Annotated in this window: 93 protein-coding genes and 1 pseudogene; 82 read left to right on the top strand and 12 right to left on the bottom strand. The window is 37.6% G+C overall.

Annotated elements, in window-relative coordinates; genetic code table 11:
• Positions 1–548 (bottom strand): helix-turn-helix domain-containing protein (locus ACEN4I_RS05045; RefSeq protein WP_407102207.1); only part of this gene is annotated, 548 nt, incomplete at its 3' end.
• Positions 549–744: 196 nt separating this feature from the next.
• Here ACEN4I_RS05045 and ACEN4I_RS05040 point away from each other — a divergent pair.
• The 22 genes from ACEN4I_RS05040 to recN all read left to right on the top strand — a co-directional run bounded on the left by ACEN4I_RS05040 (position 745) and on the right by recN (position 18,280).
• Positions 745–1,473 carry a YebC/PmpR family DNA-binding transcriptional regulator gene (locus ACEN4I_RS05040; RefSeq protein WP_407102208.1) on the top strand — a complete coding sequence of 243 codons (729 nt, stop codon included), beginning with the start codon at positions 745–747 and terminating at the stop codon, positions 1,471–1,473.
• Positions 1,474–1,652: 179 nt separating this feature from the next.
• The gene (gene comGA, locus ACEN4I_RS05035) at positions 1,653–2,699 is read left to right on the top strand and encodes a competence type IV pilus ATPase ComGA (protein ID WP_407102209.1); all 1,047 of its coding nucleotides are present in this window, start codon (positions 1,653–1,655) and stop codon (positions 2,697–2,699) included.
• Entirely contained in the window at positions 2,653–3,723 is a 1,071-nt protein-coding gene (gene comGB / locus ACEN4I_RS05030) for a competence type IV pilus assembly protein ComGB (RefSeq protein ID WP_407102210.1), read from the top strand. Before comGA ends, comGB begins: the two co-directional genes overlap by 47 nt.
• Positions 3,720–4,049, top strand: a complete 330-nt coding sequence (comGC, locus tag ACEN4I_RS05025) for a competence type IV pilus major pilin ComGC (RefSeq protein WP_407095661.1) — start codon at positions 3,720–3,722, stop codon at positions 4,047–4,049. The genes comGB and comGC overlap by 4 nt, the downstream gene beginning before the upstream one ends.
• Before the next feature lie 15 nt (positions 4,050–4,064).
• The gene (gene comGD, locus ACEN4I_RS05020; protein WP_407102211.1) at positions 4,065–4,502 is read left to right on the top strand and encodes a competence type IV pilus minor pilin ComGD; all 438 of its coding nucleotides are present in this window, start codon (positions 4,065–4,067) and stop codon (positions 4,500–4,502) included.
• On the top strand, positions 4,489–4,833 hold the full coding sequence (locus ACEN4I_RS05015) for a hypothetical protein (RefSeq protein ID WP_407095663.1): 345 nt from the start codon (positions 4,489–4,491) through the stop codon (positions 4,831–4,833). Before comGD ends, ACEN4I_RS05015 begins: the two co-directional genes overlap by 14 nt.
• Positions 4,772–5,281: a competence type IV pilus minor pilin ComGF gene (gene comGF / locus ACEN4I_RS05010; RefSeq protein WP_407095664.1), complete on the top strand. Its 510-nt coding sequence runs from the start codon at positions 4,772–4,774 to the stop codon at positions 5,279–5,281. Before ACEN4I_RS05015 ends, comGF begins: the two co-directional genes overlap by 62 nt.
• Positions 5,274–5,723: a hypothetical protein gene (locus ACEN4I_RS05005; RefSeq protein WP_407102212.1), complete on the top strand. Its 450-nt coding sequence runs from the start codon at positions 5,274–5,276 to the stop codon at positions 5,721–5,723. Before comGF ends, ACEN4I_RS05005 begins: the two co-directional genes overlap by 8 nt.
• Positions 5,724–5,864: 141 nt before the next feature.
• Positions 5,865–6,926 (top strand): M24 family metallopeptidase, encoded by a 1,062-nt coding sequence (locus ACEN4I_RS05000; protein WP_407102213.1) that lies wholly within the window; start codon positions 5,865–5,867, stop codon positions 6,924–6,926.
• An 83-nt stretch (positions 6,927–7,009) separates the two neighbouring features.
• Positions 7,010–7,567, top strand: coding sequence for an elongation factor P (efp, locus tag ACEN4I_RS04995; RefSeq protein WP_407095667.1), 558 nt, complete (start codon positions 7,010–7,012; stop codon positions 7,565–7,567).
• 54 nt (positions 7,568–7,621) lie between these two features.
• Positions 7,622–8,047, top strand: coding sequence for an Asp23/Gls24 family envelope stress response protein (locus ACEN4I_RS04990; RefSeq protein WP_407095668.1), 426 nt, complete (start codon positions 7,622–7,624; stop codon positions 8,045–8,047).
• Complete coding sequence (gene nusB, locus ACEN4I_RS04985) at positions 8,044–8,478, top strand: transcription antitermination factor NusB (RefSeq protein WP_407095669.1); 435 nt, start codon at positions 8,044–8,046, stop codon at positions 8,476–8,478. Before ACEN4I_RS04990 ends, nusB begins: the two co-directional genes overlap by 4 nt.
• Before the next feature lie 138 nt (positions 8,479–8,616).
• Positions 8,617–9,573 carry a 2-hydroxyacid dehydrogenase gene (locus ACEN4I_RS04980; RefSeq protein ID WP_407102214.1) on the top strand — a complete coding sequence of 319 codons (957 nt, stop codon included), beginning with the start codon at positions 8,617–8,619 and terminating at the stop codon, positions 9,571–9,573.
• A 182-nt stretch (positions 9,574–9,755) separates the two neighbouring features.
• Positions 9,756–9,986, top strand: a complete 231-nt coding sequence (locus tag ACEN4I_RS04975) for a helix-turn-helix domain-containing protein (RefSeq protein WP_407095671.1) — start codon at positions 9,756–9,758, stop codon at positions 9,984–9,986.
• Positions 9,987–10,016: 30 nt separating this feature from the next.
• The gene (locus tag ACEN4I_RS04970; RefSeq protein WP_407102215.1) at positions 10,017–11,468 is read left to right on the top strand and encodes an FAD/NAD(P)-binding protein; all 1,452 of its coding nucleotides are present in this window, start codon (positions 10,017–10,019) and stop codon (positions 11,466–11,468) included.
• A 163-nt stretch (positions 11,469–11,631) separates the two neighbouring features.
• Positions 11,632–12,498: a bifunctional methylenetetrahydrofolate dehydrogenase/methenyltetrahydrofolate cyclohydrolase FolD gene (gene folD, locus ACEN4I_RS04965; RefSeq protein ID WP_407095673.1), complete on the top strand. Its 867-nt coding sequence runs from the start codon at positions 11,632–11,634 to the stop codon at positions 12,496–12,498.
• A 13-nt stretch (positions 12,499–12,511) separates the two neighbouring features.
• Positions 12,512–13,852, top strand: coding sequence for an exodeoxyribonuclease VII large subunit (gene xseA, locus ACEN4I_RS04960; protein WP_407095674.1), 1,341 nt, complete (start codon positions 12,512–12,514; stop codon positions 13,850–13,852).
• Positions 13,845–14,099 (top strand): exodeoxyribonuclease VII small subunit, encoded by a 255-nt coding sequence (locus tag ACEN4I_RS04955; protein ID WP_407102216.1) that lies wholly within the window; start codon positions 13,845–13,847, stop codon positions 14,097–14,099. Before xseA ends, ACEN4I_RS04955 begins: the two co-directional genes overlap by 8 nt.
• A gap of 18 nt (positions 14,100–14,117) precedes the next feature.
• The gene (locus ACEN4I_RS04950) at positions 14,118–15,023 is read left to right on the top strand and encodes a polyprenyl synthetase family protein (RefSeq protein WP_407102218.1); all 906 of its coding nucleotides are present in this window, start codon (positions 14,118–14,120) and stop codon (positions 15,021–15,023) included.
• Positions 15,024–15,032: 9 nt separating this feature from the next.
• Positions 15,033–15,851 (top strand): TlyA family RNA methyltransferase, encoded by an 819-nt coding sequence (locus ACEN4I_RS04945; protein ID WP_407095677.1) that lies wholly within the window; start codon positions 15,033–15,035, stop codon positions 15,849–15,851.
• 247 nt (positions 15,852–16,098) lie between these two features.
• Positions 16,099–16,548, top strand: coding sequence for an arginine repressor (gene argR / locus ACEN4I_RS04940; RefSeq protein ID WP_407095678.1), 450 nt, complete (start codon positions 16,099–16,101; stop codon positions 16,546–16,548).
• A gap of 31 nt (positions 16,549–16,579) precedes the next feature.
• On the top strand, positions 16,580–18,280 hold the full coding sequence (gene recN, locus ACEN4I_RS04935; protein WP_407102219.1) for a DNA repair protein RecN: 1,701 nt from the start codon (positions 16,580–16,582) through the stop codon (positions 18,278–18,280).
• 512 nt (positions 18,281–18,792) lie between these two features.
• Here recN and ACEN4I_RS04930 read toward each other — a convergent pair.
• On the bottom strand, positions 18,793–19,755 hold the full coding sequence (locus tag ACEN4I_RS04930) for a magnesium transporter CorA family protein (RefSeq protein WP_407095680.1): 963 nt from the start codon (positions 19,753–19,755) through the stop codon (positions 18,793–18,795).
• Positions 19,756–19,983: 228 nt separating this feature from the next.
• Here ACEN4I_RS04930 and gndA point away from each other — a divergent pair, with 228 nt between their 5' ends.
• From gndA to ACEN4I_RS04915, 3 genes are all read left to right on the top strand, one after another.
• On the top strand, positions 19,984–21,420 hold the full coding sequence (gene gndA, locus ACEN4I_RS04925; RefSeq protein ID WP_407095681.1) for an NADP-dependent phosphogluconate dehydrogenase: 1,437 nt from the start codon (positions 19,984–19,986) through the stop codon (positions 21,418–21,420).
• A gap of 376 nt (positions 21,421–21,796) precedes the next feature.
• The gene (locus tag ACEN4I_RS04920; protein WP_204210399.1) at positions 21,797–22,489 is read left to right on the top strand and encodes a response regulator transcription factor; all 693 of its coding nucleotides are present in this window, start codon (positions 21,797–21,799) and stop codon (positions 22,487–22,489) included.
• 146 nt (positions 22,490–22,635) lie between these two features.
• Positions 22,636–24,024, top strand: a complete 1,389-nt coding sequence (locus ACEN4I_RS04915) for an ATP-binding protein (protein ID WP_407095682.1) — start codon at positions 22,636–22,638, stop codon at positions 24,022–24,024.
• Positions 24,025–24,145: 121 nt separating this feature from the next.
• On the opposite strand, the gene yidC is transcribed toward ACEN4I_RS04915, so the two are convergent.
• Positions 24,146–25,066, bottom strand: a complete 921-nt coding sequence (gene yidC / locus ACEN4I_RS04910; RefSeq protein WP_407102220.1) for a membrane protein insertase YidC — start codon at positions 25,064–25,066, stop codon at positions 24,146–24,148.
• Between the two features lie 69 nt (positions 25,067–25,135).
• Positions 25,136–25,423 carry an acylphosphatase gene (locus tag ACEN4I_RS04905; protein WP_407095783.1) on the bottom strand — a complete coding sequence of 96 codons (288 nt, stop codon included), beginning with the start codon at positions 25,421–25,423 and terminating at the stop codon, positions 25,136–25,138.
• 329 nt (positions 25,424–25,752) lie between these two features.
• On the opposite strand from ACEN4I_RS04905, the gene ACEN4I_RS04900 reads away from it, so the two are divergent.
• From ACEN4I_RS04900 to ACEN4I_RS04740, 33 genes are all read left to right on the top strand, one after another.
• Complete coding sequence (locus ACEN4I_RS04900) at positions 25,753–28,134, top strand: DNA translocase FtsK (RefSeq protein WP_407102222.1); 2,382 nt, start codon at positions 25,753–25,755, stop codon at positions 28,132–28,134.
• A 211-nt stretch (positions 28,135–28,345) separates the two neighbouring features.
• The gene (locus tag ACEN4I_RS04895) at positions 28,346–29,422 is read left to right on the top strand and encodes a BMP family protein (protein WP_407095685.1); all 1,077 of its coding nucleotides are present in this window, start codon (positions 28,346–28,348) and stop codon (positions 29,420–29,422) included.
• Between the two features lie 422 nt (positions 29,423–29,844).
• A complete protein-coding gene (locus ACEN4I_RS04890) occupies positions 29,845–31,416 on the top strand; it encodes an ABC transporter ATP-binding protein (protein WP_407095686.1) in 1,572 nt (523 codons plus the stop codon).
• The gene (locus ACEN4I_RS04885) at positions 31,406–32,482 is read left to right on the top strand and encodes an ABC transporter permease (protein WP_407095687.1); all 1,077 of its coding nucleotides are present in this window, start codon (positions 31,406–31,408) and stop codon (positions 32,480–32,482) included. Before ACEN4I_RS04890 ends, ACEN4I_RS04885 begins: the two co-directional genes overlap by 11 nt.
• A 1-nt stretch (position 32,483) precedes the next feature.
• Entirely contained in the window at positions 32,484–33,443 is a 960-nt protein-coding gene (locus tag ACEN4I_RS04880; protein ID WP_407095688.1) for an ABC transporter permease, read from the top strand.
• Between the two features lie 198 nt (positions 33,444–33,641).
• Positions 33,642–34,907 (top strand): EF-P 5-aminopentanol modification-associated protein YfmF, encoded by a 1,266-nt coding sequence (gene yfmF, locus ACEN4I_RS04875; RefSeq protein ID WP_407095689.1) that lies wholly within the window; start codon positions 33,642–33,644, stop codon positions 34,905–34,907.
• Positions 34,904–36,196, top strand: a complete 1,293-nt coding sequence (gene yfmH / locus ACEN4I_RS04870) for an EF-P 5-aminopentanol modification-associated protein YfmH (RefSeq protein ID WP_407102223.1) — start codon at positions 34,904–34,906, stop codon at positions 36,194–36,196. The genes yfmF and yfmH overlap by 4 nt, the downstream gene beginning before the upstream one ends.
• A 4-nt stretch (positions 36,197–36,200) precedes the next feature.
• Positions 36,201–36,926 (top strand): elongation factor P 5-aminopentanone reductase, encoded by a 726-nt coding sequence (gene ymfI, locus ACEN4I_RS04865; protein WP_407095691.1) that lies wholly within the window; start codon positions 36,201–36,203, stop codon positions 36,924–36,926.
• 157 nt (positions 36,927–37,083) lie between these two features.
• On the top strand, positions 37,084–37,983 hold the full coding sequence (locus ACEN4I_RS04860; RefSeq protein WP_407102225.1) for a helix-turn-helix domain-containing protein: 900 nt from the start codon (positions 37,084–37,086) through the stop codon (positions 37,981–37,983).
• A gap of 80 nt (positions 37,984–38,063) precedes the next feature.
• On the top strand, positions 38,064–38,645 hold the full coding sequence (pgsA, locus tag ACEN4I_RS04855; RefSeq protein WP_407095693.1) for a CDP-diacylglycerol--glycerol-3-phosphate 3-phosphatidyltransferase: 582 nt from the start codon (positions 38,064–38,066) through the stop codon (positions 38,643–38,645).
• A gap of 134 nt (positions 38,646–38,779) precedes the next feature.
• Positions 38,780–40,045 (top strand): competence/damage-inducible protein A, encoded by a 1,266-nt coding sequence (locus ACEN4I_RS04850; protein WP_407102226.1) that lies wholly within the window; start codon positions 38,780–38,782, stop codon positions 40,043–40,045.
• 133 nt (positions 40,046–40,178) lie between these two features.
• Positions 40,179–41,234, top strand: coding sequence for a recombinase RecA (recA, locus tag ACEN4I_RS04845; protein WP_407095695.1), 1,056 nt, complete (start codon positions 40,179–40,181; stop codon positions 41,232–41,234).
• Between the two features lie 323 nt (positions 41,235–41,557).
• On the top strand, positions 41,558–43,159 hold the full coding sequence (gene rny / locus ACEN4I_RS04840; RefSeq protein ID WP_407095784.1) for a ribonuclease Y: 1,602 nt from the start codon (positions 41,558–41,560) through the stop codon (positions 43,157–43,159).
• Between the two features lie 286 nt (positions 43,160–43,445).
• The gene (locus ACEN4I_RS04835) at positions 43,446–44,252 is read left to right on the top strand and encodes a TIGR00282 family metallophosphoesterase (protein WP_407095696.1); all 807 of its coding nucleotides are present in this window, start codon (positions 43,446–43,448) and stop codon (positions 44,250–44,252) included.
• 73 nt (positions 44,253–44,325) lie between these two features.
• A complete protein-coding gene (mutS, locus tag ACEN4I_RS04830; protein ID WP_407102227.1) occupies positions 44,326–46,932 on the top strand; it encodes a DNA mismatch repair protein MutS in 2,607 nt (868 codons plus the stop codon).
• 23 nt (positions 46,933–46,955) lie between these two features.
• A complete protein-coding gene (gene mutL, locus ACEN4I_RS04825; protein ID WP_407102228.1) occupies positions 46,956–48,956 on the top strand; it encodes a DNA mismatch repair endonuclease MutL in 2,001 nt (666 codons plus the stop codon).
• 28 nt (positions 48,957–48,984) lie between these two features.
• Positions 48,985–49,401 (top strand): hypothetical protein, encoded by a 417-nt coding sequence (locus ACEN4I_RS04820; RefSeq protein ID WP_407095699.1) that lies wholly within the window; start codon positions 48,985–48,987, stop codon positions 49,399–49,401.
• A 33-nt stretch (positions 49,402–49,434) separates the two neighbouring features.
• Positions 49,435–49,950 (top strand): DUF3592 domain-containing protein, encoded by a 516-nt coding sequence (locus tag ACEN4I_RS04815; RefSeq protein WP_407102229.1) that lies wholly within the window; start codon positions 49,435–49,437, stop codon positions 49,948–49,950.
• A 111-nt stretch (positions 49,951–50,061) separates the two neighbouring features.
• Entirely contained in the window at positions 50,062–50,499 is a 438-nt protein-coding gene (gene msrB, locus ACEN4I_RS04810) for a peptide-methionine (R)-S-oxide reductase MsrB (RefSeq protein WP_407095701.1), read from the top strand.
• 291 nt (positions 50,500–50,790) lie between these two features.
• Positions 50,791–51,402 carry a Holliday junction branch migration protein RuvA gene (gene ruvA, locus ACEN4I_RS04805; RefSeq protein WP_407095702.1) on the top strand — a complete coding sequence of 204 codons (612 nt, stop codon included), beginning with the start codon at positions 50,791–50,793 and terminating at the stop codon, positions 51,400–51,402.
• A 22-nt stretch (positions 51,403–51,424) separates the two neighbouring features.
• Positions 51,425–52,441, top strand: coding sequence for a Holliday junction branch migration DNA helicase RuvB (ruvB, locus tag ACEN4I_RS04800; protein WP_407095703.1), 1,017 nt, complete (start codon positions 51,425–51,427; stop codon positions 52,439–52,441).
• Positions 52,442–52,457: 16 nt separating this feature from the next.
• A complete protein-coding gene (queA, locus tag ACEN4I_RS04795) occupies positions 52,458–53,489 on the top strand; it encodes a tRNA preQ1(34) S-adenosylmethionine ribosyltransferase-isomerase QueA (RefSeq protein ID WP_407095704.1) in 1,032 nt (343 codons plus the stop codon).
• A 509-nt stretch (positions 53,490–53,998) separates the two neighbouring features.
• Positions 53,999–54,604, top strand: coding sequence for a TetR/AcrR family transcriptional regulator (locus ACEN4I_RS04790; RefSeq protein ID WP_407095705.1), 606 nt, complete (start codon positions 53,999–54,001; stop codon positions 54,602–54,604).
• 35 nt (positions 54,605–54,639) lie between these two features.
• Positions 54,640–55,785 (top strand): tRNA guanosine(34) transglycosylase Tgt, encoded by a 1,146-nt coding sequence (gene tgt, locus ACEN4I_RS04785; protein ID WP_407095706.1) that lies wholly within the window; start codon positions 54,640–54,642, stop codon positions 55,783–55,785.
• 90 nt (positions 55,786–55,875) lie between these two features.
• Positions 55,876–56,205, top strand: a complete 330-nt coding sequence (gene yajC / locus ACEN4I_RS04780; protein WP_407095707.1) for a preprotein translocase subunit YajC — start codon at positions 55,876–55,878, stop codon at positions 56,203–56,205.
• A gap of 188 nt (positions 56,206–56,393) precedes the next feature.
• Positions 56,394–56,669 (top strand): post-transcriptional regulator, encoded by a 276-nt coding sequence (locus tag ACEN4I_RS04775; protein ID WP_407095708.1) that lies wholly within the window; start codon positions 56,394–56,396, stop codon positions 56,667–56,669.
• A 221-nt stretch (positions 56,670–56,890) separates the two neighbouring features.
• A complete protein-coding gene (locus tag ACEN4I_RS04770) occupies positions 56,891–57,538 on the top strand; it encodes a metal-dependent transcriptional regulator (RefSeq protein ID WP_407095709.1) in 648 nt (215 codons plus the stop codon).
• A gap of 94 nt (positions 57,539–57,632) precedes the next feature.
• Positions 57,633–58,760 (top strand): DNA polymerase IV, encoded by a 1,128-nt coding sequence (dinB, locus tag ACEN4I_RS04765; protein ID WP_407102230.1) that lies wholly within the window; start codon positions 57,633–57,635, stop codon positions 58,758–58,760.
• 711 nt (positions 58,761–59,471) lie between these two features.
• Positions 59,472–60,155 carry a metal-dependent hydrolase gene (locus ACEN4I_RS04760; RefSeq protein WP_407095711.1) on the top strand — a complete coding sequence of 228 codons (684 nt, stop codon included), beginning with the start codon at positions 59,472–59,474 and terminating at the stop codon, positions 60,153–60,155.
• Positions 60,156–60,182: 27 nt separating this feature from the next.
• Positions 60,183–61,523: a DRTGG domain-containing protein gene (locus tag ACEN4I_RS04755; RefSeq protein WP_407095712.1), complete on the top strand. Its 1,341-nt coding sequence runs from the start codon at positions 60,183–60,185 to the stop codon at positions 61,521–61,523.
• 45 nt (positions 61,524–61,568) lie between these two features.
• Positions 61,569–62,525 (top strand): DHH family phosphoesterase, encoded by a 957-nt coding sequence (locus tag ACEN4I_RS04750; RefSeq protein WP_407102231.1) that lies wholly within the window; start codon positions 61,569–61,571, stop codon positions 62,523–62,525.
• Positions 62,526–62,841: 316 nt separating this feature from the next.
• Positions 62,842–64,959 (top strand): PBP1A family penicillin-binding protein, encoded by a 2,118-nt coding sequence (locus ACEN4I_RS04745; RefSeq protein ID WP_407102234.1) that lies wholly within the window; start codon positions 62,842–62,844, stop codon positions 64,957–64,959.
• 121 nt (positions 64,960–65,080) lie between these two features.
• Positions 65,081–65,434 (top strand): YlbF family regulator, encoded by a 354-nt coding sequence (locus ACEN4I_RS04740; protein WP_407095715.1) that lies wholly within the window; start codon positions 65,081–65,083, stop codon positions 65,432–65,434.
• A 174-nt stretch (positions 65,435–65,608) separates the two neighbouring features.
• Here the strand turns inward: ACEN4I_RS04740 and ACEN4I_RS04735 are convergent, their stop codons facing one another.
• The gene (locus ACEN4I_RS04735) at positions 65,609–65,779 is read right to left on the bottom strand and encodes a hypothetical protein (RefSeq protein WP_407095716.1); all 171 of its coding nucleotides are present in this window, start codon (positions 65,777–65,779) and stop codon (positions 65,609–65,611) included.
• A 258-nt stretch (positions 65,780–66,037) separates the two neighbouring features.
• On the opposite strand from ACEN4I_RS04735, the gene ACEN4I_RS04730 reads away from it, so the two are divergent.
• From ACEN4I_RS04730 to ACEN4I_RS04710, 5 genes and pseudogenes are all read left to right on the top strand, one after another.
• Complete coding sequence (locus ACEN4I_RS04730) at positions 66,038–67,282, top strand: metallophosphoesterase (protein WP_407095717.1); 1,245 nt, start codon at positions 66,038–66,040, stop codon at positions 67,280–67,282.
• The gene (locus ACEN4I_RS04725) at positions 67,272–70,124 is read left to right on the top strand and encodes an AAA family ATPase (RefSeq protein WP_407102235.1); all 2,853 of its coding nucleotides are present in this window, start codon (positions 67,272–67,274) and stop codon (positions 70,122–70,124) included. The genes ACEN4I_RS04730 and ACEN4I_RS04725 overlap by 11 nt, the downstream gene beginning before the upstream one ends.
• Positions 70,125–70,209: 85 nt before the next feature.
• On the top strand, positions 70,210–71,178 hold the full coding sequence (locus tag ACEN4I_RS04720; protein WP_407095719.1) for a 3'-5' exoribonuclease YhaM family protein: 969 nt from the start codon (positions 70,210–70,212) through the stop codon (positions 71,176–71,178).
• 162 nt (positions 71,179–71,340) lie between these two features.
• Complete coding sequence (locus ACEN4I_RS04715; protein ID WP_407102236.1) at positions 71,341–71,532, top strand: hypothetical protein; 192 nt, start codon at positions 71,341–71,343, stop codon at positions 71,530–71,532.
• A pseudogene (locus ACEN4I_RS04710) lies at positions 71,529–72,383 on the top strand (DsbA family protein). Before ACEN4I_RS04715 ends, ACEN4I_RS04710 begins: the two are co-directional and overlap by 4 nt.
• A gap of 55 nt (positions 72,384–72,438) precedes the next feature.
• Here the strand turns inward: ACEN4I_RS04710 and ACEN4I_RS04705 are convergent.
• The 3 genes from ACEN4I_RS04705 to ACEN4I_RS04695 form a co-directional block, all read right to left on the bottom strand.
• A complete protein-coding gene (locus tag ACEN4I_RS04705) occupies positions 72,439–73,458 on the bottom strand; it encodes a peptidylprolyl isomerase (RefSeq protein WP_407102237.1) in 1,020 nt (339 codons plus the stop codon).
• Between the two features lie 243 nt (positions 73,459–73,701).
• Positions 73,702–74,079, bottom strand: a complete 378-nt coding sequence (locus ACEN4I_RS04700; RefSeq protein ID WP_407095722.1) for a YtxH domain-containing protein — start codon at positions 74,077–74,079, stop codon at positions 73,702–73,704.
• Entirely contained in the window at positions 74,076–74,510 is a 435-nt protein-coding gene (locus tag ACEN4I_RS04695; RefSeq protein WP_407095723.1) for an HIT family protein, read from the bottom strand. Before ACEN4I_RS04695 ends, ACEN4I_RS04700 begins: the two co-directional genes overlap by 4 nt.
• Before the next feature lie 152 nt (positions 74,511–74,662).
• On the opposite strand from ACEN4I_RS04695, the gene ACEN4I_RS04690 reads away from it, so the two are divergent.
• From ACEN4I_RS04690 to dat, 3 genes are all read left to right on the top strand, one after another.
• Positions 74,663–75,403, top strand: coding sequence for an ABC transporter ATP-binding protein (locus tag ACEN4I_RS04690; RefSeq protein WP_407102239.1), 741 nt, complete (start codon positions 74,663–74,665; stop codon positions 75,401–75,403).
• On the top strand, positions 75,400–76,623 hold the full coding sequence (locus tag ACEN4I_RS04685) for an ABC transporter permease (protein ID WP_407102240.1): 1,224 nt from the start codon (positions 75,400–75,402) through the stop codon (positions 76,621–76,623). Before ACEN4I_RS04690 ends, ACEN4I_RS04685 begins: the two co-directional genes overlap by 4 nt.
• 94 nt (positions 76,624–76,717) lie before the next feature.
• Positions 76,718–77,587: a D-amino-acid transaminase gene (gene dat, locus ACEN4I_RS04680; protein WP_407095726.1), complete on the top strand. Its 870-nt coding sequence runs from the start codon at positions 76,718–76,720 to the stop codon at positions 77,585–77,587.
• 33 nt (positions 77,588–77,620) lie between these two features.
• Here dat and ACEN4I_RS04675 read toward each other — a convergent pair whose 3' ends face one another.
• Positions 77,621–78,811, bottom strand: a complete 1,191-nt coding sequence (locus ACEN4I_RS04675) for a polysaccharide pyruvyl transferase family protein (protein WP_407102241.1) — start codon at positions 78,809–78,811, stop codon at positions 77,621–77,623.
• Between the two features lie 300 nt (positions 78,812–79,111).
• On the opposite strand from ACEN4I_RS04675, the gene ACEN4I_RS04670 reads away from it, so the two are divergent.
• A complete protein-coding gene (locus tag ACEN4I_RS04670; protein ID WP_407095728.1) occupies positions 79,112–79,894 on the top strand; it encodes a phosphotransferase family protein in 783 nt (260 codons plus the stop codon).
• Between the two features lie 127 nt (positions 79,895–80,021).
• A complete protein-coding gene (trmB, locus tag ACEN4I_RS04665) occupies positions 80,022–80,663 on the top strand; it encodes a tRNA (guanosine(46)-N7)-methyltransferase TrmB (protein WP_407095729.1) in 642 nt (213 codons plus the stop codon).
• 109 nt (positions 80,664–80,772) lie between these two features.
• Here trmB and ACEN4I_RS04660 read toward each other — a convergent pair whose 3' ends face one another.
• Complete coding sequence (locus ACEN4I_RS04660; protein ID WP_407102242.1) at positions 80,773–81,111, bottom strand: PepSY domain-containing protein; 339 nt, start codon at positions 81,109–81,111, stop codon at positions 80,773–80,775.
• Positions 81,112–81,298: 187 nt separating this feature from the next.
• Between ACEN4I_RS04660 and pepA the strand changes: the two genes are divergently transcribed.
• From pepA to ACEN4I_RS04630, 6 genes are all read left to right on the top strand, one after another.
• Complete coding sequence (gene pepA, locus ACEN4I_RS04655) at positions 81,299–82,378, top strand: glutamyl aminopeptidase (protein WP_407102243.1); 1,080 nt, start codon at positions 81,299–81,301, stop codon at positions 82,376–82,378.
• Between the two features lie 18 nt (positions 82,379–82,396).
• Positions 82,397–82,708 (top strand): thioredoxin family protein, encoded by a 312-nt coding sequence (locus tag ACEN4I_RS04650; protein WP_407095732.1) that lies wholly within the window; start codon positions 82,397–82,399, stop codon positions 82,706–82,708.
• A gap of 33 nt (positions 82,709–82,741) precedes the next feature.
• Entirely contained in the window at positions 82,742–83,209 is a 468-nt protein-coding gene (locus ACEN4I_RS04645; protein WP_407102244.1) for a universal stress protein, read from the top strand.
• Between the two features lie 5 nt (positions 83,210–83,214).
• Complete coding sequence (ytpR, locus tag ACEN4I_RS04640; RefSeq protein ID WP_407095785.1) at positions 83,215–83,823, top strand: YtpR family tRNA-binding protein; 609 nt, start codon at positions 83,215–83,217, stop codon at positions 83,821–83,823.
• Between the two features lie 178 nt (positions 83,824–84,001).
• A complete protein-coding gene (locus ACEN4I_RS04635) occupies positions 84,002–87,205 on the top strand; it encodes a DNA translocase FtsK (RefSeq protein ID WP_407102245.1) in 3,204 nt (1,067 codons plus the stop codon).
• Between the two features lie 434 nt (positions 87,206–87,639).
• On the top strand, positions 87,640–88,098 hold the full coding sequence (locus ACEN4I_RS04630; RefSeq protein WP_407102246.1) for a DUF305 domain-containing protein: 459 nt from the start codon (positions 87,640–87,642) through the stop codon (positions 88,096–88,098).
• 385 nt (positions 88,099–88,483) lie between these two features.
• On the opposite strand, the gene ACEN4I_RS04625 is transcribed toward ACEN4I_RS04630, so the two are convergent.
• Together ACEN4I_RS04625 and ACEN4I_RS04620 are read right to left on the bottom strand one after the other, a co-directional pair.
• On the bottom strand, positions 88,484–89,884 hold the full coding sequence (locus ACEN4I_RS04625; RefSeq protein WP_407102247.1) for an FAD-binding oxidoreductase: 1,401 nt from the start codon (positions 89,882–89,884) through the stop codon (positions 88,484–88,486).
• Positions 89,885–90,022: 138 nt separating this feature from the next.
• Positions 90,023–90,844 carry an aldo/keto reductase gene (locus ACEN4I_RS04620; RefSeq protein WP_407095737.1) on the bottom strand — a complete coding sequence of 274 codons (822 nt, stop codon included), beginning with the start codon at positions 90,842–90,844 and terminating at the stop codon, positions 90,023–90,025.
• A 483-nt stretch (positions 90,845–91,327) separates the two neighbouring features.
• Between ACEN4I_RS04620 and murC the strand changes: the two genes are divergently transcribed.
• The 8 genes from murC to dnaI all read left to right on the top strand — a co-directional run bounded on the left by murC (position 91,328) and on the right by dnaI (position 101,855).
• Entirely contained in the window at positions 91,328–92,659 is a 1,332-nt protein-coding gene (gene murC, locus ACEN4I_RS04615) for a UDP-N-acetylmuramate--L-alanine ligase (protein ID WP_407095738.1), read from the top strand.
• Positions 92,660–92,952: 293 nt separating this feature from the next.
• Positions 92,953–94,434, top strand: a complete 1,482-nt coding sequence (locus tag ACEN4I_RS04610; protein ID WP_407095739.1) for an Msr family ABC-F type ribosomal protection protein — start codon at positions 92,953–92,955, stop codon at positions 94,432–94,434.
• A 137-nt stretch (positions 94,435–94,571) separates the two neighbouring features.
• Complete coding sequence (gene polA, locus ACEN4I_RS04605; RefSeq protein WP_407102249.1) at positions 94,572–97,232, top strand: DNA polymerase I; 2,661 nt, start codon at positions 94,572–94,574, stop codon at positions 97,230–97,232.
• Positions 97,233–97,257: 25 nt separating this feature from the next.
• Positions 97,258–98,136: a DNA-formamidopyrimidine glycosylase gene (gene mutM, locus ACEN4I_RS04600; RefSeq protein ID WP_407102250.1), complete on the top strand. Its 879-nt coding sequence runs from the start codon at positions 97,258–97,260 to the stop codon at positions 98,134–98,136.
• A gap of 16 nt (positions 98,137–98,152) precedes the next feature.
• Positions 98,153–98,755 (top strand): dephospho-CoA kinase, encoded by a 603-nt coding sequence (gene coaE, locus ACEN4I_RS04595; protein WP_407102251.1) that lies wholly within the window; start codon positions 98,153–98,155, stop codon positions 98,753–98,755.
• A 215-nt stretch (positions 98,756–98,970) separates the two neighbouring features.
• Positions 98,971–99,438 carry a transcriptional regulator NrdR gene (gene nrdR, locus ACEN4I_RS04590; protein ID WP_407095743.1) on the top strand — a complete coding sequence of 156 codons (468 nt, stop codon included), beginning with the start codon at positions 98,971–98,973 and terminating at the stop codon, positions 99,436–99,438.
• 24 nt (positions 99,439–99,462) lie between these two features.
• Positions 99,463–100,914: a replication initiation and membrane attachment family protein gene (locus ACEN4I_RS04585; RefSeq protein WP_407102252.1), complete on the top strand. Its 1,452-nt coding sequence runs from the start codon at positions 99,463–99,465 to the stop codon at positions 100,912–100,914.
• A gap of 2 nt (positions 100,915–100,916) precedes the next feature.
• Entirely contained in the window at positions 100,917–101,855 is a 939-nt protein-coding gene (gene dnaI, locus ACEN4I_RS04580) for a primosomal protein DnaI (protein WP_407095745.1), read from the top strand.
• Positions 101,856–102,082 lie beyond the last annotated feature (227 nt).

The following is a 102,082-nucleotide window of genomic DNA, read 5'->3' as shown; positions in this document are numbered from 1 at the left end:
CCAAACCAGTTATAGGAGCTGGCATCCATTTGAATAAGCTCCCCCTGATATTTCTTTCTAGGACGGCTAGGGTGACTTTTTTCGGGTAACTCCATTTGATCTTCGGCTCTTGGAACCAGTGGGTTATAAGACTCTTTTTTACCTTTCATTGATTTAGCTTTGATTCGAGCATTTATTTTCTTACGTGTTTTTCTTTGAGCCTTAGGTGATAGAATATCAGCTTGATATAAAATATGACGAATGGTCGTATCGGTGTAACAGATAGCATGATCCTCCTTCAAAATTTCAGTAAAATGCTTCACGTTAGGCTTTATCTTAAAACTTTGATAGAGCTCGATCACTTGTCTTTTTGTTTCCTCTGGCACGGCGTGCCTAGCTGCTTTTCCTCTGTTGCCGTGTGAAAAAACAGCTTTTCCTCCTTCTTGATAGTCTTGAATCAATCTGTTAACTTGCCTCATCGAGAGCCCAAGTTCAACACAAGCTCTCTTTTTTTCCTTTCTTTTTTCTGCCACAGCTTTTATTACTTTATATTTCTTATCTTCATTCATCGTTAGTATTATCCTTTTCATGATTTTATTTTATCATTTTGGGACATTTTATGCTTCGACCTACTTAGGACATTATCACGTTCGAACGATAAATTGTAAAACCGTGATATGGCGGTGTTGCGACTAGTTGTCATTTTTGGTAAAATAGTAAGGCTTGAATGAAACAACAATATTATAACGAAATGAGGAATCGTGGATGTCAGGACATTCGAAATGGAACAATATCCAAGGACGCAAAAATGCACAAGATTCTAAACGTGCTAAAGTTTTTCAAAAGTTATCGAGAGAAATCTATATGGCTGCAAAGAGTGGTGGACCTGACCCCAACGATAACCCTCAATTACGTTTGGTATTAGATAAAGCCAAATCTAACAATATGCCGAATGACAATGTTGAACGGGCGATTAAAAAAGCTTCCTCAGCGGGTGAAGGTGAAAACTACGATGAAATATCTTATGAAGGATATGGGCCAAATGGAATTGCCATTTTGGTTCACACTTTAACAGACAATTTAAACCGTACTGCCACCAATGTGAGAACGGCATTTAATAAAAATGGCGGATCATTAGGGGAAAAAGGTTCTGTTAGTTACATGTTTGACCGTAAAGGATACATTGCTATCGAACGTGAAGGTCTTGATGTGGATGAAGACACGATGATGATGAGTGTGTTAGAAGCTGGCGGTGAAGAACTGCAAACTTCAGAACCGGTTTTTGAAGTTTACACAGATCCGTCTGATGTGGCAGATGTGCGTGATGCTCTAGAAGCAGAAGGCTACACTTTAGCTCAAGCTGAAGTAACAATGGTCCCACAAATCTATATTGAATTGCCGGAAGATAAAAAAGAAACATTTGAACAATTGATCTCTAAACTTGAAGATGATGATGACGTTTCTGAAGTTTATCACAACGCTGAAATGGAATAAAAAAAAGATTCGCAACTCGAAAAAATTCGAGTTGCGATTTTTTTTTACGCTAAAAATGAAAAATCCAGCAATTGACCTATATTAAGGTAATACACCGTATGGGAGTAGAAGCCCTACAATAAAAAGCAAAATGACAACATGTAAACTCGTTTAGAGGGTCAATAGAAAGGAGGTTTTTTATGGAATTGGAAGAAATGGCTTCCGGAATGATCGTGAAAGCCCATTTTACAGGCGTAAGCGACATTCATATTTTACCGGAAGGAGAGGCTGTATTCTTGATTTATTTTAGGATTGGAGGAAATATGGTGCTTCATAAAACAGTCGAAGCCATGGAAGGAGAGCGATTAATTTCCTATTTTAAATACATTGCCAATATGGATGTAGGAGAAAGAAGGAGACCGCAGAGTGGGTCAGCTAATTTAGAAAATGAGTATGGGGTATGTGCGTTGCGCTTTTCAACAATCACCAACTACCGTGCCCAAGAAACGATGGTTATCCGGTTATTGAACCAAGTGAAGCAGCGATTGCTGCGAACGACTGCTTTTTTCCAGCAAGAAGTACAAGAAATTGAACGACTAGCTAAATTCAAAAGCGGTTTGCTGCTTTTTTCAGGTCCGGTTGGTTCAGGCAAAACCACTACGATGTATCAATTGATTCGAGAAAGTTCACAGAAGCATAAACAGCAGGTTATAACCGTCGAAGATCCTGTAGAGATAGAAGAGCCAAGCTTTTTGCAGTGTCAGGTCAATGAAAAAGCTGGAATCTCCTATTCGACTTTACTACGTTCCAGCTTGCGCCATCATCCGGATGTTTTGATCATTGGCGAAATACGCGATGAAGAAACGGCTAAAATGGCTATCAGAGGGGCTTTAACAGGACACCTAATTCTTGCCAGCATCCACGCGAAAAATGCCTTGGGGGTACTTTCTCGTTTGGAAGAGCTGGGCGTTTCTAAAGAACAGCTTCGGCAATCCCTATTAGGAATCGTATATCAAAAGTTAATCCCGCGTTATTGTCCGTTGTGTCAAGGAGATTGCCAATTAGCGTGCGGGCACTATAAAACGGAAAATAAACGTGCTGTATTGTATGAAGTGATGTCTAAACATCAACTGGATCAACCACAAAAGACAACAACGGCCAATCGAACGTTTAATCATTTATTGCGAAAGGCGACTGCATATGGATACGTCAGTGAAGAAAACTGCCAAAAATACCAGATTCCTTAAATCAAATCAAACAGCTATACAAGCCTCTTTTTTAATTAAATTGTCTACGCTGATTTCCGAAGGATTTGCGCTAAAAGAAGCTTTGCAATTCTTGGCCACCATCATGCCTAAAGAAGCCGAATGGATAACCATTATTCTCGTAGGCTTGGAAAAAGGAAAACGATTTGATGAAATGCTGAAACAATTGGATTTTTCAGAACGAATAACTGCTCAGATTTATTTATCTTTGGTTCATGGCCGTTTTGCTGAAGCGTTGCGGACGAGCGGAAAATACCTGGAAGAAAAGAGCCATCAAGAGAAGAAGCTGTTAAAACTGTTGCAATACCCCATTTTGCTACTTGGATTTATGACAGGAGTAGTACTGGTTATCCGCACCATATTGTTGCCTAATTTAATGCAGCTGGGTATAGGACAAAGCAAAGAACAGTCAATAGCAGCATTGCTTTCAATTGCATTTGTGCAATATTTTCCATACTTGGTTGCAGCCGTTCTTATAGCAGGGTTAGTTGTAGTCCTCCTGTTTTATGGTCATTTAGCGCAACAATCGGCTGTCAAAAGAGCAAAGATTTTAACGTCGATCCCATACTTTGGCAAGTTGATCCGATTGTACTACACGCATTATTTCAGCTATGAATGGAGTCAATTATTTAAAAGTGGTTTGCAATTAAATGAAATGATCAGCTTAATGCAGACACGCTCAACGACTAAATTAATGCAGGAAGTCGCTGTGAAAATAGAACAATCGTTGATGGAAGGGAAGAACTTTAAGGAATCCATGAATGATTTGCCTTTTTTTAATGAAGAACTAGGATTGATCGTCATGCATGGAGAAGCTACTAGTCAGTTAGGGAGTGAATTGGCAGTATATTCAGAAGACTGTAAGCAGCGTTTTACTGGAGCTATTGAGAAAAGTTTTTCGTACATCCAACCGCTTATTTTTATCCTTATTGCGTTAATTATTTTGTGCGTTTATTTAGCTTTGTTGTTACCTATGTATAGTTTATTTGAGGAGGGAATATTTTGAAAAACACGAAAGTACTATCCAATAAAGGGTTTACATTAATTGAAATGGTGATTGTTCTTTTTGTCATATCCGTGATCATGTTGTTAGTCATTCCTAATTTATCCAAAAGCAAAGATTCTATTGATTCAACAGGAAACGCCGCATTTGCGACTGTCGTCCAAACGCAATTGGATCTGTATCTTATGACGGAAGACTCGGCAGGATTGACAGACGCAAATACGTTTAATGTACTAGGGACTAAAAAATACTTGAATGATAACCAGGTAGAACAAGCAACTCAAACGTTGAAAGTAACCAATGGAGTGGTGACATTAAAAAAAGAGTAAAGGAGATAAGAGGATATGTTAAAAAATCAAAAAGGTTTTTTACTGCTGGAAAGTTTACTCGTATTGTCTATCGCTGCCAGCTTAGTGCTGATTCCTCAACTGATGTCTAGAAGTGCCACTGCTGCTATAGAAGGTGATCTATTTAAGCGGAATTTAGAAAGCAGTGTGACGGCGACCCATAACTATGCAGTATTGTCCGGAAAAATGACAAAGGTGGAACTTTTTCGGCAAAATCGAAAGATTACCTTTACTGTATTAGAAGATAAAAATCATCCATTCAATCATACCCTTTTTTTTCCTGAATCTGTATCTTCCCTAACCAATGCGATTGAAATTTATTTTCTTGGCGGAAGTGGAAACATCAAAAACTTAGATTCCATTACATTCAACATAAATGGAGAAAATACCAAATTAAAATTTCAATTAGGGAGCGGAAGGTATGATTGGGAATAAACAACTCGACCAAAAAGGATTTATGCTGTTGGAGGCTGTTATTTCTTGGCTGGTATTGGTGACATGCCTAATGATTTACATTCCTTTTTTAATGAATATGACATTGTCCATCAAAAACAGTAGAAATGAAGTAGAACTCACCAGAATTGGATACGAGCAAATCCAAAAAAGCCTCTTAGCTGAACCTATAGAAACAACATGGATAACCGCAGGAAAAACATATTACATTTCAGAACAAGAAGCGGGGCGATGGAAAGGAATTCGCGTCTATGAAAAGGAACAAGAATGGACCCTTCAAATGCTTTCTTTTACCAATACAACGGCTCAATAATAAAGGTTTTACTCTTCTTGAATCGATCATAGCGCTGCTTGTTTTTGCTCTTTGTTTTTCTTTGTTCTCTTTAGCCGTCAAACAAGTACAATCTATTCACAACGTGCAACAATCTGATCGTCAATTGGAATGGCATTTGTTTCTGAACCAATTTGAGTTTGATTTGAAAGAAAATCAACTCAAGGAAGTGACTAAAGAACAAGTAGTGTTCAACCAATATAGTGAAAAAACAGGTGTAACGGAGAAGGTTTCTTACAAACGAAAAGGACAAAAAATGATTCGTCAAGTAGACTCTCAAGGGTATCAGCCTATGTTGATGAAATTGCATACTCTAAACTTTAAGCTAAATGGGAAATTTTTAGTCATCCAAGTGGAATTTATGAATGGCGAAACCTATCAATCCCAAATCAATCTCAAAGACCATATCGAGGAGCCTAAAAATGAATGAAAAAGGTGCAATTCTGCCATCCATTATCGTATTTGTTTTTTTATTAGTTGTGATTTTATTGGGAAGCGTAAGTATTTACCACGATCAAATGCATCAATTGTTTGCTACCAAAGAATCTTATAATGCAAAAGGGATGTTACTGTTAACAGAAGAGGAATTGAGAATGAAGCTGAATAATTCAGAATGGATTGAAACAGGAAAGGCAACCTTTAAAAACGGAGAAGTGACAGTTAAAAAAATGTCGACTAATTTGTATCAATTAACAGCTGTTACCAATAAACAGTTTTCTATGACTAAACAAATGAAATATGTTGTTCCTAAAAAACAACTGGAGCAAAAAGAAGAAGCAAAATCAGTTGAAAGTGAAAGCATAGAAATAGAGAGACCAGTCAATCTGATAAATCAAATAGATGAAATGCAGAAAAATCAACTTATTCCATAAACAGTTCTTTGAGCAATCACAAATCAGATTGAGATGCGATTGCTCTTTTTTGTTTTCATTATTTGACTAAGCTATTGGTTTTTTAGCTGGCAAAAGTGGTGTATACTATACGTAGATGCAAAATTTAAGGAGTGATGCTCAGTGACACGATTGGATAATTTACGTAATGCTATGAGAGTAAAGGGGTTGGATGCCTTATTGATCACCAGTCCATTTAACTTGCGTTACATTTCTAACTTTACAGGAACAACAGGATTGAGCTTGGTTACATTAGACAAAGCTTATTTCGTAACGGACTTTAGATACACTCAACAAGCAGCTCATCAAGCGGTTGGTTTTGAGATCGTACAAAATTATGGTTCGATTTATGATGAAGTAGCTCGAATTGTCTCAAAAGACCAATTGAAAAAAGTGGGATTTGAAGAAAATTTTGTAACTTTTAGTTTACATCAATTATTAACCACTATCGTGACCAGTGAACTAGTGCCGGTAACAGGATTAGTAGAAGAGTTGCGTGAAGTAAAAGATGCAGATGAAATTGCTACAATCAAAAAAGCTTGTGAGATTGCTGACTCAGCCTTCCAATTTATCTTAGGAGAAGTTAAAACAGGAATGTCTGAAATTGAGGTAGCCAACAAGCTGGATTTCCACATGCGCGGTTTAGGAGCTACGGGAGTGTCTTTTGAGACTATTGTAGCTAGCGGTGTCCGTTCTTCTATGCCTCATGGAGTAGCTAGTGATAAATTGATTGAAATGGGCGACATGATCACGCTGGACTTTGGTTGCTATTACAATGGATATGTTTCAGACATGACGCGTACATTTGCTATTGGAGATCCAGGTCAAAAAATGAAAGATATTTATCAAATGGTGCTTGATGCACAATTGATGGTTTCTGAAGCTGCTAAACCAGGTGTGACAGGAGTTGAATTAGACGCCGTAGCACGCGATTATTTTGCTAAACGAGGAGTCGCTGAAGCATTCGGTCATTCAACTGGGCACGGAATTGGATTAGAGATTCATGAAGGTCCAAATGTGTCTCGTTTAGCTGAAAAAGCTTTTGTACCAGGTAATGTGATTACGAATGAACCAGGTCTTTATTTTCCTAATGTAGGCGGGGTTAGAATCGAAGATGACTTAGTCATTACGGAAACAGGAAACGAAATTATTGTCCACTCTCCTAAAGAGCTGATTATTCTTTAATAGTGTTCCGATTATTAATAGTCAGAACGCACAAAACATGGTAAACTTAAGTAGAATGACATTGGAGTGTAGGAGGAAAATATATGATTTCAGTTAATGACTTTAAAACAGGTTTAACCATCGAAGTAGACGGGGGCCTTTGGCGCGTCGTGGATTTCCAACATGTTAAACCAGGAAAAGGTGCAGCATTTGTACGTTCTAAACTAAAAAACTTACGTACTGGGGCAATGCAAGAAAAAACGTTCCGTGCTGGTGAAAAAGTAGGAAAAGCACAAATCAACAACCGTCGTATGCAATATTTATATGAAAATTCTGGGTCACATGTATTCATGGATACGGATAATTACGAACAAATCGAATTGCCAGGTGAATCTATTGAAGCTGAATTAAAATATTTGAAAGAAAATATGGAAGTTCAAGTAATCATGTATGAAACAGAAACACTAGGTGTTGAATTGCCGAACACGGTTGAATTAAAAGTTGTTGAAACAGAACCAGGGATTCGCGGAGATACTTCTTCAGGTGGGACTAAACCAGCAACATTGGAAACAGGAGCAACAGTTAACGTACCTTTCTTTGTCAACGTAGACGATGTTTTAATCGTCAATACACAAGACGGATCATACGTTTCCAGAGCTTAACAAACTGCTGAATGGATGCATTTAACCGTTAAGAACAGAATGAGGAGGGATCTTATGGCTCAAGAATCAATACTTGCTGTAAACGATACTAAAGGATCATTGGGTGAGATCGAAGTCGCTCCAGAAGTTATTGAAGTGATTTCAGGTATCGCCGCTAATGAAGTCGATGGAGTCTATGCCATGCATGGAAAATTGGCCTCAGGCGTTACAGAATTATTTGGTCGTGTTAACCATAAAAAAGGGGTTCATTTGACACAAGATGAAGAAGGATTGAAAGTCGATATTTACTGCTATTTTAAATACGGCGTATCTGTACCTTCTGTGGCACTTGAAATCCAGAGCAAAGTACGGGATCAATTACTGCAAATGACAGACATTGAATTGAATGAAGTAAATGTTCATATTGTCGGTATAGTTCCAGAAAAATCAGCAATGAATGATTTATTAAATATAATGGATGAAGACGGTGAAGAAGAGTGAGTTTGACAAGACGTGAAATAAGAGAAAAAGCGTTGCAATCACTTTTTCAACTTTCCGCAAATAAAGATCTATCCAAAGAAATTGCTATGCGAGAAGCCCTGATCAACAACAATGACGGTAGTGAAGAAATAGAAGAAGTTTCTATTCCGACTTACTTAAATGAATTGGTGTCGGGTGTGATCGAACAGCAACAAGTGATTGATGAAAAGATTGACGCTCATTTAACAAATTGGTCGATTAAGCGTTTGGCGAAAACAGATTTATTAGTCATGCGAATTGCTGTTTATGAAATGTTGTTTGTTGACGATGTACCGAACAAGGTAGCTTTGAATGAAGCATTGGAAGTTATCAAGTTGTATAGTGATGAAAAATCACGGAAATTTGTAAATGGTATTTTATCAAATATGGTAAACGAAGAAAAAGAGGACTAGTCCTCTTTTTTTTTGTATTCTACTAGTTGGATAAAAAACGAGGCTCATAGGATAAAGGAACTGTTAACCGATTTATCTTGCAAAAAGAGCGTGTTTTTTAGACAATAAAGGTAAGTTGAGTTAAAAGGAGAGGTTAATGTGAAAATTAAGTTATTGGAACCCTTGCGTGTACCGGATGAAATGATTGAAGATTTGTCTCGCCCCCTTAAAGACCTTGGGCATGATTTTGAATATTACAATGAAAAAACGACAAACACGACTGAATTGGTCAAACGAAGCCGTGATGCGGATATTGTAATGATCGCGAATAATCCTTATCCTGCAGAAGTGATTGAAGCTGCAGAACAGTTGCAATTGATCAATGTGGCATTTACTGGGGTCGATCATGTAGACAAAGACGCTGCAAAAGCTAAAGAGATCAAGATCGCAAACGCAGCCGGTTATTCAAACCAAGCAGTAGCAGAATTGGTCATCGGTTTAACATTAGATGTCTATCGAGGCATCACTCAAGGAAATGCCGATATCCGGAAAAATGATTTTCCTGGTCCTTTTCAAGGTAATGAAATCAAAGGCAAAACAGTGGGAATCATCGGGACTGGTAAAATTGGGACAATGACGGCGAAGTTGTTTAAAGCTTTCGGAGCCCAGTTAATTGGATACAATCGTTCAGAACATAAAGAAGCAAAAGAACTGGGACTTGAATACGTAGAGTTGGAAACACTGATGCAGCAAAGTGATATTATTTCAGTTCATTTGCCACTGAATGACGAAACAAAAGGAATTGTCTCTAAGGAGATGTTGTCTAAAATGAAATCTTCTGCAATCCTAGTGAATTGCGCTCGAGGCCCCATTATAGACAATAAGGCTTTAGCAGAACTGCTCAATGCAGGGGAAATCGCTGGAGCTGGAATCGACGTATTCGATATGGAACCGCCTCTACCGGCAGATTACCCTTTATTAGAAGCTGAAAATACGGTTTTAGCACCTCATGTTGGTTATCTAACAGATGAGGCGATGATATCAAGAGCTTACATTGCGTTTGAAAATACATTAGCTTTTGTCAAGGGCGAGCCGCAAAATATTGTCCAAGAATAACTAAGGAAGCACTCTAAAAACGAATGAAAGACCGGTGGAAGCAACAGACTCTTCATGAAGGAGTTTGTTGCTTCTTTTTTAAGAAACCATTAGATTTTTATTCAAATAAGAAAGAGTCTGGGACAAACGCCAGCGAAGTGATATATAATAAAAACGAATTTACATTTATAAGGAGCGGGAATATGTATCTAAGCATTCTAGAAACTGCAGAATACCTTCAATTACCAGTCAATGAAATTCATCGATTGATACGTGAAAAACAAGTCCGAGTGGTTCGGATAGACAATGAAACACTCCTAAACAAGGAACAGTTCGATCTTTTTTTGAAGGCACGTGAAAAAAAGAAAGCAGAAATAGAAGAGTATCTGAACACGCCTTTGCCTGAGGACCCAGATATCAAAGATGAAGATTAAAATCCCCACATGAAAGAGAAGTGTCCAGATTTGAACAGAATAGCTATCATTGGAATGGGTGCTGCAGGAGTCAGCGTTTTAAATGCCCTAGCAAGAAATACGTCTTATCACCAAGATCAAATTATGCTGTATGACCAGTCTAAAACATTTGGTACAGGGATACCTTATCAATCTGACTCAGAATGGTTATTGATCAATCAAACTGCCGATACCATGAGTCTGGATTCAGAAGATCCATTAGATTTTGTAAAATGGGCTGAACAGAAAAAAGGCATCCAAAATGGGCAGAAAGTATTCTTTCCGCGTCCATGGTTTGGAGACTACATGCAAGAGAAATTAGCTTCAGCTGTACAAGTCGTTCACCCCAAAATCACTCAAGAGCTGGTGACTGATTTTGATGTGCAAGAAGACGGCACCTATTTAGTACAAACAAGTACGACAACAGAAGTTTATGATGCTGTTCATTTATGTATCGGCCATTTACCTTATCAAGATCCATATCATCTGCTTCATAACAAAAAATACATTCACAATCCGTACCCGGTCAAAGAAAAATTAGCAGATATTCCAAGCGAATCTCGTATTGGTATAATTGGTACTGGACTAACAGGAATTGATTTGATGCGCTACCTTAAACACCAAGATAAAGGATATTCTGTGCACATTTTTTCTCGATACAATCAATTTTCATTGTATCGGGGCTATGAGCCAGAAATAACATTAACCCATTTGACAGTAGAAAATGTGCAACAAGCCAAAGCTCAACACAACGGCTTCGTTCCATTAAAGCAGATGATAGAATGGTTCTATTTAGAAGGTAAGGACAAGCAGGTTGATTTTGATGACTTACGAACAAGTTTTTCAAAAGGAACTAAAGAACAATTGGAAAGACAATTGCGTAATGATAAGGGTATCGGAATGCTGCAAGCTATTATCCATAAAATGGACGCTCATCTCGCAGATTTTATGCAAGTTTTAACAGAAGCAGATAAAGAAATCTTTTACTCCGAGTATGAACCCCTGTTTAAACACTTCAGGACGCCGATGCCAAAAGAGTCCTTGAAAGAATTGCTCCAATGGTGGAACTCTGGAGAAATCGACGTATGGGAAAGAATGCAGTCGGTTGAGGTAGATGCAGCTAAGTTCAAAGTGCTGGTCGCAGACGATGAAACAGTCGAAGTGGATTATTTAGTAAATGCTACCGGGCATGATATGAATGTTAAATCCTCTATGTATCAATCTGACTTGATGAATCAGTTAATTGAGAAACAAATCATAGAGCCAGAACGATTTGGCGGTGTGAAAGTCATTTGGCCTAGTGCAGAAGCGATCAGCCAACGATTTGGCATTCTGGAACGTTTATTTATTCATGGACAGCTTATTCAAGGGATACAATATGGAAACAATGCGCATTTATTGATGCAAAAGGCTTATCAGGTGGTCAATATCGATGCAAAGGAACAGATGAAAATCAAAAACTAGTAAAAAAGGAAGGAATAACAGGGCTAATCGACACGCTGTTATTTCTTTTCTTTTAGATAAAAAATCCTTAACTATTTTATGAGATGTGGCAGTTTTAGGGTAAATTAAAAGAGAAACTATGATAGACTGTAAATAGATAAACTGACTAAAGAGGTGATAGGATATGGTTGCAACCGTAATGAGTGGTAAATTATTATCCGATGAATTAAATGAAGAAATGCAGGTAGAAGTCCTCAAATTAAGAGAAAAAGGCCTGGTACCTGGTTTGGCTGTAGTGTTGATTGGAGACGATTCGGCTAGCCAGACTTATGTCAAAAACAAAGAGAAACGAGCAAAAAAACTAGGGATTCATTCTACAGTGGAAAGATATCCTGCAACGATTTCAGAAGTAGAATTATTGCGAGTTATCGATCGGTTGAACAAGGACGTTCATTTTCACGGCATATTGGTTCAGCTTCCTTTACCGAAGCACATTGATTCAACAAAAGTACTGGATGCGATTGACCCAGCTAAAGACGTAGACGGATTTCATCCCATTAATATGGGAAAACTGTTTATTGGCCAACCAGACCGGATTCCATGTACCCCATACGGCATTATGAAGTTATTGCAACGTTACAGCATCGATGTAGCGGGTAAAAATGCGGTCATTATTGGTCGCAGCAATATAGTCGGTAAACCTATGGCCCAGTTGTTGTTAATGAAAAATGCAACAGTTACGATAGCTCATTCAAAAACCAAAGATTTAGCTGCGTTAGCCAGCACGGCTGATATACTGGTTGTAGCTATTGGGCGTGGTCACATGATTACCAAAGAGTTTGTTAAGCCGGGTGCCGTAGTCATTGATGTAGGAATGAACCGTGACGAAAATGGCAAATTGATCGGTGACGTAAAAAGTGATGAAGTCCAAGAGGTGGCTGGTTTCCTTACACCTGTACCAAAAGGTGTAGGCCCAATGACTATAACGATGCTGATGTATCAGACTATCGAAAGCGCCAAAGCTACATTAACCGCGCAAGGCAAATTATAGGAGCAGTGAACGCATGACAAATGATTATTTAACCGTCTCCGCTTTAACCAAATACATCAAGCGCAAATTTGATTCGGATCCTTATTTGGAACGGGTCTACTTAACAGGAGAAATATCCAATTTCCGTAATCGACCGGGACACCAATATTTTAGCTTAAAAGACAATAATGCCGTTATTTCGGCTACGATGTTTAAATCGGCTTATCAACGTTTGAAATTCACTCCTGAAGAAGGAATGAAAGTGTTGGTTATTGGACGGATCTCCCTTTATTCTGAGCAAGGAAGATATCAAATTTACATTGAACACATGGAACCAGATGGAGTCGGGGCTTTATACCAAGCTTTAGAAGAAATGAAAAAGAAACTTAAACAAGAGGGGTTATTTGATGCACCAAAAAAATTGATCCCAACTTTCCCAAAACGGATTGCTGTTGTAACGAGTCCTAGTGGAGCCGTTATTCGAGACATTATGACGACCGTCAAAAGACGCTTTCCCATTGCAGAATTGGTGTTGTTTCCCACAAAAGTTCAAGGAAAACAAGCTGCTGATACAATTGTGGAAAGTATCCGTCAAGTCGAAGCCAAAGGGGATTTTGATACGTTGATTATTGCCCGAGGTGGAGGATCGATAGAAGATTTGTGGCCGTTTAACGAAGAAAAAGTCGCTCGTGCTATTTTTGCGGCTCAAACGCCTGTCATTTCATCGGTTGGACATGAAACGGATACCACTATTGCAGATTTAGTGGCAGATGTGCGTGCAGCTACGCCAACAGCAGCAGCGGAATTAGCCGTGCCGCAATTGACAGAAGAAATTGTGAAAATTGAACAGGTTTACTTACGTTTATTGAAAGGCTACCAACGCAAAGTAGAACGTGCTGACGAGCGTTTGAAACATAGCTTGAACTCTTATGTATTTAGACAGCCACAACGTTTATACGAGGGGTACACGCAGAATGTAGACATGTTAAGCGAACGCTTGGGTCGTGTGATGACTGAAAAAGTTACACTGTACCAACAAGACTTAAAATTATTTACCGTGCAATTGCAGACAGCTAATCCCAAAAATTTGGTTCGAAAAAATGAAGAATCACTAGAACAATTAAATCATCAATTACATCAAGAAATAACACGGTACATGGATATGCAAAAGCAACGATTGGATTATGGAATTCAATCATTGGATTATTTAAGTCCTTTAAAAATTATGCACCGTGGATACAGCTATGTCTTGAAAGAGGACAATATCGTCAAGGATGCCCAAGGTGTACAGTTAGGAGATACAGTGGACATTCACCTGTCAAAAGGAACGTTAAAAGCAACAGTAACTGAAAAAACGGAGGATTCAAATGACTAAAAAAGAAACGGCAAGTGAATTAGAAAACTTAAAATTTGAAGAAGCAATGCAACAATTGGAGCAAATCGTAGCTCAACTAGAACAAGGAGATGTTCCTTTAGAAGAAGCTTTAGATCAGTTCCAAAAAGGGGTTGCTTTGAGTAAATATTGTAAAGATAAGTTAGAAAATGCAGAAAAAACGTTAACGAAGATCGTGAATGAGAACGGTGAAGAAACGATATTCGATCAAGAGTTAGACGCCAATTAAGAAAGGAAGATAACTCGTATGGAATTTAGTGTATTCAAAAAAGAAGAAGCCCTTAAAGTAGAAGAACATATGTTGGACTGGTTAAACAAAACACAAACAACTAAAGGAACTTTGTATGAGTCTATGAAATATTCCTTGGCAGCAGGTGGTAAAAGAATTCGTCCCATGCTTTTATTGGCAGTAATCAAATCTTTGGATGGAAAAATTGAGAAGGGTTATGATACTGCAGCTGCTTTAGAATATGTTCACACTTACTCATTGATCCATGATGATTTGCCCGCAATGGATAATGATGAATTGCGTAGAGGAAAGCTGACCAATCATATTGTATTTGGAGAAGCCGTAGCCATTTTGGCTGGAGATGCTTTGTTGACGCAGTCATTTGAAATTATCGGCAAGAGCGATATTACAATGGAACAAAAAGTAGCCTTGACTGTTGCTTTAGCTCAAACTTCAGGACCAAACGGCATGGTAGCCGGGCAAGTAGAAGATATTGAAGGTGAAGGCAAATCTTTGTCTTTAGCTGATCTGAAAGCAGTTCATCGCAAAAAAACGGGTGAACTGATTCATTTTGCTGTTTTTGCGGGATGTATCTTAGCAGATGCTCCAGTCAAAATTCAAGAACAGTTGACTCAATTTGCAGAACATTTCGGTCTGGCTTTTCAAATACGCGATGATATTTTAGATGTTATTGGAAATGTAGAAGAACTGGGGAAAAATACTGGACAAGACGAACAGCATAGTAAGAGCACATATCCCCATTTAATGACATTGCCTGGCGCAAAACAAGCATTGGATAACGAGTTGAATGCTGCTGTGAGCATTTTGGGAGAAGTGAAGAATAGTTACCATACAGAAGATAAAAATATTGATATGACTTTATTGACTGATATGGTTGATTCGTTGAGGATTATGAATGAATAAGGAGACTAAATGAAAAAAGAACGGGCGGATAAGTTGCTTGTGCAACAAGGATTTGCAGAGTCAATAGACAAAGCACAACGCATGATCATGACAGGTAAAGTCATTACTGATAAAAATGAACGAATTGATACGGCTGGAGAAAAAGTCCCTTTAAATACGACTTTTAGAATCAAAGGTGCTCAAATGAAATATGTCAGCCGCGGCGGATATAAATTGGAAAAAGCGATGGATATCTTTAATGTGGACCTTAAAGATAAAATCTTGTTGGACATTGGTTCATCTACAGGCGGATTTACGGATGCTGCCTTACAGTACGGAGCGAAGTTGAGTTATGCTTTAGATGTTGGAACGAATCAATTAGCTTGGAAATTGCGTCAAGATCCTCGCGTAGTGGTTATGGAACAGACTAACTTCAGGTATAGCCAAGCAAAAGATTTCACATATGGGAAACCCAATGTAGCCTCAATTGATGTCTCCTTTATTTCTTTAAAGCTGATTTTACCTGTATTAAAAGAAATTATCTGTGAAGATGGAGACGTGCTGGCTTTGATCAAGCCGCAATTTGAAGCAGAACGAGAAGAAGTTGGAGAAAAAGGCATCATTCGCAGCCAAGTCACTCATCAGAAGGTCTTGGAAGACATTCTGATGTTTGCTACAGAAACGGGATATGATGTTGCTGGATTGGATTTTTCGCCAATTACAGGTGGTGAAGGGAACGTAGAGTTTTTAGCACATCTGAAATCTGTTTCTCGAGATAAAGGAGAAATGAGTCCCACCGTTGATATTCAACGAACCATTCAACGAGCTTACGCAACGTTTTTAAGTTGATCTCTATTTAAAATCTATTGAATCTTTATAAAGGATTTTGCTTGGTTATATGCAAAATCCTTTTTTAAAAAATGGAGATACTAAATTATTTTTAAGAAAAAGTGTATGTTCAAAATAGGCGTTATTTTATTTTGATTCTACTGTTAAATGAGCGGTATCTGCAAATTTTGCTTTCTAATTTGGAATAAGTAAGATAGAATGAAGTTAAAAATCAGCACTTAATTTGCATAAGATGAGGTGGATAAGTATGAAGAAAAAAGATCGTCATCGGCTGTTAAAAGAAATCATTGAAGAACGTGTAATAGAAAAACAAGAAGATTTTGTGCGTATATTACATGAAAAAGATATTGAAGTAACTCAAGCTACAATCTCTCGAGATATTAAAGAATTGCATCTGATCAAAGTGCCTGCACCAGCTGGAGGTTACCGGTATAGTCTTCCACCGGATATGAATTATGATACATCAAAAAAACTCGAACATTTATTGCAAGATGCTTTTATTTCAATAGACTATCAAGATTATTTTATTATGATTCATACTATTCCAGGAAATGCTTTTGCTTTAGGTGCGCTGGTAGACGCTTCAAATTTTGAAGGGGTCTTTGGTACTATTGCTGGCGATGATACATTGCTGGTGATCTGCCGCTCCTCAGCAGACGCTTTAAATTTAAAAGAGCATATCATTCAATTAATTTGACTACTAGAGAGGTCTTTTGGAGGTAGTGAATGTGTTACAAGAATTAGCGATTAAAAACTTTGCTATTATTCACGATTTGACGTTAAGTTTTGAAAAAGGCATGACAGTTCTGACAGGGGAAACTGGAGCTGGTAAATCCATTATTATTGATGCTGTCGGATTGATAGCAGGTGGAAGAGGTTCGAGTGAATTTATCCGTCATGGTGCAGAAAAATGTACTTTAGAGGGACAATTTGCAGTAGAAAAGAATCCGGCAACTCATGCCTTATTGGATAAATATCAAATCGAAATAGAAGAAGAAACAATTGTTGTACAAAGAGACATTCATCGCAATGGTCGTAATGTGTGCCGTGTGAATGGACATTTGGTAAATATTAGTACTTTGCGCGAAATTGGTGAAAGTTTGATTGATATTCATGGTCAAAGCGAACATCAAGAATTGATGCATGCAGAAAGACATTTAAATATGTTGGATCAGTTTGGAGATAGTGAATTGATTCAACTGAAAAACGCGTATGAAGCTACTTATAAAGAGTACAAAGAAATAGAAAAGAGTTTTTTAAACAATCAATCAAGTGAGCAGGAATTGGCTCAACGTGTAGATATGCTTCGTTTTCAAACAAATGAAATCGAAATGGCTGAACTAACTATTGGTGAAGATACTACACTGGAAGAAGAAAAAAATTTATTGTCTAATTACCAAAAAATCGTTGCATCTCTTAGTTCAGCTTATGAAGCTTTGCAAGGGGAAGAGTATGGTGGAGTTGATTTGATTGGGAATGCGATGTCAGCTTTAGAGACGATCGAAGATATAGATAGTACTTACAAGCGTATTTCAGAAGCCATTTCAAGCAGTTATTTCCAACTGCAAGAAGCAGCTAGCGATATTTTAAAAGAACAAGATGATTTGGCGTATGATGAAAATCGCTTAAACGATATTGAAAAACGGCTGGAAATCATTCACCAGTTAAAGCGGAAATATGGTGAGTCGATAGAGGAAATCTTAGCGCATTATGAAGACGTATCGATCGAACTAGAGAATATCTTAAATAGAGAAACGCATATTTCGCAATTGATTGAAAAATTAGCAGCGTTAAAACAAACTTTACTGAAGCAAGGAAAAAAATTGTCTCAAAAGAGAAAAGAAACAGCAGCAAAATTGCAGACGGCTATTCAAGAACAGCTAAAAGAATTGTATATGGATAAAGTACAATTTGAAGCTCATTTTCTGAACTCGGATTCGAAAGAAACCATGATCTATGAAACAGGGATAGATCATGTGGAATTCTATATAGCGACTAACTTGGGTGAACCATTAAAACCTTTGGCTCGAGTAGCTTCAGGCGGAGAACTATCTCGTGTGATGTTAGCGTTAAAAACAGTCTTTTCGAAATCGCAAGGAATCACGAGTATTATATTTGATGAGGTAGATACGGGTGTAAGTGGACGTGTGGCTCAAGCAATAGCAAATAAAATCTACCGAGTAGCGATTAACTCTCAAGTACTCTGTATCACGCATCTTCCACAAGTAGCAGCCATGGCAGACAATCATTTGTACATTTCAAAAGCTGTTGTGGAGGATCGCACAGAAACAAGTGTCAGCAAATTAAAAGATGCTCAACAAATTAATGAATTAGCTCGTATGTTAGCCGGAACAGAAATTACTAAGCTAACTATGGAACACGCCAAAGAACTAAAAGAACTCGCGTACAAGGAAAAGAGAGTGAAGTAAGGCGTTTAGCTTTCCGTACAAAACAGCCCATACGAAAGTTAGGTGCACTTTACCTAACATTCGTATGGGCTGTTTTGGGAGTGAGAGCTGCCTTACGCAACTCGTCTAAGAGCAGAGAGAGAAGTACGGCGTTTAGTCCATCGAACATAACAACTCACCTAACAGTTAAGCGTCTTTCCTAACAGTTGGGGGTTATATAACTCGTCTAAGGAATTGAAGTATCGGTGTTATCATTCACAATATTTTTCAAATCAAATACTAAAGAAACGAGCTGAAACAGTTAGTTTCAACTCGCTTTTTTAGGTTAAACAAAATTCATTAATGTGTAAAGAACGGATAAGAGACCTGAACCTAACATTGCAAATAGAATGATGACAATGAAAAATTTAAGACCTTTTTTTTGTTTTTTTGAATTCTTATGATTGTTCACGCAGATTTTCCCTCACTTTCATACGTGTTTTGTCTAGTTTACAATATGCAGATCTATTTTTACAAGTTACTTTACAAAATCTTTAGAAATAATCATTCTTTTTCATCCAATAAGCTGTCACAGCTGCTAGAAGAACCGTTGCAAAAAGGAGGATCCAAAAGCCGAAAGGAGACTGTTCAAAAGGAACAGGTACGTTCATCCCCCAAAGCGAACCGATGATTGTTGGAATGGTTAAAATAAAGGTTATAGAAGTTAAAAATTTTACAATGATATTTAAGTTATTGGAAATCACTGATGAGAAGGTGCTGCTTAACTGATTTAGTAATTTATCCGTTTTAGCAGCCATGACTTCGGCTTGATAGTTTTCTACCATAACGTCACGTAATAAATCTTCATCTTTTGCTTTTTTTGTAAAGTTTTCTAACTCTTTCAACCGCGAAATAACAGGATGATTGCTGTTTAAAGCACTGTCTAAGAAAACAAGACTTTTTTGTAATTCCATCAGGTCAAATAAGTGTTGGGATTTAGAAGATTTCTTTAGTTGTACTTCCAAGTCTTCCGTAGCTTCGTTTATTTCTTTTAAATAAGTAATAAATAACGAGGCTATCACCATAGAAACCTTCAAGACAAATTCGAAATTGGTATCGCAATCTCCTATCTTATCTGAATCTGGTTCCATAAAAAGAGTTAAAAATTCTGGAGTTTCATTCGTCGCAGTAATAAGTGTATCATTTGTTAAAATAATGGACAGAGGACGAGTGATATATTCCGTTAAATTTAATCGGTTTTTTATTTTTTTGGGATATAAAAGTACAATCAGACTAGGTGTATCGTCGTAACTTGGATCTAATTTTTCGTAACGAGAAACCTCGTCGTTATCAAAAGCTCCAGTTAAATAATCTATAGGAAAATCATATAGATTCACTAAATTGTTTAACTCAGCCTCATTTGCTCCGGTAACATGGATCCACGTAGAGCGAGTATTATCTGGATCAGGATTTGGTACCGTATTGCCATTTTCGTCTTGCTTAAAATATTCAATCATGAGTTCACCGCCGTATTTGACATAATAATGTTGCTTCTTTTCTTCTATTGTACCCGATATTCGAGGAAAATGGGGATTAATACATGTTTATTAAAGATTTTTAGAAAATCGAATAAATGAAAACGAATAATGTGACTTTAATAATTTGTGATTGTCTGCTAAAATTGATAATGAAACGTAAGGCTTCAAAAATAGGACTTTATTTGCTTTGAAGGGAGAATGTAATACATGAGTAAACAACAAATCGGTGTTGTAGGAATGGCCGTAATGGGAAAAAATTTAGCATTGAATATTGAAAGCAGAGGCTATTCTGTTTCAATCTACAATCGTACTACTGCCAAATCAGAAGCAGTGATCGAGGAAAACCCAGATAAAAAATTGGTACTGACTAAATCAATAGAAGAATTTGTCGATTCTTTAGAAACTCCAAGACGTATCGTTTTAATGGTACAAGCTGGAAAAGGGACAGATTTAGTGATCCAATCATTATTACCTCATTTGGACAAAGGGGACGTATTGGTTGATGGAGGAAATACTTTTTTCAAAGACACTATCCGTCGCAGCGAAGAATTAGCTGAATCTGGAATCAACTTTATCGGAACAGGAGTATCCGGTGGAGAAGAAGGTGCCCTTAAAGGACCAGCAATCATGCCAGGTGGTCAAAAAGAAGCTTACGATTTAGTAGCTCCAATTTTGGAACAAATCGCTGCTAAAGCACCAAGTGACGGCGAACCTTGTGTAGCTTACATCGGGCCAAACGGAGCAGGACATTATGTAAAAATGGTGCATAACGGAATCGAATACGGAGATATGCAATTAATTGCTGAATCTTACCACTTATTACGTGAAGTCGTTGGTTTATCTGTTGAAGAAATCGCAGAAGTTTTCAGAGAATGGAACCAAGGCGAATTGGATAGTTTCTTAATCGAAATTACTGCTGATGCGTTAACGAAAAAAGATCCTGAAACAGGCAAGCCGATGGTCGAAATTATTTTAGATCGTGCTGGAAACAAAGGTACTGGTAAATGGACTTCTCAAAGTGCATTGGACTTAGGTGTTCCGCTTCCATTGATTACAGAATCTGTATTCGCTCGTTACATTTCTGCACTGAAGAGTGAACGTGTGGAAGCAAGCAAAGTATTGCCGAAACCAGCCGCTTATTCATTTGATGGCGATAAAAAAGAATTGGTTGAAAAAATTCGTCAAGCATTGTACTTTAGTAAAATCATGAGCTATGCTCAAGGATTTGCACAAATGCGTACAGCAAGTGAAGAATATGATTGGAACTTGCAATACGGGGAAATTGCGAAAATTTTCCGTGCTGGTTGTATCATCCGTGCTCGTTTCTTGCAAGAAATAACAGATGCATACGATCGTAAACCTGAATTGAAAAACTTGGTACTGGATGAATACTTCATGGACATTACCAAAAATTACCAAGATGCTGTTCGTGATGTGATCGGAATTGCTGTTAAATCAGGTGTTCCAATCCCTACATTCTCTTCAGCAATTGCTTATTATGATTCCTACCGTAGCGAGAATCTACCCGCTAATATTATCCAAGCTCAACGTGATTACTTTGGTGCACACACTTATGAACGTAAAGACAAAGAAGGTACTTTCCACTTTGATTGGTACGGGGATAAAGGCCAAGAACAACTGTAACAGTAAAAAACTTTTTATAGCAGAACCTATTAATGTAAAGACAGGATTAGGACAAAAAGTTCTAATCCTGTCTTTACGAGCGTCTAAATTGACGGGGAAAGAATAGTTGGTCGGTCCATCAGCAGGAAGTCCTTCTCTATGCTCTCTTTAGACAGGCTGTGTCAAATATTTTTTCATTTTTGGATTAAACAAGAGACTCCATCACCATTCGCTAAATAATTTGAGACTTTGGAAAGTTGTTGTTCTCATTTTATTCTAATTTATGGTAAAATGGTAAAAGAGAAATGAGAAATTCATTGAGAAGTTTAAATAATCGTGCTATTGTAACAATGGCGTGTCAACGGATATGGATAAAAAAAGGAGCGAAATTACCTCTATGAGTAAAGTATTGATTATTGAAGATGAAAAGAATTTAGCTAGATTTGTGGAACTTGAATTGAAACATGAAGGTTACGAAACCGATGTACGTTACGATGGTCGTAATGGTCTAGAAGCTGCATTAGATGAAAAAGAACATTGGGATGTCATTTTGCTTGATGTTATGTTGCCTGAATTGAATGGGATCGATGTTTGTCGCCGTATTCGTCAAGTCAGCAATGTACCTATCATTATGATGACAGCACGTGATTCGGTTATTGACAGAGTTTCTGGATTAGACCACGGAGCAGATGACTACATTGTAAAACCTTTTGCAATTGAAGAATTATTAGCTCGTTTACGGGCTTTATTGCGTCGTATCGATATTGAAGGCGAACAAAATATGACCAAACAAACTACGGTCAGCTATCGCGACCTTGTTGTTGAAAAAGAAAATCGTATCGTTCGCAGAGGCGAAGAAGCTATTGAATTGACTAAACGTGAATATGAATTGATTTTAGAATTGATGGAAAACGTAAACGTTGTGTTATCAAGAGATGTTTTGCTGAATAAAGTTTGGGGATATGAAACAGAAGTAGAAACAAATGTAGTAGATGTTTACATTCGTTATTTGCGGAATAAACTGGATGTTCCAGGACATGAAAGTTATATTCAAACAGTGCGCGGAACAGGCTATGTGATGCGTTCGTGAGAGACTTCCTTAATAATAGGAACAAAGAAGCAAAGACATCTAAGCGGATTTCTCTAAAATGGAAATGGTCCATTATCGTAGCAATAGCTATTTTTCTGACGTACATGATATTTTCTGTTACCATCTTTTTCAGTTTTAGGCAGATTATGCTGAGTCAAGAAGATGAAAATGTAAAAGATGTTATTACAGGTGTAACGAATCGGCTAAATATTGAATCAGATGTATTAACCAAAGCGACGGTCTATCAAGCGCTAAGTCCTACGTACACACCCGCTGCTTCTGAAGTAGATGGGAACTTTGATCAGCGTAATCTGTTGATTGGTCCATCAGGAAATTACGAAGACACCCTCTATGCCGAGATGAGTGAAGAAGGTGTCGTTGTACGTATTTATAGTCCTACATCAAGGTTATTGTTTGAGTCTAAACCGAGTGATGTTTCGTTCGAACCAAAATCAAAATTAACCGTTAATTTGATTGATATCAATGGCAAAGAAGGAATAGCTGGAATTGCACCCATCTATTCCAGCCAAAACGGAATTTTGATTGGGTATTTGCACGTGACAAATGCACTACAAGATTATCATGATATGTCTGATCAAATTATTTCGGCTGTGTTTTTGATTGGAATATTTGCGTTTCTTTTTAGTGGCGTTACGGGATTCTTATTGGCGAGCAGATTTTTAAAACCTATAAAAACGATGACCAACACTATGAACGATATTCGCAAAGATACTCAATCACAATCTCGTATTCCTGTATCGGATACAAATGATGAACTGGCTTATTTATCAACAGTTTTTAACGATATGTTGGATAAAATGCAGCAGTATATTGAACAACAAAAACAATTTGTAGAGGATGTTTCTCACGAACTGCGGACTCCTGTGGCGGTTATGGAAGGTCATTTGAAACTATTGAACCGTTGGGGCAAGGAAGATCCTGAAATATTGGATGAATCCCTTTTAGCCTCCTTGCAAGAGATAGGGAGAATGAAGACACTGGTTCAAGAAATGTTGGATTTATCCCGTGCAGAACAAGTGGAGATTCATTACAAAAATGAAAAAACACCGATCAAGCAAGTGGTTCATCAAAATTTCAACAACTTTAAAATGATCCATCCTGATTTTGTTTTTAATTTAGATGATGATGTAGACGAAGAAATATACGTTTCCATTTACCGCAATCACTTAGAACAAATTCTCATTATATTACTAGACAATGCCGTTAAATATTCGACTGACAGGAATGAAGTGCATATATCTATTGCTTCGGATGATAAGTTCGTTCATGTAGCGATCCAAGATTTCGGAGAAGGCATGACACCTGAAGATGCGGATAAAATCTTTAATCGTTTTTACCGAGTAGATAAAGCCAGAAGTCGCCATAAAGGCGGAAATGGTTTAGGTTTATCTATTGCTAAAGAATTATTGTTGGGGTATAAAGGCAATATTTCAGTAGACAGTGTATTAAACCATGGTTCTATTTTTAGAATTACATTACCTATTTATAAAGAAACAGATAAACTAAACGGATAAACTGAATCAATTTGAAAAAAGCATTTGGGTTTTCCAGCCCAAATGCTTTTTCAAATGAATCATGCGGCGAAAAATAAAAAACATCTATCGTACGCAGATAGATGTTTTTTTCTGTGTTGTATTATTTATTTCGTTGTTTTCCAGCATTTCTACCTTGACTGCTATTGCGCTCTCGGTAAGAGGTCTGTGGAGTAGGTTCTTTTTCTTCTATAATTGTTGGACGTCTTTTTTTCAGTTCAACTTTTGGTTTGTTTTTGAACTCTTCTGCTAATTTAGCCTTCAATTTAGGTTTGAAAACCATATTTGTGATGAACGATTGTGCCATTGCAAATATTCCACCAGCGATCCAGTATAAAGCTAATCCGGCTGGAGAGGAGAAGGAAATCATTGTAATCATAATCGGACTCATAAACATCATGGTACGAGATTGTTTCTTTTGCTCAGGCGTCATTCCCATCATGGAAACATAGGCTTGTCCCAAGTAAATCGCTCCTGCAATAATTGCAAATGGAATATAAGATTCTCCCAGATTCACACCAAGGAAAGTACTGCTGGCAATTTCATTGGACAAATTGATCGCTTGATACATTGCTGTAAACACGGGCATTTGGATCAATAAAGGCAGACATCCGATACCACCAAGCATATTGATGTCATTGGCTTTATAAAATGCCATCATTTCTTGTTGAATTTCAGATTTTTCTTCATTTGTTTGTGCGTTTTTCAAAGCTGCTTGAATTTCATCCATTTCAGGTTTTACTAAAGCCATTTTTTCTTGCTGAACCAAAGCTTTTTTTGACTGGCTTAGATTCATTGGTAAGATAATGACTCGCACAATAATGGTGATCGCGATGATCGCTAAACCATAGTTGCCTCCAAAAAGGTCTGCTAACCGAATAATCAATTGTTGTAAGGGCGTCACCAAGTACTCATAAATAACGCCTGTAGGATTCCCATTTGTGTCGTAACTCATACATCCCGAAAGGAAAAGCATCAGCCCAGCGAGTGTTGCTGTTAATTGAACTTTTTTATTCTTTATCATTTTTCACAATCCTTCGTATAGTTTAAAAGTCAATACTAACGATAACTATACAGGATTCAATAAAGCATTTCAATTGCTTATAGAAAATTTAACACGTTCTTCAATAGTTGCATCTTCCTCTATAGTAACGTGTTCAACGTTAGCACTTGGAGAAGGCGATTTTCTTATAGCTTCAATAAATTCAGCTATTTTGTCTACTTCACCATTGGCTTCAATATAAACTGTTCCGTCATTTTCATTGCGTACGATTCCAGAAACTCCAATACGATCAGCAACTTGTTTGGTCGTATAACGAAAACCTACTCCTTGCACTAACCCTTCAACAATCATGCGGATTTTTCTTGTAGTTGGATCCATGGGCTGATTGATGGGAGAAGTTGTGGAAGAAGAGACCGAAGCTTTATTGCTTTTAGAATCACCCGTCAGTTTACCTTTTAGTTGTGAGAAAAAACTTTTCACTATAAAAACCCCCTTATCCATTTAAATTAAAAGAGATGTGAATCATCTCTGTCCGATACGATACATGAAAAATTCTACCGACTATTAAGCACTTCTATTTTATCGAGTTACACAATCAAGGTCAACTAATAGAGAAGACACTGAAGGAGATAACAAATCGAACTGACGCATTCCTTAGTATCGAAATTTTGTGTATAATGAGGAAGAGAGTATGCGAAAGGGGTAAAATGTTGGCTACTAAAAGAAAAAAAACAACTAAAAAAACGAAAAAGAAACAAAGTATCTCTATTGAAGTTATTGGATTTATATTTATTATTTTAAGTTTATTCTCTATTACAAGTGTAGGCTTTATTGGAGTATTAAGCGCAAATGCATTTCGATTTTTTGTTGGAGACACCTATCTGGGAGCCTCCATTTTATTAGGATTGTATGGGTTGTTTTTACTATTAAAAGGCGAGGAACCTCCTTTCAAAAATAAGCGTTTAGTTGGGATGTTCTTGTTGTATTTAGGCATTCTTCTGTTCCTGCATACCCGTCTCTTTACAGGGCTCATGGAACCTGGGACCAATGTCATCACAGCTACCTTACGCTTTTTTATGGTTGATTTAAGCAATAATGAATTGATACACCCCTTAGGCGGAGGTATGTTGGGGGCATTGGTTTATGCTGCCAGCTATTTTCTAGGAGCACAATGGGGAAGCTACTTATTCTCGGCTGTATTAGGAGTGATCGGCGTCTTCTTTATCTTTCAGTTATCTTTTGGAAAAGCGTTAGAGTATATCCGTTCGGGACTGAAATTTGTAGCGCATAAAATAGTAGAAGTGAGTTTAGTCGTAAAAGAAAAAACGCGGCAGAAACAAGCTACAAGAAAAGAATCTAACAAAAAAACCGAAAAAAAAACAGTTGTCAAAAAGACTGAGGCAAAAGAGCCGGTTCAGCCGAAAGAAAATTTATCTCTTGCAGACTCTGCTTCTATGGGAGAACAGAATGCAAACCATGAAAAAGCAGAACAAGTAACGTTAGAAATTGATAGTTATCAACAAAATCCATCTCTAAATCCAACAAAAGGTAATTCAGTCAATAAGGAGCAGGCGGCTTCTGAAGAATCTGAACAAGGCGAGGCAGTGCCGCTGGATTTTGATATTTCAGCTGAAGTAGAAAATGAAGATTATCAGTTGCCGCCATTTACATTGTTGAATGAAGTAGAGCATCAGGACCAATCTGGAGAATACAAAATTGTCGAAAAGAATGTTAGAAAGTTGGAAGAAACATTTGACAGTTTTGGCGTCGACGCTAAGGTAGTGAAAGCAAGACTAGGTCCAGCAGTCACGAAATACGAAGTTAAACCAGCTATTGGAGTAAAAGTGAGTAAAATCGTTAATCTAAGTGATGATATTGCGCTTTCTCTTGCAGCTAAAGATATTCGGATGGAAGCTCCTATTCCTGGAAAACCTTTTATTGGTATTGAAGTGCCGAATAATGAAGTAAATGTCGTCTCTTTCAGAGACGTGATGGAAAATTATGCGGGGAACAAAGAAAAAATGCTGGAAGTTCCACTAGGAAGAGATATATCAGGGAATATTGCATTAGCCGATTTAACCAAGATGCCTCATTTGCTGATTGCTGGATCAACGGGTAGTGGGAAATCAGTCTGTATCAATGGAATCATTACTAGTTTATTAATGAAATCCAAGCCGAATGAAGTCAAATTGATGATGATCGATCCTAAAAAAGTGGAGCTGAATGTATATAACGGGATTCCTCATTTGCTGACACCTGTTGTAACAAATCCTAAAAAAGCGGCACAGGCTTTACAAAAAGTAGTAGAGGAAATGGAACGACGCTATGAATTGTTTGCAACAACTGGAATGAGAAATATTACTGGTTATAATGAGCATGTCCATGAAAAAAACGCAGAAAATGGAGAAAACCAGCCTACATTACCATTCATTGTAGTCATTGTAGACGAGTTGGCTGATTTGATGATGGTAGCAAGTAATTCAGTAGAAGATGCTATCACCAGATTGGCACAGATGGCCCGCGCTGCTGGTATCCATATGATTTTGGCTACACAACGTCCAAGTGTAGATGTTATTACCGGTATCATCAAAGCCAATGTTCCTTCAAGGATTGCTTTTGCAGTTTCGAGTGGTACGGACTCCCGAACAATTATTGATAGCAATGGAGCCGAAAAGTTGCTCGGCCGTGGAGATATGTTGTATTTACCAATGGGACAAAATAAACCTGCCCGTGTCCAAGGAGCCTTTTTATCTGATTCAGAAGTTGAACGAATTGTTTCCTTTGTAACCACTCAGCAGTCCGCGAATTACGTTGAAGAAATGATGCCTTCAGACGAACCGGAAAATGCTCTGGCTGGAGAGGCAGAAGATGAATTGTTTGATGAAGCCGTATCTTTAGTGGTAGATATGGAAACAGCCAGCATTTCAATGCTGCAAAGGCGTTTTCGTATAGGTTACAATCGCGCTGCTCGTCTCATGGATGAAATGGAAATGAGAGGGATAGTGGGACCTTCTGAAGGAAGTAAACCAAGAAAAGTGAATCTGCAAAAAGAACCAGATGAACTGGAAGAAGACCCAAGACAAAATTAAAATGTGTAACGATTGGCTCCGAACAGGTTACGATTTATCTTAACTTGTCAAGAATTAAAAAAAGGTTAAAAAATGAACGATTTTAAGCAAAAACGGTTTCAATTATCGTTTTGTTATTTATTTTTTTGAATAATGATGTTAATATGAAAGCGAGGATGAATTGGTAGAGTATCAATTCAAACTACAAAATATTTTACGGGGGTAAATTATAGTGGAAAATCGCAATATTAAGCGTTTATTGGGGTTAGGATTAACAACAGGTTTGGTTTTAGCAGCTTGCGGAAATGGAGGAGACTCTGAGAATACAGAAACAACTTCTGATGAAGCAGGATCTGCGGAAGACTTTTCTATTATCATGGTTACAGACATCGGTGGAGTTGACGATGGTTCATTTAACCAATCAGCTTGGGAAGGTATGCAAGCTTGGGGAGAAGAAAACGGAAAAGAAGAAAACAATGGTTATGCATATATTCAATCTAATGAAGATTCAGAATTTGTACCTAACTTAAACCAAGCTGTTAATGGGAATTTCAATTTGATTTATGGGATTGGATTTAAATTAAAACCAGCTATGGAAGAAGTAGCTAGTGCAAATCCAGAGCAAAAATTTGTGATTATTGATGACGTTATTGAAGCCGACAATGTTGCTTCTGTATTGTTTAAAGACCATGAAGCTGCCTTTTTAGCAGGTGTTGCAGCTGCGTCAACTACTGAAACTGACCACGTAGGTTTTGTAGGTGGACAAGAAAGTGCTGTTATTGACCGTTTTGAAGCTGGTTTCTTAGCAGGTGTTTACGCTATTAATCCAGATATCACGGTAGATGTTCAATATGCTGAATCGTTTGGAGATGCTGCTAAAGGGAAACAATTAGCTGCTGCTATGTACTCAAATGGTGCGGATATCATCTATCACGCTTCAGGCGATACAGGTAACGGTGTATTTACAGAAGCTAGAGATCGTATGAATGCAAATCCTGATCAACAACTTTGGGTAATCGGTGTTGACCGTGACCAAACGGATGAAGGTAACTATGATGGTGGGAACTTAACGCTGACATCTACTCTTAAAGGTGTAGGCCAAGTTGTTCAAGATATGTCTAACGAAGCAATGGACGATACTTTTGCTGGTGGAGAAGTAAGCAACTATGGTTTAGCTGAAGACGGTGTTGATTTAACTGAAGGCAATTTAACTGATGAAGCTTGGGCTGCTGTTGAAGATTACAGACAACAAATCATTGATGGAACAATTGTAGTTCCTGAAAACCCAGACGACGTAACAGCTGAATAATTATTGGCATTCAGTATTACGTAAAATATAAATTTTTCTCTTAATAGAGCAAGCGTGCAAAACCCGAAAAACTCTGTATGGTTATTCTCTAAATTGTGATAGGCGGAAAATACGTTCTTTGGCAACCGTGAATCGATACAAGAGTTCGGGTTTTCACGCGTTTAAAAGTCTGAATGTCAGCGGCATTCATCACTACCCGTAAATAAGAACTTAGATAGAATTTATACATTGAAAAAGACCAAAGGGGGTTCGACCAAAATATTCTTTTGGACGGCTCCCTTTTATCATGCAAAGATTAAAAAAATCCTCATTAAATAAATGAATACTAGTATTTACCTTAAGAATTCGATAAAATATGTAAAAGTGAGTTCCCATCTTTAAAGCTTAAAAAGCAGACAAACGAATAAAGGAGTGAAATTATCATGCCCGACACAGCAAATGTTATTGAAATGCGTGGCATTACAAAACAATTTGGCAGCTTCAAAGCTAATGATAATATCAATTTGACGGTGAAAAAGGGAGAAGTTCATGCGTTATTAGGGGAAAATGGCGCAGGAAAATCAACATTGATGAACATACTTTCCGGATTGTTGGAACCAACTTCAGGTGAAATTTATGTAAATGGAGAAAAGGTACATATCACTTCTCCTAGTGCGTCATCTAAATTAGGTATTGGGATGGTTCATCAACATTTTATGTTAGTAGATCAATTTACCATTACTGAAAATATTATTTTGGGAACTGAGAAGACTAAATTAGGTTTCTTGGAAAGAAAAGAAGCACAACAAGAAATCAAAGAGCTTTCTGAACGTTATGGATTATTTGTAGATCCTTCAGCTAAAGTAGAATCAGTTTCAGTAGGGATGCAACAACGAGCAGAGATTTTAAAAACATTGTACCGTGGAAATGATATTTTGATTTTAGATGAACCAACTGCTGTGTTAACTCCTCAAGAAATCGCTGAATTAATGGATATTCTAAAATCGTTAACCAAAGAAGGAAAATCCATTATCATTATTACGCACAAAATCGAAGAAATCAAAGCTGTTGCTGACCGTTGTACGGTTATTCGACGTGGGAAAAGTGTCGATACAGTTGATGTTAAATCTACCTCACAACAAGAATTAGCAGACTTGATGGTTGGACGTTCTGTTTCATTTAAAGTGGATAAAATGCCTGCGCAACCTAAAGATCCGGTATTAACGATAAAAAATCTTGTAGTAAAAGAAAATCGTGGCCTAGAAGCCGTTAAAGACTTAAGTTTAGAAGTTAGAGCGGGTGAGATTCTAGGAATTGCTGGAATTGATGGCAATGGTCAAAGTGAATTGATTCATGCAATCACTGGATTAGCAAAAGTAGAATCTGGAACGATCACTTTAGAAGGTCAAGAGATCCAAAACTTGCCGCCGCGAGTGATTACAGAAACAGGTTTAGGACACATACCAGAAGATCGACACAAATACGGACTTATTTTACCGATGACTATTTATGAAAATATGGCATTACAAACTTATTATAAAGAACCATTTAGCAAGAATACTTTCTTGAATAAAGATGCTATGCAAGAGAGTGCTCGTAAATTGATTGAACAATATGATGTTAGAACACAAAGTGAAAATAGTACTGCTGAGTCATTATCAGGAGGAAATCAGCAAAAAGCCATTATTGCACGTGAAATTTCCCGCCAACCTAAATTCTTGATTGCGGCTCAACCCACTCGTGGATTAGATGTTGGAGCAATAGAGTACATTCACAGCAGTTTAGTAGAGCAACGGGATAATGGAAAAGCTGTTCTTTTAATGAGTTTTGAATTAGATGAAGTTATGAATGTATCCGATCGTATTGCTGTAATGTACGAAGGAAAAATTGTAGGAATTGTTGATCCTAGAGAAGTTACCGAGCAAGAATTAGGGTTGCTAATGGCAGGTTCTTCATTAGAAAAAGCAAAAGCTTCAGAAAGTCAAAGCGGAAAGGAGTCAGCAAATGTTAAATGAGAATAAAAAGACCTTAACAAATTTGACGGTTCCTATTTTATCTGTTGTATTGGGATTAGTTTTGGGAGCAGTCATTATGCTTGGATTTGGCTATGACCCGATAGCTGGATACCAATCCATGATAAACGGAGCTTTAGGAAGTCCCTTTTATATTGGAGAAACTTTGCGTTATGCAAGCCCCTTAATTATTATTGGATTAGGTTTTTCCATTGCTAATTCAGCTGGTTTCTTTAACATTGGGCTTTCTGGACAAGCTTTAATGGGTTGGCTTGTATCCGTTTGGGTAGCGATTAGTTTTCCAGATGTTTCAGGATTCATTTTACTGCCTGTTAGTGTAATTGTCGGAGTATTAGCTGGGGCAATATGGGCTGGTATTGCAGGCGTATTGCGTGCTTACTTTGGAACAAGTGAAGTTATCATTACGATTATGCTAAACTATACAGCTCTTCATGTAACCAATTATTTGATTCGTAACGTGTTGACTGATTCATCAGATGCAACATCTCGTATTCCAGAACAAGCAAGCCTTCGAATGGATTGGTTGTCTCAATTAGCTGGTGGTTCGCGTGTGAATGCAGGGTTGTTTATTGCAGTTGTAGTAACGATTTTAGTATGGGTCTTTATGACTAAAACGACTATGGGGTATGAAATCCGATCTGTTGGAATGAACCCGTTTGCTTCTCAATATGCAGGTATGAATGCTAAGAAAAATATTATTTTGTCTATGCTGATCAGTGGTGGATTAGCTGGATTAGGCGGAGTTTTAGAAGGATTAGGAACATTTAACAATATCTTCGTTCAAGCAGGTATTCCTAATGTTGGGTTTGATGGTATGGCCGTGGCGTTATTAGGGTTGAGTCATCCTATCGGAATTGTTTTTGCAGGATTATTATTTGCAGTACTGAAAATTGGTGGAGCAAGTATGCCTCTTGGATCTGGCGTACCAACTGAAGTGGTAGATATTGTTATTGCATCAATCATCTTCTTTGTTGGAGCAAACTATTTGATTCGATTCTTTATCAATAAATTTTCCGGTAAAAAAGATGTCAAAGGAGGAGTGAAGTAAAATGGATATCGTTTCATTATTACAACTAGTAGTTTCCTCAGCATTGATGTATTCTGCACCTCTAATCTTAACAGCATTAGGCGGTACTTTTTCTGAAAGAAGTGGAATTGTAAACGTTGGATTAGAAGGGATTATGGTGATTGGGGCTTTCTCATCTATCGTATTTAATCTTTCTTTTGCAGGACAGTTAGGAAATATGACCCCTTGGGTAGGTATGATTATCGGTGGATTATTCGGAGCAGCATTTTCTTTAATTCATGCTGTAGCTACTGTTAATTTAAGAGCCGATCACATTATCTCAGGTACAGTAGTCAATTTAATGGCACCGGCTTTAGCTATCTTTTTGACTCGTATCCTTTATGATGGACGTGGACAAACAGATTTTATTTCTCAAAACTTTGGGATTTCAGATGTACCTCTATTAGTGGATATTCCGGTAATAGGAGATATATTCTTTAACAATACTTATTTACCAGCTTTCTTTGGTATCGTGGTAGCTGTTTTATGTTGGTTTATCTTATTTAAAACTCGCTTTGGCCTAAGACTAAGAGCAGTTGGTGAACACCCGCAAGCAGCAGATACATTAGGAATCAATGTTTACGCTATGAAATATTCAGGAGTGTTAATTTCTGGAGTTTTAGGTGGTATGGGTGGAGCGATTCAAGCCCAATTGATTTCTTCTCAATTTGCGGCATCTACCATAGCTGGTCAAGGATTTATGGCTATGGCTGCAATGATTTTTGGTAAATGGAATCCACTTGGAGCAATGGGAGCAGCGATTTTCTTTGGTTTAGCACAAAGTTTAGCTGTTACCGGTTCTTATATCCCAGTTATCAATACCATTCCAAGTGTCTTTTTAGATATCGCTCCATACGTCATCACTATTGTAGTATTAGTAGGAGTAATCGGAAAATCAGAAGGACCAGCAGCAAATGGTGTAACATACATCAAGTCAAAATAAGAACGTGGAACAGAATAGTTTGACTCGTTGAGCATTTTTCATGAAGTCAGCATCCTCTTTTTCCATTCAAAAAAAAGTGTTGCAGTTCATTTATTGAGCTGCAACACTTTTTTTTATTTGTTTTCCAATCCCTTTATTTTTCAAGCTATTTCAACTAAGATAAATAAGTGCAGTTTATTTGATTGAGGAGGAATAACTATGGTGACGAACCTAGCAAAAGGGGTCCATTTACACGTATTACCAACAAAAAAATATAAAACGATTCAAATCAGCTTGAAATTCAAAACACCTTTGAAGAAAGGATTAGCCACGAGAAGAACACTAATCGCTAGTTTGTTAGAAGTAAACAGTAAAAAATACCCTAATCAAACAGCTTTAAGATCAAAACTGTCTGATTTATACGGTGCTGGTTTTGGAACGACCATTTCCAAAAAAGGTTCTTATCATATCTTCTCTGTTGGAATGAGTATAGTAAATGATAAATTTATCAGTATGGAATCAAACTTATTAGAGGAAGCAGCAGATTTTCTGAAAGAAATTTTATTCTATCCAAATGCTGAAAATGATGCCTTCGATAAGACAACATTTACTCGCGAAAAAGCCAAACTGGCTGATGATTACGACAGTCTTTTAGATGATAAACAAACATATGCTAAATTAGCTTTGCTGCGCTTATTATTTGAAGATGAAAATCAACAAGTGCCGAGTATCGGATTGAAATCCGACCTTAAATCGATTACCAGTGAAAGTCTATTTAACGATTATCAAGATTTATTATCTCATGATGAGATAGACATATATGTTTTAGGAGATGTAACAGAGGAAAAAGTAGCCGAAGTGTTTACTAAATTTGAGTTTGAAGATAGATTGAAGAAGGAAACTCCCATTTTTTATAGGGAAGAAGCCGTACCGACTGCGAATCAACAAATGGAGATCCAAGAAGTTACACAAGCTAAGTATAATTTAGGATACACTACTCCTGTTTTTTACCATGATGAACATTATTACGCTGGTCAAGTTTTTAATGGGCTGTTTGGTGGTTATCCGCATTCTAAGTTGTTTATGAATGTACGTGAAAAAGAGAGTTTAGCTTACTATGCTTCAAGTTCTTTAGATACCTTTAACGGAACTATGATCGTTCAAACGGGAATTGATAGTAAAGAAGTTGAAAAAGTAAAAGAGATTGTGACTCAACAACTGATAGAAATGCAAAATGGGAATTTTTCGGAAGAAGATTTTCGACAAACTAAAAGCATGTTGAAAAATAGCGTGATTCAATCTGAAGATAATCCAGGTTCTGTTATTGAACGCACATATGCGAATCAACTAGCATTAGACAAGGTCATTGATACTGACGAATGGATTTCAAAACTTGAACAAGTGACTAAAGAAGAAGTCATTTTTGTTGCTAAAGAAGTACAACTGAAAGCAACTTTCTTTTTAACAGGAGGCACAGCGGAATGAAGAAAATCAAATACGACCAATTGCAGGAGACACTCTATACAGAAACAATGGGCAACGGCTTAACGGTAACCTTACTGCCTAAAAATGAGTTTCATAAAACCTATGCGTTATTCACAACCAATTATGGTTCAATCGACAACACCTTTGTACCATTAGGAAAAGAAGAAATGGCAACTGTTCCTGACGGCATCGCCCATTTCTTAGAGCATAAATTATTTGAAAAAGAAGATGGCGACGTCTTTCAAAAGTTCGGGAAGTTTGGCGCTTCAGCAAATGCTTTTACCAGCTTTACACGTACAAGCTATTTATTTTCGAGCACTGAAAAAGTGAAAGAAAACTTGATGACGTTAATCGATTTTGTACAAGAGCCTTATTTTACTGAGGAAACAGTTAACAAAGAAAAAGGGATCATTGCTCAAGAGATACAAATGTATGATGATGAACCAGATTGGCGCCTATTTTTTGGATTACTGACGAATCTGTATCCTAAACACCCATTACACATCGACATTGCTGGAACAGTAGAGAGTATCATGGATATTACAGCGGATGATTTATATGAAAGCTACCATACTTTTTATCACCCCAGCAACATGAATCTTTTTGTTGTCGGCAAATTAGACCCAGAACAGATGATGCAGGAAATCCGAGACAATCAAAAGAACAAACAATTTGCCGACCCCAAAGAAATTGTACGTTATTTTCCGGAAGAAACGGTTGAGGATATTGAAGCGTACAGTTCGATAACATTGCCTGTCAATCGTCCTAAAAGTATTATCGGTGTCAAAGGAGTAACAGAGCCTCCAACTGGAAGAGACGGATTAGCTTATAAAACCAAGATGAGTATTCTGTTGAGTTTATTGTTCGGTACAACGTCTAAAAATTATTTAGCCTTATACGATTCTGGTTTAATTGATGACAGCTTTTCCTATGATTTTACGATGGAGCGGTCGTTCCATTTTCTAGATGTAGGCAGTGATACGAAAGAGCCTGAAAAGTTTGCTCAGACTATTAAAGAATTGTTGTTGTCAGCTAAAGATAGCTCAGAGCTGAATGAAGAGCATTTGATGTTAATCAAAAAGAAAATGATTGGGCAGCATTTGCAATCGTTGAATTCCTTAGAGTATATTGCGAATCAATACAGCCAAGAGCTGTTTGGAGAAGCTACTTTATTTGATATGGTCCCGATCATTGAATCGATTCAACTTGAAGATATAAAAGAAGTAGCAGCTAAGTTCATGGTATCAGAACACATGAGTACATTTAGTATTCTGCCTAAAGGAGAATAAGCTCATGAAATTTGCGTTGATTATGGGAGCCAGCGGAGGAATCGGACAAGCGATTGCTTTTGAATTAGCTCAAGATAGTTGGTCTTTGTATTTGCATTACAACAACGGAAGAGACACTGTAGAACAACAGATAAAAGAATTGCAGGAACAATTTCCCAAACAGGACTTTTTTGCCTTGCAGATGGATATGAAAAGAGAAGAGTCAGTTTCGAAGTTCGTTGAAAACTTGTTTCAAGTAGATGCAGTTGTATTTGCCAGCGGTTTTACAGAATATCACTTATTGACAGAAGTAAGTGTAACAGAGATACACGATTTGTTAGCAGTTCATCTCACTACGCCGATTCAAATTATTCAGCTGCTTCAAACTAAACTAGCTAAATCTGAATTTGGACGTGTGGTGTTTATCAGTTCGGTCTATGGAGAGGCTGGCAGTGCAATGGAAGTGATGTACAGTACAGCTAAAGGAGCTCAATCGGCATTTGTCAAAGCTTACAGCAAAGAAGTGGCCAGTCTGGGAATCACAGTAAATGCCCTTGCGCCTGGTGCAATAGAGACAACTATGATCCAAGATTTTACGCCTGAAGAATTAGAGGCACTAAAAGAAGACATTCCTGTGGGAAGATTGGGGCATGTACAGGATGTTAGTTTTTGGGTAAAGCAATTAGTAGATAAAAGAAGTGAGTATTTAACAGGCCAAACGATTACGGTAAGCGGCGGCTGGTTAAGATAAAAAAGGATGTTTTTTTAAAAGCAGATTCAAGAATTGTTAAGGAATTTCTTAAAAAACAGCAAAAAAGATGTTTCTCATTATAGGGGTATGTTATACTCTTAGATGAATGAGATTTATATGCTCACTAATTTCATAGAATAGGAAGGTGAGAAGCTCTGTGGCAGAAGTAGGAGAAAAATTACAAGAAGCCCGAAAAGCTAAGGGATATACTTTAGACGATTTACAACAAATTACGAAAATTCAAAAACGCTATTTGATTGCCATTGAAGAAGGCAACTACAATGTGATGCCAGGTAAGTTTTATGCACGAGCGTTTATTAAACAATATGCCGACACAGTAGGTTTAAACGGAGATCAATTGCTAGAAGAATACGATGATACCGTTCCACATACACATGATGAAGAATTCGTTGAAAAAGTATCTTCCAGTCAAACGAGATCAGGGAATAAGAAACAAGATTCTTTTCTGGAAAAAGTTCAAGACCATTTGCCAACGATTTTAATCGTATTGTTGGTGATTGCAATCGTTGTGGCTATTTATGTAGCCGTAACTAATTCAGCAAGCAATAACTCGGAAAATATGATATCGGTAGATTCCTCGACTGTCGTCTCAAGCGAAAATGAAAGTTCAGCTCAAGAAGAGGAAGAATCTTCTGCAGAAGAAAGTTCTCAAAGCGAATCAGAAGAATCTGAATCTGCGCCAAGTGTAGAATTGGTCTCTTCTACTGGCTCATCTTCTGTGTATTCTATTTCAAGTCCTGAAGAAACCAACACAGTTACTTTAGCTGCAGAAGGCGGCGATACTTGGGTAAGTATTGCGGCTGATGGATCAATGGTAGAACAAGGATTGGTCAGTGATGGAGATACATTGGATGCTGAAGTTCCAGCAGGGACACAATCTGTGGTAATGATCATTGGCAGTGCTCCAAATACGACTATTCAATTGAATGGACAAGCGATTGAATATGCACCAGAAGCTTCTGAAAATGTACGCCAAGAAATTGAACTTCAATTTGAAACGAATGCTTCAGGATCTGACACAGAATCTGAAGAGTAAGCACACAAAATTAAACCAACAGTAAGAAGTCCTGTGGTATTGTGCCACAGGCTTTCTTGCTTTTTAAAGGAGGATTTGCAGTGAATTTACCGAATAAATTAACTGTCGTCAGAATCATTTTAATTCCCGTTTTTATGCTCATCATTCTTGCGCCATTGAATTGGGGAGAAATCAGTGTTCTAGGATCTACAATTGAAGTGACTCAAATTGTAGGAACGCTTGTCTTTATTGTCGCTAGTTTTACGGATTGGCTAGATGGACATATAGCACGCAAAAGAAATTTGATTACGAACTTTGGGAAATTTGCCGATCCTTTAGCGGATAAATTACTTGTTGCTACAGCGATGATTATTTTAGTAGGACAAGATCTTGCACCTGCTTGGGTAGTTGCGATTATTATTATGCGAGAATTAGCGGTAACAGGGCTTCGTTTACTATTGGTTGAACAAGGCGGAACAGTTTTAGCAGCTGCTTGGCCTGGAAAAATCAAGACCAATACTCAAATGTTTGCTATCATATTCTTGTTGTTAAATGATTTTCCATTTGGGTTGTTGCCTTTTTCTATTGGGGAAGTCATGTTGTACATTTGTCTGTTCTTTACGATTTATTCAGGAGCAGATTACTTTATCAAAAACAGTCAAATTTTTAAAGGTTCCATGTAATCCATTCATTATAAAGTGGCTATACCAAAAAGATTCTTTTGGTATAGCCACTTTACGTTTGTTAAGAGATAAATTGTGCTAAAATTAAAAAAGAAGATGCTTCATTGTGTATAGTATAGAAAGGGGATAAATAAATGAACGCTGAAATTATTGCAGTAGGAACGGAACTTTTATTAGGGCAGATCGTGAATAGTAATGCCAGTTATTTATCCAGCGAATTAGCAGCACTGGGAATTGATGTATTTCATCATACTGTTGTAGGAGATAATGAACAACGTTTAAAGGAAGCTGTTGAAATAGCTGAACAAAGAGCAGATTTAATTGTCTTTTCTGGAGGCTTGGGGCCTACTAAAGACGACATAACAAAACAGGTCTTAGCGGATCATTTGGGGCTGTCTTTAAGAGTAGATGAAAAAACGGAACAACAAATCACTAATTATTTTAACGAAATGAAGCGAGAAATGACGACAAATAATCAGCGGCAAGCGCTAGTCATTGAAGGAGCTGTTGTTTTAAACAATCAGTCGGGTTTAGCAGCAGGGATGTATTTAGAGCACGAAAATAGAAAATACATTCTCTTGCCGGGCCCCCCAAATGAGTTAAAACCTATGTTTAGAGACGAAATTGTTCCCATTTTATCGGTACGCGCAGAGGATACTGAAATCTTAGTCTCTCGAGTCTTGCGTCTATTTGGTATTGGAGAATCACAATTAGCAGATACTTTAGCAGACATTATAGACAATCAAACGAATCCTACGATTGCTACTTATGCTGGAGAGAATGAAGTATCTATTCGTATAACGGCTAAAGAAAAAACGGCTGAAAAATGCAATCAACTGCTGGATGTACTAGAAAACCAAGTGCGAAATCTTGTAGGGGAATACATTTATGGTATAGGAAGCGATACTTCTTTAGCTCAAGTAGTAAGGGATTTATTAGTGGATAAAGATTATCGTATTACTGCAGCAGAAAGTTTAACGGGCGGGTTGTTCCAAAGTACACTGGTCAATATTCCTGGGTTAAGCTTAAACTTCATTGGAGGATTAGTCTCTTACAGTGAAGGAGTAAAAGAAAATGTACTAGGAGTAGCCAAAGAAACGATCGATCATTATGGTGTTGTGAGTTTTGAGTGCGCAACAGAGATGGCGGACAGAATAAAAGAAATGTTTGACGCAGATATCGGAATATCTTTTACAGGATATGCTGGTCCAAAAGAAATCGATGGAGAAAAGGCAGGTAGTGTTTGGATCGGGTTAGCTGTATCCGGAAAAGAAACTACGGCTTATCATTCCCATTTTGTCAAAGATCGTAATAACAACCGACAACGTACAGTACTCACTGGATTAGATATCGTTCGCCGTTTATTGTTGGATTTACCGTCAAAAAAAGTTAATAATTAACCGAATGTTTGTTCGCTTTTTTCTTGCTTTTTAGTTTCCAAACAGTTATGATTAACAATGTATCAAGGAAAGATTGCAGGATAAATTAAAGTTAAACTAAACAATAGATAAATGAATTCAGGGAGGATACAACATGTCAGAAGATCGTAAAAAAGCGTTAGAAGCGGCATTGAAAAAAATTGAAAAGAACTATGGAAAAGGTTCAGTAATGAAAATGGGAGATAAAGTAGATACAAAAATTTCTACTGTTTCTTCTGGTTCATTGACTTTAGACGTAGCTCTTGGTGTAGGCGGATACCCAAGAGGGAGAATCATTGAAGTCTACGGTCCAGAAAGTTCTGGGAAAACGACTGTTGCGTTGCATGCTGTTGCCCAAGCACAAAAAGCCGGTGGAACGGCAGCCTTTATTGATGCAGAAAACGCGTTAGATCCACAATATGCTGCTGCCCTTGGAGTAGATATTGATGAATTATTGCTGTCCCAACCGGACACTGGGGAACAAGGATTAGAAATCGCAGATGCATTGGTTTCCAGTGGAGCTGTAGACATCGTTATTGTGGACTCTGTAGCGGCTTTGGTACCAAGAGCAGAAATCGAAGGCGAAATGGGAGACTCTCACATGGGACTACAAGCTCGATTGATGTCTCAAGCCTTACGTAAATTGTCCGGATCGATCAATAAAACAAAAACAACCGTGATCTTTATTAATCAAATTCGTGAAAAAATTGGAATTATGTTTGGGAACCCTGAAACAACACCAGGTGGAAGAGCTTTGAAATTCTACAGCACTATTCGTTTAGATGTCAGAAGAGCTGAACAAATCAAACAAGGACAAGAAATATTAGGAAATCGTACTCGCATTAAAGTTGTAAAAAACAAAGTTGCACCTCCATTTAAAATCGCTGAAGTTGATATTATGTATGGAAAAGGTATTTCTCAAGTTGGCGAACTGGTGGATTTAGGTGCAGAAAAAGAAATCATCAATAAAGCTGGAGCTTGGTATTCATACGGTGATGAAAGAATCGGACAAGGACGAGAAAATGCAAAACAATTCTTCTTAGATAATCCAGAGTTAAGAGAAGAAGTAGAGCAAAAAGTGCGTGCAGCTTATGGGTTTGGCGAATTTGTCCCACCAGTTGAAAAAGAAGAAAACGACACAAATGAAGAAATCGAATTATTAGAAGATTAATTTATTTGAATTTTTATACAAATAAATGCTCATAAAAGTCCATTGGGATAGTGTAATACTGTTCCATTGGACTTTTTGCATAAAATGAAAACAAGCGGTATAAAAGTTGTTTCGTCTTAGGATTGGAAATAAAAGATAAAATCTTTTAAACGAATGAATAAAAATAGAATAATATAAGTAATTCTTGTATAAGAATTACTGTTTGAATCTTTATTTAAGTTGACATGTCAACTTGCTACAATTAAAATTAAGTTATCTATTAAAAGATAGTTTAAATAGATATAAGTTTTGGCAAAAAATAGGGATTTGCCAATTAAATGAAAATGTTAAAAGACAAATTAAATAATAGATACGGAGGTGTTAATTTGGACTTACTAGATATTGCCTTCGCTATCGTTACTTTAGTTGTCGGTCTGTTTGTTGGGTACATCATCCGCAAAACAACTTATGAAAAAGATTTGGATGATGCTAGAAACACTGCAACTGGAATTTTGGAGAATGCAAACAAAGAAGCAGAAACCATGAAAAAAGAAGCGTTGTTAGAAGCGAAGGATGAAAGCCACAGATATAGAACTGAAATTGAAGTTGAGCTGAAAGAAAGAAGAGCAGAAGTCTCTAGACAAGAAAATCGATTAGTTCAACGAGAAGATAAACTCGATCGTAAAAGTAACGGGTTAGAGAAACGCGAACACGATATTGAAGCGAATGAGGAACGATTAAGTTCGAGACAACAACAAATTAACGATTTAGAGCAAAAGGCCAAAGATTTAATTGTTGAGCAGCAAGAAACGTTAGAACAAGTTGCAGCTCTCTCAAGAGATGATGCAAGAGCAATCATTATGAATGAAACAAAAGAAGAATTGGCGAATGAAACAGCTGTTATGATCAAGCAATCTGAAGATGAAGCTAAAAAAGAGGCAGATCGTAGAGCGAAAAACTTAATTGCTTCAGCTATTCAAAGAAGTGCTGCTGATCAAGTGTCTGAAACGACTGTTTCAGTGGTCACATTGCCAAATGATGACATGAAAGGCCGCATTATCGGGAGAGAAGGCCGTAATATCCGTACGATTGAGTCCTTGACGGGTATGGACCTTATTATTGATGACACTCCTAATGCAGTTGTTCTTAGCGGATTTGATCCGATTAGAAGAGAAATCGCTAAAATGACGTTAGAAAAACTAATTCAAGATGGCAGAATTCACCCAGCTCGTATTGAAGAAATGGTTGAAAAGTCTCGTAAAGAGATGGATGAACGCATTCGTGAAATTGGGGAAAAAGCTACATTTGATATCGGTATTCATTCATTACATCCAGATTTGATCAAAATTATCGGACGTTTACAATTCAGAACCAGCTACGGTCAAAACGTGTTGAATCATTCGTTAGAAGTTGCTAAATTAGCAGGTGTAATGGCTGCCGAATTAGGTGAAGATGTTACATTAGCTAAACGCGCGGGATTACTTCATGATATAGGTAAAGCATTGGACCATGAAGTAGAAGGTTCTCACGTAGAAATCGGTGCTGAAATAGCCCGCAAATACAAAGAAAATGATACTGTAATCAATGCCATCGCCTCTCACCATGGAGATATAGAAGCAACGTCTGTTATTTCTGTCTTAGTAGCTGCTGCAGATGCCCTATCTGCTGCTAGACCGGGTGCAAGAAGCGAATCGCTTGAAAACTACATTCATAGACTTGAAAAATTGGAATCTATTGCGAAAAACTTTGATGGTGTGGAACAAAGCTATGCGATCCAAGCGGGTCGTGAAATCAGAATTATGGTTAAACCGGATAAAATTGATGATTTAACGGCTATTGCTTTAGCAAGAGATGTTCGTAAGCAAATCGAAGAAGAATTAGATTATCCAGGTCATATTAAAATTACGGTTATCCGTGAGACAAGAGCTATTGAATACGCGAAATAAAAGATGAATGCTCAAATAAAGAAGCGCCGGCCTAAAAACCGGCGCTTCTTTATTTGGTTCTACATCATTTGACGTTGGTAAGAGAAAAAAAATTAATTCTAAACCTTTAAAAATTTCTTTATCAACGCTAGAAGATGAAGATCCCTTTATTTTTGGCATGCTTAAAAGAATCGTTATGGGATAACCTTTCTTTTCAAGCAGATTCTTGTTAAAATTAGGGAGATATAGCGAACGTTAACAGTCTATTTTTTTGCTATGCGTGACACTTTAGAGAAGAGGATTTTGAATGAGATTAATTTTTGTAGGAGATGTTGTAGGATCATTAGGAAGAGATATGGTTCATGACTATTTGCCGAAAATAAAAAAAAGCTATAAACCACAAGTCACTATTTTGAATGGTGAAAATGCAGCTGCAGGCCGTGGAATCACGGAAAAAATTTACAAAGGTTTTTTACAAGATGGCGTGGATGTAGTCACTATGGGGAATCATACATGGGACAATCGTGATATTTTTGAATTTATTCACGATGCTAAAAAAATGATTCGACCAGCTAACTTTCCAGAAGGGACGACACCGGGTACGGGAATGACATTTGTTAAAGTAAACAGTCATGAGTTGGCTGTGATCAACTTGCATGGAAGAACGTTTATGAGTGATGTCGATGACCCTTTCAAAAAGGCCGATGAACTGATCAAACAAGCACAAGAACGCACCAATAAAATCTTTGTCGATTTTCATGCGGAAACGACTAGTGAGAAGCAAGCTATGGGTTGGTACTTGGATGGACGAGTTTCAGCTGTTGTGGGAACACACACCCATGTACAAACGAATGATGCTCGTATCCTGCCGGAAGGAACCGCTTATCTGACTGATACAGGAATGACTGGACCATACGATGCTGTATTGGGGATGAAAACGGAACAGGTTCTTCGCCGCTTTACAACACAACTGCCCACAAGATTTGAAGTGCCTAATGAAGGACGGCAAATCCTATCTGCTTGCTACATTGAAATAGATGATGTGACAGGAAAAGCCAAAAAAATCGAACCGATCATGATCAATGAAGATCGTCCTTTTGGATTAGACCGCTAAACATAAATGAAAAATAGGCTTCTTTGCCTAATGGAAAAGAATTAAAATGTAGATAGAATAGGGGAATGATTAAATGCCTCAAAAAACTAAACACACCCCAATGATGGAACAATATTTAGCAATGAAAGCGCAGTATCCAGATGCGTTTCTTTTTTATCGCTTAGGTGATTTTTATGAGATGTTCAATGAAGATGCAATCAAAGCTTCTCAGTTATTGGAAGTAACGCTGACAAGTCGAAATAAAAATGCCGATGATCCTATACCTATGTGTGGAGTTCCCTATCATGCAGCTCAGGGCTATATCGATACTTTGATCGCAAAAGGATACAAAGTTGCTATATGTGAGCAAATGGAAGATCCTAAACAAGCTAAAGGGATGGTCAAGCGTGATGTTGTACAAGTGATCACTCCTGGAACAGCAATGGACCTAAAAAGCCAAGACGGTAAAAGCAACAACTATCTGACTGCTCTACACATAGACGATAATCGTCGCTTTAATTTGGCGTATGTAGATTTAAGCACGGGGGAGCTGAAGGTCACTCAAGTAGACACCAAAGAAGAAGTAGTGAGTGAGTTGATCAGTCTGAAAACGAAAGAAACGGTTTTCGTTGAAGGGCAGTCGATCGAGGCCCAAACAGAGCTGAATACAAAATTAGGGATATTGATTTCCACTCAAAAATGGAGTGAGAAAGAATTTTTATTCGCTGATTTAATGAAGAATGTGGAGTCAGCATCGAAACAAATGGTCTTAAAACTATTGTTGACGTATTTAGGAGAAACGCAAAAAAGAAGTTTAGATCACCTGCAAGTTGCTGAGGAATACGTTCCGGCCCATTTTTTGAAAATGGACCATTATTCAAAACAAAACTTAGAATTAACGACTTCCATTCGTGAAGGACAGAAAAAAGGAACTTTATTGTGGTTGTTGGATGAAACAAAAACCGCTATGGGGGGCAGACTGTTGAAACAATGGATCAATCGGCCGTTGGTCCATAAAGGGAAGATCGAAGCGAGACAAAATATAGTGGAAAATTTATTGAACCACTTTTTTGAACGCAGTGATTTAAATGAAGTGTTGACAAAAGTCTACGACTTGGAACGTCTTGCAGGCAGAATTGCATTTGGAAATGTGAATGGTCGCGATTTGATTCAATTAAAAACGTCGTTAAATCAGATTCCCTTGATCATTGGTCTAATTGAAAGCATGAATCAACAAGAAGAATGGACTCAATTGTTGAACCAATTGGATCCAGTTTCAGAAGTCGTAGAGTTGATAGAGCGCGCGATTCATGATGATCCGCCAATTGCGATTAAAGACGGCGGCGTCATTAAAGACGGTTTCAATGATAAGTTGGATGAATACCGTGACGCAATGAGAAATGGGAAACAGTGGATCGCTAGTATGGAAGCTGAAGAAAGACAGCAAACGGGAATTAAAAACTTGAAGATCGGCTACAACAAAGTATTCGGGTACTATATTGAAGTAACCAGATCTAATCTGGCGAACTTGCCTGAGGGAAGATATGAACGGAAGCAAACTCTTGCTAATGCAGAACGTTTTATTACCCCTGAACTAAAAGAAAAAGAATCGATTATTTTAGAGGCAGAAGAAAAATCTACTGCACTAGAATATGAATTGTTCACAGAAGTTAGAGAAGCAGTAAAAGACTCTATTGAACGTTTACAAAATTTGGCTAAAACAGTAGCTATCATTGATGGGCTGCAAAGTTTTGCAGTTGTGAGTGAGAAATACCATTATGTACGACCAGTCATGAGTCAAGGCAGCCAAGAAATCCATTTAGCTGAAGGCAGACATCCGGTAGTGGAAAAAGTATTAGGGCAACAAACCTATGTTCCAAATGATGTTGAGATGGATAAAGATACAGAAGTTATGTTGATCACTGGTCCGAACATGTCAGGGAAAAGTACTTACATGCGTCAATTGGCGTTAACGGTCATTATGGCACAAATCGGCTGCTTTGTGCCAGCGGATCAAGCTAAGCTGCCGATATTTGATAAGATATTTACGCGTATCGGTGCCGCAGACGATTTAATTTCTGGTCAAAGTACATTTATGGTAGAAATGATGGAAGCCAATCAAGCATTAACGTATGCTACCGAAAATAGTCTGATTTTATTTGACGAAATCGGACGGGGAACAGCTACTTATGATGGAATGGCCTTGGCAGAAGCGATTATTGAATACATTCATGAGAATGTTCGTGCTAAGACGTTATTTTCTACTCATTACCATGAGCTAACAGCTTTAGAAAACGAACTGCCTCGTTTGAAAAATAGTCACGTTGGAGCCGTTGAGGAAGAGGGAGAATTGGTTTTCTTGCATAAAATGCTCCCAGGGCCATCAGACAAAAGTTATGGGATCCAAGTAGCCAAGCTTGCTGGATTACCTCACGAATTACTGAAAAAGGCTTCCAAGATATTGATTAAATTAGAGCAGCAAAAACCTATCGTCCAGGAAGTTGTTGAGGTTGAAGACAAAGTAGAAGAAGAAAAATTCCTTGCAGCAGAATCTTCAGAAGAACAATTGTCTCTGTTTAGTTTCGAAGATTCAGCAGAAAAAGAGGTGATTCAGGCATTGAAAAAACTGAACTTGCTCACACTTACTCCTTTAGAGGCGATAAATGAATTAAATGAGTTGCAGCAACGATTACAAGACTAGGAAATGTGAAGGAGATGGTATGAGTGGCTAAAATTGAAGAACTTTCAGAAATGCTCGCCAACCAGATTGCTGCTGGTGAAGTGATCGAGCGCCCTGCATCTGTTGTCAAAGAATTAGTAGAAAATGCCATCGATGCGCATAGTACTCAGATCGATATTCGAATCGAAGAAGCAGGTTTGAGAAAAATCGAAGTGATCGATAATGGAGATGGAATCCCTGCTTCGGAAGTTGAAAAAGCCTTTAAGCGCCATGCTACTAGTAAAATTCATTCTCGAGATGATTTATTTCGGATACGTACTTTGGGCTTTAGAGGAGAAGCTTTACCTAGTATTGCTTCAGTCTCCGAAGTCACATTAGAAACCTCAACGGGTGGTGAAAAAGGTACTTATATGTATTTAAAAGGCGGGAAAGTACTTGAAGAGCGCTCTAGTGATGCACGCAAAGGATCAAAAATAACCGTTGAAAATCTTTTTTTCAATACGCCAGCACGTTTAAAATACGTTAAGACGTTGCAAACGGAATTGGCGAATATTGGAGACATTCTTAACCGCTTAGCTATGAGTCACCCAAACATTGCGTTTCGTCTAGTACATGACGGGAATCAAATGTTGCGGACAGTTGGGAATGGAGATTTGAGACAAACTCTTGCGGGGATATACGGCGTGCAGATAGCTAAAAAAATGCGTTCAATCGAAAATGAGAACTTAGATTTTAAGATAAGCGGGTATGTTTCTTTGCCAGAAGTCACAAGAGCTAGTCGGAATTATTTGTCGATTATTATCAATGGGCGTTACATCAAGAACTATTTGTTGAATAAAGCGATCGTCCAAGGATATGGTTCAAAATTGATGGTGGGCCGTTTTCCGATTGCGGCGATTGAAATCGAGATGGATCCCTTATTGGTAGATGTGAATGTACACCCGACAAAACAAGAGGTCCGCATCAGCAATGAAAAAGAATTGATGGAGCTGCTGGCAGAAGCCATTCGGGAAGCCCTCAGCAAAGAACAGCTTATTCCAGATGCTTTAGAGAATTTAGGATTCAAAAATAAAGTTAAAAGAACCATGGATAAGCCGGAACAAATTCAAATGGAATTCAATGAAGATGAACCTGATCAAACAATGCATAAAGAGAATTGGCAAGTTTCTCCAGATATTTCTACTAAAGGGAACACAGAATTTTCTTCCCCTGTTAAGGCTGAATCTATTTACGCTGATAAGGAAAGTGCGCGATCTGAAACAAATGAAGACCCATTTTACCTTAATGAACAGGAAAACGAGAAGGAATCTGCTGATGAAGTAAAAGGTTCTCAAATGGAAGAAAAAGTGTCTTTTAGTGAATCCTTAGATACGCTAAGCGATTTAGCTGAGCTGCACCAAGGATCGCATGTAAAGGCAGCCGAAAAAATGATGGCAGAAGAAGTGGAAAACAAACAACTTCCTAGGTTAGAATACATTGGCCAAATGCATGGGACATATTTATTTGCTCAAAATGAAAAAGGGCTGTATATTCTGGATCAGCATGCTGCACAAGAACGGATTAAATATGAATATTTCCGCACGAAAATCGGAGAGGTCAGTTCTGATTTGCAAGAATTGCTGGTGCCGATCATGCTGGATTATCCCAATAGCGATGCGATAAAGATACAAGAGAGCAAAGAGTCATTAGAAGAAGTTGGCATATATCTTGAGCCATTTGGCCAAAACAGTTTCTTGTTGCGCAGACATCCAGTATGGTTTACACCTGGTGAAGAAGAAAAAATAGTGCGAGAAATGATCGATCTTCTCCTAGAACATGGGTCAATTTCTGTAGCCAAATTTAGAGAAGCAACAGCTATCATGATGAGCTGTAAACAATCGATTAAAGCGAACCATTATTTGAATGCCCATGAAGCAAGAAATTTATTAGCCGATTTAGCAAAAACAGAAAATCCTTATAATTGTCCGCATGGAAGACCTGTGATCATTCATTTTGGCAATAAGGACATGGAAAAAATGTTTAAACGGATTCAAGACCCTCATTAAATAAGGGGGTAGAGGAGATAGATAAGTTATGGCTAAATTTATATACACATTAAAAATAAAAGTCAGTCGTTTTATGCAAGATCGGTATGGAGTAGATGAATATTCAAAATTTTTAATCGTAACTAGTTTGATTTTTATCTTACTAGCCAATGTGACTAATCTATCCTTCTTTTCTATTTTAGGATTGGGATTCATTGTGTACTCTTATGTAAGGATATTGTCAAAAAATACTTCCAAACGCTGGCAAGAAAATAAGAACTACTTAACTATAAAACGGACGGTCAACAAACAATTCCAGTTGTTCAAAAATCGTTGGAGTCAGAGAAAACACTATCGCTTTTACAATTGTCCTTCCTGCAAACAAAAAATACGTGTTCCAAAAGGAAAGAACAAGATCCGTATTACTTGTCCCAATTGTAAAACACAATTCGTCAAAAAAACCTAAACAAGTAAAGCACTATTTTATGGGAGAGATTAAATGGAACTAAATGGAGCTGCTTTGATGCTGACCTTATTCTGTGGTTTAGCAATTATTCTTATCGTAATTGGTGTCTTGATCAAAATCAGTACCACCAAAAAATTAGATCGTTGCACAACGAAAACGATTGGTGAAGTGACGGGTTTCAATTCAAGAGGAAATGGAGTTTGGCTGCCTGTCGTTCAATATGAAGTAAATGGGAAGAACTACAAAGGAAAGCTGATTTACCGTGCAGTTTTTCAGAAAAAAAGCCTAGCCTATAAAGATGCAGAAGTGACGAGTGGTAAATTTGATCAATCGCTGCATATCAAACGGAACAGCGCTTTTTCTACGAATCCTATGCAAGAATTATTTCCTATTGGATCCTCACTAGATGTTTATTACAACAAAGAAAAACCGAAAGAAAACTTTGTACAGAGACGACCGAAAAGTCTCATATCTGCCATTTTTATTGGGTTAGGGATAGGCTACATTATTTTAGGAATCATATTGTTTATGATATTTGGAAATCAGTAAGGGCCCGAATCATCAAACTAATTCAGTCAATTGAAATCCAAACGGAAATGCGGTAGACTATTAGTAAGCAATCGAACAAACTTAAAGTGAAATAAGGATGGAGTGAAAAGTATGGCAAAATATTCAAAAGAAGAATTGAAACAACGATTAACTCCGGAACAATTTGAAGTCACCCAAAACGAAGGAACTGAGCGTCCTTTTACAGGAGAATACGATGATTTTTATGAAGAAGGTATCTATGTCGATATCGTTAGTGGAGAACCGCTATTTTCATCAAATGATAAATACGATGCGGGTTGCGGTTGGCCTTCATTTACTAAACCAATCGAAAGCAAAGAAGTCATCGAAAATATGGACACTCGATATGGGATGAGAAGAATTGAAGTACGCAGTAAAGAAGCTGATTCTCACCTAGGACATGTTTTTCCAGATGGACCGATGGAAGCTGGCGGTTTACGCTATTGCGTCAATTCAGCTGCCTTACGTTTTGTGCCAGTTGGAAAATTAGATGAAGAAGGTTATTCAGAATACCATAAGCTGTTCGCCTAAGCAAAACGGTCATTAAAGAGAAAGCTGTCTCATAGCGAGGCAGCTTTTTCTTTGGTTTTTTGGTTCTACAACATTTGACGTTGGTGAGTAGAAAATACACTTCTTTTTTATTCTAAATCTATTAGAAACTCAGTTCTCGAATGTTCATTACCAACGTTAGAAGATGAAGAGCCTTTTTTTCTACGAGAGCTAAACGACTTTTTACGCTCTCTGGTTCTTTGTAGGGTTGTGTGATAAAATGGAGGGAACAAGTGTGCTGTTTGCATGAAAAAGGAATAGGGGAATTGTGTGATGTATGAGTACATAAAAGGTACGTTGACTTATGTGAGTCCTGCCTATGTAGTGGTGGAAAATCAAGGAATCGGTTATCAGATCTATGCAGCGAATCCGTATCGATTTTCTACTCAGATGAACGAAGAAGTAACGGTTTATCTTCACCAAGCTGTTAGGGAAGATGATATAACATTGTATGGATTCAAGAATTTAAATGAAAAAAAATTGTATTTGAAATTATTGAATGTTTCAGGGATCGGTCCAAAAAGTGGCTTAGCTATTTTAGCAAACGAAGACCACGCTGGATTGATTCATGCGATAGAAAACAATGATGCCAATTATTTAACGAATTTCCCAGGAGTCGGTAAGAAAACTGCCTCGCAAATCGTATTAGATTTAAAAGGCAAATTAGGCGATCTGGATATCGAATGGGCTGACATACAAGGAACTGCTTTATCTCTGGGAGAAGAGAACGAAAATGTTCATATACAAGAAGCACTTGAAGCTTTGAAAGTTTTGGGTTATTCTGCTCGAGAAGTGAAAAAAGTTGCTGGCGAATTAGAAAAAATAGAGCGAGATTCGACAGATGCTTATTTACGAGAAGGTTTAAAATTATTGATGAAAAAATAAGTCGGAAAAGAGGTGAGTGCATATGGCTTATGATGAGCGTATTATTTCTGGAGATGTTGAGGGTGATCAAGAAGAAATAGTGGAGAAATCTTTGCGTCCTCAATACTTAAGTCAATATATTGGGCAAAACAAAGTGAAAAAAGAACTATCCATTTATATTGAAGCAGCAAAACTAAGACAAGAAGCATTAGACCACGTACTGTTGTATGGACCGCCTGGACTTGGGAAGACAACTATGGCAATGGTTATTGCGAATGAATTAGGTGTTAACGTTCGTACAACTAGTGGACCAGCCATTGAAAAATCAGGTGATTTAGTAGCGTTATTAAACGATTTAGAAGCAGGAGATGTATTATTCATTGATGAAATACACCGCTTGCCAAAAATAGTAGAAGAAGTCCTATATTCAGCTATGGAAGACTACTTCATTGATATTATTGTTGGTGAAGGACCAAACGCACACCCTGTACATTTCCCGTTGCCTCCATTTACCTTAGTAGGAGCAACGACGCGTGCTGGACAACTTTCAGCCCCGTTACGAGACCGTTTTGGTATTGTATCGCATATGGAATATTACACAGTGGAAGACTTAACTGATATTGTCTTGCGTTCGGCAGATATTTTTCAAACCAGTATTGTTCAAAGCGGAGCGATAGAAATCGCCAGACGTTCAAGAGGAACACCTCGTGTAGCCAATCGATTGCTGAAACGGGTACGGGATTACGCTCAAGTAGAGTCTGACGGAGTAGTTACGGAAAGTACAGCAAATTCTGCTTTAAGAATGCTGCAAGTTGACGACAAAGGATTAGATACTGTTGACCAGAAGCTGCTGAGAATAATGATTGAAAGCTATAATGGAGGGCCAGTTGGTTTATCAACCATTGCTGCAAATATCAGTGAAGAAATCGAGACCATTGAAGATATGGTAGAGCCGTTCTTATTGCAAAACAGCTTGATTCAACGGACTCCGCGCGGTAGAATAGTTACTGCTTTAGGATATGAACATTTAGGCTATCCTATGCCCAGTATAGATAAATAGATTAGGAGAAATGGCAATGTTGACAACAGAAGATTTTGATTTTGAACTACCTGAAGAACTGATCGCACAAACTCCATTGGCTGATCGTTCGAGCTCAAAATTGTTAGTGCTAAATAAAGAGACAGGAGAAGTGAAAGACACTCATTTCACTTCTATTTTAGACGAGTTAAATCCAGGAGATGCGTTGGTTATGAACGATACTCGCGTATTACCAGCTCGTTTGTATGGAGTTAAACCAGAAACTGGGGGTCACGTTGAAGTATTGTTATTGAAAAATAACGAAGGTGATAACTGGGAAACGCTAATTAAACCAGCTAAAAGAGCTAAAACGGGCACAATGATCCAATTTGGAGACGGACGTCTAAAAGCGGTGGTCAAAGAAGAGTTGGAACATGGTGGTCGAATCGTTGAATTTACTTATGATGGTATTTTTCTAGAAGTGTTGGAATCATTAGGAGAAATGCCTCTGCCTCCATATATCAAAGAAAAATTAGAAGACAAAGAACGTTACCAAACAGTATATGCGAAAGAAAATGGTTCGGCTGCAGCACCAACAGCGGGCTTGCATTTCACACCAGAACTCTTAGAGCAAATTAAAGAAAAGGGTGTAGAATTAGTCTTCTTGACACTGCATGTTGGGCTGGGAACATTTAGACCAGTAAGTGTGGACAACATCGAAGAACACAAAATGCATTCTGAATTTTACAATTTCACTCAAGAAGCTGCAGACCAATTAAATCAAGTGCGTGAGAATGGCGGGAAAATTGTGGCCGTTGGAACAACTTCTATTCGTACCTTGGAGACTATTGGAACGAAATTTGATGGTGAACTAAGAGCCGACAGTGGCTGGACGGATATCTTTATTGCTCCAGGATATACATTTAAAATAGTTGAAGCTTTCTCAACAAATTTTCATTTACCAAAATCAACCCTAGTGATGTTGGTAAGTGCATTTGCTGGGAGAGAGAATGTATTAGCTGCCTATGAGCATGCGGTACAAGAAAAATACCGTTTTTTCAGTTTTGGAGATGCGATGTTCGTTAAATAAAGATACAAAAATAGAAGTTGGCTATGAAACGCCAACTTCTATTGGTTTGCAGAGGAATTAGGAAGATAGGTTAATTTGAATTGAGTTTTAAAAATCTTGGTTAAACTTTGATTCGGTTTATCTAAAAGATTTTTGGTTCATAAATTTTTCGTTGTTAAGTTGTTGCATACGTTTCGTGATTCTGTATTTCTTAACTAAGCTTGAAAGATCGATCTGTAGTACGGTAAATCTTAAAGCATTGTTCAAAAAGAATGTTCCAAAAGCTGTTAATTTAAACATAGAAACCTATCTTCCATGTTGCATTCCTCTTCCCACTTATAGAATAGCACAATTAGGAAGCGGTTACTAATTTAATGCTCGTATTTATTAACTTTTTTTGACAAAAATTAAAGTGAATAAGAAATGAAAAACAGAAATGTGCTTTAGTTAAAAAACAAAGTATGATAGTATATACCATTGGGTCAGCAATTTAGTGATGATAAAGCTGATTAGATTTGGAGGCTCATTAATTGAAAGACTTACATCCCTTGGATATCAAGCAATTAACAAAAACTCAACAAAAAATTGTTGACGCTGCGTTAGATTTGATATCACATATCGGTTATAAAAGTACCACAACAAAAAAAATCGCAGATCAAGCTGGAGTTAATGAAACAACGATTTTTAAAAATTTCAAGACAAAGCAAATATTGATTGATACTGCATATAAACAACACACTACTCAAATTACAGATGAAGTAGATGAGTTTTTTAGTCATCAATTTGAGAATACGGAAGACTTAATGCGAAAAGCTGGTCGCTTTATTGCTGAAATGTACCATCGTCACCGTACAATTGTTATTGGAACGGTTAAAGAAGTAGGCAATGAAAATATGAAGTCTATTTCAAATTATAAGGAAGATTACGTCAACAATTCTTTGTGTGAAAAATTAAAATCTTTTTCAATGGAACATAGAATCAGCGAACAAGAATATGAAACGATTGTGTACATTTTCAGTGGAGCTATTTTGAGCTGGCTGATTGATAATGTACGTAGAGAATACATGGAAGACACAGAAGAGAGTAGAGTTGACTTGGAAGATATTATCGAAATGATGGTAAAAATGCTTAAATAGTCGACAGGATATAATGAGAAAGTAGGAACTGTAAAATGTCAGAACCAGCAATTAAATACCGTTTAATCAAAACAGATAAACGTACTGGAGCACGTTTGGGAGAAATCATTACTCCTCATGGAACGTTTCCAACACCCATGTTTATGCCTGTGGGGACATTAGCCACGGTAAAAAGTATAGCTCCAGAAGAACTGGATGAGATGGGTGCATCCATTATACTTAGCAATACGTATCATTTATGGCTGCGTCCGGGAGAAGACATTGTCGAAGAAGCGGGCGGCCTACACAAGTTTATGAATTGGGACAAAGGAATTCTAACGGATTCTGGCGGCTTCCAAGTCTTTTCTTTAGCGGACATGCGGAGAATTGAAGAAGAAGGTGTTCATTTTAGAAATCATTTAAATGGTTCAAAAATGTTCTTGTCTCCCGAAAAAGCCATCAATATCCAAAATAAACTCGGACCAGATATTATGATGAGTTTTGATGAATGTCCACCATTTGATGAAAGCTACGATTACGTTAAGAAGTCTGTAGAACGTACATCGAGATGGGCAGAACGAGGCTTAAAGGCTCATGCTAATCCGGATAGACAGGGTTTGTTCGGAATTATCCAAGGAGCCGGTTTCAAAGAATTGAGAGAACAAAGTGCGCGCGATTTAGTTTCAATGGACTTTCCAGGATACTCAATTGGAGGATTGTCTGTTGGAGAACCTAAATCAGAAATGAATCGTGTGTTAGAGTTTACGACACCATTGATTCCAGAAAATAAACCACGCTATTTAATGGGAGTGGGTACTCCTGACTCTTTCTTCGATGGCGTTATTCGTGGAGTAGACATGTTTGATTGTGTATTGCCGACTCGAATTGCTCGTAACGGAACGTGTATGACCCACAAAGGCCGTGTAGTGATAAAAAATGCGAAGTATGAACGAGATTTTGGGCCTTTGGATGATCAATGCAATTGCTATACTTGCCGCAATTATTCACGAGCTTATATTCGTCATTTATTTAAATCTGACGAAACATTTGGTTTGCGTCTGACAAGCTACCATAACTTATATTTCTTATTAGAAGTGATGCGAAATATTCGCCAAGCTATTCTTGATGACAACCTTTTAGAATATCGCGAAGCGTTTATGGAAGAGTATGGATACAACAAACCCAATGCAAAAAACTTTTAAAAATGTGTAGTATTGAACTCTTATTTTTGGTACAGTTATGAGTGAGAAATAAATTAAAATCTATTTTATCAATTTTTAGGAGTGAAACAAATGGAATTTATTTTTAGTTTGCTTCCTTTTGCGTTAATCATGGTATTGATGTATTTTATGATGATTCGCCCACAAAAAAAAGCACAACAACAGACAAAAAGTATGTTGGATTCTTTGAAAAAAGGAGACACAGTTGTCACTATCGGCGGTTTGCATGGAATGATCGATGAAGTTAGAGAAGCGGATAAGACAGTCGTTATCGATTGTGAAGGTATTTTCTTAACTTTTGAAAGACGTGCTATCGCACGCGTAGTCACATCTGCACCTGCTGATGCAGTTGATATGTTGGGAGATAACACTCCTACAAATACAGATTCAAACGACATGTAAGAAAATAGTTTCAGAGAAACAGCTGAAACAGTATTGTTGGGGAAAGGTATAGTGCCTTTCCTTTTCTTGTCTTACTAACTCTATTTTGTTTGCTATTATAGATTGATTTTAAACCAAAAAAAAGTAAAATAAAGGTAAGTATAGAGATAAGAACCGAATCGTGCTTAGAAAAGAGGTGTAGAATTCTAATGGTCGCTCTCGAATTAAGTTTTTCTCAATATGAGCCGTGGATCAACCTAAAAGCAAAAGAGTTCAATCGTTTAGGTTATTCAGAAATCAATGCAGAGGATATCTGGAATTATTTGGTGAAATTTTGCTGGAAAAGAAAGCAACCCGTACATTACTATGCACGTGTGAAACAAATAATGTCCATTGAGCCCAATCATTACTTAGATTTTGCATCTCTGGAAGCACAAGTAAAAGTTTCTTCTTTGGATGAAATGGATTTAAATGCATTTTTCTAGATCAAAAGCGCTTAGAAAATGGATAAGACATCCTGGATTTTTATGGGTTGTTTAAGAAGAGTGTGAGTTGCTGTAGGCAAGTCATACGTAATGATAAAGGTCGGATCACTCAGGATCGGACCTTTTATCGTACTCGAAAATAAAATCTCTTTAGGTTCGCAACGGATCTTTATCAAACAAAGAAGCAACAGCAGACTTTATAAGGTTAAAGGTGATAAATGATGACTCCCAATAAAGAAGACTATTTGAAAATTATTTTCGAACTAGGCGGGACCGAACATAAAGTAACAAACAAACAAATTATGAACAGTCTTCAAGTTTCCGCACCCAGTGTGAGTGAAATGATGACAAAACTATTAAAAGAAGACTACATTGTTCATATTCCTTATAAAGGGGTGCAATTAACCGAAAAAGGCGAGCGAAAAGCCAGTGTTTTGGTACGTAAACATCGCTTATGGGAAGTCTTTTTAGTGGAAAAGTTAGCATTTCCTTGGAATGAAGTGCATGAAGAAGCAGAAGTGTTGGAACATGTAACCTCTAGAGAATTGGCCGATAAATTAGAAAAATTTCTAGACTATCCTAAAACGTGTCCTCATGGTGGAGTAATCCCATCAAATAGTGGACAATTCTCTGAAAAAAATAATTTGAGTTTGGTTCATTTTGGAAAATTAACAGATATTCGGATCAAGCGAGTGTTGGATGACAAAGAATTATTGGATTACCTTTCTTCTTTAGATATTAAAGTAGGACAAATCTATACTGTAAAAGAATACGGTATTTATGAAGGACCTATTATTCTAGGATACAACAATGAGGAAAAACAAATCAGTTACAAAGCAGCTTCGAATATTTATATTGAAGAAATTTAAGATTGGATCCACACACTCTTTTCTTTGAGAAAGAGTGTTTTTTGCCAGTCTTGTGAAGAATCCGGTATACTAAAAAGAGGAGGAGTTGAGAAGGTTGGACATAGGTATTCTGCATTTTGACGAACCAAAAAGAGATACTTCTAGAAAAATCATTCATGTGGACATGGACGCCTTCTATGCTTCGGTAGAGATGCGTGAAAATCCAAGTCTAAAAGACAAGCCCGTTATTATAGCTCGGCATCCGAAAGAAACAGGAGGAAAAGGCGTTGTCGCAACGGCTAATTATGAAGCTCGTAAGTATGGGGTTCATTCTGCGATGAGTTCACAAAAAGCTTATGAGCTTTGTCCAGAAGGGGTTTTTATTCCGGGTAATTTTGAGTTGTACCGGGAAGTATCTGCACAAGTACGAGAGATTTTTAAGCGTTACACAGACCTGATCGAACCTCTTTCATTAGATGAGGCCTACTTAGACGTGACTAAAAATAAAATAGATATGAAAAGTGCTACGATTATTGCCAAACGAATACAGCGTGAAGTATGGGATGAAGTTCAATTAACTTGCTCCGCTGGAGTTTCGTACAATAAATTTATTGCAAAACTCGCTTCAGATTACCAAAAGCCTTCTGGAATAACCGTTATTCCTCCTGATGATGCTTTAGTATTTCTGCGTGACTTACCGATTGAAAAATTTTATGGAGTCGGCAAAAAAACAGTGGAACGAATGCATGAATTAGAGGTTTACACAGGTGAAGATCTCTATCAAATGGATCAAATGACTTTGATCCATCATTTTGGCAGAATGGGATTTTCGCTCTATCGAAAAGTACGCGGGATTGATGATGGTCCAGTACGAGTGAGTCGTGAGCGTAAATCAATCGGCAAAGAAAACACCTATAATCAAGTGCTGCAGACAGATAACGAAGTCATAGCCGAGCTGAGGCATTTGTCTAATAGAGTCTATCAGACCCTTGTTAAACATCAAAGGCATGGCAAGACAGTTGTACTTAAAATTCGATATGCGGATTTTGAGACCATTACAAAAAGAATGACATTACCAGATTATTTAACCAACGAAAGCGATATTTTCTTTTACGCCCAAAATATGTGGTATGAAATTGGTCAGATCGAGAAAGAAGTTCGTTTATTAGGGGTTACTGTTACAAATCTGGATCCGATCTCTTTTGAAAATATCATCCTCCCATTATGGGAACAAAATGATTGAGCCAGATTGACTCACTTGTTTAAATAGGTTAGAAAAAAGAACTGCTTTTTTGAAGCGGGTCTTTTTTTGTTGAGCAGCTTCCTAAGTATTCCCTTTTTATACAAGAGAATCTTGACCCATGTCATACGCATGAAAAATTTAAATAAAAAATAAGATTCTGAATCCTATCGGCTCTGGTATGCTAAAAGAAAAATGCAGAGGCGGGCGACATGAACGAGATTTTCCATCTGCTGAGTGAAGTGGAAGACTTCGGTCTTCATTATGAAAAAGACCCGCTTTCTTTGAACTTCCCGAAATACTTAGACGACACGCTTTTTTAGGCTGTGACTCGTTTGAGACCCGTGATATTTCTGGAGGAATAGGGGTTGCTTGTAGCCATGTAAAAAATGAAATGTGAATTACGGAGCGTTGGCACTTCAGCGCTTACGATTCCGTTTGAAGCTTGAAAGTCTGGAGACTACAGGCTCCAGACGGTCCCATGGCTTTCCACAAGCAAACCCGTCCATTCCGGAGGAAATTTCATCCCATAGAGCCGCCCCTACTTATTAAGAGAGCGTTTTAAAAAGAAGACCTTAATTTTTGAGAGAAAGTACTTTTCATGCGCATGACGCGATCTTCACCTTGCATTCCTAGTTTTTACGGTTCTTGGGTGGTATAATAAAAAAGAATGATACAGTTAAAGAATGTGTACTAATAAAGGAGAGGTAAGCAATGAAATTATCATGGCATGGACAATCTTGTATAAAAATTGTGACTGATTCAGAGCACCATATTCTTATTGATCCATTTATAACTGGGAATGACAAAAGCGACTTAAATGCAGATACTGTTGAGGCTGACGTGATTATTCTGACTCATGCACATGATGACCATATAGGAGACACTGAACCCATTGCCAAAAGGACAGGAGCTTTAATCATCGCAAACGTTGAAATTGCTGCTTATTTTGCTGCTAAAGGATTCGATACGCACGGTATGCAAATGGGTGGCAAACATGTATTTGAATTTGGGGAAATCAAGATGACGCCTGCTATTCATGGTTCTTCATATGAAATAGATGGGATGCCCTTCACATTAGGTTTAGCTGCTGGGATTTTATTTACGGCTGATGATCATACGATTTATCATGCAGGAGATACAGCACTGTTCAGTGATATGAAATTAATTGGCGCGTATAAATCCATTGATATTGCTTTACTGCCAATTGGGGATAATTACACTATGGGACCGGAAGACGCTAAAGTAGCAGCAAATTTTGTGAATGCAGATAAAGTCGTTCCAATTCATTACAATACTTTTCCACTGATTGAACAAGATGGCAAAGCTTTTTGTGAGAGCTTGCCAGGCGATCAGGGAATGCATTTGGAAATCGGAGAAATAGTTGAATTAATATAAGTTAACTTAGATGAGTAGGGGTATGGAATGGCAACGAAACACGATCAAATTTTAAATCATATTGAAAATCTACCTGTAGGAGCAAAAATTTCTGTCCGCTCTATCGCTAAAAACTTAAGCGTTAGTGAAGGAACTGCTTACAGAGCAATTAAGGATGCAGAAATTTCAGGGATGGTTTCGACGATCCAGCGAGTAGGTACCATTCGGATTGAAAGAAAAACAGCTGACAGCATTGAAATATTGACTTTCGGAGAGACCGTGAATATTATTGAAGGCTCTGTTTTAGGTGGAGAAGAAGGGTTGGATAATCCTTTGCGGAAATTTATCATTGGGGCCATGGAAGAAGAGGCTATGATCCGGTATATTACACCAGGGTCATTAATGATTGTTGGAAACCGGGAAAATGCTCAACGACTTGCGTTAGAAAATGGCGCCGCAGTATTGATCACTGGGGGATTCAAGGCTTCTCCAGAAGTTATCATGCTGGCTAATAAGACTAATCTGCCGATTATCGGAACGAGTTACGATTCTTTTACCGTAGCGACTATGATCAATCGAGCAATGGCAGATCAACTGATCAAAAAAGAAGTCATGTTGATTGAAGATATTTACATTTCTTTACCAGAAACGATTTATTTATCAATTGATGATACGATCAAAGAATACCGAAATTTAAATGAGCAAAGTCAGCATTCACGTTTTCCAGTGGTAAATAAAAATATGCGGGTAGTTGGAATTGTGACAGCTAAAGATGTGATCGGAAAAGCTGATTCTGTCAAAGTCGAACGGGTAATGACGAGAAACCCAGCTTCCGTGAAAACTCATATGAGTGTAGCCAGTGTGGCACATTTGATGATTTGGGATGAATTGGAAGTCATGCCGGTAGTAAAGGATGATTTGACCTTGATCGGTATCATTTCCAGACAAGATGTCATGAAAGCAATGCAGACCACACAACGGCAACCTCAAATGGGTGTGACGATTTCGGATCAAATTGTAGAACAAGTAGAAAAAATAGCAGATTCGGAAAATACCCCACCTGCATTGGTAGAGGAATTGCCGAAATATTCCTTTACAGTGACTCCACAAATGACGGATCCAGTTGGAAATTTATCTATCGGGGTATTAAGCGAGACAATCACTTATGTAGCTACAATGAGTCTAGAAAATATTAAGAAAAGAAATGCCGTAATTGAACAATTCAATCTATTTTCGATAAAAATGATTCAAATGGGCAGTGAACTGATTATTAAGCCAAAAATATTTGAAGTAGGAAGACGTTCTTCTAAACTAGATATTGAAGTCTATCACGAAAATATTCTGGTAGCTAAAGCTGTAGCTGTCTGTCAAATGATGCAACGTGCTTAATAAGAAAGCAAGTCTATTAACTTAAATAGACAAAGGAGAGTTAGGATGATTGAATCGCATTACACACAAATTTTAGATACGATAGAAGAGTACTACACTATTATTATTCACCGTCACATGAGGCCAGATCCAGATGCGATCGGATCTCAAGCGGGTTTGGCAGAGATGCTGAAAGCCTCTTTTCCTGAAAAAAGAATTCTGAAAGCAGGAGAGTCTGTTGGCGATTTAAACTTTTTAGCTGAAATGGATGAAGTAACGGATGCAGACTATAAAGGAGCTTTGGTGATTGTAACAGATACAGCAAACACACCTCGCATCAGTGATAAAAGGTATAATTTGGGGGACAAATTGATCAAAATAGATCATCATCCCAATGATGAACCTTATGGCGATATTGTTTTAGTCAATATTGATGCCAGCAGCTGCAGTGAGATTATTGCTGATTTCTATGTGCAGCAAAAAGATCGGCTGAAGCTGTCTGATGAAGCAGCTAGATTGCTTTATGCCGGTATCATTGGAGATACTGGACGTTTTCTTTACCCAGCAACGACCTCACAAACGATGCGCATTGCGGCTGAACTGATGGAATACGATTTTATCCCAAATGAGATCAGCAATCACTTGAATACGATGTCTAGAAAAGTCGCTCATTTATCTGGATATGTATTGCAAAATTTAGAAATCAGTCCTTCTGGAGTAGGAAAAGTAGTGTTAACGTCTGAATTGATGAATCAATTTGGTGTGACAGATACGGAAACAGCTAAAATTGTTTCGTTGCCAGGAACGATTGATGATGTGTTGGTATGGGGAATATTTGTAGAACAGCCAGAAGGCTATTTCAGATGCCGTTTGCGATCAAAAGGGCCAATTATCAATGAAGTCGCCAAGCAACATCATGGCGGCGGACATCCATTAGCCAGTGGCGCTAATGCCAAAGATCTGGAAGAAATCAATGAAATTATAACGGCCTTCGAAAGCTTAGCCAACGATTGGCCCAAATAAAGCTAGCTAAAAAGATCGGAATTTATTCCGGTCTTTTTTGTTGCTCACAATAAATTGTTCATTTCTTTATATTTTTGCCATAATTTAGTCAATTTAATAGGGTAAAATAGAAATAAGTCATACAGCCATGGTATAGGTGCTGCTAAAGCAAGAGCTGAGAGAGCAATTGTAACCACCAGACTGCAGGAGAAGAGATGTCACCATGTTTTTAGGCAGACATCCTACTTGAGTAGGATGTTTTTTTGAGGGATGTTTGGTAAACTATCATAGACTTTTAGAAAATAAGCTCCTAAATGACGGATATAAAAATTAAGGAATGAATGAGATGAAAGAAAAACTAAAAATTTATTTACATCAATTTTGGAAATGGCTGTTGCCATATCTGTTAATAGTTAAAAATCATGTAGTACGATTTTGGAGAAGATTCCACGTGGGAAAAATTCTTGTTTTAGCAGGATTAATTGCGGCTCTATTTGCAACAATCTCTTTGTATATTTATGCTAAAGCAGAAGATGTTGAGGACCTGAAAGCTGGTATTGAAGAAGTCACTAAAGTATACGATATTGAAAGCGAAGAGGCCGGAACGTTGTATTCTCAACGGGGGACATTCGTCTCACTGGATAATATGGCACCTGAATTGATCGATGCAGTTATCGCTACTGAAGACAATCGGTTCTATAAGCATAAAGGATTCGATGTCATCGGAATTGCTCGTGCGGCTGTCCAGTACGTGATCAACGGTGGTCAAATCAGCGGGGGAGGGAGCACCATCACCCAACAGTTGGCTAAAAACAGCTTTTTAACGTTGGATCAGACCTTGACTAGAAAATTAAAAGAATTATTTTTATCTATTGAAGTTGAAAAAGAATACAGCAAAGATGAAATTTTAGAGATGTATTTTAATAAGTCTTATTTTGGGAACGGCGTTTGGGGCGTAGAAGATGCTTCGCAAAAATATTTTGGGAAATCAGCTTCTGAACTCGATCTTTCAGAATCGGCTACTTTAGTAGGGATGCTGAAAAACCCGTCTTCGTATAATCCAATCGACAGCATGGAAAATGCTGTTGGCCGTCGTGATATTGTGTTGAGCTTGATGGTGAACAACGAGGCTATTTCGCAAGAAACGGCAAGTGCAGTTCAGCAAGAAAGTTTGGCTTTAGTAGACAATTACCAAGAGTCAAATGGTTATAGATATCCGTATTACTTTGATGCGATCATTCGTGAAGCAGAGTTGGCTTACGGGTTTTCAGAAGAAGAAATCCTAAGCGGCGGATACAAAATCTATACTTCTTTAGATCAATCCTATCAGCAGGAAATGGATCAAGTGTATCAAAATGATTCTTTCTTTGATGACGCAGATGATGGTACTTTGCTGCAAAGTGCTTCTATCATGTTGGATTCAAAAACGGGCGGTGTGCTAGCCGTTGTAGGCGGACGTGGAGAGCATATCTTCAGAGGTTACAACCGTGCAATACAAGCTGCACTGCAACCAGGATCGGTGTTGAAACCCTTATCCATTTATACTCCAGCTTTGGAAAGAAATTATGAAATAGATTCTATGCTTCCAGATGAAGAAGGGCTGACTTTTGGAGAAGACAATTACTCTGTTTCAAACTGGAACCATCAATACCTTGGAGAAGTTCCATTGTACGAAGCATTGGCGGATAGTTTAAATGTGCCGGCAGTTTGGTTGTTGAATGATATTGGATTAAATACAGGGATAAAAAGTTTATCTAAATTTGGTATCGAAGTAGGGAAAAAGGACAAAAATTTATCTTCCGTAGCACTAGGAGGTATGTCCACTGGCGTTTCTCCAATAGACATTGCGAGTGCATACACCGCTTTAGCAAATGGTGGGATTCGAAGTGAAGGGTACTTCATTACAAAAATAGTCGATTCTACAGGAGCTGTGGTTGTAGACAATACGACACCTGAACAGAATAAAGCTACTTCCCCAGAAATAGCTGAAGAAATGACCAGTCTGTTGATGGGTGTATTTACCAGCGGTACTGGAAAAAGCAATAAACCAGCAGGCTATACGATTGCAGGAAAAACAGGTAGTACTCAGCTAACATTTGGTGACAATACAGATGGTACGAAAGATCAATGGACAGTCGGGTATACTCCTGATATTGTGTTGACTACATGGATGGGATTCGATAGTACGGACGAAGACCATTATATGACAACCAGCAGTGCAACAGGTGTTGGACCATTGTTTAAAGCACAAATGGAAGAAATTTTACCAGAAACGCCATTGACGGCTTTTGAAACAAAAAGTGCAGAAGCCATTCTGGCTGAAAAAGAACCTCAAGAGAATTGGACCGATAACCTGCAAGATTCGGTTGATTATTGGAAAGAAAAAGTCAATGATGGAGTTTCTGAACTTAAAGACAAGACAGCTAACTGGCTGGATGGTTTGCTGGGCAATTGAGTTTTCAGTGAAACATTAACGTTTTATGTGAATTAACCTGTATGGATAGTGAAATAATCCTTGTAGTGTTATAGTTATTGAGATGCAACAGGTTACAATAATTTTCTAGGAGAGTGACTATATGAGTACAAACGTTTATGATACAGCTAACCAATTAGAAAGAGAATTAAGAGAATCAGAAGCTTATGTAAAATTACAAGCTGCTTTAGGAGAAATCAAATCTGATGCAGACGCAAGTGCGGTATTCCAAGAAGTTCAAGGGATCCAAATGAAATTACAACAAATGCAACAAAGCGGACAAGAAATTACTGAAGAGCACATTCAAGAAGCTCAAGTAATCTCTGAAAAAGCTGGCGCAAACGAAAAAGTTCAAAATTTGATGGAAGCTGAACAACAAATCAGCTCAATGATCGATGATTTAAACCGCATCATCATGCAACCTATTCAAGATTTGTATCAAGCTCAAGGAGAATAGTACCTAAGTTTGTGGAAAAACAAACTTCAGAATTGTTTCCATTGAAAAGGGTTGGGACAAAAGGTGAAATCCGTCTTTTGTCTTACCATATTGTCATAAATTAAGGATAAAAATAAAAAACTCATTCTCCAAATTTGATGAAAAGTGTCGTCAAATTTGAGAATGAGTTTTTTGTTATAAACTTTTGTCTTCATTTCTGTTTAGGGCATGTATGAATTGAATTTTTATAGGAACTCCAGTTTCTCTCTTCATCTGTATCAAATGCCCAAAAACAGTGATACCTATTTCGGATAAGACAAACAGAATGCTAAAAGCAATTCCGCTAACGGCTAGGTAGTTTAACATGAATCCTCTCTCCTTTTTACCGGGATTAGAAAAAATAGAACACTTTATAATGACTTTAACATTGATAGGTCTTTTTTTTAATAAAATGCTTTCTTTTTTAACTGTTTAAGACCATGTAGTTATCCTTTTTTTATATTCATGTAAAACCTGCAGCTAGTTTATGATAGGCTAAATATTTTTTTGCGCTTAAAAAAGAACATATGTGCGGTTTTTTGTGTATAATGAAGAAGACAATATTATAGAAAGAGGTAGAAGTAAATGGTGCAATTTATTCATGCAGCCGATTTACATTTAGATAGTCCTTTCAAAGGGATCAAAGGCTTGCCCGCTTTTATTTGGGAGGCTATATACCAATCTACTTTTCAAGCTTTAACTCATTTGGTAGATTTAGCGATTGAAAAGCAAGTGGATTTTATTTGTTTAGCAGGGGATATCTATGATGGAGAAGATCGTAGTGTAAAAGCGCAAGCTTATTTAAAAAAAGAGATGGTACGTTTAAAAGAAGCCGGTATTCCAGTGTACTTGATTCATGGGAATCATGATTACGTGGAGCAAAATGGATTGCAATTAGATATGCCGGATAACGTTACTATATTTCCATCAGCAGCAGAAACACTGCATTATGAAACGACTAATCACGAGAGAATTGCCTTAACAGGTTTTAGTTACAATAAACGATGGATCAGTGAACGAAAAATAACGGATTATCCGATGCGCAGCTCACAAGCAGATTATCACATTGGCTTGCTTCATGGCTACCAAGAAGGAAATGCTTCTGAACACGATAAATATGCTCCCTTTAGCTTGCCTGAATTAAGAAGTAAACAATACGATTATTGGGCTTTGGGACACATCCATAAACGCCAAGTACTCGGAGAACACCCGTTGATTGTTTATTCTGGGAATACTCAAGGTAGAAATCGAACAGAAAGCGGACCAAAGGGATGTTATTTGGTGACTTTGGCGAATAAAACAGAAAAGATAGACTTTTTTCCTTTAGCGCCTATTAAATGGGAAACGGTAGAAGTGTCACTCAAGGGTAAAAAATCGTTGCAAGAAGTCTATCAAGTTTTGAACGGAACAATCCGTACTTACCAAAATGAAATTCACAGCACGTTATTAGCGATAGAATTAACCAATACAAGTGATTTGATTGAGGGAGTGTTGCGTAAAATCCGACAAGGAGATTTGCTTGAAGGATTGCAACAAATTTCTCAAACCGTACCGTTTGTTTTTGTGGTTCAATTGTCTCTTCAATCGAAAAAGGAACAGACTCTGCCTTCTTTGGTTCAGCTATTTCCAGACGAATGGCAGCAAACGCTACAGGAACTTCAAACAGGGACGGCCTTCAAAGAGACCACCCAAAGTTTCTTTGATAGTCAACGCTTGAAGGATGTTTTGATTGACAGAGATGAAAAATACCGACAACGCATTGTTCAAATGGCCGAACAAGAAATACGTCAACAATTAGGTCACGAAGGAAGTGGCATTGATGAAGATTAAAGGAATAGAAATTTACGGATACGGCAAATGGGTAGACAAAAAGTTTACGGACATTGGCGAATTGCAAGTCTATTACGGACAAAATGAAGCTGGCAAAACAACGTTAATGTCTTTTATACACAGTATTTTATTTGGTTTTCCTACAAAACAGAGTTCTGAGTTGCGTTATGAACCAAAAGAAAGTACGCGCTATGGCGGCCGGCTGATCGTAGAAGAGACTCCATATGGTGGAGCCATAATAGAACGAGTAAAAGGGAAAGCTAATGGAGATGTCACAGTAACTCTATCCAATGGAGTAATCGGATCTGATGAGTTGCTGGAAAATATATTGTACGGCATAGACAAAAAGACTTACCAAACGTTGTTTTCATTTGATTTAGACGGCTTACAAGATATGCAGAAAATGAATGAAAAGAAACTCAATCGTTATTTTTTAAGTATCGGAACGTTAGGAAACGAACAATTATTGAGAGTAGCGGATAGATTTGAAAAGCAAGCTAATGAGTTGTTTAAGCCGACTGGACGAAAACCTGAAATCAATCAAAAAATTCGTCAAGTAGAATCCAAGCAAAAGCAGCTGCAAAAAGCAAAAGACAAAAATCAACAGTACATGGAGTATTACCAGCAAAAATCGCAGTTAGAAGAAGACATTCAAACAAGTAAAGAAAAACGGCATAAAATGGAAGCCGCGATCAGTCATTATCAAAGATTAAACGCTAATTGGAGTCATTATGCTGAGATGCAATCTATCCAACAACAAATAGCCAAAGAAAAATTAGCTGATCTGCCCGAAGAAGGATTGTACCAACTCAATAATCTACAAGAACGGATCCATGAGATAAAAGGAACAATCACCGATATTCATGAAGAATTAATGAGTATTCAAGAAAAACAAGAGCCTTCTAGAAAACTGAGCTTTTACTTCAACCATGAGCAATTGATTGAAGAGCTGCTAGCTGAGTTAGAGGACATTCAGCAACAAGCTATGGAGCAAGAACAAGTGCAAACAGAAATCCATCAGTTGGAACAAGAATTGATCCAAGCGAAGTTTAAAGCAGGACTTTCTCCGGATAGTCCTGTTCCTGAACAGCTGACGGAGGAGAAGAGACAATTATTCTCTGCGTTATCCAAGGAATGGCAAGAGATTGAACAGAAACAAACTGCTGCTAACGAAAAAGCTCACTATTTAAATTATCAACATCAACATTTGTACCAGCAATTAGATCTGTTAGAACAACAATTGTGGAGTCAAGATCAATTTCAAGAAGCAGAAAAAGCATTTAAAAAACAACATTCAGAACAAAATACCTATATTACGTCTAAAGAAGTCCGCCGCTCCAAGATGAAGAATCAACCTAAACAAATGATTTCCCTAGTCTTTGGTGTGCTGCTAGCAATAGTGGGATTAGTGATGAGCAATTTATTAGGCTATGGTTTGGTCGCTATGGGGGCCATATTAGCGATTTGGACACTCAGCTATTCGTTTAGTAAATCTCAAGAGGCTGCAAATGAGCTGTCTGCAGCGGAAAAGGAAGATCCGCTTGTTTCGTATGAATCTTTTGTACAGCAAAAAGAAATCAAAAAACAATGGCGCGAAAAATTAGCTGAGAATGATCAAGTAACGTTTGATTTGAATCAAGTAAAAGAATTGGAAATAGAACTGGAGAAAAAAATAAGTTTATTGAAACAACAGGAAAGATCGTTAAAAGAAGAACACGGCTATCCCTATTCTTTCTCTCTCATGGAACTTGAACGAGAAGAAGACCCTTATCGATCTATGCGTGAAATAGATCAGCAGATACGTCTCAAAGAACAGCGCATAGCAGTTTTGGAACAAAGCGTTTATTCTTGGAGGGATCAGACGAATATTCTTGAAGCTGTGATTTTTTTGGATTGGAATTCCTTACCGAGTATTATCAATGGAGTAAAACATTACAAAGAGGAAGTAACCAACGAAAGGATCCAACGCAATCAATTATTGCAGACTGAAAAAGAAATCCATACTCGATTGCAGCATTGGGACAAGCAGCAAAAAGAGCTGGAACAACAACGAACTAAACTCTTCCGTTCTATACAAGTTAAAGACGAAGATGAATTTCGCAAAAAGTATATTTTATTCCAAAATCTTACAGAGAAAAAGAATCGTTTAAATGTATTAGAGAACCAATTGACACAGGATATTACACTCTACAATCAATTTAAAGACCAAACGGAATTACAAGAAAACGTTCAGCAGTTAGCATCTGATATTCAAACGATGAAAGAAGCAGAAGAAGCAAAACTCAATGAAAAAATAAATTTTGAGTTATCTATGCAACGTTTAGAAGAAGGCGGAGAGTATTCGGTGCTGCTGCAAGAAGTAAGTAATTTGGAAAGTGAATTACAGTTATTGGTTGATCAATGGTCAAGTTACAAAGTGGCTGCCGCAATCATCGAACGAACGCTCAACTTAGCAAAAAAAGATCGGTTTCCTCAAACCATCAAGGATACTACAGCGTTCTTTCATTTATTGACAAGTGGAAGCTACCAAAACGTGTTTGTAGAAGAAGAAGAGCTGCTGGTGCAGCACCAAGATGGAGCCTTATTCAATGCCTCAGAATTGTCTAAAGGGACAGCAGAGCAGTTGTATGTAGCCTTACGCTTTGCTTTTGTTAAAAATACCAGTGACTTGGTCAAACTTCCTTTGTTGATCGATGACGGGTTCGTGAATTTTGATACTGCAAGGAAAAGTGAAATGCTTGAATTACTGAAAAAGATGAGTGAGACCACCCAAATACTTTATTTTACATTTGATGAAACGATCAAACAAACTTATCCAAATCAGCTGGTAGAAATGCTATAATGAAAACGTAGAAACTGTTGATGTTAGCTGATTTTAATACTAAAAAGCAACTTTGTGTAAAAGATTTATGACGAGGAGGAGTATGATGTCAGAAAAGAACTTGTATGATTACAATGTGGACGAAACGTTTGAGATATTTCTGTTGATCAAGTCTGCGGAGGTACGTGTAGCAAAAAATGGCAAAAAATTTATTGCCTTTACTTTCCAAGATAAAAGTGGACAAATGGATGGGAAGTTTTGGGATGCTTCAAATGAAGATATTGAAAAGTATGTTTCAGGCGCTATTGTAAAAGTATCTGGAAAAAGAGAACTGTACCAAGGGAATCCTCAAATTAGATTGTATAAATTACGTTTATCTTCAGTAGGAGAACCAGATTCAGCAGAACAATTTATCGAAAAATCCCCCATTAAAAAAGAAGATATGGTAGAGGAATTGAACCAAACTTTATTTGAAATTACAAATGCGCACTGGAATCGAATTGTTCGTCATTTATTAACAAAATACCAAAAAGAATATTTTGAATCTCCAGCAGCTAAAAGATTCCATCATGCATTTCATGGAGGTTTGGCATTCCATACTATTTCTATGCTCAGACTGGCTAAAGTTATTGCAAATCAATATGAGAATATCAATCAATCACTATTGTATGCAGGAGTCATCATTCATGATTTAGGAAAGGTAATTGAGTTGACTGGTCCTGTTTCAACCGAGTATACTTTAGAAGGTAATTTAATAGGGCATATTGTGTTAGTAGATGAAGAAATATCAAAAGCCTGTGCTGTATTAAAAATAGATGAACACAGTGAAGATGTACTTCTTTTGAAACATATGGTGTTAGCACACCATGGAAAACAAGAATTCGGTTCTCCTGTACAACCTAAATTGAGGGAAGCCGAGATCCTTTATCATATCGATCATTTAGATGCGACGATCAATATGCTGGATACAGCGTTGAGCCGCACAGAACCAGGGACATTTTCAGAAAGAATATTTGGATTGGAGAATCGTTCGTTTTACAATCCTTCTGTTTCAACTGCCCCAAAAAGCGAATAAGAAGTAGATGAAAATGACACCTATTCTGAAACAAAGATTGAAATAGACAGTAAAATATGGTTAACTATAGATAACTTACAAAAAGAAAGTATTTTAACGTATGGTTAAAATACTTTCTTTTCTATCATTTCGAGAATATTTTTTTGGAAGGAGAGGTTTTATTTGGAAAAAAAATCAGTTGATGTTTCCCAGATACAATCTGTATCGACTGGAAACGAAGCCTGGATATGTGATATCAACACAGGTATATGTGGTACGGTTTCTACTACTCAAGAAACGATTGAACCCTTACAAGTTGATTTTTTCAAAACAGTCAAAAATAATCAATCAGTTGAAAGAGAGGATAATGAATGACGCGTGCGACAAAATCAGTACCGACAGTAGACCTTTATTACGCAACAGATCCATTATGTTCATTTTGTTGGGCATTTGAACCAACCCTGCTTAAATTCCGTTACCAATATAAACATTATTTAGCGGCAGATACGATTTTAATGGGCGGTATGATTCCTAGTTGGGATACCTTTGGGGGAGACCCAGGAAATGGGATTTAAAAAGCTGCCGACGTCACACATCACTGGCAAGAGATTGGGCAATATACTAGAATGCCGATTGATGGAACGATATGGACAGAAAAACCCATTGATTCATCTTATCCCAGCTCACGGGTGTTTGAGATTGTACGACGAGACTTTCCCGAATCCGCTGACAAAACGTTACGCCAGATACGTGAAGCAATCATGCTGCGCAATCAAGACATTTCAGAGAAAAGTGTCTTAGAGGCGATTCTGGAAAAGGTAGGATTGGATAGTCAAGTTATCCTTGAAGAAGCAGAAGGCGCAGCTGGACAAGAATTATTGGTCCAAGATTTGCAAATGGTTCAAGCTTTACAAGCATCCGGATTTCCGACTGTTGTTTTGGTCAATAGTCAAAATCAAGGATTGAAAATTGTGGGAGCTCAACCTTTTGAAGCGTTAGTAAGTGCTCTGGAACAGATTTTACCAGAAGGAACGAGTCCAGTTCCTGAGACTGTTCCTAGTTTAACTGAAGTAGCGAAAGGTCATCCGACGTTAATGTCTAAAGAAATTGAAGTGTTGTATAATCTTGAAAAAGAAGCAGTGCTTGAATTTGTAACTTCACAACTATCGGCTGATCAATTTGAAACAGAAATGATCATGAATGAAATGTATTATAAATTGCACTAATTGAAGATAAAGAAAGACCCGATCATTTTGATCGGGTCTTAAACTTTTTCTGAGATTATTCTTCAGAAGACTCTGCATCAGTTGATGCACTTGATTCATCAGCAGATTCTTCGCTTGATTCAGTTGATTCTTCGGACTCATCGGTAGATTCAGTAGATTCAGTAGATTCTCCAGATTCATCAGTAGACTCCTCAGACGTAGTACCTGTTTCTTCAGCAGGGGCTATGAAAGTATCCATGATGCCTTGTAAATCTTCGTCATTGATTTGGATATTTGCGTCTTTTAGAATGCCGGAAAGAATGTTGAAGACATATTCGTCATCCGCTAATTTTTCATTTATGATTTGTTCTGTCAATACTTCAGTTTCTTCTTCTAAAGTTCCCTTTTCAGGTTTTTCATCCATCTTAATAATGTGATAACCATAGGTAGATTGTACTGGTTCTTGAGTTATTTCGCCTTCTTCTAATGCCATTGCAGCTTCTTCAAATTCGGCAACCATTTCTCCAGTGGTGAAAGTTAATTGACCGCCATTAGCAGCAGTACCTTCATCTGTTGAATTTTCTTGAGCCAATGTTGCAAAGTCAGCTCCATTGTTTAATTCTTCAATCAATGAGTTAGCTGTTTCTTCGTCAGCTACTAAAATATGAGAAGCTGTCATTGGTGGAACATATGCATCGTAAGCAGCTTGAAGATCCTCATCTTCAATGGTTGTATTGTCTTTAACAGCTTCTTCAATTAATAAGCTGTAACGAATTAAATCTTTATAAGAATCAGCAGTGTAGCCTGATGAAGATAGAACGTATTCAAATCCCTCAGCTCCGCCATAAGCAGCAGCTTCTTCTTCGAATGCTGCGGCAACAGCTTCGTCATTGACAGCTTCTCCATAAGATTCTTCCAATACATCTGTAATGATCATTTGTTGAAGCGTTGCAGCTCCATATGTTTCTTTCATTTCTTCGTATAGCGCATCTTGTGAGATTTTGCCTGCTGTAGTGGAAGCCACTGTATCATCAGCACATCCAGCTAATGCAATTCCTGCTAAAACAGCTGTAGCTGTTAATAACATTTTCTTCATTCAAACACATCCGTTTCCTAATTTTCGCTGTTAATAAATCAACAACCTCGATTACTAATATAACACAATAGATTTGATAAAAAAATCTTCTCTGAGAAGTTTTCTATTAAAATCAATGAAAAATCATAGAAAAATCATACTCTTTGTCAAGTAAGTTTTTTTATCAAAAAAATACAGGCGAGATCTTAGGTGATCCACCTGTATAAGTATGCTGGTTTATCATTATTTAATGAACTGTGACGATTAGTTTTTTGTATCTTCTTGATTGGCAGAAGATTTCATACTTTCTGTCATATCTTGCACATCACTATTCAATTTGTTTGCTTGTTCTTGAATTCTGCGCATTCTAGGTTCAACTTCGTAAGAAAACTCCTGAACCGTTTCGTTCATGTCTTTGGCAAAATCGGTAGCCAACGTTTTTCCTTCATTTGTTAATTCTGAGATAGCACCTTTCAAGTCTTTAACTTTGTCCGTTACATCTTGGACCAAAACAGTCGTGTCATCTAAATAACTTTTCATCGCTTCACGATTTTGTTCACCGGTTCTAGGGGTTTTTAATAATCCGTATGCTCCACCTACGATCGCACCAAATACTAACCCGCTTGCTAATCCTATTTTCATACTGATTCCTCCATTTCATGTCGAATTGATTTAGCTAGTTGATCTAATTCTTCAGGAGAATAGTTCTCTGAATTATCTCCAAAATGAATACTGAACGTATCTTTTTCATCATAACGAGGCAACAAATGAATGTGACTATGGAAAACAGATTGGTAAGCTAATTTTCCATTGTTATTCATAATGTTCATTCCTTGAATGGAAGAGTCTGATTTTTTCAATCCTCTGGCAATTCTAGGAATACGTGAAAAAACTTCTTCAGCTAATTCATTATCGTATTCATAAATATCCGCTACGTGTTTTTTGGGTACCACTAAAGTATGGCCTTTAGTCACTTGTGTGAGATCCAAAAAAGCAACGACAACGTCATCTTCATACACTTTTCTACTTGGTATTTCGTTATTGATGATCTTACAAAAAATACAATCCTCCATGCAAATCCTTCTTTCTCAAATCAATAGTTTTACAAATCCGGAAATCTAACTTAGTATACGTCAAATGTATCATAAAACCGATTTAAAGTGAAATAAGACAAGCTTCTTATGGTACAATAAATAAAATAATGAAGTACTGGAGGATTACCTGAATGAGTTTAGAAGTAGCAAATGTCACTGGTGGATATAGCCAAGTACCAGTATTAAAAGATGTCTCATTTGAAATTGAGGATGGTCAATTGATCGGTTTGATTGGGTTAAACGGAGCTGGAAAAAGTACGACCTTAAAACACATCATCGGATTGATGGATCCTTTCAAAGGAAATATTACGATTGATCAATTAACCTTAAAAGAAAATGCTTCTGCTTACCGAAAAAAGTTTGGTTTTGTTCCTGAAACTCCTGCATTATACGAAGAATTAACCTTAAGAGAGCACATTGAAGTGACGGCCATGGCTTACGATATTCCTATGGAAGAAGCTATGAAACGCGCGGATCACTTATTAAGAACCTTTCGTTTAGAAAAAAAACTGGAGTGGTTTCCGGCGAATTTTTCAAAAGGGATGAAACAAAAAGTCATGATCGTTTGCGCTTTTTTAGTTGATCCAAGTCTTTACATCATTGATGAACCTTTTTTAGGTCTTGATCCTTTAGCTATCCATGCATTGCTGGAATTGATGGACGAGAAGAAAAAATCTGGAGCATCCATTTTGATGTCTACCCATATTTTGGCGACTGCTGAAAGATATTGCGACGGATTTATCATTCTTCATGATGGAAAAGTTCGGGCAAAAGGCTCCTTAGCCGATCTGCGGCAAGCTTTCCATATGCCGGATGCTAATCTAGACGAGATTTACATCGAGCTGACCAAAGAAGAAGGTCGTTCAGTATGAGTGTGGTAGACATATGGAAAAGACGCTTAGCAGATCATCAAAAAACGATGATGAAGTATTTGAAGTATGTACTGAATGACCACTTTGTCATCGTTTGTTTATTTTTATTGGGAGCATTAGGGTACGGCTACTCAGAAACGTTAAAAACGGTGTCTACAAATTTCATTTACGGACGTATGATAGCGGTAATTGTTTTTTCGAGTATCCTGTTTATTGGGAAATTAGCCACTCTAACTCAGTCAGCAGATATCGTCTTTTTATTGCAAAAAGAAAAGGAGATGGACGCTTATTTCAAGAAGGCTAAAGGCTACAGCATGATTCTGCCATTAGCTGTTATAGCGTTTATTTCGGTCGCTGTGATGCCTTTATTAGTAGCGACCAGTTCATTTATGTTTACGGACTGGATATTCTTTTTTGCTTACTTAGCTGTCCTGAAGGAAGTAGAATTAGATGCGCAATGGTTGAAAATCAAACAACCCATAGAAAAAGAGCGCAGCAAATTAACCATTCTGGTGATTCTTCTGGTCGTAGTGAGCAGTATGTTCGCGTTATATCTGCATCCATTAGCTGGTCTTGTCAGTGCTGTTGCAGGAAGTGTGTTCTGGCATTTCCAAATAGGAAAGGCTAGACAAATCTTCCGCTATCAATGGGAATACTTGGTCCAAAAAGAAACGGCACGTTTAAAATTGATTTATCAGTTTATTAATTTATTTACAGACATTCCAGCACTAAAAGGAACGATCAAACGAAGAGCATATTTTGACAACCTATTAAAGCGGATTCCATTAAAACATCAAAACACCTACTTGTATCTGTTTTCTAAAGCTATTGTGCGAGGAACTGAATATAGCGGATTAGTGTTTCGTTTGAGCTTGATAGGTGTTGTGGTGATTGCTTTGTTAGCCAATCCTCTGTTGAATGGTATGATGAGTGTTTTATTTCTTTATTTGACAGGATTCCAATTGATTCCATTGTATTACCATTACGATAACCATTTGTTATCCGTTTTGTATCCTGTTGATAAGAATCAGAAATTATCTGCGATGCAAACCATTTTGTTATTCTTACTAGTGATTCAAAGCAGTTTGTTTTTAGTGGCTAATCTATTAACAATGCCTATCGTTGTCAGTATAGGGTTATTTATATTAAATGTCCTGTTTAGTTGGTTGTTCAGTCGATTCTACTTAGCTTCCCGCATCAAAAAGCTCAATAAAGGGTAAAATCAAACAGACAAATAAAAAAAATAATGCATTTACGAAAAAAATTTGATAGGATAGAAAAAAAATAAAAATTTTTTAGGGAGAAGGAAAGCAAATGAAAGTCATCTGGAATGACCAAATTGTTGATAGAAGTGAAGTGAAAATTGATATGGAAGATAGAGGGTATCAATTTGCGGACGGGATTTATGACGTTGTTCGGGCCTATAATGGACAGTTTTTCACTTTAGATGAACATGTAGACCGTTTCTTTTCCGGCATGAATAAAATCGATCTGGAAGCTCCTTTTACAAAAGATGAATTGAAAAGCCGTTTAAAAGAATTGATCCAAATCAATAAAATCGATACTGGGAATGTTTATTTCCAAATCAGTAGAGGAATAGCGTCTCCTAGAGACCATATTTTTCCAGACCCTACTGATGTGCCGCCGGTTTTTACGGCGTCAACGACAGTAGTCCCAAGAAATCAAGTTAAAATGACGAACGGTATTACTGCTGGTATTGTCCCTGACACTCGTTGGCTGCATTGTGATATCAAGTCCATCAGTTTATTAGGCAATATTTTAGCGAAGCATACCGCGCATAAAGAAGGTTTTGATGAAGCTGTTTTGCATCGAGATGGAATAGTGACGGAATGTTCTTCTTCTAATATGTGGATGGTAAAAGACGGCATAGTTTATACACATCCAGATGGTAATTTGATCCTTCCGGGGATCACTAAAATCGTTTTACTTAGAGCTGCAGAAAAAGCAGGCATCCCTGTAAAAGAAGAAACATTTACGTTAGAGGATCTGAAACAAGCGGACGAAGCTTTTTCTTCTAGTACGACTATTGAAGCTATGCCGATCATTGAAATTGACGGAGTAGCTGTAGGACAAGGAAAAAGAGGTCCTGTCGTTGAGAAGCTGCAACAGTACTTTGTGGCTGAGATCGAAGCTCAGTGTGGAAGTATAACCATCACTAACTAAGTTAAAAAAAGACACCCTGCAGGGGCTCAGAGATCACAACTCTAAGCTGCCTAAGGGTGTTTCTTCTTGTTCAAGTAAATCGTCGGTTAGAGCTGGAGCAACAGTGTTTACTAAAAGAGAATGACACTCGTTCTTTTGGGAGTCAATCAACTCTTTATTGTAACCAATTTGTTCAGCTTCAAATAATTTTTCTAAAACTTCTTTAAAATGAGAACCATATTGGAACACTCTGTCTGGCTGTTGAATATTTTCAAAAAAGAAATCTACTTTACTATCCCAAGTTATCGCAATGGTAGGGATATCCAAAGAGACAGCAATAATGTGACTGTGCAGACGGAAAGAAATGATACTGCGGTAGCTGGCTATGGTTTGAACTAACTCTATCGGCTTCAATGGACGCTTGGCGATAGCCGATTCATCATAGCCGCATAATTGGGCTATTTTAAGTGCTAACTCATAATCGTCAAAACTGCCATTGCAAAATAATTCCCAGCGTATATCCCTATCATTCAATGACGTAATGATATTTGAATACATTTTGATGACTTTGTCGTCTTTCTTACGGCTTTGGCTGATAACTCCTAGACCAATTACATTGCTTCCGCTTTTTTGGATATCAAAAGCTTCAGAGGCCCACAGAGCACAATCATGAGATTGAGCAGCTTGCAGATGAGTAGGAAGTAATCTCTCATTCATTTGATTCAAGTGATCCCGAGCACTGATAGAATCAATATTTTGATGATTCAGAGCATGTTGCAGCTGTTTTTGCAATAATACGCTGTTGACGCGCCCCATGCCGCATGCATTAAAAATGGTCGGTGTATCGTGTTTTGCTAAATACTTCATATGCCGATGGATAGGCAGACTAAAATAATCCATAAATAATTGACCACCTGCAAATACTGCTAAATCATAGGGTTGGTCGCTGATTTCTTTGGTTTTTTTCGATCTTTTCCAGCGTCCATGAATATATAAGGCGTAAAGAAAAGTATTTCTGTTCAACACTCTATGGGCCCATTTAGAGATGAGGTATTTGCTTCGACCAATGAGCTTATTTTGTCCGTTGTATTCATTCATAAAATCTGATCGCCCGGATAAGTCAGAACGCACTAACTTTGAACTGGAAAAAGCTTCTTTGATCAGGAATTCAACAGATTGGCAAATGACTCCGTCACCTAAATTTTCTGAGAAATGCTCACCAATAACGAGGACTCTTTTCTTCATTTCTCATCATCCTTTCGGTCACTCAATAAGGGTGCTTAATTTAAAAAAAGAAGTATGAATTAATGATACAATAACAAAAGATAAACATTTTTGCACCTCATAAGTTTATTGCATAAAATGACTGAAAACTATTACATCGTTAGAAGTTCTGTATTTTTGAATTTGTTGCTTGACTGATGGTAGTTTTGTATCTAAAATAGATAACGAAGAGTAGGATGGATGTCTGAGCTGATATCTGTCTTTTTTTGTCCAAAGGGTAAATAATTTGCTTTTTAATTTATAGCAAGGAATGATTTTGGTATGGACTTAGAATATAATTCTGGATGGAAGTTGCATCCAATCGGTGGTGACACTGGACAAGCTTATATGGGAACTAAGGCTGAGGAAAAGCTTTTTTTAAAGCGGAATTCTTCACCTTTTTTGGCTGCACTTTCTGTTGAAGGAATCACTCCAAGATTGATTTGGACGAAACGAATTGGTAATGGAGATGTTTTAACAGCCCAAGAGTGGTTGAATGGACGTACCTTGAAAAAAGATGAAATGTCATCTTTAGACGTGGCGCATTTGCTAAGTCGTATTCATAATTCTGAAAACTTAAGAAGAATGCTGACAAGAGTTGGAGGACAAGAAGTTAGACCAACTGATCTACTGAGTGATTACCAAACCGATCTTCCGTTAGATTTAAAAAAACATTCATTTTTAAGAGATGTATTTCATCAATTGTTAGATACCATGCCAGCAGTAGAATCCTCTAGCTTAAGAGTCTGTCACGGTGATGTGTATCGTAAAAACTGGTTATTATCAGATGAAAACCGACTGTACTTAGTGGACTGGGACTCTGCAATGCTGTGCGATCCAGCCAGAGATTTAGGCGTTTTGCTGTGCCAATACATTGAAAAAGATGATTGGAAATCCTGGTTATCTCATTATGGGATAGAGCTGACAGAAGAACTGACCGAAAAAATGGTATGGTATGCAGCAATGAATTATCTGATTCAAATTAAACAACACCATAAAAAAGCTCGATTCTATAAAATGAATCAAGACATTATTCGATTACAAGAGTTGGTTACGATCAACTGACTATATCTATTATTTGTTTTAGAACTTATATTGAAATCAATCATCGATCAGGGAGCCAAGACAATATGTCCTGCTCCCTTTTCCTTGAATTAAAAATGGAAGAACTGATAGAAGAGGAGAAAATGATATGCGTTTGAGAAATAAGCCAGAAGCACCTGAAAAAATTGCCGGCTATCCACAATTTATTCCTGAAAATCCAGAAGAATTGAAAGGGAACTGGTCATCACGTTTTGACAACAACCATCCTATCCATATTGAAGTAGGAACAGGAAAAGGCCGTTTTATTTATGAGATGGCTAAATTACATCCAGAAATCAATTACATCGGAATTGAACTTCAAGTGAGTGTGATTGTAACAGCATTGGACAAATTAATCGAAGCTGAATTGCCGAATCTTCAATTGCTTCATGTAAACGGTGGAGAGCTTACTCAATATTTTGAAGCAAATGAGATCGATCGAGTTTACTTGAATTTTTCAGATCCGTGGCCAAAGAATAAACACGAAAAAAGACGTTTGACCTATAAAACATTCCTTGCTGGTTATGAAGAAATTTTGGTGCCAAATGGAGAGATACACTTCAAAACAGACAACCAAGGCTTATTTGAATATTCATTAGCCAGTTTTTCACAGTATGGCATGATCCTAAAACAAGTCTGGTTGGATTTGCACAACAGCAACTTTGAAGGCAATGTAATGACTGAATACGAAGAGAAATTCTCCAATAAAGGAAACCGTATCTACAGAGTAGAAGCCCAATTCAGAGCTTAAAAAATTGCTCAAAAATGAAACAACCCAATTTTATACAAATTTCCTAGCTTAAAGTGAAAAAAATCAGCAGCAGAATATATTCTGCTGCTGATTTTTTAGTTCATTCTGATCAAAGACGATAAATATCTAAAATAGTACCTGTATAAGCATCGGCTAGAAATTCGTATTGCACTAAATCATTTTCTTCTATACGAGAAATACCGCCATAGTAAACTTTCGTTTTTAAAGCGAATTTTTGCATAGGAACTTTCGTGAGTTCGATCCACGAACCTTCAATAGGGCCTTCTTCTAAAAAAGCTTTTTTCACTCGTTTCAGAATTTTATCGCCATTCAAGGGTTTATTTTTTTTCACATAATTATTTAAGCAATACCCGCCGACTACTCCTGCGCCAAATAAAACACCGCCACATATGCTCAGAGTGGTTGTAAGGTTATTTTTACATGTCATACTCATACCTCCTGACTCTATTTTTCTACACATACAGTATAGCTTATTTCGAGGGAAAAAAGAAATTAGAGAGTTCTACCTTAAAATTAAAGGGGATATCAGTTATAATTAAATGGAAAGAGAAATCCCAACACATGAAAGGGGGAAGCGGCACAGTTTCTATTAGTAGATAATGTGACTGCACAGAATGGAACAAACTACATTTGATTTAATTAAGAAAATGACCGAGCTGCAAGGGACCAGTGGATTTGAACACCGCGTTCGTAAAGAACTGCGCAAAGAAATCACTCCTTATGTAGATGAGATCAAGCAAGACGGTTTAGGGGGGATTTTTGGAATCCGCAAAAGCAAAACCGAGGACGCTCCCAGAATTATGGTTGCAGCCCATATGGACGAAGTGGGTTTTATGATTGCCAATATTACTAAAGAAGGGTTATTCAGAGTTGTTCCTCTAGGCGGCTGGAATCCTTATGTTGTTTCAGCGCAACGATTTACTTTGCAAACAGCTAAAGGAGATTATCCTTGTGTATCTTCTTCTGTGCCACCTCACTTACTAAGAGGTACAAATGGAAAAGGAAGCGCACCAGATGTAGCAGATATTTTATTTGATGCTGGATTTGATTCGAAAGAAGAAGCAGAATCTTATGGTGTTCGCCCGGGAGATGCTATTGTACCGTTTGCTGAAACCGTCAAAATGGCGAATGGGAAGAAAATTCTTTCTAAAGCTTGGGATAATCGTTATGGAACGACAGTGGTCATTGAGTTGTTAAAAGAATTAGCTGGAGAAGAATTACCAAATACGTTGATCGCTGGAGCAAACGTTCAAGAAGAAGTTGGTTTGCGTGGGACTAAAGGTGCGGTGCATATGTTAAAACCGGATCTATTCTTCGCTGTCGATTGTTCTGCAGCAGATGATTTAACAGGCGATAAAACTAAATTTGGTCATCTGGGAGAAGGCTTCTTACTACGCTTGCAAGATCCTGGTATGATTACGCTAAAAGGAATGCTTGAATTTTTATTGGATACGGCTGAAACACATAATATCCCATATCAATATTTTATTTCTAAAGGCGGTACAGATGCTGGAGCAGCCCAAGTGATGAATAATGGCGTTCCAAGTGCAGTTATCGGAGTATGTGCGCGTTACATCCATACGCATCAAACGGTGTTCCATATGGACGATTATGCAGCAGCAAAAGAGATGTTGATGCATATCGTTCGTACATTAGACCGTAGCACACTGGAAACGATTTTGAAAAATAACTAAGCGAAAAGAGCGAAGTAAATGAAAGTATTAACCACAATGGAAGAATTTAAAACGTTAACTGCGGAAGGCAAAACAATCTTTTTCTTTACTGCCGATTGGTGTGGAGATTGTTCTTTCATCAAACCAGTGATGCCCGAAATTGTTGAGCATCATCCTGAAATAACATTTGTCGAAGTCGATCGCGATCAATTTATCGATTTATGCGGTGAATTGTCTATTTTCGGTATTCCAAGTTTTGTAGCTTTCGAAAAAGGCGAAGAAATTGGTCGATTCGTGAATAAAGACCGTAAGACTCAAGAAGAGGTCGAAAAATTTATTTCCACACTTTAGATGTTAGATAGAAACTAATTTGGAGGGATTATCATGGCAAAAGATATTCAAGAATACAAAAGAATTATGGTCGCAGTGGACGGAAGTGCTTCAGCCGAGTATGCATACAAGAAAGCCGTTAAAATTGCTGTACGAAATCATAGTGATTTGGTGATTGCTCATGTCGTAGATACCCGAACATACAGTATGGGAATGCCTGCTTTATATACAGAAGGAATCATTACAGAATCGGATGACATGAAAGACCAACTGGCTGGTTATAAATCAGAAGCAGAAGCCCAGGGTGTAACAAATGTTACTATTGAAATGGCTAAAGGACACCCAAGAACGTTATTAGCCGAGGATATTCCGAAGCGCTATGAAGTAGATTTGATCATCGTAGGTCAAACAGGTCTTAATGCAGTGGAACGTTGGATGATTGGTAGTGTGAGTGAACACATTTTGCGTACAGCACCATGTGATGTTTTAATTGTCAAAAATGAATTGGAAAATGAGGAATAAGAATGATTGTAAGTAGTTATAATAAGAATGGTGTTGGCGATACATTGATCGTCATGCTGAAAAACAGCGAAAAAGTAGAACAAAGCTTTGAAAGAAAAGACAATGTTGCTCGTATCTTTAACGAATCAACAAATGAAACAGTAGGATACAACTTTTTTGACGTTTCTGAAATCGTAAAAATTGCTGGTAATGGTCAAGTCGTTTTATCTGCTGAAGAAATTGATTCATTGAATCAAGCTTTATCAGCTGCTGGATTTGAAGATGCGTTAGAAGCGGATAGCCGACCTAAATTTGTTGTAGGGTATGTAAAAGAATGTGTTCCGCATCCTGACTCGGACCACTTGAATATCACTCAAACAGAAATCGACAACGGTGAAGTTGTGCAAATTGTCTGCGGTGCATCTAACATTGCTCAAGGACAAAAAGTAGTTGTTGCCAAAGTTGGTGCAATGATGCCCAATGGAATGGTCATTTGGGATGGAGAATTAAGAGGAGAACCTAGTCACGGAATGATTTGTTCGGCACGTGAATTGGAGCTTAAAAATGCTCCAAACGAAAAAGGTATCCTAGTATTGCCAGAAACGGCTGTTATAGGAGAAGTGTTTAAAGGCTAGAGACCTGTCGCTTCTAATCAAGAAAGAAGCTGCCTCAACATGAGACAGCTTCTTTTTTGTCTAAATAACGGAAATTATAAATGGTTTCATTTGATACATCTTCCAGGGAACGCTACTATCGGATATGGATTTGTGATAAAATGGCTTAGGTACCAATAAGAGGGGAGGAGACCAAATTATGGCCAAATACCAAGGTCCTGTCTTTCATAGACAACTTCAATCAGAGAGAAAAAAGCAAACAGCATCTCCTCATGAAGTCAAAATAAAACCAACACAATCCGATAAAAACGATGTCCCATTTTATAAACAACATGAAACTAAACAGTCAGAGGAACCACTGTTGTCCTCAAAAGGATTAAAGCATAAAGTAACGTCTTATCAAGAAGACCGCAGTTCAACTCCATTTAAAGTAAAACAAGTGCCGTCTCCTTTTTATGGTTATAAAGAAAGAAGAGAAGAGAAAAAAGAAAGCGTCAATTATGCTTTTATTTATGAGAACTTATCCAAACAACCAGCAGATTTTTTATTATTTGATGAGTATTTATCTGAATTAGGCGAAGAACAAGTCTTGAAGTCAGAAGATAGAACGGAAGAAACAGAGTTTTTGGAAGTGCTGGAACAACAGGAAAATCAGCAGCAAATGGATCACACCCCACAAAAAGTGATTGTTGAAACCGATAATCTTCCTGTTTTAAAGGATTCACATGAACCTATGAGTTCAAGTCAAAAAGAAACTGAAGAAGACTTAAATCAAGAGGTGAATGAAACTTCGAACATCCATGATGAAACAGCTCAAGAGACTGATTATCTGGTTCAAGAAAGCCAACCTGCAATCATTCTTCCGGAAGAAAGTGTTGGTTCTGCTGAAGTACTTGATGAAGCAGATGTTGACTCAGTCGTGAAAGAAACTAAGAAACGCGGATTATCTCGTTCTCTAGCAGGTATGATTCGTGACGAACAAGACGAACGGTTAAACAAAGGAAGAAACATCGCGCGTTACTTTGGAGAAACAGAAGATGAACCTGCAGCACAAGCGGCCACCATTTCAGAGCTTTTGGCTAGAGCTAAGCAAGGTAAACAAGTAGAGGAACTAGAATCACTTTTCGAAGACGAACAGCCTTATATAGAGGCGACTACTGTTGAAGAAAATGAACTGATTTCAAAAGAGCCGTTCATAGTTGAAGCAGATTATACTGAAATAGAAGAATTGGCAGCAGAAGAAGCATCTCCATCAGCAGAATTATCGGAACTTGCAGATAGAACTCAACAAGAAGAGTCTTTAGATGAACCGGAAGAAATCATTGAAGCTGGTCCTCTTGTGGTGGAAGACACTGATTCAAATCATGAGACTCCAGTGACGGAAGAAGAGAATACCGTAGAAGAGCCTGTGGATAGTGAAGAAAAAATTCAAGAACAGGATGCTGCATTCGAAGAATTTTCGTCTCAGCCAGCAACCATTACGGAACTTTTGGCTAGGGCTATGCAAGGAGAAGAACAGTCAAATGAACTGGAAAAACTTTTAGAAGACACGGCTCCTAGACTGAAAAATGCGGTTCTCGTAGAGGAGGAGGCTGCTTCAGAAGCAGGTCAAGCAGCTAATATAGAAGTGATAGATGTCCATCCAACATTGATGAGTGATGTACTGGAAAATACTCCACCGGAGAAACAGGTTATTGATGAAGAATCTTTCATAAAAAGTGAAAAACCAGCTCTAAAAGACCCTATTTTAGAGGATGGGATGACTTTGGATGAACAGATGGAACCTGAAACTATCTCTTTTGAAGAGGTCATTGAAGAAACAGGTGAATTCCCCGAGGAACCGGCAGAAACCGACATGTGGATTGATGATGAAGAAACTTCGGAAGAAATTCATGTAGAAGCAGTCAGTGAAATCAACGACACTCAAGAAGAAGAGGATTCTGAAGGATGGAAACCAGATGAGAGTTACAGTGCCGAAAAACAAGTATTGCATTACCAATATCCCTCTTTAGACCTTTTACAAGAACCTGTTACTTTTGAGCCTAATGCCATAGACGATTGGGTATTGGAACAAGCGGAAATTTTAAACGAGACACTAGAGGCATTTAATGTTGAAGCCCAAGTTGTCGGTTGGACGATTGGTCCTGCTATCACTCAATTTGAATTGCAATTGGGTCGAGGTGTCAAGGTAAATAAAATCACAAATCTATCTGATGACTTGAAATTGTCTTTAGCCGCTAAAGACATTCGAATCGAAGCACCTATACCAGGGAAAAGTACAGTTGGTGTAGAAATTCCGAACAAAAAATCTCGTCCTGTCATGATTGCAGAAGTAATCGGAAGCCAAACGTTCAAAAATAGCGAATCTCCGTTAACGATCGCAATGGGTGTGAATTTATCAGGTGAAGCAGTTGTCACAACACTGGATAAAATGCCTCATGGATTGATTGCTGGAGCTACTGGTTCAGGAAAAAGTGTATTTATCAATTCACTTTTAGTGAGTTTGTTGTACAAGGCCACTCCGAATGAAGTGAAATTAATATTAATTGACCCTAAAGCAGTAGAATTAGCTCCATATAATGATTTGCCGCATCTATTATCCCCAGTCATTTCAGAACCGAAAGCAGCTAATGAAGCTTTAAAATGGGCTGTAAATGAAATGGAAGAACGATACCAAAAATTAGCTGCCGGTGGAGTGCGAAATATTGACCACTTCAATAAAAAGGTAGCAGCCAGTGGCGATTTCGCCTTGAAAATACCTTATATTGTCATTATTATTGATGAGTTGGCTGATTTGATGATGGTTGCCAGCAATGAGGTCCAAGATTCTATTGCACGGATCACGCAAAAAGCACGAGCTGCTGGAATCCATTTGATAGTCGCTACCCAACGTCCTAGTGTGGATGTGGTAACAGGTACGATCAAAAACAATATTCCAACCAGAGTGGCATTTATGGTTTCCAGTCAAGTGGACTCACGTACCATTATCGATACAGGTGGAGCTGAAAAGCTTCTTGGAAGAGGAGACATGTTATTCCAAGGAAATGGAGTCAACCAGCCAACGCGAATTCAAGGGACCTATGTAGAAGAAGAAATAGAGGATATTGTTGATTTTATCAAAGAACAACAAGAACCAAACTATTTGTTCCAATCTGAATCTCTTCTAGCTAAAGCTGAAGCTTTGGAAGGGAAAGATGACTTATTTGACGAAGTACTGCCATTCATTATTGATGAAGGCACTGTTTCTGCCTCCTCATTGCAGCGCAAATTTAGAATTGGTTTCAACCGCGCGTCTAACTTGATCGATACATTGGAAAGTGAAAATTTGATTTCAGAAAATAAAGGTTCAAAACCCAGAGATGTCTTTTTAACACGCAGCGATTACGAAGAAAAGTTTTTATAATAGAAAAAGAGATTTTCTGATTGTATAGAAGATCTCTTTTTGATTTTGTTTGATAAGATTTATAGGATACATTAGACAGGAAAATTTTTTGTTTTTTATTTGGAACCTGAAATCATTTTGTGTTCCTAGGGGCATAGTGCTCATCAACTTATTTTATTGAAGTCTTTCAATAAGCTCTTTTTGATTCCGCAAAAATATTTAGGTCTATTTGGGTTACTCATAGAGGCATAGGTTGAGTGGTATGCATCATCAATTATCTTATTTTGCAATAAATTTCAGTTCATTTATAACTTGAGATTTGTGTCGCTTATTGATTGAAAAGAAAATTAAAGCTGATTATTTTACAAACAATAAATATAAATGTTAGTATATCGTATACGTTATTCGGACAATTACATAAACTTTGTTAGACATTTTTTATGGAGGGATTAAGTATGAAGAGTTATATTCGTTTTGGATTAATGATATTGACTTCGACAGTGTTCATGTACTTTTTGATGTTTTTTAATATCTTTGAGTTGGACCATTTTACTTTTAGTGAGACTCGTGTGTACATGGCTATAATGATGGGATCTGTAATGGCTGTAATTATGTTGTTGTTTATGTGGAATATGTATAAGAAAAAGAAATTAAATTACATTATATTAGGGATTTCTATTGTTACTTTCGGTCTTTCTCTCTGGCTAGTGAGAAGTCAAAGTACAGTAGACGATACTTCATGGATGAGAGCAATGATACCTCATCATTCGATTGCTATTTTAACCAGTGAACGGGCAAATATTTCAGATCCTCGTGCTCAACAATTAAGAGATGAAATTATTGAAACCCAAGAAAAAGAAATTGCAGAAATGAAGAAACTGATTGAAGATATTGAAGAAAACGGAGAAGAATAAAAAACAATATAGTTACAAAAAATTGGTTTAATCTAATTACTTATGTGTTAGAAAAGATAAAATCTGTTGATTTCTTTATAGCGAAATCAACAGATTTTATTTGCACAGCACTATTTATTATTTCATTCAAGTCCATTATCGAGAATGGAGCTAAAAAATTATTCCTAACTAAAGGATTTGAGAAATCACATAGTTCTTCTAACTAAAGACAAAAAATTACCAGCATTAGAGTTAAACGAAAAACAAGAGCACTAAATAAAAACTAGCACAAAAGACATGACCTAACGTATGGACTTGGTCATGCCTTTTCGTTTTCTTTTATATCAGCAAGCCTGCTTAATATCTTAAGATAGATGAAAGAATAACTGTTTTTAAAAATAAAAAATTAAAATACTTTTGTGGGGTTTAATCGATTATCAGGATCAAAGACAGCTTTGACTTTGCGCATCATATCAATGTTGATGTTGGCTGTCAGAGCAGCAAAATATTCTTTTTTTATGACTCCAATACCGTGTTCTGCGGAAGGTAATCCACCTAGTTCGCCAATTTTTGCATATAGTTTATGCAAAACCTCGTCTCGTTTGGTTTCCCATTCTGCTTGATCTTGAACTTCGCCTCGAGCCACACAAGTGTGAAGATTTCCATCTCCAGCATGACCAAAACTGATCATACTCAAGCCGCTTTCTGCTTCCAATTCTTTTGTGTATTGGTACAAAGTGGCCAGCTGATTGATCGGAACAACTTCGTCCAGTGTTACTTGTTCGGTATAATTCACAACTGCAGTCAGTAGTGTGTCTCGTAAGAACCAGGCTGTCTTTTCAGCAGCAGGATCTGTCAATGGCAATAGTTCTACTAAATGGTGTTGTTTAACAGTTTCTTCAAGCAAGACCATACGGCTTTCAATTGACTCGCTGCTGTCGCCATCTAAAGTCAGCAATAAAAAGGCTTGTCCGTTTTGAACAGGGAAGGGCAAGTTGTTTTCTTTTTCACTGATCGCGATTCCGTCTTTTTCGAAAAACTCCAATGCAGTAGGATCAACGCCATGTTTTAAAATGTCCAACACAGCCTTAGTTGCATCTTGTAAAGTTGAAAAAGCGACGATAGCTGACAAGCTGGCTTTTGGAACGGGAATTACTTTCAGCTTGATCAGAGTAGTAATACCAAGTGTTCCTTCAGAACCAATAAAGAGGTCTTTTAAATCATAGCCCGAACTGCTTTTGATGTTCAATGAACCCAAAGTCATTTCTTCACCAGAAGCTAAAACCACGTCTAGTTCTCTGACATAATCACGCGTAACACCGTATTTAACTGCACGCATTCCACCGGCGTTTGTGGCTACATTACCGCCAATAGAAGAATGTTTTGAACCTGGATCTGGTGGATAAAAGAAGCCTTTTTTCTCGATGAATTCTTGGATCTCGCCTAGTAAAACACCAGGTTCAACTGTTAACGTCATCGTTTCTTCATCCAAGCCGATGATCTTATTCATCAAATGAACATCAATGATCAGTTCACCTTTAACAGGTGCAGTAGCTCCAGACAAGCCAGTACCAGCACCGCGAGCAATGATCGGGATGTCGACATGATTAGCAAATTTGACCAATTGAATAACTTCTGATTTTGTCACTGGTAAAGCGACCGCATAAATAGCCCCTGTTTCTCCAGCGTATTCATCATAGATATAATCTTCGGGGATTGCTTCGCCCACAAAAAGACGATCAGTATCTGAAATGATTTTTGTTAGTTCGTTTAATTCATTTTCTGGTATAGAATGTAGTTTATTCAATGATTAAATCTCCTTTTAAATCCATATACACGATTTGAAAACCGTTGCATTTACTTTAGCACTCAGCCTTTGATCTGACAACTATTTTTCTAAACAAAAAAGCAACGGAAAAAATTTCCATTGCTTAGATGCCGCAGTTTAGTTGCGAACGTCTTTGACGGTATCCAATAAAGCTACATCTTCAGCAGATAATTCAAAGTCTATTTGCGTATTTTCAATAATACGTCCTTCATGAGTGGATTTTGGTAAAGGCAATGTATTCTTTTCTAAACAATAACGTAAGCAGACTTGAGCAGGTGTTACGTCATATTTTTTGGCCATTTCAGTAATTTCTTTACCGTTTAACAATTCTCCAGTTGCAAGAGGAGAGTATGCTTCCACAACAATATTGTGTTCATGGCAAAACTCAACCAATTCTTTTTGCGCTTGGTAACGACCGATGTAGAAAGGAATTTGATTGACCATTGGAACGATATCGCATTGATCAATAATCGCCCGAATGTCGGATATTTCAAAATTGGAAACACCGATGGCTTTGATTTTTCCGTCACTGTACAATTTTTCCATAGCTTTCCAAGATTGTATATTTCCTTCAGTACAATCTTTTCCTTTTTCTTCCCAAGGCCATGGAGCGTGGATCAAATACAGGTCTAGATAATCTACCCCTAATTCAGCGATCGTTTTTTCAAACTCTTCTATAGTAGAATCGTAGCCTTTGATACTGGCACGCAATTTGCTGGTAATAAATACTTCTTCACGTTCTAAACCAAAATCTTTGATCGCTTTTCCTACATTTTCTTCGTTTTGATAGGCTGCAGCAGTATCGATGTGACGGTAGCCATTTTGTAAGGCAATCTTGACTGGTTTGTAAACCTCATCATTAGGAATCTGCCAAGTACCAAAACCAATATGCGGAATTTCTACACCATTGTGAAAAATAAACGTGTTCTTTTGAGCCATTTATGAATCCTCCTCTAGATAATTAGTTAACACACTTACTTTACCGCAATGAAATGGTTTTCGCTACTATTTTACTCATAAGTTAGGAGACAACACGATTCAGTTGTGTACCAGTAGAATTAGTGCAGTAAATATAAAATTTCATTATCCTACTCTATTTTAATAGTAAAAAAGAAGGGGGTTGTTCAATGAAAAGCCTTATTTATGTTAAAGATCTGTCATGAAGGCGGTTTATTATTATGAAGTCTTTACAACAATAAGTTTTTTGACATTTTTGAGTTTCCGTCTAAATTAAATCGTGGTATACTGAATCCGTTCTGAGCATGTAAACAAGCTGGAGCTCTATTGAGACTAAAATTAACTTTGAGATAGAAAAAGTTGATTTATTTTTTGTTGAAAAAAAACATTGAATCTAAAAAACGGCGTTGGGTTAAGGCGTGTAGACTCGTGACGCTTGAATGACTATATGGAGGAAATAAAAATATGAATGAAGAATTAGTTTATCACTTTGTAGGGATTAAAGGTTCTGGAATGAGTGCTTTAGCATTGATCATGCATGATAAAGGCTTTAAGGTACAAGGTTCTGACATAGAAAAATATTTCTTTACCCAAAAAAGTCTTGAAGAAGCTCATATTCCAATGATGACTTTTAATAAAGACAACATAAAAAAAGGGCAAATTATTATTGCAGGGAATGCTTTTCCAGATACGCATGACGAAATTGTAGCGGCAAATGAACTTGGACTTGAAGTGGTTCGTTACCATAAATTCCTTGGTGCTTTGATCAATAATTATACCAGTATTGCGATTACAGGTTCACATGGAAAAACCAGTACAACAGGTCTTTTGGCACATGTTATGGGGAATATTGAAGATACCAGCTATTTAATTGGAGATGGAACCGGTCATGGAGTTCCTGACGCAGATTTCTTTGTATTGGAAGCTTGTGAATATCGCCGTCATTTCTTGGCGTACGAGCCGGATTATGCCATCATCACAAATGTAGATTTTGATCATCCCGATTACTTTACCAGCGTAGAAGATGTTTTTGATGCTTTCCAAACGATGGCTCATCAAGTAAAAAAAGCGATCGTTGCGTGCGGAGACGATGAACAATTGCAACAACTTCAAGCCAATGTACCTATTTTGTATTATGGATTTGAAGAAAATAATGATTTCCAAGCTAAAAATCTAACGCGTTCTACAACAGGTTCTGAATTTGATGTGTATATGAGAGAGGAATATTTTGGACATTTTGAAATTCCTACATTTGGTAAACACAATGTCTTGAACGCTTTATCTGTCATTGCGATATGCCAATATGAAAACATTGATATTGAAAAAGTGAAAGAAAACTTAATGACATTTAAAGGTGTCAAACGTCGTTTTACGGAAAAGAAAATGGAAGATATGACGATCATTGATGATTATGCTCATCATCCTTCAGAAATCCGTGCCACAGTGGATGCTGCTCGTCAGAAATACCCAAACAAAGAAATCATTGCGGTTTTCCAACCTCATACCTTTACACGTACAGTAGCGTTATTGAGTGAATTTGCTGATTCCCTAAATCTAGCAGATAGTGTCTACTTGTGTGATATTTTTGGTTCAGCCAGAGAAGAGCAAGGCTCTGTAAAAATCGATGATTTAGCGGCTAAAATTGACGGTGGAGCTCCGATTTTAACGGAAGACAATGTTTCTCCATTATTGAACCACCACGATGCAGTTGTGATCTTTATGGGTGCTGGTGATGTTCAAAAATTTGAAAAAGCTTATGAAACGTTATTAAGCCAAACTTCATTGAGTAATCAATAAGCTGTTTAATACAGTAGAAAAATGTGGTACAATGAGAGAACTAAAAACGGAATGGAGGATTTGAAAATGGCAGCATCAATGAGATTGCGCACTAACTTTTTAAATCGTTAATTAAATAACCATTTAAAAGGTCCTGTTATATTGACAGATATTAGGGAGCAGTCTACCCATTTTCAAATCCTTAAAAAACTATTGAGATAAATGTCGAAAAAAGAGATAGGGGGATCTATCTCTTTTTTGCGTACCTAAAAACTGTTGATTTGCATGGACTATACTAAAGGAGTGCAAATATAATGGAAGAATTATCTATTGAGCTAAAAAATATGGAAGTCAGTTTTCAAAACAAAGAGGTCTTATGGATTGAACAGCTCACAGCTTATCAAAATGAGCGTATTGGAGTGGTAGGTAAAAATGGACAAGGAAAAAGCACCTTATTGAATGTGATAAGTGGAGAGTTGCAACCAAATTCCGGAACGATTAATCGTCAGGTAGTATTTAATTATTTTCATCAGGTGGAAGAGATGGATGAAACAAAACAAGCTGCAGAGTTGGATTCTCACATTATGGGGCGACTCAAAGTGCCGAATAATGCCATCGAAACATTGAGTGGAGGAGAAGAGACCAAATTTAGACTGGCTCAGACACTGTCTCTATATCAAATGGGGTTATTGTTGGATGAACCAACAACCCATTTGGATCGAGAAAGCGTCCAATTTTTAATTGAAGAACTAAGATATTATTATGGAACATTGATTGTAGTAAGCCATGATCGTTATTTTCTAGATCAGTTAGTAACCAAAATATGGGAGGTAGACAAGGGGACTGTTCAAGAATATGCAGGGAATTATTCAGCTTATGTGCGACAGAAAGAACAAGAAAAAAGCGAACAGCAAAGAGAGTTTGAAAAAGTATCGAAAGAAAAAAAACGCTTGGAACAAGCAGTAGAACAAAAAAAGCAACAAGCTCAAAAAATAAGTCAAGTCAATGAAAAACAAAAGAAACGTGCGATTCGTCCCGATCGATTGTCTTCCTCCAAACAAAAAGATACTGTTCAAAAGAATGTTCAAAAAACAGCTAAAGCGATGGAAAAACGAATTGAACAACTGGGAAAGGTTGAAGCTTTTCAAGAAACGAAAGAAATTCGATTTCCTGCTAGCGAAGAATTAGCGATACACAACCGATTCCCAATTAGAGGCAGTGATATCGATTTATACGGAGGAAATAAGCTGCTTTTGAAAAAAGCAAACTTTCAATTTCCTCTTGGAAAACGAATCGCTATTATTGGAGAAAACGGAAGTGGAAAATCGACTTTATTAAAATCTATTTTATCAGATGGAGAAGGCGTCACTCTTTCTCCGAAAGTAGTTTTCGGCACGTATCGACAAATGGCGTACAAGTTAACTGATTCCTCTTCACTACTGGATTATTTGATGAAACAAACTGATTTTTCAGAAAAAATTGTGCGTTCTGTATTGAATAATCTAGGTTTTTCACAAATGGAAATTAGGAAACCACTCAAATCGTTAAGTGGTGGAGAAGCCACACGGATTTCCATGGCCTTGCTGTTTATTAAACCGTCTAATGTATTGATATTGGATGAACCAACTAACTTTATTGACATCCAAACGATCAAATCTTTAGAAAAGTTTATGAGAGGTTATCCAGGTACAGTTATTTTTACTTCTCATGATCAATATTTTGTGGATCAAGCAGCTGACCAAGTTTGGGAAATAAAAAATCAGGAGTTTTCTTTAATTAAAGGAGACCCTGTATAAAATTGCTCGATGTTGTTTTGAAAAGAGGCTTCTTCGATTCTCGCTATCTACTTGCTTTTTTGTTAGAATAGTAAAGAGAAAACTTTGTTAGCTTGGAGCTGAAAACCAGCTAAATAATGGTTATGAGGAGACATAAAATGACTAAAAAAAAGAAATTAGTGCTGATCGATGGAAGTAGCGTAGCTTTTCGTGCTTTCTTTGGCTTACACGCTCAATTGGAAAAATTTAAAAATCATTATGGCCTGCACACCAATGCTTTATATGGATTCCATAATATGATTCAAAGTGTGCTGAAAGCAGAAGACCCCACTCATATTTTAGTGGCTTTTGATGCAGGAAATACGACTTTTAGAACAGAATATTTTCCGGAGTACAAGGCTGGACGTTCTAAAACGCCTGGTGAATTTACAGAGCAAATGCCTTATTTGCGTGATTTGTTAAAAGGATTTGGGATTGCGCATTATGAGTTGGTGAACTATGAGGCTGATGATATTATAGGAACCTTATCTATCAAAGTGGATCCGGAAGAATTTGATGTAGTGGTCATTTCTGGTGACCGTGATTTGACTCAGTTGGCTAAAGAAAATGTTCGTGTAGATATTACAAAAAAAGGTGTTTCTGATCTCAAACCGTATACAGTTGAATCGATCAAAGAAGAAATGGGGATTTCCCCTTTACAAATTATCGACATGAAAGGGTTAGCAGGGGACAGTTCCGATAATATTCCAGGTGTTACCAAGATTGGCGAGAAAACAGCGTTGAAGTTATTGCAAGAATATGGTTCGGTTGAAGGTGTCTATGAGAATATCGGTGCTATGAAGCAAAGCAAACGCAAGGAAAACTTGATCAATGAAAAAGATATTGCGCTGATGAGTAAACGCTTGGCTACTATCGATACCGATTCACCTCTTGAAATTACGATAGACGATTTAGAGTATCATGGAGCAGATTTGAAGAAATTAACGGAATTCTATAAAGAGATGGATTTCAAATCTCATTTAAGCAATCTGGATACTACAGAATTAGATGCTGAAAAAGAAGCCAATCGTACAGAGATTACGTATGAAGTCGTGACAGAAGTTACCGAAGACATGTTTGAAAAAGACATGGCTCTCTATGTACAAATGTTGAACGACAACTACCACACAGCGGAGATCGTAGGCATCAGTTGGGGAAATGCAGAACGGATCTATGTAGGAGAAGCAGATACTATTTTAACCTCTCCAGTATTCAAAAAATGGGCAGAAGATGAGTCTCTTTCAAAAGCTGCGTTTGATGCTAAACAAGTCTATGTGGCTTTGGATCGTTACGGCATTAAGTTATCTGCTATTCAATATGATGTATTGTTAGAAGCTTATTTGCTGGATGTGAAAGACAACTCCAATGATTTAGCAGCCATTGCAGAAGAGTACGATTACCATGATGTTGCTGGAGACGAAAGTGTCTATGGAAAAGGAGCTAAAATCAAAGTTCCTGAAGATATTTCTGTTATGCACACGCACTTGGCTCGAAAGGTAAAAGCTATTGCTACTTTGGGACCTGCCTTGATGGAAAAATTGGTTGCCAACGATCAAAAAGAGTTGTTTTCAGATATCGAGTTGCCATTAGCGATCATTCTTGCTGATATGGAAATCCAAGGAATCACCGTAAATGGTAAACGATTGGAAGAAATGAGAGATGAATTTGCGATTCAGTTAAAAGAAATCGAACAAAAAATCTACGCAGAAGCTGGTGAAGAATTCAATATTAATTCACCGAAACAATTAGGCGTTATTTTATTTGAAAAAATGGGTTATCCAGTAATCAAAAAGACCAAAACAGGCTATTCAACAGCTGTAGGGGTTCTAGAACAATTGCAGGATCAAGCTCCAATCGTGGAATTTATTTTAAACTACCGGCAAATTGCGAAGATCCAATCTACTTATGTAGAAGGATTATTAAAAGTTGTGCGTCCGGATACTGGTAAAGTGCATACGCGCTATATGCAAACTATTGCTCGTACAGGTCGCTTGAGTTCGGTTGATCCTAACTTGCAAAACATTCCGATTCGTCTGGAAGAAGGTCGTAAAATACGCCAAGCGTTTGTACCTAGAAAAGCTGGTTGGAAGATTTTTGCCTCAGATTACTCACAAATCGAATTGCGTGTATTGGCTCACATCTCCAATGATGAACATATGAAAGAAGCTTTCATAGAAGAGCAGGATATTCATTCCAGTACTGCTATGCGTGTATTTGGTATTGATAAACCAGAAGACGTGACAGCTAACATTCGCCGACGTGCGAAAGCTGTTAACTTTGGAATCGTCTATGGTATCAGTGATTATGGATTGTCTCAAAACTTAGGAATTACACGTAAAGAAGCACAGCAATTTATTGATACGTACTTCGAAAAATATCCTGGTATTGAAGCTTATATGGAAGATGTCGTCAGAGAAGCAAAAGAAAAGGGCTTTGTGGAGACGTTGTTCAATCGTCGCCGTTATTTGGCAGACATTAATTCACGCAACTTTAACTTGCGTTCATTTGCCGAGAGAACAGCTATTAATACGCCTATTCAAGGTAGTGCTGCAGATATTCTGAAAGTAGCGATGATTAAAATTGCTCAAGCGTTAAAAGAATCTGATCTGAAAGCGACGATGTTATTGCAAGTGCATGATGAGTTGATTTTTGAAGCACCAGAAGAAGAAATCCCGGCTTTGCAGAAAATGGTGGAAGATGTAATGGAGCATGCCGTCGATTTGAGCGTGCCGTTGAAAGTAGACAGCAACTTCGGCCAAAGCTGGTACGAAGCGAAGTAAAGTGTTGGAATGGAGGAAATAAAGTTTGCCGGAATTACCAGAAGTTGAAACTGTCCGCAAAGGTCTTGAGGCGACAGTAAATCAGGTGACGATTCAAAATGTCTCTGTGTATTGGGATAGGATTATTGCGGGAGCGATATCGAGTGCAGCTTTTAAAGAATTATTATTGGGGGAAACCTTGCGGAAATTTAGGCGCAGAGGAAAATTTTTGTTGCTGGATTTTGATCACTATACCTTGATTTCACATTTGCGCATGGAAGGGAAATATGAAGTGGTTCCTTCTGAAGATGAATTAAAAAAACATACACATGTCGTTTTTCATCTGACAGACGGCAGAGATATTCGGTACTTGGACGTTCGTAAGTTTGGACGGATGGAACTGGTCTCTCTGGGAGAGGAAGAAACGGTTGCTGGAATTCAGCGATTGGGGCCCGAGCCTTTTACAGAGGTGTTTTTGCTAGAACCGTTTCAATCTAAGTTAAGCCGCGTTAAAAAAGCCATAAAACCAGCATTGTTGGATCAAGGATTGGTAACGGGATTAGGAAATATTTATGTAGATGAAGCTTTATTTAAAGCTAAGATACACCCCATAAGACCCGGCAATTCTTTGAAGCCGGCAGAAGTTAAAAAGCTGCATCAAGCCATTATCCAAGTGTTGGGGAATGCCATCAAAGCGGGAGGAACTACGATACGATCTTACCTTAACGCATTAGGGGAAGCCGGGCAATTTCAACAAAAACTAACCGTTTATGGACGTACAGGACAACCGTGTATCAATTGTGGAAGACCGATTCAAAAAATGAAAGTTGCTCAACGGGGCACGCATTACTGTGCACACTGTCAAAAATGGACTGAAAAAAATGTCTTGCCTGTAGTATCGGATGAAGTCAAGAGCGAGAGCTAAGGATGGGGGGACTCAAATGTCTTTTGTTTTAGGTCTGACCGGCAGTATTGCTACTGGAAAGTCAACTGTAAGCAATGTTTTTAAACAAGCTGGCGTACCTGTAGTAGATGCTGATGTCGGTGCCCGCGAAGTAGTAAAGCCAGGAACAGAAGGGTTAAAACGGATAGAAGCTGCATTTGGGAAAGAGGTCGTAATGACCAGCGGGAATTTAGACCGCAAAGCATTGGGAAAAATTGTCTTTCAAAACAAAGCGGAATTAAAAAAATTAAATCATATACTGGGTGATTTGATAGCTGTCTGGATTCAGACTGAAAAAGAAAAGTACATTGATCAAGGAGCTCCACTAATAGTGTTGGATATTCCTTTACTATTTGAGAGTGGATATGATCAGGATGTAGAAAAAGTAATGGTGGTAGCCACTACACCCAGTATACAATTGGAGAGGCTGATGCAGCGAGATCAAATTGATGTCAAAGCTGCTCAACAAAAGATAGCTGCTCAACAATCCATTACTGAAAAAATCATGAAAGCCGATTTTGTGATCGATAACAACGGCTCCAAAGAAAACACTCAACACCAAGTGTTGTATTGGCTTGATAAGCAAGATCTTCGTAAATAACCTGGATGCAACAACACGCTAACGAAATCATCAGAATTTATCTGATTTCGTTAGCTTTTTTCAGTTCTTGTAAAAAGGGTTTGGAAAAGGAAAACCTGTTCTGATAAGGAATAAGCTGTTTTTTAGAATTCCTATCTGTGTTATAATAGGCTATATAACAAAGTACAATAGGATGATTATACAAAAAAATACTTTTAAAAAAAGGATGATGAACAGTGCAATGCCCTCGCTGTCAACACAATGGAACTAGGGTCATCGACAGCCGTCCAGCAGATGAAGGACGAGCTATTCGTCGTAGAAGAGAATGCGAATCGTGTCGATACCGTTTTACAACATTTGAAAGAATTGAACGTGTTCCACTATTAGTAGTGAAAAAGAATGGCGATCGCGAAGAATTTAACCGTGAAAAGATCCTTAGGGGTGTAATCCGGTCCTGTGAGAAGAGACCTGTTCCGATGGATCAAATGGAAAAAATTGTGAATGAAATTGAAAATGATATCCGTAGTTTAGGAGAAAATGAAGTGTCTTCAACGGTTATTGGAGAACACGTGATGGAAAAATTAGCAGAGGTCGATGATGTAGCGTATATTCGCTTTGCTAGTGTGTACCGTCAGTTTAAAGACATTGGAGTTTTTATGGAAGAAATGAAAGAATTGGAACGGAAGAAAACCGAAAAGAAATAAGTGATACGAAAGGAGTAGCCAAGTATGTCGTATCCTTGGAAAAACCTGAGTCCTAAAGATGGATTTATGGTCAAACAGAGTGCATTGCTTTCGGATATCGACCAACAGATTCTGACCTTTTTGTATCAACCTTTAATTGGTTCTGCAGCCTACAGTTTATATATGACGTTGTGGACAGAAACAGAGAAAGATACATTTTGGAGTGAAGGGATTCTTCACGCAGAATTGTTGTCGTTATTGAATCTCGGAATGCCAGAAGTGTATCAAGCCAGAATTCGACTGGAAGCTATCGGCTTATTGAAAACTTTTGTCCAAACCGAGCCCGAAAAGCTGTATGTCTATGAACTCCAAAAACCTCAAACGAGTAAAGCTTTTTTTGAAGAAGATTTATTTAGTTTATTGTTATTGGAGCGAGTGGGTGAACGAAAATTCAAGCAATTGCGCAATCGATTTTCAGTCCAGCCCATAAATAAAGATCAATATGCTGAAATTACGAAGTCTTTTTTGGATGTCTATCATATGAATACAGATCAGTTGAAACAACATGAGACCTTATTCAAATCCTCTCGTTCACTGATTGGGGATGCAGCGGAATCTGCAGTCACTTTGAATGCTGACACATTTGATTGGAACTTCTTTTACAATGGATTAAATCAGCACTATGTAAATCGTTCGGCGATTACAGCGGATATTCGTGAAACGATTCTGACGTTGCACCATATGTATGCTATTAATGAATTGTCGATGCAGCATTATATTTTGGAAGCATCAGATATGGATACAGGCGTTATTGATGCACGCAAATTGAAGAAAAATATTGTTGATGATTTCCACCGCGAAAATAAAGAGAAAATACAGTTGCAGGATGTTGTGCAACAAGAACTAGAAGTCACTACGGCCACTCAATCACAAAGGGAACAAGATTTGAAACACCAAGGTTTTTCAGACTCTGATATTCTAGTGATCGAAGCCAGCAAGCAGTATTCTCCGGCTGAATTTATGAACGATATCAAAGAACAGAAAAATGGGTACATCTCTAAACCAGAAGAATGGACATTGGAAGACATTGTAAAAAAATCTCATTTATCGAATCCGGTGATCAATATCTTGATCCATTACATTTTGGTCGTCCAAGGAAAAGTCGTTTTTGAAAAGGGACTGGCTTATACGATATCGAATGATTGGGCTCAAAATGAGATCAAAACACCAGAAGCTGCTTTGAAGAAAGTACGTGACCTGTACCAAGAAAACGCAGAGAAATACCAAAAGAATCAAGACCGGAAGCAAAATACTTCGGCTGCGCGGTCAAATAATAACTATTCACGGAATAAAAACGTTGTTCGCAAAGAGAAGCTGCCAGATTGGGCAAAAGAAGGGTACCAAACACCTAAAGAAACTTCGATTAGTCCAGAAGCGGAAAAACAACTTCAAGAAAGACTGGCACGTATTCAGAATATGCAAAAAGAAGGTGAGTAATCATGGATGATGTAGGAAAAAGCCTGACAAAAATCATCAAAGAGAGAAAATGGAACGAAGAGTTCAACAACTTGATGCAAGACGTTATGAATGATACAGATGTCGTACAGTTTATCCAAGAGCACAATGAGGAACTGGATCGAGCAGCTATCGAAAAAAGCGCAGCTAAATTGTACGAATTTGTCAATGAAAAGAAAAAATACCAGAATAATAAAGACAATCAATTGGCTCCTGGATATCAACCCAAATTGATTATGAATCACCACTATATTGATGTGACTTATGTGCCAACATCTGAATTAGTGGCAAAACAAAGGGAGAAAAGTATTAAGAATTTGATTCATTCGATGGATATGCCAAAAGGTATTCGTGAAGCAACACTCAAGGAGTTTCAAACTACGAATGAACGACTTCAAGCAAAGATAGAAGCTTTTGATTTTGTGGAAGCATATCTGAATGAACCGAAGAAGTTTCACCGAGGGCTATATTTACAAGGTTCATTCGGTGTAGGAAAGACCTATTTACTTGGTGCGATTGCCCATGAACTAGCAAAAAGCGGCTATTCATCTACCTTAATGCATTTCCCTTCTTTTGCGGTAGAAATGAAACAATCCATAGGTCAAAATACGACAGGTGAAAAAATCGAAGCCGTTAAGCGGGCGCCTATCTTAATGTTGGATGATATCGGAGCAGACTCCATGTCCAGCTGGATTCGAGATGATGTTTTAGGGGTTATTTTGCAATATCGAATGCAAGAACAGCTGCCGACTTTCTTTTCTTCCAATCTTGATATGAAACAGTTGGAAGAACATTTGACGTTCACTCAACGTGGGGAAGATGAGCCGTTGAAAGCTCAGCGAATTATGGAACGTATCCGTTTCTTAGCGAAAGAAATTACCATGCAAGGTGTCAATAGACGCCAACAACAATATGAAGAATAAAATGTTGAAAAAACTGTCAAGCGAAAGTTAAAATGTCCTAAAAATAAGGCTCACATTAATGCAAGCTTTTACTTCGCAAAAGCTTGCATTAATGTGACCAAATTTGTTAAAATTAGTCTTAAGCTGTTTGTTCAGCTTCGTACTCTTCGAGTGTTTTTCCGACACTGCGAAGATATCTTTTGAAAGATTCTAGTTTCCACGGGTGAGATTGTGGGGGAATATACTGG

Origin of the sequence: Desemzia sp. FAM 23990 (genome assembly GCF_045528485.1) — a bacterium.
Taxonomy (GTDB): Bacteria; Bacillota; Bacilli; order Lactobacillales; family Carnobacteriaceae; genus Desemzia.
This window is presented reverse-complemented; position numbering and strand designations above follow the sequence as displayed.

Coding starts and splice junctions, on each gene's coding strand:
- ACEN4I_RS04695 (WP_407095723.1), bottom strand. CDS start 74,510: ATGGAGGATTGTATTTTTTGTAAGATCATCAATAACGAAATACCAAGT.
- ruvA (WP_407095702.1), top strand. CDS start 50,791: ATGTATGAGTACATAAAAGGTACGTTGACTTATGTGAGTCCTGCCTAT.
- ACEN4I_RS04685 (WP_407102240.1), top strand. CDS start 75,400: ATGAGTGTGGTAGACATATGGAAAAGACGCTTAGCAGATCATCAAAAA.
- rny (WP_407095784.1), top strand. CDS start 41,558: ATGTTAAAAGACAAATTAAATAATAGATACGGAGGTGTTAATTTGGAC.
- msrB (WP_407095701.1), top strand. CDS start 50,062: ATGGCAAAATATTCAAAAGAAGAATTGAAACAACGATTAACTCCGGAA.
- ACEN4I_RS04775 (WP_407095708.1), top strand. CDS start 56,394: ATGGTCGCTCTCGAATTAAGTTTTTCTCAATATGAGCCGTGGATCAAC.
- ACEN4I_RS04755 (WP_407095712.1), top strand. CDS start 60,183: ATGGCAACGAAACACGATCAAATTTTAAATCATATTGAAAATCTACCT.
- ACEN4I_RS04975 (WP_407095671.1), top strand. CDS start 9,756: ATGTATCTAAGCATTCTAGAAACTGCAGAATACCTTCAATTACCAGTC.
- ACEN4I_RS04730 (WP_407095717.1), top strand. CDS start 66,038: ATGGTGCAATTTATTCATGCAGCCGATTTACATTTAGATAGTCCTTTC.
- ACEN4I_RS05005 (WP_407102212.1), top strand. CDS start 5,274: ATGAATGAAAAAGGTGCAATTCTGCCATCCATTATCGTATTTGTTTTT.
- ACEN4I_RS04920 (WP_204210399.1), top strand. CDS start 21,797: ATGAGTAAAGTATTGATTATTGAAGATGAAAAGAATTTAGCTAGATTT.
- ACEN4I_RS04740 (WP_407095715.1), top strand. CDS start 65,081: ATGAGTACAAACGTTTATGATACAGCTAACCAATTAGAAAGAGAATTA.
- efp (WP_407095667.1), top strand. CDS start 7,010: ATGATTTCAGTTAATGACTTTAAAACAGGTTTAACCATCGAAGTAGAC.
- ACEN4I_RS04770 (WP_407095709.1), top strand. CDS start 56,891: ATGACTCCCAATAAAGAAGACTATTTGAAAATTATTTTCGAACTAGGC.
- queA (WP_407095704.1), top strand. CDS start 52,458: ATGTTGACAACAGAAGATTTTGATTTTGAACTACCTGAAGAACTGATC.
- pepA (WP_407102243.1), top strand. CDS start 81,299: ATGGAACAAACTACATTTGATTTAATTAAGAAAATGACCGAGCTGCAA.
- ACEN4I_RS04630 (WP_407102246.1), top strand. CDS start 87,640: ATGAAGAGTTATATTCGTTTTGGATTAATGATATTGACTTCGACAGTG.
- ACEN4I_RS04690 (WP_407102239.1), top strand. CDS start 74,663: ATGAGTTTAGAAGTAGCAAATGTCACTGGTGGATATAGCCAAGTACCA.
- ACEN4I_RS05015 (WP_407095663.1), top strand. CDS start 4,489: ATGATTGGGAATAAACAACTCGACCAAAAAGGATTTATGCTGTTGGAG.
- ACEN4I_RS04905 (WP_407095783.1), bottom strand. CDS start 25,423: ATGGATCCAACTACAAGAAAAATCCGCATGATTGTTGAAGGGTTAGTG.
- yidC (WP_407102220.1), bottom strand. CDS start 25,066: ATGATAAAGAATAAAAAAGTTCAATTAACAGCAACACTCGCTGGGCTG.
- tgt (WP_407095706.1), top strand. CDS start 54,640: ATGTCAGAACCAGCAATTAAATACCGTTTAATCAAAACAGATAAACGT.
- polA (WP_407102249.1), top strand. CDS start 94,572: ATGACTAAAAAAAAGAAATTAGTGCTGATCGATGGAAGTAGCGTAGCT.
- ACEN4I_RS04620 (WP_407095737.1), bottom strand. CDS start 90,844: ATGGCTCAAAAGAACACGTTTATTTTTCACAATGGTGTAGAAATTCCG.
- ruvB (WP_407095703.1), top strand. CDS start 51,425: ATGGCTTATGATGAGCGTATTATTTCTGGAGATGTTGAGGGTGATCAA.
- ACEN4I_RS04930 (WP_407095680.1), bottom strand. CDS start 19,755: ATGATTGAATATTTTAAGCAAGACGAAAATGGCAATACGGTACCAAAT.
- comGD (WP_407102211.1), top strand. CDS start 4,065: ATGTTAAAAAATCAAAAAGGTTTTTTACTGCTGGAAAGTTTACTCGTA.
- trmB (WP_407095729.1), top strand. CDS start 80,022: ATGCGTTTGAGAAATAAGCCAGAAGCACCTGAAAAAATTGCCGGCTAT.
- xseA (WP_407095674.1), top strand. CDS start 12,512: ATGACAAATGATTATTTAACCGTCTCCGCTTTAACCAAATACATCAAG.
- ACEN4I_RS04720 (WP_407095719.1), top strand. CDS start 70,210: ATGTCAGAAAAGAACTTGTATGATTACAATGTGGACGAAACGTTTGAG.
- comGA (WP_407102209.1), top strand. CDS start 1,653: ATGGAATTGGAAGAAATGGCTTCCGGAATGATCGTGAAAGCCCATTTT.
- yajC (WP_407095707.1), top strand. CDS start 55,876: ATGGAATTTATTTTTAGTTTGCTTCCTTTTGCGTTAATCATGGTATTG.
- ACEN4I_RS04950 (WP_407102218.1), top strand. CDS start 14,118: ATGGAATTTAGTGTATTCAAAAAAGAAGAAGCCCTTAAAGTAGAAGAA.
- ACEN4I_RS04880 (WP_407095688.1), top strand. CDS start 32,484: ATGGATATCGTTTCATTATTACAACTAGTAGTTTCCTCAGCATTGATG.
- ACEN4I_RS04670 (WP_407095728.1), top strand. CDS start 79,112: ATGGACTTAGAATATAATTCTGGATGGAAGTTGCATCCAATCGGTGGT.
- ACEN4I_RS04585 (WP_407102252.1), top strand. CDS start 99,463: ATGTCGTATCCTTGGAAAAACCTGAGTCCTAAAGATGGATTTATGGTC.
- ACEN4I_RS04760 (WP_407095711.1), top strand. CDS start 59,472: ATGAAATTATCATGGCATGGACAATCTTGTATAAAAATTGTGACTGAT.
- ACEN4I_RS04890 (WP_407095686.1), top strand. CDS start 29,845: ATGCCCGACACAGCAAATGTTATTGAAATGCGTGGCATTACAAAACAA.
- ACEN4I_RS04900 (WP_407102222.1), top strand. CDS start 25,753: ATGTTGGCTACTAAAAGAAAAAAAACAACTAAAAAAACGAAAAAGAAA.
- ACEN4I_RS04675 (WP_407102241.1), bottom strand. CDS start 78,811: ATGAAGAAAAGAGTCCTCGTTATTGGTGAGCATTTCTCAGAAAATTTA.
- dat (WP_407095726.1), top strand. CDS start 76,718: ATGAAAGTCATCTGGAATGACCAAATTGTTGATAGAAGTGAAGTGAAA.
- ACEN4I_RS05040 (WP_407102208.1), top strand. CDS start 745: ATGTCAGGACATTCGAAATGGAACAATATCCAAGGACGCAAAAATGCA.
- yfmH (WP_407102223.1), top strand. CDS start 34,904: ATGAAGAAAATCAAATACGACCAATTGCAGGAGACACTCTATACAGAA.
- ACEN4I_RS04660 (WP_407102242.1), bottom strand. CDS start 81,111: ATGACATGTAAAAATAACCTTACAACCACTCTGAGCATATGTGGCGGT.
- gndA (WP_407095681.1), top strand. CDS start 19,984: ATGAGTAAACAACAAATCGGTGTTGTAGGAATGGCCGTAATGGGAAAA.
- ACEN4I_RS04610 (WP_407095739.1), top strand. CDS start 92,953: ATGGAAGAATTATCTATTGAGCTAAAAAATATGGAAGTCAGTTTTCAA.
- ACEN4I_RS04955 (WP_407102216.1), top strand. CDS start 13,845: ATGACTAAAAAAGAAACGGCAAGTGAATTAGAAAACTTAAAATTTGAA.
- ACEN4I_RS04705 (WP_407102237.1), bottom strand. CDS start 73,458: ATGAAGAAAATGTTATTAACAGCTACAGCTGTTTTAGCAGGAATTGCA.
- yfmF (WP_407095689.1), top strand. CDS start 33,642: ATGGTGACGAACCTAGCAAAAGGGGTCCATTTACACGTATTACCAACA.
- coaE (WP_407102251.1), top strand. CDS start 98,153: ATGTCTTTTGTTTTAGGTCTGACCGGCAGTATTGCTACTGGAAAGTCA.
- ACEN4I_RS04915 (WP_407095682.1), top strand. CDS start 22,636: ATGCTGAGTCAAGAAGATGAAAATGTAAAAGATGTTATTACAGGTGTA.
- ACEN4I_RS04750 (WP_407102231.1), top strand. CDS start 61,569: ATGATTGAATCGCATTACACACAAATTTTAGATACGATAGAAGAGTAC.
- ACEN4I_RS04990 (WP_407095668.1), top strand. CDS start 7,622: ATGGCTCAAGAATCAATACTTGCTGTAAACGATACTAAAGGATCATTG.
- ACEN4I_RS04645 (WP_407102244.1), top strand. CDS start 82,742: ATGGCAAAAGATATTCAAGAATACAAAAGAATTATGGTCGCAGTGGAC.
- ACEN4I_RS04735 (WP_407095716.1), bottom strand. CDS start 65,779: ATGTTAAACTACCTAGCCGTTAGCGGAATTGCTTTTAGCATTCTGTTT.
- dnaI (WP_407095745.1), top strand. CDS start 100,917: ATGGATGATGTAGGAAAAAGCCTGACAAAAATCATCAAAGAGAGAAAA.
- ACEN4I_RS04850 (WP_407102226.1), top strand. CDS start 38,780: ATGAACGCTGAAATTATTGCAGTAGGAACGGAACTTTTATTAGGGCAG.
- folD (WP_407095673.1), top strand. CDS start 11,632: ATGGTTGCAACCGTAATGAGTGGTAAATTATTATCCGATGAATTAAAT.
- ACEN4I_RS04945 (WP_407095677.1), top strand. CDS start 15,033: ATGAAAAAAGAACGGGCGGATAAGTTGCTTGTGCAACAAGGATTTGCA.
- ACEN4I_RS04820 (WP_407095699.1), top strand. CDS start 48,985: ATGGCTAAATTTATATACACATTAAAAATAAAAGTCAGTCGTTTTATG.
- mutS (WP_407102227.1), top strand. CDS start 44,326: ATGCCTCAAAAAACTAAACACACCCCAATGATGGAACAATATTTAGCA.
- ACEN4I_RS04700 (WP_407095722.1), bottom strand. CDS start 74,079: ATGAAAATAGGATTAGCAAGCGGGTTAGTATTTGGTGCGATCGTAGGT.
- argR (WP_407095678.1), top strand. CDS start 16,099: ATGAAGAAAAAAGATCGTCATCGGCTGTTAAAAGAAATCATTGAAGAA.
- ACEN4I_RS04745 (WP_407102234.1), top strand. CDS start 62,842: ATGAATGAGATGAAAGAAAAACTAAAAATTTATTTACATCAATTTTGG.
- ymfI (WP_407095691.1), top strand. CDS start 36,201: ATGAAATTTGCGTTGATTATGGGAGCCAGCGGAGGAATCGGACAAGCG.
- ACEN4I_RS04725 (WP_407102235.1), top strand. CDS start 67,272: ATGAAGATTAAAGGAATAGAAATTTACGGATACGGCAAATGGGTAGAC.
- ACEN4I_RS04885 (WP_407095687.1), top strand. CDS start 31,406: ATGTTAAATGAGAATAAAAAGACCTTAACAAATTTGACGGTTCCTATT.
- comGF (WP_407095664.1), top strand. CDS start 4,772: ATGAAAAGGAACAAGAATGGACCCTTCAAATGCTTTCTTTTACCAATA.
- ACEN4I_RS04815 (WP_407102229.1), top strand. CDS start 49,435: ATGGAACTAAATGGAGCTGCTTTGATGCTGACCTTATTCTGTGGTTTA.
- ACEN4I_RS04635 (WP_407102245.1), top strand. CDS start 84,002: ATGGCCAAATACCAAGGTCCTGTCTTTCATAGACAACTTCAATCAGAG.
- comGB (WP_407102210.1), top strand. CDS start 2,653: ATGGATACGTCAGTGAAGAAAACTGCCAAAAATACCAGATTCCTTAAA.
- recA (WP_407095695.1), top strand. CDS start 40,179: ATGTCAGAAGATCGTAAAAAAGCGTTAGAAGCGGCATTGAAAAAAATT.
- ACEN4I_RS04835 (WP_407095696.1), top strand. CDS start 43,446: ATGAGATTAATTTTTGTAGGAGATGTTGTAGGATCATTAGGAAGAGAT.
- ACEN4I_RS04650 (WP_407095732.1), top strand. CDS start 82,397: ATGAAAGTATTAACCACAATGGAAGAATTTAAAACGTTAACTGCGGAA.
- murC (WP_407095738.1), top strand. CDS start 91,328: ATGAATGAAGAATTAGTTTATCACTTTGTAGGGATTAAAGGTTCTGGA.